We start from the raw sequence: 115,343 nt of genomic DNA, 5'->3' as shown, positions 1-115,343 counted from the left end.
TTTGGTCAGTACGGAAATGTATTTTTGCTCAACAAGAACGGTTTTTAAATTCGCTAATGCCACTTGTTGCAGGGCAGGATCAATAGCGATGATATGCAAATGCCGTTCGGCATTACGATTGATGTAGCTCAGATCGCCGTCAGGTTTAACGCCCACCAGGAAATCGTAGGGAGAAACCAGCACCCGCGCCGTCGCCGTTACGGAACGTCCACCGCCCGCAACAAAGGCTTCGGACAATAACTGTAGCTGGTATGTTGCATCGGCATAGGATTGCAGATCCAGCGGGATCGCCGCTGCGCCATTTTCATCCGTAGTGCGCTCTTCCAGTTGGGTTTCAAATCCGTCCTTTCCCTCCTTTTCCTGATAGAACGCGTACTGCGGGAACTGGCTAAAGTAGGGCCAGGTTGGGCGCAGAGTCAATTTCGAGGCGACGCGATTGCCCTGGGCAGGCGTGCCGAACAGATTTTGCACATCAATACTGGCGGCCAGTCCAGCGGGTTTGACCCAACCGACCTGACGATCCGGCGTTAAATGCAGTTTCACTTTGAGTTTATCAGGCTCAAATTCCTTCACGTTAACCGAGACATAGCCCAGCTCACGGTAGGATTTATTATCCTGACCATTCAGATAAAGGTAAACCGTCCATTCACCGGTCGGAGCATTACTTTCCGTTGTGTATGACAGTTCATTAAACCCGTTGGCATCCAGGGTTAGCGGAATGGTACGCATGAGTTTATTGCGAGGATCGTAAATCTCAGCACGCAGCGGCACACCGCTCAGGTTCTGTTGCCAGTCCGCCGCACGGGTAATGAGGCCAATATTAAAGGTGTCGCCGGGTCGATAAACGCCACGATCTGAGAACAAATAGCTGCTCAGCGTCCGGGGATCGTCCGGGTTTTCTTCCCCGCCAGTATCAAAGCGTGAGAAATCCAGGGTGCGATCGTAAATGTCATAATCGCCCTCATTTCCCACTGGCAGGAATGAGGTGTCCCCGGCTTTCTCTACCAACAGCATGACTGGCTGACGTTCATTGGTATACGCTTCGAGCGACGGAAAATTAACATGGCCGTCTTTATCCGTGTGCCGAATCAATAACGTAACGCCATTCCTGCCGATAACCGAGACTTTGGCATTGTTAACAGGCGTGCCATCCTGAATCGACTGTACAAAAACATCCCGGGTTTGGTCCTGAGCGCGTTTGGCAATAATTCCCAGGTCAGTCACAACCACAAAGCGTGAATCGCTTTCGGGGAAACGTTCTTCGTTGTCCGGAACATCTTTTTTCGGCGTCCATTCCGACAGCGTCAGCAAGAATATCCCCCGATGCGAGGCTGCATCGGCTGAAAGATAACGTGACAGGTCGATCCCCTGATAATGCACCACGCCCGGTTTATCATCATCGATAGAAGCTTGATACTGAAAATGCTCGGTAAAATAATCAGCTTCATGATGATAGTCCATCGCCGCTGAGGAAAATGACGGATCTTTAAACGAGACAATGTGCTGTAACTGGCTCGGGATCACCCGTTTGATATCCAGACGCAGCCCCGACACGTTACGGGCAGCAACGCTGATCTGTTTCTCGCCATTGACCGATAGCAGAGAACCTCGCGACATAAACTGCAATGATTTTGGAAAATCAGGCACTTGCACCACACGCCAGACTTTATCCGCCATTTTATAACCGCCGGATGAGGTCAGCGAATTGTCAATTTCCACCAGCATCCAGCGCCTGGCGGGCGCATCAATGTGAAATGAAAACTGTGCCTGTGACTCTTTTTCCGGCTCATCAAGCTGGATTTGCACCGGCACAGATTGGGCAAGCACGTTATTTTGTACATCATTGATAGTCCAGTGCGCATAATCGTCCGATCCCTTGCGGGCATTGGGATCATTGGGATCGTGCTGTGGCAATAGCCGGGCTTTGACCGTGCGTTGTACTTCTTTGATATTCACGTCACCACTGAATGCCACAATCAGCGCATGCTGTTGTCCCCCGTCATCATTGGTGACGGTTTGCACGCTGGCACTCTCCAGCTTCAGGCTATAAAGCGACGGCACACTCACTGTGCTTTTGCCAGGTATTAGTGTCGGGCTGGACGGGACGACTGCCTTCACGCCCTCGTTAATAGTCAGATTAACTGAACCGCCATTATCCAGCAGTTTCAGGGGGGCAGAATGAATCCAGGCGTTCAATTTTGCCGGATCGTAGACAATGGAATATTGAAGTGGCGTTGCTGATTTACTTTTCCCTTCGGTTAACGTCAGTGAAATCCGTTTTTCAAAGGTTGCCACATCGACAGGGGCGTTAAAACTGACGTTGAAAATTGCACCGTGTTTTTGCGGGTCTTCGGGGTCCTGATAATACTCGGCCTCATCCAGGTAATAATCAAAGGCTGGCGCGGCGAATTCATAGTGGGTGTTTGCCAGCTTGCTCTGCACCGCCAGTAACTGGTCCGGCGCAAAATCGACCGTATACTGGCTACCCATTGGCAATGTTTTTTTCGGGGTAAATACCAGCGTGTGCCCGGAGATCCATTTCCACTGCCCTTCCACGGCGGGATGTAACGAAATGCCTTTGCTAACGACGTTATTGATATCAGTGATCGGTGCGGCGGACTGGCTGAAATTAAAAATGACCTCCTGCGACGCGGGTTTCGCGGCCGTGTAGTCCGGCGTCTCAGGGCCAGAAACGCGCACGGTGGTCTTTTGATAGACAATGGGCGCAGGCTCTATCGGTTGAGGGCGATTTAGCCACCAGTGCCAGCCATATATTCCCGCCCCGGCGGCGCACACGACGACCAGAAGTGTCAGACCAATGGTTTTTGGGTGGGCATCCACGCCGCGCTCCATACTTCTGAACCCTCGTGTTATCCCGCCAGACATTGCCGTCCACCAGCCGGGTGCACGCCAGTCTATATTGCCAACCAGGGGTTTAACCAACCGCCCCAGCAGGCACAATATCAATGCCAGAATGCGAAAGACGAGCCGGATGATCTTAAAAGGCAGGTGAAGTAAAAAGCGGAGTAAATCCATGTCGTGGCGGCTCCCTGATGGCGGGATAAAGTGATCAACACCGTGAGGCAATCATTTTAATCCGCTACACGATACAAAACTATGTAAGTAGCAGTACGAAAACACACTTCATCTGGAAAAAGTTTTGTGTTGCACTATGCCGACGGTGGTTCTACCTGCGGACTACACTGACAACCCATTATCGGGATGATGGTGGCACTTTCCTGGTTTATCGGCGGATGAAATGACTCAAATTACGCTTTCACGGCCAACGCTATTTATTGAATTTTTTGTTCGTGAAGTGAGCTTTCAGGGCAAAGGCAACCAGCGGACAATGCTGCCGTCGGATGCGTTTTTTTATACTGGCCCGTCTAAAGCCATTTCATGGACATTTTGGCAGCAGAACAGCATCCGAGCGCAGAAAATGGGTGTTGAGCGCTGGCAGAAAAAAAGGCAGGCCACACCCCCACCGCCGCTAATGGCGTTTATTGAACAACGCCCGACTATTTCAGCTTCGGCGATAGATCAGGGGATGGATAAAATTTGGTTTACTACCGATCTCGCGGCGGTAGTATGCATCGGTGAAGAATTTCTCCAACAGAATGAATGGTTGCGTCTGCCTGACAGGGTGTTAACACATCGCTATGGCGGGGAACATGACTGTTTTCGCTATCTTCATATGCATAAACAGTTTCCCCATGACCGGTTTTGTCATGTAACGGATGTAGATACCCAGGGTGTGATGTGGAGCATCGGCAGTACACCCGCCCCAATAAAGGTACTGTCGCCGGGAGAAACATGCTGCTATCTCTGGCGCAGAGTTGAAACAAGCCATCGTCACCCTAATCTCAATATGGTGATGTTTGTTAAAAGCTACGGCCTGCATGAACAGGTAAGTATTGTTACGCCGGAAGAAATATTGAGAAATGACAGTAGCCGATTATGTGAAGAGATATTTACGTTACGCGACTTTCGTCAGCATCAGCGGGTGTAAAAAAGAAAAAGCCCGCTTTACCATCAAGCGGGCTTTTTAAACACTTTATTTTATTCGCGGAACAGCGCTTCGATATTCAGCCCCTGCGCCTGAAGGATTTCACGCAGACGGCGCAAACCTTCAACCTGGATCTGACGAACGCGCTCGCGTGTCAGGCCGATTTCACGACCCACATCTTCCAGCGTAGCCGCTTCATAACCCAGCAGACCAAAACGACGTGCCAGCACTTCACGCTGTTTGGCGTTCAGTTCGAACAGCCATTTAACGATGCTTTGTTTCATGTCATCGTCTTGCGTGGTGTCTTCCGGACCGTTGTCTTTTTCATCGGCCAGGATGTCCAGCAGCGCCTTTTCGGAATCGCCACCCAGCGGGGTGTCTACCGAGGTAATGCGCTCGTTGAGACGCAGCATACGGCTTACATCATCAACGGGTTTATCCAGCTGTTCGGCAATCTCTTCTGCACTCGGCTCGTGGTCCAGTTTATGGGACAGTTCACGCGCAGTACGCAGATAGACGTTCAGCTCTTTTACAATGTGAATCGGCAAACGAATAGTACGGGTTTGATTCATGATCGCCCGTTCAATAGTCTGTCGAATCCACCACGTTGCGTAGGTTGAGAAGCGGAAACCGCGTTCCGGATCAAACTTCTCTACCGCACGGATAAGCCCTAAGTTACCCTCTTCAATCAGGTCCAGCAGCGCCAGGCCACGATTGCCGTAACGGCGGGCAATTTTCACGACCAGACGCAGGTTACTTTCAATCATGCGACGGCGTGAGGCAACATCCCCGCGCAGAGCGCGACGGGCAAAGTAAACTTCTTCTTCCGCTGTTAATAATGGAGAATAACCAATCTCTCCGAGGTAGAGCTGTGTTGCGTCAAGTACACGTTGTGTAGCGCCTTGCGATAGCAGTTCTTCCTCTGCCAGGTCGTTATCACTAGGTTCCTCAACAACTAAGGCTTTTTCGTCAAAAGCCTCTACTCCATTCTCATCAAATTGCGCGTCTTCATTTAAATCATGAACTTTCAGCGTATTCTGACTCATAAGGTGGCTCCTACCCGTGATCCCTGGACGACACACACCAGCCTGGTGTATCCCGCCTGATTATCGCTGCGGTAAATAACGCAGCGGGTTTACGGATTTCCCCTTGTAACGAATTTCAAAATGTAAACGTGTTGAGCTGGTTCCAGTGCTACCCATGGTAGCTATTTTCTGCCCCGCCTTGATCTCTTGTTGCTCCCGGACCAGCATTGTATCGTTATGGGCGTAGGCACTCAGGTAATCATCGTTATGTTTGATGATGATTAGATTACCGTAACCGCGCAGTGCATTCCCGGCGTATACGACACGACCATCTGCGGTCGCAACAATAGCCTGGCCTTTACTACCTGCGATATCGATCCCTTTATTGCCGTTATCAGTGGCAGAAAAGTTTTCGATAATGTTGCCTTCAGTCGGCCAGCGCCAGGTCGAAATAGGCGAGCTGGTGGTCGTACTGCTGACAGTCGGTTCAGTGGTACTAACCGTAGATGGAGCCGTAACCGGTGCCGTGACGGGTTTATTCGTTGGCTGGTTGTTAGGCAACATTTTGTTAGCACTTTGTTCACCTGAGTCTTCAGAATACGTAATTGTCGGTTGCGACGCAACAGGCACGGTTGAATTCTGCTCAGGTTTTAAGACAATTCCTTGTGCATTTGCATCTGCCTGCGTCACTGCGTTGCCACCAGTGATAGGTGTACCGGATGAATTCCCTACCTGAAGCACCTGCCCAACGTTCAGACTGTATGGGGCTGCTACGTTGTTCCGCTGCGCTAAGTCGCGGAAATCATTACCCGTTACCCACGCAATATAGAACAGCGTGTCGCCGCGTTTAACGGTATAGGTGCTGCCGCCGGTATAGCTCCCCTTAGGGATGTTGCCGTATTTGCGGTTGTAAACAATGTGACCATTTTCAACCTGCACGTTTTGCTGAGCAACAGGTTGCGTCGGCGCGGGTTGCGTTTGGACAGGTTGCACAGGCTGAATGGGCTGAATCTGCGGCGTTTGCGGAGCCGGAGCCGAATTACCCATTTTGGGCGGCGGCGTGATTAACATGCCCGAATCCTGGCTGGAGGTGCCGGAGGGATTGCCGCCAACAGAGCTGACCGGTGCAGGGGGGTTGTCCGAATTACCACAACCTGCCAGACAAAGTGAAATCAGTGATAATGCCGCCACGCGGCTTGCGGTGAATTTTGGGCTTCCCGTGCTCATTTATCCCCCAGGAATAGATTAACTACCAGTGACTTAACACCGTGCAAGGCAGCGGTATGAACACTGAAAACAGGTTCACCATACGCTGAAATCCTGTGAAATAACCAGGATAAATCCGGGTCTCAGGCCAGTTCCCCTTTGACCAGAGGGACAAAACGCACTGCCTCAACGGTATCGATAATAAATTCATCTCCCCGCCGGCACACCCGCTTCAAATACTGGTGTTCATCGCCAACGGGTAATACAAGTACGCCGCCCTCAGCCAGTTGCGACATTAACGCTGCCGGTATTTCAGGCGGAGCCGCTGTCACAATGATGGCATCGAAAGGCGCACGTGCATGCCATCCTTGCCAGCCATCGCCATGACGGGTGGAAACATTATGCAGATCGAGTTGTTTCAGGCGACGCCGGGCGTGCCATTGCAGGCTTTTGATCCGTTCGACGGAACAAACGTGATGGACCAGGTGCGCAAGGATCGCCGTCTGGTACCCTGAACCGGTACCGACTTCCAGCACCCGACACTCGGGCGTCAACTCCAGCAGCTCGGTCATTCTGGCCACCATATAGGGCTGAGAAATGGTCTGCCCCTGGCCGATGGGAAGCGCAACGTTTTCCCACGCCTGATGTTCAAACGCTTCATCGATAAACTTTTCACGCGGAACCTGAGCGATGGCTTCAAGCACATGCTCATCTTTAATTCCCTGAGTACGTAGTTGATCGAGAAGGCTCTGAACGCGTTTGCTTATCATGGCGTGTCTGCTCCTACACGCGTTAACCAGTCTGACACCACTTCGCGCGCGCTGTGCGCAGTTAAATCCACGTGCAGCGGAGTGACAGAAACATATCCCTCGTCCACCGCTGCAAAATCGGTGTCCGGACCAGAATCAAACTTTTCGCCTGGCGGCCCGATCCAGTACAGGGTATTACCGCGCGGATCTTGCTGTGGAATAACCTGATCGGCTGGATGCCGACTGCCGCAGCGGGTAACCCGGAAGCCTTTGATGTGATCTAACGGCACATCCGGCACATTGACATTAAGGATGCGCCCGGTACGCAGCGGTTCGCGGCTTAGCGCGCGTAACAGCGTGCAGGTGACCGCCGCCGCCGTATCATAATGTTGATGGCCGTTCAGTGAGACCGCCAGCGCCGGAAAACCGAGGTGACGCCCTTCCATCGCCGCTGCCACGGTGCCGGAGTAGATCACATCGTCACCCAGATTAGGCCCGGCGTTAATGCCGGCAACCACGACATCCGGACGGGGACGCATCAGCGCATTGACGCCCAGATACACGCAGTCGGTGGGCGTGCCCATCTGGACCGCAATATCGCCATTGTCATAGGCAAAGGTGCGCAGTGAGGATTCCAGCGTTAGCGAGTTTGATGCGCCACTGCGGTTACGATCGGGCGCTACCACCTGAACCTCGGCAAATTCGCGCAGGGCTTTCGCCAGCGTCTGAATGCCTGGTGCGTGGATGCCGTCATCGTTACTCAGCAATATTCGCATAATCACCTGAAGTATTAATAAGTTCCCTGATCACGCTGGTTGCAAAGCTGCCCGCCGGAAGCCAGAAGCGGAGTTCGACCGTTACGTCATCCCACCAGTTCCAGTTCAACTTCTGTGGATAAAGCAGCATAGCGCGGCGTGACGCTTCGACCTTTTCCCGCATGAGCAACTGCTGTAACAATGTCTCTTGCACAATAGCGGCCTGCTCAAAGGCCAACGCCTCGCGCTGCGTCCCCCATTCGCCACTACCAGGCAGGGACGCCGTAATCATCAGTTCGTGGTGGTCCACGCGGCCCTGAAGTTCAGCGCGATCGTCTTGTGCGGCAACGAACCAGCTCCCGCGTCCCGCTAATTGTAGCGCATCGCCGTCAACAACTTGATTAAAGTCTGGTTTTTTCAAACGTTCGCTGACGATCTGATTAAACAACGCACTGCGGGCTGCCGACAACCAAAAACTGCGTTTATTCCTGTCACGGACAGGTCCGCCGTTTTGCGCCCAGCGCAATGCGCCCTGAATATTACTGCCGCCGAGACCAAAACGCTGCGCGCCAAAATAGTTCGGTACGCCAGCGGACTCAATAGCTTGTAAACGCCGCTCAACCTCGTCGCGCTGCGACACTTCACGCAGGATCACAGTGAAATTATTGCCTTTCAGCGCCCCGAGTCGCAGTTTACGTTTGTGACGGGCATACTCCAGCACCTGACAGCCTTCGAGCTGAAACGCGCTGAGATCGGGCAGTTCTTTGCCGGGAACGCGGGCGCACAGCCATTGTTCCGTGACCGCATGCTTATCTTTTTGCCCGGCAAAGCTTACTTCACGCGCCGGGATCTTAAGAAATTTAGCCAGTGCGTCGGCCACAAAGCGCGTATTGCAGCCGTTTTTCAGGACTCTTACCAGAATGTGTTCACCCTCTCCATCCGGCGCAAATCCCAAATCTTCCACTACCAGAAAATCTTCCGGACTCGCTTTCAGCAACCCGTGACCCTGCGGCTTACCGAGCAGATATGTGAGGTTTTCAAAATCAATCATGGGGCTGCCTTATGCAACAGCGCCACGGCTTCACAAGCAATACCTTCGCCCCGACCGGTGAAGCCCAGTTTTTCCGTGGTCGTCGCTTTGACATTCACGTCGTCCATATGGCACCCCAGATCTTCGGCGATAAAGACGCGCATTTGTGGAATATGCGGCAACATCTTTGGAGCCTGAGCGATGATCGTGACGTCAACGTTGCCTAAGGTATACCCTTTGGCCTGAATCTGCCGCCACGCTTCGCGCAGCAGTTCACGGCTGTCCGCGCCTTTAAAGGCCGGATCGGTGTCCGGGAACAGTTTACCGATATCACCCAGCGCCGCGGCACCAAGCAGCGCATCGGTCAGGGCATGGAGCGCCACATCGCCATCGGAGTGGGCCAGCAGCCCCTTTTCGTAAGGGACGCGCACGCCGCCAATGATAATCGGGCCTGCGCCGCCAAAGGCATGCACATCAAAACCGTGTCCAATTCGCATTATGTCTGCTCCTGGTGGTGAAATCGGGTGAGATAAAATTCGGCAAGCGCCAGATCTTCCGGACGGGTCACTTTGATGTTATCTGCGCGGCCGGGGATCAATTCAGGGTGGAAACCACAATATTCCAGTGCAGAGGCTTCATCGGTGATAACCGCCCCCTCATTAAGAGCGCGCGTCAGGCAGTCAGTTAGCAGCTCTCGCGGGAAAAATTGTGGCGTCAGCGCGTGCCAGAGATCGTTACGATCGACGGTATGGGCGATGGCTGGTTTACCCGGCTCACCACGCTTCATGGTATCACGCACCGGGGCGGCCAGAATACCGCCCACCCGGCTGGTTTCACTGAGCATAAGCAGCCGCTGCAAATCCGCCTGACACAGGCAGGGGCGCGCGGCATCGTGCACCAGCACCCAGCTGGCGTCGCCTGCGGCGTTCAGACCTGCCAGTACGGAATCGGCGCGCGCGGTACCGCCGTCAACGACGGTAATTTGTGGATGCGTCGCCAGCGGGAGCAATGAAAAACGTGGGTCACCAGGCGTAATCGCGATGATCACCCGCTGGACGCGAGGGTGCGCCAGCAGTGCGGCGACCGCGTGTTCGAGAATCGTTTTGTTACCAATTGAGAGGTATTGTTTCGGGCACTCCGTCTGCATGCGGCGGCCAAAGCCAGCTGCCGGGACCACGGCACAAACGCCGGGAAAAGTTGCTGCCATCTTGCGATCCTGGGCCTGTTATCGGTTATTTTGCCCTGCACTCAGATTACGTTTAGACGCATCCGGTACCAGACGATAAAAGGTTTCGCCTGGGCGGGTCATACTCAATTCATTACGGGCACGTTCTTCAATCGCCTCCTGACCACCGTTAAGATCGTCAATTTCAGCGAAAAGTTGATCGTTGCGCGCTTTTAATTTTGCGTTTGTGGTTTGCTGGGCCTCAACATCATCGCTGACGCGGCTGTAATCATGTAATCCATTTTTGCCAAACCACAGCGAATACTGTAGCCAGACCAGTAAAGCCAGCAATATCAGCGTTAGTTTACCCATCCTGCCCCCTGAAAAACGGCATCATCATCCCATAACTCGCCCGAGGACACTACCCCGGCGGCGGGCGATACCGCATGAACGCGCCAAATGTACCATATTTTACCCGCAGGTAAGTATGTCACGTAACCGTGAGGCGAAGTGCGTTGATCTATCATAATTCAGCTTCGGGAAGAATCTACCCCATCAGCCACATAAACAGAATGCTAAACATCGCGATAACCGTCAGGGCGGTTGCCACAGAGGTATAGAATATTTTGCCATTCAACAGCGAATAGAGCGCAATACCCACCACCACGGCAACGGGCATTAACGCTAAAAAGAAAGGCCAGGTATAGAGAAAGAAAAAGAGCGTATTGGGGCCATAGATGAGAAAGGGAATACCTGCCGCCAGCAGCCATGAGATAAACCCCACCACGGCACCCGGAAAAGACCATGTGGTCTCCTCTCGGGCCGTCAGCGACTCAGTCGTGGTGATGCTTAAGTTCTGGCTATCGCGCATATCTAATCCCATTACCTGGTCCGGAGGAAATGGTTTCGTCCTCCAGCGTATCAGGATCTGATAATATCGCTCTGTCTCAGCAGATCTAATAATCGACTCACCAAATTTGTTACTAATTGTTCACCATCAAGGTGCATTTCCGGCGTTTGCGGGGCTTCATAAACCGAATCAATACCGGTGAAATGCTTCAATTCTCCCGCGCGGGCTTTTTTATACAGCCCCTTCGGATCGCGGTTTTCACAGATTGCCAGCGGCGTATCGACAAAGACTTCAAAAAAACGCCCTTCACCTACCTGTTCACGCACCATTTGCCGTTCAGCACGATGTGGCGAAATAAACGCCGTCAGCACCACCAGGCCGGCATCCACCATCAGACGAGAAACCTCTCCGACGCGGCGAATATTCTCCTTACGATCCTCATCATTAAAACCAAGATCGCGGCACAATCCGTGGCGCACGTTATCGCCGTCCAGCAGGTAAGTGCTCACACCCAGACGATGCAGGGCCTCTTCCAGCGCCCCCGCGGCGGTGGATTTACCGGAGCCTGAAAGCCCGGTAAACCACAGCACGACGCCGCGATGCCCGTGAAGCTGTTCGCGCTGCTCCGCCGTCACCGGATGGGCATGCCAGACGACATTATCGTCATGCTGCGCCATTACTTGCCTCCCAGCAAATCGCGTGCGCCCCAGTGCGGGAAGTGCTTACGCACCAGCGCGTTCAGTTCCAGCTCAAAGGCACTAAATTCCGATGGCGCGCTGACCGCCTGCGTATACGCTTCATGTACCAGCCCGGCCCCCACGGTAACGTTGCTCAGGCGATCGATAAAGATCATCCCGCCGGTCACCGGGTTATCCTGATATTTATCGAGCACCAGCGGTTCGTCAAAGGTCAGTTCAACCTGGCCAATACCGTTCAGCGGCAGATTTTCCGCATCATGCTGAGTCAAATGGTTGATGTCATACTGATAGCGGATAGCATCTACACGGGCGCGGGTTTTCTTACCGGCAATTTTAATGTCCAGACTCTGCCCCGCCGTCAGCGGCTGTTCGGTCATCCACACCACGTCAACCGCCGCGCGTTGTACCGCAGGCAGCGACGCCTGCGCATCCAGCAGCAGATCGCCCCGGCTGATATCAATTTCATCTTTCAGCACCAGCGTAACCGCTTCCCCCGCCGCCGCCTCGTCTAAATCACCGTCAAAGGTCACAATACGCGCCACGGCAGACTCCACGCCCGAGGGCAGCACTTTGATCCGCTGGCCAACTTTAACCGTTCCGGATGCCACCGTACCGGAGTAACCGCGAAAATCGAGATTCGGGCGGTTAACATACTGCACCGGGAAGCGCAGCGGTTGCGCATCTACCACCCGCTGAATTTCAACGGTTTCCAGCACTTCCAGCAGCGTCGGGCCGCTATACCACGGCATGTTATCGCCAGCGCTGGCGACGTTATCCCCTTCCAGTGCTGACAGCGGCACAAAGCGGATATCCAGATTTCCCGGCAGTTGCGCGGCAAAGGTCAGGTAATCTTCGCGAATGCGGTTGAAGGTCTCTTCACTAAACTCAACGAGGTCCATTTTATTGATCGCCACCACCAGGTGCTTAATGCCCAGCAATGTCGAGATAAAACTGTGGCGGCGGGTCTGATCCAGCACGCCTTTACGGGCGTCGATCAGCAGGATCGCCAGATCGCAGGTCGAGGCACCGGTAGCCATGTTGCGGGTGTACTGCTCGTGCCCTGGCGTATCGGCAATAATAAATTTGCGCTTTTCAGTGGAGAAATAGCGGTAGGCCACATCAATAGTGATGCCCTGCTCGCGCTCGGCCTGAAGCCCGTCAACCAGCAGCGCCAGATCCAGTTTTTCGCCCTGAGTACCGTGGCGCTTGCTGTCATTATGCAGCGACGAGAGCTGATCTTCATAAATTTGCCGTGTATCGTGCAACAGACGGCCGATCAACGTGCTTTTACCGTCATCCACGCTGCCGCAGGTCAGGAAGCGCAGCAGGCTTTTGTATTGCTGAGCGTGCATCCAGGCTTCGACGCCGCCTTCGTTGGCAATTTGTTGGGCAATGGTCGTATTCATGGCGGTTCCTCAGAAATATCCCTGGCGTTTCTTCAGCTCCATCGAGCCGGCCTGATCGCGGTCAATCACGCGACCCTGACGTTCACTGGTGGTCGACACCAGCATCTCTTCGATGATCTCCGGCAGGGTTTGCGCCTGCGACTCGACCGCTCCGGTCAGCGGCCAGCAACCCAGGGTACGAAAACGTACCATTCTCTGCTGGATCACTTCCCCCGGTTGTAAGTCAATGCGCCCGTCATCAATCATCATCAGCATGCCGTCGCGCTCCAGCACCGGGCGTTCAGCGGCCAGATACAGCGGCACGATATCGATATTTTCCAGCCAGATGTACTGCCAGATATCCTGCTCGGTCCAGTTGGACAGCGGGAAGACGCGGATACTTTCGCCTTTATTGACCTGCCCGTTGTAGTTGTGCCACAGCTCAGGGCGCTGGTTTTTCGGGTCCCAGCGATGAAAGCGGTCGCGGAAAGAGTAAATGCGCTCTTTGGCGCGCGATTTTTCCTCATCGCGGCGGGCACCGCCAAAGGCGGCGTCAAAACCGTATTTATTCAGCGCCTGCTTCAGACCCTCGGTTTTCATAATGTCAGTATGCTTCGCGCTGCCGTGCACGAATGGGTTAATCCCCATTGCCACCCCTTCCGGGTTTTTATGCACCAGCAGTTCACAGCCGTAGGCTTTGGCGGTACGGTCACGAAACTCGTACATTTCGCGGAACTTCCAGCCGGTATCGACGTGCAGCAGCGGGAACGGCAATGTTCCCGGATAAAACGCTTTACGCGCCAGATGCAGCATGACGCTGGAGTCTTTACCGATGGAGTAAAGCATCACCGGATTTGCAAACTCGGCGGCCACTTCACGGATAATATGGATGCTTTCCGCCTCCAGTTGCCGCAGGTGAGTCAGTCGTTTTTGATCCATAACCGTTCCTTAAGCCAGATTAACCACGGAAGCCCTGAAATCTTCCGCGCCTGTTGTGTGTTGAAACCAGGCCAGTTGGTGATGCAGATTGACCACCTCGCCGATGACCAGCAACGCGGGCATCGGTGCCTCTTTCGCCAGGTTTTCGAGTTGTTGTAATGTGCCGGTGCTGACATTCTGATCGGCCCGCGTACCGCGCGAGATAACCGCCACCGGCGTATGTTGATCGCGACCATGCCGGATAAGCTGGTCGCTGATTTCGGCCGCTTTCATGGTGCCCATGTAGATCGCCAGCGTCTGACGGCTCTGCGCCAGTTGCGCCCAGTCAAACGGCGCGCTGTCGGGCTTATAATGGCCAGTGACAAAAGTGACGCTTTGCGCATGCTCGCGATGGGTCAGCGGGATGCCCGCATAGGCCGTCGCGCCGGAGGCTGCCGTAACGCCTGGCACCACCTGAAAAGGGATACCGGCAGCGGCAGCAGCCTGAAGCTCTTCCCCGCCGCGCCCGAAGATAAACGGATCGCCCCCTTTCAGACGCACGACGGTTTTACCTTCGCGCGCCGCCGCGATCAGCATCTGATTCGTTTCATGCTGCGGCACCGCATGTTTACCGGCGCGTTTCCCCACGCAGATCAGTTCCGCGTCGCGGAGTACCAGTTCGCGGATTTCATCGGTCACCAGATGGTCGTAAAACACCACATCGGCCTGCTGGAGCACCTGCAAACCGCGCAGAGTCAGCAGCCCGGCATCTCCCGGCCCTGCGCCGACCAGAATAATTTCACCCTGTTCACGTTCCGGGTGCGCTAACGCGTCTTCCAGCACCTGCTCCGCCGCCTGCGAATTTCCGGCCGCCATCAGGCTGGCGAAGCGTCCCCGAAAGGCGCGCTCCCAGAACCGACGACGTTCCGCGGTGGAGTGCAGATGCGTTTTAATTCGCTCACGCCAGCGTCCCGCCACTGCCGCCATCTTGCCTAAATCTTTCGGCAGCAGTGCCTCAAGCTTCTCGCGCAGCAAACGGGCCAATACGGGCGCATTACCGCCGGACGAGACAGCCACCAGCAGCGGCGAACGATCGACAATCGACGGGAATATAAAGGAGCACAGCGGCTGGTTATCCACCACGTTCACCAGACGATGACGGGCATTCGCCGCCGCAAAAACGCGCTGATTCAGCTCGCTGTCATTGGTCGCGGCAATCACCAGAAAAACAGAGTCGAGTTGCGCCTCTGCAAACGCGGTCGCCAGCCAGTGAATATGCTGCTGTTCAGCCAGTACCGCTAATTCAGGATCAAGGCGGGCGGCCACTACCTGTACGTTGGCCCCGGCGCGACGCAGAAAAGTGATTTTACGGCTGGCGATTTCACCGCCGCCAACCACCAGTACTGGTCGGTCTTTTAACACAGCAAAAAGAGGCAGGTATTCCACAACACAATGACTCACTGACATCAGGTATTAGGGAGGACTATAGAGGTGGGCTTAGATCAAATGAAATTACGAAATGGAATGAGTAGTTCCTCAAAGGAATAACATTCAGGGAAAGCTAATATCAAAAAGTGCTTAACCCGTGATTTTTCGGGCATTCTGGCGGAATTCAAATTGTGTAACCCCGATCACAGTTTCATACTGGGAGCGTCGAGTTTTTTGCATTTTTTAAGGATATTGTATGTTGTCCGCATCGCGCCGCCGCGTAGCTGCCCTGGCGTTTAGCGTTTGCTTTACCTTCCCCGCCCTGGCGAAAACGACAGCGCCAGGAGAGTTTGCCAGTACGCAAGCTCGTTATATTGCCACCTATTTTCCAGGTCGAATGACCGGTACTCCCGCTGAAATGCTGGCAGCCGATTATTTACGCCAGCAGTTTGCTGCGATGGGTTATCAAAGCGACATTCGCACTTTTCATAGCCGCTATATCTATACGTCCGCTGATAAGCAGCAAAACTGGCACAATATTACTGGCAGTACGGTGATAGCGGCGCATGAAGGTCGCGTCAAACAACAGATCGTGATTATGGCGCATCTGGATACCTACGCCCCCCGCAGCGACGCCGATGTCGCCCAGAATCTGGGCGGACTGACGCTACAGGGTATTGATGACAACGCCGCCGGACTGGGCGTTATGCTCGAACTTGCCGCCGCGCTGAAAAATATTCCCACGCAGTACGGCATTCGCTTTGTCGCCACCAGCGGCGAAGAAGAAGGCAAGCTCGGTGCAGAAAGTTTGCTTTCCCGCATGAGCAATGCCGAGAAGAAAAACACCCTGCTGGTGATTAATCTCGATAACCTGATCGTCGGCGATAAACTGTACTTTAATAGCGGTAAAAGCACACCAGCAGCAGTCAGAAAACTCACCCGCGACCGGGCGCTGGCGATTGCCAGAAGTCACGGCATCGCCGCCGCTATCAATCCAGGTTTAAATCCTGATTATCCAAAAGGCACCAGTTGCTGCAATGATGCGGAGCCATTCGATAAGGCAGGCATCCCGGTTCTTTCGGTTGAAGCCACCAACTGGTCGCTGGGAAATAAAGACGGCTATCAGCAGCGTAAGACCTCGCGCGACTTCCCGGCTGGCAATAGCTGGCATGATGTGCGCCTCGACAACCAGCAGTATCTTGATAAGGTGCTGCCGGGACGTATTGCGCATCGTAGCCGGGATGTGGTGAAGGTTATGCTGCCACTGGTGAAAGAGCTGGCGAAGGCGGGGAAAGCGTAGATGGGTTTTGGGTTTGTCTGAGGGGGAGTGGTTAAGATGAGAGTGGGAAGGAACAGGGTGCAGGGGGAATAGGGTAGCGATCGGTTATTGGCGGTTTATCCCCGCTGGCGCGGGGAACACACACCGACTACTGATTTGCTGGTCCGCTTGGCCGGTTTATCCCCGCTTACGCGGGGAACACCTCATTATAACTTTCGTTCTTCAGTCATGGAGACACTGAAGATAGCAGGGTAAGCTAACCCTCATGCAGCCCGCACTCTCTTTTCAGCCCAAAAAACCGCGTCTCTTCCTCCGCCATGCCCGGCTCCCATTTGCGGGTCGTATGCGTATCGCCCACGGATAAATACCCTTCATCCCACAGCGGATGGTATTTAAGGCCATGCTTCTGAAGATACTGATAGACCGTGCGGTTATCCCAGTCGATGATCGGCAGCACTTTAAACACGCCGCGCTGAACGCCCAGCACTGACAGACTGGCGCGACTGCCGGACTGTTCCCGCCGTAGCCCCGCAAACCAGGTTTGGGCGTTAAGATCGGTAAGCGCCCGGTTCATCGGCTCGACTTTATTAATCTCATTGTATTTCTCAATACCTTCAACGCCCTGCTCCCACAGTTTGCCGTAACGCGCTTCCTGCCAGGCTGCACTTTCCTGCGCCCGGTAAACGTTGAGGTTCAGTTTAAGTTTGTCTGTTAACTCATCAATAAACCGGTAGGTTTCCGGGAACAGATAGCCGGTATCGGTCAGGATCACCGGGATGCCCGGGCGGATCTGATTGACCAGATGCAGACTGACCGCCGCCTGAATGCCAAAGCTTGAGGAGAGGACGTATTCACCGGGCAGATTTTCCAGCGCCCACGCCACGCGATCTTCTGCGGTGAGGGTTTCCAGCCGCGCATTAGTGTCTGCAAGCGCCTGCGCGCGATCCTCTTTCGGTAATGCATTGAGGGCTTTTAGATCGAATAGGGACATAGGTTCCTCACTTTTTGCCTTTTTGCGGGTGGGTAGTTTACCCATGTGCAACCGTAGCTGGTGTTCTGCCGGGTGGCGCTGCGCTTACCCGGCCTGGATTTTTACCGCAGCCGCCTGTTCAGACGACCGACTCACAGGCCGGATAAAGGCGAAGCCGCCCTCCGGCGGAGTTCCCGTTACTCCCAGAAATCCCTTGCGGGATCGAGCACCGGGCGAATGATGCCCGCACGCACCGTAAAGTCGCCGAAGCCTTCACCCGCTTCGCGCTCTTTCGCCCAGCGCCCGACTAACTCGTCAATAGATTCCAGAATTTCAGGTTCAGTAATATTCTCGCGATACATACGCGGAATGCGCGTCCCCATACGGTTACCGCCCAGATGCAGGTTGTAGCGCCCCGGTGCTTTGCCGACGAGCCCCAGTTCGGCCAGCATCGCCCTTCCGCAACCGTTCGGACAACCGGTAACGCGCATGACAATATGCTCATCCGGGATACCGTGTTTTTCCAGCACCGCCTCTACTTTATCCGTGAACGACGGCAGGAAGCGCTCGGCTTCGGCCATCGCCAGCGGACAGGTCGGGAACGACACGCAGGCCATCGAGTTCTCGCGCTGCGGTTTCACGGCATTCATCAGGCCGTGATCGCGCGCCAGCTTCTCGATTTTCGCTTTCTGGCTGTCCGGGACCCCGGCAATAATCAGGTTCTGGTTAGCGGTAATGCGGAACTCGCCTTTGTGGATCTTAGCAATTTCCAGCAGACCGGTTTTCAGCGGACGTCCCGGATAATCCAGGATGCGTCCATTTTCAATAAACAGCGTCAGGTGCCATTTATTGTCGATGCCTTTCACCCAACCAATGCGATCGCCACGCCCGGTAAATTCATACGGACGGATCGGCTCGAATTTGATCCCCGCACGGCGCTCGACTTCCGCTTTGAACGTCTCAACACCGACGCGCTCAAGGGTATATTTTGTCTTCGCATTTTTACGATCGGTGCGGTTGCCCCAGTCGCGCTGGGTCGTCACTACCGCTTCTGCCACCGCAAGCGTGTGCTCCAGCGGCAGATAACCAAACTCGCTGGCGGTGCGGGCGTACGTTTTTTTGTTGCCGTGTTCAATGGAAAGCCCGCCGCCCACCAGCAGGTTAAAGCCCACCAGCTTGCCATTCTCCGCCACCGCCACGAAGTTCATGTCGTTGGCATGCAGATCGATATCGTTCTGCGGCGGAATGACGACCGTGGTTTTGAACTTACGCGGCAGGTAGGTCGCCCCGAGAATCGGCTCTTCATCGGTGGTCGCGACTTTCTTCTGATCAAGCCAGATCTCTGCGTAAGCGCGGGTACGCGGCAGCAGATGTTCAGAGATCTTCTTCGCCCACTCGTAAGCTTCAGCGTGCAACTGAGACTCGTACGGGTTGGATGTGCACAGCACGTTACGGTTCATATCGTTGGCGGTCGCCAGCGCGTCGAGACCGACTGAGTGCAGCATCTGGTGTACCGGTTTGACGTTCTTCTTCAGAATGCCATGGAACTGGAAGGTCTGACGGTTGGTCAGGCGGATGCTGCCGTAAATCGTGTTGTCATGGGCAAACTTATCAATCGCCTGCCACTGTTTGGTGGTGATAACACCGCCCGGCAAACGACAGCGCAGCAGCATCGCATGGCGCGGCTCCAGCTTCTGCTCTGCACGCTCGGCGCGGATATCGCGGTCATCCTGCTGATACATGCCGTGAAAGCGGATCAGCAGAAAGTTGTCGCCTTTAAAGCCGCCGGTGAGACCATCGTTTAAATCTTCAGCAATGGTGCCGCGCAGATAGTTGCTTTCGAGCTTCATGCGCTCGGCATCGGCCAGTTTGCCTTCGACCACCAGGGGTCCTGGATGTTTTTCGCTCATTAGTAGACATCTCGCTGATAACGGCGCTCAACGCGCAGCTCACTTAAATATTCGTCTGCTGATTCGGGGTCCATACCGCCGAATTCAGCAATCACTTCCAGCAATGCCTGCTCAACGTCTTTCGCCATGCGATTAGCGTCGCCGCAGACATAAATATGGGCACCGTCATTGATCCAGCGCCACAGTTCTGCGCCCTGTTCGCGCAGTTTGTCTTGTACGTATATTTTTTCTTGTTGATCGCGCGACCAGGCGAGATCGATACGGCTCAGTACGCCCTCTTTGACGTAACGCTGCCATTCCACCTGGTAGAGAAAATCTTCAGTGAAGTGTGGATTGCCGAAGAACAGCCAGTTTTTGCCTGGCGCTTCATCGGCGGCGCGCTGCTGCATAAAGGCGCGGAACGGCGCGATGCCCGTACCGGGGCCGATCATGATCACCGGCGTTTCGGGGTTCGCAGGTAAGCGGAAGTTGTCGTTATGTTCGATGAAGATCCGGACTTCGCCTTCTTCTTCCACACGATCGGCGAGGAAGCTGGACGCGCCGCCAGCCCGCGCGCGGCCTTCAACTTCATAGCGCACGACGCCCACGGTAACGTGGACTTCGCTTTCCACTTCCACCTGCGCGGAGGCGATGGAATACAGGCGCGGCGTTAAAGGACGTAGCAGATCGATCAGGGTTTGCGCGTCCAGTTGAGCCGGAGAAAAGCGCACCATATCGACAATCGGCGTCGTGGCAGCGTACTGCTGAAGCTGGGCTTTATCGCCCGCCAGTGGCAGTAATGTTTCACTGCGGGAGAGCGTCGCATAGTTCTCAACAATATTAGCGGTGTTCACCGTCAGCTCGAAGTGCCACTGGAGCGCCGCCGCCAGCGGCAGCGTTTTACCGTCCACGGTGACTGGCTCGTCGGCTTTGAGCCACAGCAATTCAATCAGTTCGTTAACCAGTGACGGATCGTTCTGATACCAGACGCCAAGCGCATCGCCTGGCTGGTAACGCAAGCCGGAGTCGCCGAGGTCTATTTCAATATGACGAACGTCTTTCTCAGAGTTGCGGCCGGTGATTTTTTGATTAACCGACAGCGTGGCAGAAAGCGGCGCTTCTTTGGTATAAGGGCTGGAGTGGACCTCGTTCACCGCGCCCGTGGCGGTAACGGCCGCCTGCGCAGGCGTCTCTTTCGGCACGCGGGATTTCAGGACCTCAACGATGCGCGCGCGCCATTCGGCAGCGGCATTCTGATACTCAACGTCGGCATCGACGCGATCCAGCAGGCGCTCACCGCCCAGTTCCGCCAGCTTCGTGTCAAAATCCTTGCCGCACTGGCAAAAGAACTCATACGAGGTATCGCCAAGACCAAAGACCGCAAAAGCCGTATTTTCCAGTTTGGGTGCTTTTTTGGAGGCAAGAAATTTATGCAGGGCCACCGCTTCTTCCGGCGGTTCACCTTCTCCTTGCGTGGAAGCTACAACAACCAGCAGTTTTTCCGCTGCGATTTGTTTGAATTTATAGTCGCCGGCGTTTACCAGGTTTACGTTGAGTTTAGCCGCCAGCAGGTCGTCGCGTAGCGCTTCCGCCACGCGACGAGCGTTCCCGGTCTGCGAGGCCGAAAGTAATGTGATAGTCGTGGTTTCTGCTACCGGCGCAGGCGTCGCCACGGCGGCACCGGGCTGCTGATTGAGCACGCCCCAAAAATAGCCGGACACCCAGGCAAGCTGGGTCGGGGTTAAATCAGTCGTGGCCGCCTGGAGGCGCGCCAGTTGCTCCGGGTTCAGCGGAAGCAAAGCGGAAGGTAGAGCCTGTGTCGTCATGCGTCGTTATGTTCCAGTAGCAAAGCTGTTTTCAAAGAAAAACAGAAGAGAATGTAAGGTTAACGACCAGGATAATAACAATTAAAGAAGGGATGGAAATAATAAATAACCAAATAAACTAACCTGTTTTCCCGATAGTTGTTAACGGTAAATCAGGTTAATTAACTCTTTGAATTTAAAAATAAAAATAAAGGTTTACGCTTTATTCTCTCTCGCTACCTCACGCAGACGGCGTAAAGGGGTGATAAAAATTGTACTTTCCGGTACTATGCGGCGGTTTTTTGTCAGACTGAGAGCTCACCATGTCCACCACGTTGTTTAAAGATTTCACCTTCGAAGCCGCTCACCATCTTCCGCACGTCCCGGAAGGACACAAATGCGGCCGCCTGCACGGTCACTCCTTTATGGTGCGCCTTGAAATTACCGGTGAAGTCGATCCGCATACCGGCTGGATCATGGATTTTGCCGAACTGAAAGCGGCGTTTAAGCCGACTTACGACAGGCTTGATCACTATTATCTGAATGATATTCCGGGTCTTGAGAATCCCACCAGCGAAGTACTGTCCCGTTGGATATGGGAGCAGGTAAAACCTGTTGTCCCACTACTGAGCGCGGTAATGATTAAAGAGACCTGCACAGCAGGCTGCGTGTATCGCGGGGAATGATTTTATCGTCTGTGGCAAGGGTCAATTTTCCTTAACTAACACTCTGCTAGGATCGAGCGCTCTGGATATCTGGAGCACAATATGTCTGACGATTTCGATATTATTATTATCGGTGCAGGGATAGCGGGCACCGCTTGTGCTTTACACTGCGCGCGAGCAGGACTGTCGGTTTTGCTTATTGAGCGCGGCGAGCTTCCCGGCAGTAAAAACCTTTCCGGCGGGCGTCTGTATACTCATGCGCTCGGCGAACTTCTTCCCCACTTTCAACACTCGGCCCCGCTCGAACGCCGAATTACCCAGGAAAATCTCACGCTGTTAACGCGTGATGGCGCAACAACCTGGTCCAGCCTGCACCCCGGCGGTGACTCATGGAGCCTGCTGCGCGCCCGTTTCGATCCGTGGTTCGTCGCGCAGGCTGAAGCCGAAGGCGTGCAGTTTATTAGCGGTGTGACGGTTGAAGCGCTGCATCTTGAAGAGGACAGAGTCCGCGGCGTAATCGCGGATAACGAGACGCTGCGCGCCCGCTATGTCGTGTTGGCTGAAGGGGCGAACAGCGTGCTGGCGGAACGCTATGGCTTCCTGCCGCGTCCCTCAACCACCTCAATGGCATTAGGAATCAAAGAGACGCTGGCGCTGGATAAATCGTTACTTGAAGAACGTTTCCGCTTATCCAAAGACGAAGGCGCTGCGATGCTGTTCAGTGGCGATATTTGTGGCGAACTGCCCGGCGGCGCGTTTCTCTATACCAATCAGGAGACGCTCTCTTTTGGCGTGGTTTGCCCGCTCTCCTCGGTGGCGCAAAACGATACCCCGGCAGCCGAGCTACTGGAACGACTCAAGGCGCATCCGGCGTTACATCCGCTGCTCAGAGGCAGTGAAACGCTGGAGTACGGTGCGCATCTGGTTCCGGAAGGCGGGTTGCACAGTCTGCCTGTACAATACGCGGGAGAAGGCTGGCTACTGGTGGGCGATGCCCTACGCAGTTGCGTGAATACCGGTTTCTCTGTACGCGGCATGGATATGGCGCTCATTGGCGCTCAGGCAGCCGCGCAAACATTGATTAATGCCTGCCAGAAGCATGAGCCGCAAAACCTGTTTCCGGCCTACCATCAGGACATCCAGCACAGCCTGCTGTGGGCGGTTTTGCAACGCTACCGGGATATTCCTGCATTACTACAGCGCCCCGGATGGTATCGTCAGTGGCCGGCGCTGATGGAATCTGTCTCGCGCGAGATCTGGCATCAGGGTAATCGTCCGGTAGCCCCGCTGCGCCAGATTGTCTGGTGTCAGTTCCGTCGTCACGGCCTGCGCCATCTGGCAGGCGATATAATCAGGAGCTTACGATGTCTGTAGCCCGCAATATCTGGCGTCCCGCCGACATTTCACATATTGTTCCGGCGAGCGTTGTCGACAGCGAAACGGCGCAAAAGCTGATCGCTTCCTGTCCCGCCGGACTCTTTTCCCTCACGGCGGAAGGTGAGCTACGGATAGACTTTCGCGGCTGCCTGGAGTGTGGCACCTGTCGACTACTGTGTGATGAAAAAACACTGCAACAGTGGCGCTATCCCGCATCCGGGTTTGGCATCACTTACCGATTTGGCTAATTTTCAAGGATACTCTATGCCACTGTTACACCTGCTCCGCCAGAATCCGGTGATTGCCGCCGTGAAAGACAACGCCAGCCTGCAATTAGCCATTGATTCCGAATGCCAGTTCATTTCTGTGCTGTACGGTAATATCTGCACGATAAGCAATATCGTGAAGAAAATTAAAAATGCGGGTAAATACGCATTTATCCACGTTGATCTGCTGGAGGGCGCGTCCAATAAAGAGGTAGTGATTCAGTTTCTGAAGCTGGTCACCGAGGCGGATGGCATCATCAGTACCAAAGCGCCGATGCTGAAAGCGGCGCGGGCGGAGGGTTTTTTCTGTATCCATCGCCTGTTTATCGTCGATTCAATCTCTTTTCACAATATTGATAAGCAGGTAGCGCAATCGAACCCGGACTGTATTGAGATCCTGCCGGGCTGCATGCCGAAAGTGCTGGGATGGGTGACGGAAAAAATACGCCAGCCGTTGATTGCCGGTGGACTGGTCTGCGATGAAGAAGACGCCCGTAATGCGATGAAAGCCGGTGTAGCGGCGCTTTCCACCACCAACACTGACGTCTGGACGTTAGCCAAAAAGCTGAATTAAGTTCCGGCACTGGCTGCCAACGCCTCCAGTACCGGCAGCCAGTCATCCACAATCCCGACATCCGCCTGTGAAAAAACGGGCGCACTGGCATCACTATTTATCGCCACCACAAACCGGCTCTGACGAACCCCGGCCATTAACGCCGCGGCACCGGACGCCCCCGCCACAATGCAGATATCCGGCGCAATCAGATGGCCTGAGATACCAATCACGCGTTCAGCGTCAAAGCCACCATTCATCACCCGCGCGCGGCTGTATCCCACTTCAGCACCAAGCGCCTGACCCAGCGCGGTAATGTTATCGGCACCGACGTCGCCCCCACCCTGTCCGACCACCAGAACGCGTCCGGCCTGCAACAGAGGATGGGCAGTAACGCGGTTGATGCTTTCCACGCTATCCAGCCACTCCGGAAGAGCCGTGGGTACAATCCGGCGTTCCGTCATCGCAGGCAGAGCATTACCCGACGCGCGCGTTTCCGACTGTCGCGCCAGTGAAAGGCACAAGGGACGCACGGTAACTTGCAATGTTGCCATCAGCGCATTTCCCCAGTGGGATTTGCTCACCCGCCCCTGTTGCGCATCCAGCGCCTGCACCTGGCAAATACTGCCGCCGTGCAGACGCCAGGCCAGCCGTACCGCAAGTTCATCACCCAATGGCCCGGCAGGGAAAATCAGGATATCGGCTGGCGTCAGCAACCACTGCGCCGCCAGCACATCCAGCACTTGTTCTGCAACATCCGGCACCGGATCGAGAGTCCAGCGTTCCAGATCGGCGGTGTAAAGTCCGTTTTCCGCCATCCAGGCGGCAATTGCCGCGCATTCCCCAGATTCCGTAATTAGCGCGATCTTCATGGCTTAATCCTCTGGCGCAAATAGTTATTCCACAATAACCGGGCTTTTTCCTGCGCCGACGCACCGTCGATAATCGTGGCGCAGCGCCGCTGCTCCGGTCGCGTCAGCGTCTGACATTGAACGTTCAGGATTTCATCATAAGACGCTGGCTGGCGCACAATCTCCGCTTTTGCCGCCGCCAGGCGCTGACGCATTCCCGGTACAGGAAGCGCAACTTCACCACATTGCCTGACAGCAATGACTGCCGGAAGCCGTACCCGGCAGCGACGTAGCCCGGTTGTCGTTCGCTGCTCAGCCATGATAAAAGGCGGCTCAAGCGTAAAACGCTCCACCTGGGTCAGGCAGGGCCACGCCAGCATTTCAGCCAACAGAAACGGCGTCTGCCCGTTCTGTCCTTCGCTACTCTGACAGCCGGTAACAATCACATCCGCACCGTGATGACGCTGCCAGTCGGCAATCTGCCGGGCAATAAATGCAGGTGCAAAGCGCAGATCCGCCTTCGTCTCCAGCAGCACCGACTTATCAAAACCCAGCGCAGCGAAATAGCGCAGCCAGTGAAGCGCACGCTCATCGCTAATACTTAGCGCCGTTAATGCCATCTCACAGCCCTCACGGCGCTGCGCCAGTAACTGCGCGGCAGCAGCCTGTTCATCGGCACCGGGAGAACAGCGCAGCAGCGCGGTATCAGGGCCGATAGTTCCCTCTGTCGCCGCCAGCCAGTCCTTTTCCGCCAGCATGCCGGGGTCCGGCTCCGCCTTAAACGCCAATAGAATGTTCATTTTTACCTCCTTGTCTTTGGTCGCCACTTCCGGCCGCCGCCAGCGGTAGCGCTTTGGTCTCAGGTGCCCATAGCCAGGTCACCACAAAGCCAATGAGCAATACCCCAGCCAATAGCAGCAGCGTCACCGTCATCCCCCATCGTGCCAGCGTCCAGGGCAGCAAACCGGTGCTGATTGCGGCACCGAGTCGGCTCATGGCGGTAGCGAATCCTACGCCCAGCGAGCGAATGTCGGTGGGAAAGCTTTCCGCCGGTAAAATCCCCACCAGATTACTGACCGCCGAAATCGTGGTACTGAATAAGACAAAAAACAGCAGCGTCCAGTGATTGCCAGTCGGTAAGCAGCCCATCACGACTAATGTCGCCGCCAGCAGTAAAAAGCTGCCGAGCAGGAAATGGCGATGGGCCAGCAGATGAGTTAATACCAGGCCCAGCAGCGCGCCAACGATCAGCAGCGCATTCAGCAACAGGCTGGCTGTTAACGCATCTTCAAGGCCAATGGTTTCGGCAATCGTTGGCAGCCAGGTGTAGATAACAAACCACGGGATCACCAGGCAAACAAAGAAGAAGCTATTAAAGGCCGTGCGCCGCCAGTAGCGCGATGAGAACAGGGTTCTGATATGTTTATTCGTCTCTTTCGTTACCTCGTCGCCCAATTGTACGTGCATACCAAAACAGCGATGCACCACGGCATGGGCTTCAGCGAACCGTCCCTGACGCATCAGCCAGCGTGGCGATTCAGGCGTCCCCCAGCGCAGCAGCGTAATCAATAGCGCCGGCAGGGCAGACGATGCCAGCAGCCAGCGCCAGGCATCCGGATTTTCGGTAATAAAATGGTGCCCTGCCAGGCTTGCCAGCACGTAACCCACGGTCCACACGACGCTAAATGCGCCGAGCAGAATTCCCCTGTGTCGGCGCGGCGAGAACTCGGCCAGCAGCGTGTGCCCCACGGAGTAATCCCCGCCGAGGCCGATCCCTATCAGTATCCGCAAACCCATCAGTTGCTCGGGCGTGGTGGCAAAAAACTGAAGAAACGAAGCGATGGTAATCAGCACAAAGCTGAAGTTGAAAATTTTCTTGCGGCCAATGTGATCCGAAACCCATCCCAGAATCAAGCTGCCGATAAAAAGCCCCAATAGCGCGGCACCGCCGATCATTCCGGCCATAAAAGGCGTCAGTTGCATGGCGGGGGTGAGCTGAATAATGGCGTAACCGACGACACCGAGGACATAGCCATCAACAAGATGTGCGCCAAAGGTCAATGCAGCAATACGACAGTGAAATCCGTTAAGCGGTAAATCGTCCATTCGCACCGGTGAAGTGTTCATTTCTACCCCTTCATTGTCCGGTAAAATCACGGCTCCTCATTTGAGGAGCCGTATAAATAACTACTTATCAATCGGGTAGATCGTTCCCGTATTCATAATACCGTTCGGATCAAACTGTTTCTTCAACCCTTCCAGCAACGGCCACGCACTACCATGTTCCAGCTTGCTCCAGTGAACGCGATGCTTGCCAATGCCGTGGTGATGCACCATCGAGCCGCCAAGACGGATCGTCTCTTCGCAGATGATCTTGTTAAGCGGGTTATGGTACTTATCTATCTCCTCTTCCGGCTTGCAGTCCACCACGTTGTAGTCATACACAAAGTACATGTTGGTGCCGTTGATATAACTGTGGGAAGAGTGACCGCCCAGCATGGTGATGTCATCCGCATGTGGGAACTCCGTACGAATACGGTTGATGACATTTTCGTAGATTTGATGGATACAGCTCCAGCAGCCTGAAACTTCCGTCGTAAAGCCCATATTCCCGGTTTTCAGGATCTGCACACGTTCGGCAGCCACTTTTTCCGGACCCCAGTTCAGATGGTTAAACCAGTTTTCAATCAGCTTGCTGTCAACGCGCTGGCACTGTGGGTAACGCGCCACGATCTCCGCAATCCCCTCGCCGGTGGCTTTCGCCATCCGCGGGTTGCCTTCCGCCATAAAGATCAGCACGCATTTACCATCAGCGAAGTGAGTGAAGTGCTGAGTGCCATCCTCGGCGTCATACAGGCGCGCAATCGAAGGACGATAGCCTTCAACCATCACTTCACGCAGGATGTCGAAACCGATTTTCATGTCGTCCAGAATGTAGCCGTAAAAAAGGTTATTCTCCGGCGTAAATTTGAAGATTTTTACTGTAACTTCAGTGATATAGCACAGCGCCCCTTCGTTACCAATGATGATGTGACGAATATCCGGACCGGCAGCCCGGCGCGGCACGTTCTTGATACGGGTCACCGTGCCGTCTGCCAGCACCGCTTCAAGGCCAACCACCATATCTTCAATGGCACCGTAGAGGGTAGAGAACTGCCCAATGCTGCGGGTCGCAACCAGCCCCCCCATCTGCGCCAGCGGCTTAGACTGCGGTGAATGCCCGGTGGTATACCCTTTTTCACGCAGCGCGTTTTCCAGAATCTCAAGCGGAACGCCACATTGAGCGGTCGCCTGCATATTTTCAATATCAATGCTCAGGATCTGGTTCATCCCTGCCCCGTCCAGCACCACGGAGTCTTTAACGACCGTTTCCAGCCCCCCTTCCGTCGCGGATGCGCCGGTGCGCGGTACCCCATTAATTTTATGCTGGTTCATAAACGCCAGAACGCGGGAAACCTGCTCTGTCGAACCGAGTTTTACCACCGCCGCCGGAATAGGCAGTGTGTAAACGCCGTGAATGTCGGCATATTTACGAAAACGGTCAATACTGTTTTTCTTTAATACCGCTTCATCGGTAATGACGCGTTCGGACCCAACAAGTTCTTTTAACTGGTCCACGATCGCTGCACGAGATAAAGGCATAACCATTCCTTCCTGATAATTAACAGAATAATGAATAAAGCAGAAACTATTGATAGAATTTAGCGAACTAAATAACCACCATCGACGACCAGTAAATGACCGTTAACATAATTAGACGCCTGACTGGCAAGGAATATCGCAGCGCCCATTAAATCCTGAGTATCTCCCCAACGATTGGCCGGAATATGATCCAATACCCGCTGATTGGTTTCCGGGTTACTACGCGTGGCCAGCGTAATATCTGTCGCATAATATCCCGGTGCAATACCGTTAACCTGAATATTATATTGCCCCAGTTCATCGCAATAGGCTTTGGTAAAACCGGCAAGCGCATGTTTAGTTGCCGAATAGGCCGGAGACCACTGGCCGCCAAGGTAAGAGAACAATGAACAGATATTAATGATTTTACCGCTATTTTGCGGAATCATAATTTTGGCCGCTTCGTAGCTGAGTTCAAACGCCGCCGTCAGGTTAACATCGATCATTGGGTCCCAGTCTGCGCGACCAAAATCCAGCACTTTATTCAGCTTACAAATTCCGGCGTTGTTAACCAGAATATCGACGGTGCCAAAACGCTCGCAGCAGGCGGCGATAATCTTCTGCGGGGCACCTTTTTCGGTAATATCTACCTGCATAAAATCTACTTCAACACCTTGTTTCTCAATAATTTCCTTCGTTTCGCCATTGTCCTTTACAAAGCTTGGGATAAACAGATTCGCCCCCGCTTTCGCCAGCGCCATGGCAAAAGCCTGACCCAGGCCGCTGTTACCGCCCGTTACGATCGCCGTTTTCCCTTTCAGGGAGAAAAAATTCATTGAAAATGCGTTGAGAGATTCGATCGACATAGTTAGCTCCAAATTCCTTTAGGCAAAAAAAAAGAAAGGCAACTTCCCCCGCGAGAGGGAAGTCACCTTTCTCATTATCTCTGGTAACTGAGGTAGATTTTTAGCACAACCTTAAAACACCTAATGTGATCAAAATCACATATATTTCGTTAATTTTGTCATTATGGACAAAAACAAGAATTGTGATTATTCTCACACTATAACCAGCCCTTCCATGCTATTTCTAAGCGTAATTACTAGAGACCTGAGAAAAGTAATCCACCTGAAAGGGCGGTTTACTTTTCTCTTTTTTTTGTCTGTTAAACATGAGAATTCAATATGCATAACAACTCATATCGCCGTTGGATAACTCTCGCGATTATCAGTTTTAGCGGCGGCGTTAGTTTTGATCTGGCTTATTTACGTTATATATATCAAATTCCCATGGCAAAATTCATGGGATTCAGCAATACCGAAATCGGGTTAATAATGAGCACTTTCGGGATTGCGGCTATTATTCTGTATGCGCCCAGCGGGGTTATTGCCGATAAATTCTCCCATCGCAAAATGATTACTTCAGCAATGATTATTACCGGATTGCTCGGTTTGCTGATGATGACCTATCCACCGCTGTGGGTCATGCTCTGTATTCAGGTTGCTTTCGCCATAACTACCATTCTGATGCTGTGGTCGGTATCAATTAAAGCCGCTTCGCTGCTGGGAGATCACAGCGAACAAGGGAAAATCATGGGCTGGATGGAAGGCCTGCGCGGCGTTGGGGTTATGTCACTGGCGGTATTTACCATGTGGGTCTTTTCTCGTTTCTCCCCCGACGACAGCAATAGCCTGAAAGCCGTGATCCTGATTTATAGCGTGGTTTACATCTTGCTGGGAATATTGTGCTGGTTTTTCGTCAGCGACGGTAACAGCCACAGCAGCGCGGCGAAAGAAGAAAAACAATCCTTCCAGCTCAGCGATATTCTCGCGGTGTTGCGCATCAGCACCACCTGGTATTGCAGTATGGTCATTTTTGGCGTCTTTACGATCTACGCCATCCTCAGCTACTCCACCAATTATCTGACCGAAATGTACGGTATGTCGTTGGTCGCAGCGAGCTACATGGGGATCGTCATCAACAAGATATTTCGCGCCATTTGCGGGCCTTTAGGCGGCATCATCACCACTTACAGCAAAATTAAGTCGCCAACGCGAGTGATTCAACTGCTTTCAATCGTCGGTGCCGCGGCGCTGATTGCACTGCTGGTGACAAACTCAAATCCACAGTCCGTGGTCATGGGAATTGGTCTGATTCTGCTGCTGGGCTTCACCTGCTACGCCTCACGCGGACTTTACTGGGCCTGTCCTGGCGAGGCCAGAACGCCGTCTTACATCATGGGAACCACCGTGGGGATCTGCTCGGTGATCGGTTTTCTGCCCGACGTGTTTGTTTATCCGATCGTCGGCCACTGGCAGGACACGCTCCCGGCGGCACAAGCCTATCGCAACATGTGGTTAATGGGGCTGGCGGCGCTGTGCATGGTCATTCTCTTCACTTTCTTGTTATTTCGCAAAATTTGCACCGCTAACGCCGTACCGGAAAAGATGACATCTCTGGCCGCAGGAACCTCCGGCGAGTGAAGATGGAAAATTAAAGGAGAATGACAATGTCAAAGAAATACATCATTGGAATTGATGGTGGAAGTCAGAGTACCAAGGTTGTGATGTACGATCTGGAAGGTAACGTGGTTTGTGAGGGCAAAGGTCTGCTGCAACCGATGCTTACCCCAGACGCCGATACGGCAGAACATCCGGACGACGATGTGTGGACGTCGTTGTGCTTTGCGGGCAAAGATCTGATGAGCCGGTTTGCGGGAGATCCAAAAGATATTGTCGGGATCGGTCTGGGCTCCATTCGCTGCTGTCGCGCATTGCTCAAAACTGACGGTACACCCGCCGCACCCTTGATTAGCTGGCAGGATGCGCGCGTCACCCGCCCCTATGAGCACACTAATCCTGATGTGGCTTACGTCACCTCATTTTCAGGTTATCTGTCACATCGCTTAACCGGTGAATTTAAAGATAATATCGCCAACTACTTTGGGCAGTGGCCGGTGGATTACAAGACCTGGACATGGAGTGACGACCCCGAAGTGGTGAAGAAATTCAATATTCCGCGCAAGATGCTGTTTGAGGTCCAGATGCCGGGAACCGTGCTCGGACATCTGACCGATGCCGCCGCAAAGGCAACAAGCTTCCCGGCTGGATTACCGGTCATTTGCACCACCAGCGACAAGCCGGTAGAGGCGTTGGGCGCTGGATTACTGGATGACGAAACGGCGGTGATCTCATTAGGGACCTATATCGCCCTGATGATGAACGGCAAAGCATTGCCCAAAGATCCCGTCGCTTACTGGCCGATTATGTCGTCGATTCCGGAAACGTTACTCTATGAAGGTTATGGTATTCGCAAAGGGATGTGGACGGTCAGCTGGCTGCGGGATATGTTGGGTGAGTCGCTGATTCAGGATGCAAAAGCGCAGGATCTGTCGCCGGAGGATTTACTGAATAAGAAGGCTGCCTGTGTGCCGCCCGGTTGTAATGGCCTGATGACCGTCCTGGACTGGCTGACAAATCCCTGGGAACCATTTAAACGAGGGATCATGATAGGCTTTGACTCCAGCATGGATTACGCGTGGATTTACCGCTCGATTCTGGAGAGCGTGGCACTGACGCTGAAAAACAACTACGACAATATGTGCAATGAAATGAACCATTTTGCTAAACAGGTGATCATCACTGGCGGCGGTTCAAACAGCGATCTGTTCATGCAAATCTTTGCCGACGTGTTCAATCTCCCGGCAAGACGGAATGCCATTAACGGTTGCGCCAGCCTGGGCGCGGCAATCAACACGGCTGTCGGGCTTGGTCTGTATCCGAACTATGAGACCGCCATTGAAAAAATGGTGCGGGTGAAAGATGTGTTTACACCAATAGAAAGCAATGCCAGACGCTATGAGGCGCTAAATAAGGGGATTTTCCGCGACTTAACGCAATATACGGATGTGATTCTGAAAAAGTCGTATGAAGTGCTGCATGGCGACCTGGATAACGTCAATTCGATTCAAAGCTGGTCTAACGCGTAGCGAGCACGCCGGATGGACGCTCTCCATCCGGCGATATTTCCAGGCAATATTTCTACGCAATATTCAAATACTTGTGCGTCTGCATCGACAAACGCCAGTTGCGGGCGATGCAGGTTTCGATACACAGACGCGTCGCATCGTCTTTCTGACTGATAGGTTGCAGGGCAATCACCCGTGGTTTGTCATCCTTCAGAACGGCGAGCAGTTCGTCCAGCGCTTCGATATCCCGCACGCGCCCAACCGGGTGCTTTATTTCGTCCGCGCGCTGGAGCGCCTGCTCCAGAACATCGTAGCCACCGCGCATGTTCACTTTCGGCGAAACGGTGACCCAGGTATTCGGCGTACAGCGAATCTCATGCGTGCCACTGGTTTCAATCTGGCAACTAAAGCCGTTTTTCTCCAGTAGCATGGTTAGTGGCAGTAAGTCATGGATGCACGGTTCGCCGCCGGTGATCACAATGTGACGGGCGGTATACCCCTGCCGTTCAATGATCGCCAGCAGATCTTCACTGCTTGCCGCGCCCCACTTGTCGCTCTCTTTGGTTTTCGCCAGAATGCTGTAAAGTGAGACTTCCCGATCGCTAAGTTTATCCCAGGTGTGTTTGGTGTCGCACCAGGCGCAGCCTACCGGGCATCCCTGTAAACGAATAAAAATGGCGGGGACGCCGGTAAAGTAGCCTTCACCCTGGAGGGTCTGGAACATCTCATTTATCGGGTACTGCATAGTCTTCTCGGTTTAGCCTGTAAACCCTGATTATCGCAGATCCTGACGTAACGATCATGTGCGATTCGCGCTCTGTTGCGCAATCGCCGCCGCGAAGCGTGTGGTGATTTGCTGTGGTCGGGTGATCGCTCCACCCACCACCACCGCATGCGCGCCGAGTTCAAGGCAGCGCGCCGCCAGTTCCGGCGTGTCAACATTGCCTTCGGCGATAACCGGCACGCTGACAGCCTCCAGCACCGCGCGCAAAAACGCGCAGTCGTTCTCTGCCAGTTTGTGCCCTGCTGAGGCTTTTGTATAACCGTATAACGTCGTGCCGATACAGTTGAAACCAAGCTGCGCTGCGGCCTTTGCATCGTCAAGGCTGGCGATGTCCGCCATCAGTTGCACCTGCGGATAACGCTCACGGATCTGCCTTATCAGTGCGGAAAGTGTTTGTCCGCCGGGCCTGGGGCGCAACGTAGCATCAAGAGCAATCATCTCCGGGGCAGCCGTCATCAGCTCGTCGATTTCACGCATCGTGGCAGAGATAAAAACATCGCTGTCGGGATAATCGCGTTTGATGATGCCGATCACCGGTAAATCAACCTGCGCTTTAATCGCCTGAATATCGACGACGCTGTTAGCACGAATCCCCGCCGCGCCGCCCTGCTTTGCCGCCAGCGCCATGCGCGACATGATAAACGAACTGTGCAGCGGTTCATTTTCCAGCGCCTGGCAGGAAACCACCAGCCTGCCCTTGATTTGCTCTAACATCATGTTCATTCCACCAGAATCTCTTCAATTTCATTTTTGATAATCGTCACGTGCGGACCATAAATCACCTGAATGCCATTACCGCGCTGGATCACGCCCCGAGCGCCCGTCGCTTTGAGTGCCGCCTCGTCAACGCTGGCGCTGTTTTTTACCGTGATCCGCAGGCGTGTCGCACAACAGTCCACCTCGTCCAGATTTTCCTGACCGCCCAGTGCCGCCATAATCGCCCTGGCGCGATCGCTGCCGCTCACGTTTACCGCTTCCGTATCCTGCTTTTCGCGCCCCGGCGTCAGGAAATTAAAGCGGGTAATTAAGAAGCGGAAGGTGAAGTAGTAGAGGAAGAACCACGGAATACCGACCATGGGTACGTATAACCAGTGGGTTTTTGCTTCGCCCTGTAAGATGCCAAACAGGACAAAATCAATAAATCCGCCGGAGAAGGTTTGCCCGATAGTGATGTGCAGAATGTGTGCCAGCATAAATGCCAGCCCGTCAAAAAAGGCGTGAATGACATACAACACCGGAGCAACAAACAGGAAAGAAAACTCGATGGGTTCGGTGATGCCGGTCAAAAACGACGTCAGCGCCGCCGACAGCAGCAGTCCGGCCACGCGTTTTTTATTTTCAGGTTTCGCAGTGTGATACATCGCCAGACAGGCACCGATCAGGCCAAACATCATGGTAATAAAGCGGCCGGACATGAAACGTGAAGTGCCGACGTAAAACTGCTGCGTGTTTGGGTCGGCAAGCTGGGCAAAGAAAATTCGCTGCGTGCCTTCAACCAACTGGCCGTTGACGATTTCACTGCCGCCGAGTGCCGTGGTCCAGAATGGCAGGTAAAAGATATGGTGCAGGCCGAACGGGCCAAGCATGCGCAGAATAAAGCCGTACAGTAGCGTGCCCAGATAGCCGGTGGCATCCACCAGACCGCCAAGGCCAAAGATCAGCTTCTGAAAGTGCGGCCAGACGACGGTCATGATCGCCCCAACCACAATCGCCGCCAGTGAGCTGATAATAGGCACAAAGCGCGAACCGCCAAAAAATCCCAGAAACTGTGGCAGGGCGATTTTGTTAAACCGATGATGCAGTGCGCAGGTCACCAGGCCGATGACGACGCCGCCAAAAACGCCGGTTTCCAGCGTCTGAACACCGAGGACCATGCCCTGCCCGACCGCACCGGGATTGCTTTGCGCCAATTCTCCGGTCAGCGTCAGCAGCGCATTGATCGTGGCATTCATCACGAGGAAAGCCAGTAGCGCCGCCAGCCCTGCCGTGCCTTTATCGGTTTTCGCCAGGCCGACCGCCACTCCAACGGCAAATAGTACCGACAGGTTAGCAAATACAATCGCGCCGGCGCTGCTCATGATGGTGAAGATGGCCTGTAACCAGCCCACATCAAGAAACGGATATGCCGTTAACGTATTGGGATTTGACAGCGCCCCACCGATGCCCAGTAGCAGGCCCGCCGCAGGCAGTACCGCAATTGGCAGCATAAATGATTTGCCAAACCGCTGTGCTTTTTCAAACCAGCCTCCTGATGAGGCTCCGCTAAATATGGTCATTTTTTCTCCCCCGCTGTTTTGATGAAAATTTTTATCATAAAAATAATAATATTTGAAAATTATCATCAATAAAGCGGACGTTGATCATACTTTTTTAAAATGACTGGCATCCAAAGCGGGATTTCCGCCACACTTAGCGTCAGGAAAAATAAGGAATACTGGCATGGCTGAAAACGAAAATGTGCTGCTCAGGCTGCGGCAAAATGTCTCGGGTTATAGTCCCACGCAGCAAAAGCTGGGAGATTTTGTGCTGACCGATCCGTCGCGGGTGCTTTATCTGACGATTACCGAGCTGGCACGGGAGAGTGAAACCAGTGAAGCCAGCGTTACGCGCCTGTGCCGTGCGCTGGGTTGTAAGGGATATACCGAGTTTAAAATGGCGCTGGCGCTGGATGTGCAGCGTTTGCAGGCTCCACGTGCGCAGGGTGATGAGATTGACACGCTGGTCGACGAGTCGGTTCAGGCATTGCGCGATACGGCAGAATTACTGGATCGCAGCGTACTGGAACAGGCGGCGCTGGCGCTGCATGAAGCGCGATCCGTACAGATTTATGGTGTCGCTGCCAGCGCCATTATTGGTGATTATCTGCATTATAAGCTGTTACGCCTTGGCAAAGCTGGCCAGCTATTCAGCGATATGCACCGGGCGGCGATGAGCGCCACCGCGCTTAGCGGTGAGGATGTGGTAGTGGCGATTTCCAGCTCGGGTTCGACGCGGGATCTACTGCACGTCGTCAAACTGGCACGTAAATGTGGGGCCAGGGTGCTGACCATCAGCAATACGCCGCGCAGTCCGCTGGCCTCACTTAGCGATATTTTGCTGGTGGCCGCTAAGCCGGAAGGACCATTAAGCGCAGGCGCACTCAATGCAAAAGTGGGGGCAATGCTGCTGGTAGAACTGGTCATTACATCGCTGTTGTCGCTGGATGAACGCTACAGTGAGCGTAGCCAGCAAACCGCCAGCGCCACACTGCCACTGCTGTTGTAGGTACAAAAAAACCCGCCGAAGCGGGTTTTTCCTGAGAGCAAAAGTACAGGATTATGCCTGGCCTTTGATCTCTTTACGACCATTGTAAGGCGCTTTCGCGCCCAGTGCTTCTTCGATACGAATCAGCTGGTTGTATTTAGCAACACGGTCAGAACGGCTCATAGAACCGGTTTTGATCTGGCCAGCAGCAGTACCGACCGCCAGGTCAGCAATGGTAGCGTCTTCAGTTTCGCCAGAACGGTGAGAGATGACCGCGGTGTAGCCAGCGTCTTTCGCCATTTTGATCGCAGCCAGCGTTTCGGTCAGGGAACCGATCTGGTTGAATTTGATCAGGATGGAGTTAACGATGCCTTTTTCGATACCTTCTTTCAGGATTTTGGTGTTGGTTACGAACAGATCGTCACCAACCAGCTGGATTTTGTCGCCCAGTACTTTGGTCTGGTAAGCAAAACCGTCCCAGTCAGATTCGTCCAGGCCATCTTCGATGGAGACGATCGGGTACTGTTTGGTCAGCTCTTCCAGGAAGTGAGTGAATTCTTCAGAGGAGAACGCTTTGTTGCCTTCGCCAGCCAGAACGTATTTACCGTCTTTGTAGAATTCAGACGCTGCACAGTCCATCGCCAGGGTGATGTCTTTGCCCAGCTCGTAGCCAGCGGCTTTAACGGCTTCAGCGATAACGGCCAGTGCTTCAGCGTTGGAACCCAGGTTAGGCGCGTAGCCACCTTCGTCACCAACAGCGGTGTTCATGCCTTTGCCTTTCAGCACTTTAGCCAGGTTATGGAACACTTCAGAACCCATACGTACGGCTTCTTTCAGGGATTTAGCGCCAACCGGCTGAATCATAAATTCCTGGATGTCGACGTTGTTGTCAGCGTGCTCACCACCGTTGATGATGTTCATCATCGGAACCGGCATGGAGTATTTACCCGGAGTACCGTTCAGTTCAGCGATGTGCTCATACAGCGGCTGACCTTTCGCAGCGGCAGCTGCTTTGGCGTTCGCCAGAGAAACAGCCAGGATGGCGTTCGCACCGAAGTTAGATTTGTTTTCAGTACCGTCCAGGTCGATCATGATCTTGTCAATGCCAGCCTGATCTTTGGCATCTTTGCCAAGGATAGCCTGAGCGATCGGGCCGTTAACCGCAGCAACCGCTTTAGTTACGCCTTTACCCATGAAACGGGATTTGTCGCCATCGCGCAGTTCCAGCGCTTCGCGGGAACCAGTAGAAGCCCCTGACGGAGCAGCTGCCATACCAACGAAACCACCTTCCAGGTGTACTTCGGCTTCAACAGTCGGGTTACCACGGGAGTCGATGATTTCACGACCGATGACTTTAACGATTTTGGACATTAGGTTTTCCTCAGTACAAGTTAAACTAAAACTCCAGACAAACAGTGCACCCCCTGGGTGCACTGCCGTTCTAACTTTTTTACTTACTTCGCCTGACGCTTCTGGTATTCGCTGGCCGCTTTTACAAAGCCGGCAAACAGCGGATGCCCATCACGTGGCGTAGAAGTAAATTCCGGATGGAACTGGCCGGCGACAAACCACGGATGGTTTGGCACCTCAATGATCTCGACTAACTGATCATCACCGGAACGGCCCGCAACGCGCAGGCCCGCAGCTTCAATAGGTTTCAACAACATGTTGTTGACTTCGTAACGATGGCGATGGCGTTCGGTAATGGTCGACGCGCCGTACAATTTGCGTACCAGGCTGTCGTCCGTGAGCTGGCAAGCCTGTGCGCCAACGCGCATCGTGCCACCCAGGTCGCTCTTTTCAGAACGAACTTCAACGTTACCTTCTTCATCACGCCACTCGGTAATCAGCGCCACAACCGGGTATTTACAGTCTGGCACAAATTCCGTTGAGTTGGCGTTGTCCATGCCCACCACGTTACGGGCAAATTCAATCAGTGCAACCTGCATACCCAGGCAAATGCCGAGGTAAGGGATATTGTTCTCACGCGCATAGCCTGCGGTGGTGATCATCCCTTCGACACCACGGTAGCCGAAACCACCTGGGATCAGGATCGCATCAAGTCCTTTGAGGATCTCAACGCCGCGCGTTTCAACATCCTGCGAATCAATCAGCTTGATGTTAACAGAAACGCGGTTCTTCAGGCCGCCGTGCTTCAGCGCTTCAATCACGGATTTGTAAGCATCCGGCAGTTCGATATATTTACCGACCATGCCGATGGTCACTTCGCCTGCCGGGTTGGCTTCTTCATAGATAACCTGTTCCCATTCAGACAAGTTAGCTTCCGGACAGTTCAGGCTGAATCGTTTACAAATATAATCGTCCAGACCCTGTGATTTCAACAGGCCCGGGATTTTATAAATTGAATCGACATCTTTCAGCGAAATAACAGCCTTTTCAGCCACGTTACAGAACAAAGCAATTTTCGCCCGCTCGTTCGCCGGAACGGCACGATCGGAGCGGCAAATCAGGATATCCGGCTGGATACCAATAGACAGCAGTTCTTTAACGGAGTGCTGAGTGGGTTTGGTTTTGACTTCACCGGCAGCAGCCATGTACGGCACCAGCGTGAGGTGCATAAACAGCGCGTGCTCGCGGCCAATATCCACCGCCAGCTGGCGAATGGCTTCAAGGAATGGCAGGGATTCGATGTCCCCAACGGTACCGCCGATTTCAACCAGCACCACGTCATGCCCTTCGCCGCCTTCCAGCACGCGTTCTTTAATGGCATTGGTGATGTGAGGGATAACCTGAACAGTGGCACCCAGATAGTCGCCACGGCGCTCTTTGCGCAGGACGTCAGAGTAAATACGGCCGGTAGTAAAGTTGTTGCGGCGGCTCATCTTGGTACGGATGAAACGCTCGTAGTGGCCAAGGTCCAGATCGGTTTCAGCGCCGTCTTCAGTAACGAACACTTCCCCGTGCTGGATAGGACTCATGGTGCCTGGATCGACGTTGATGTACGGGTCCAGTTTCATCATAGTCACGTTAAGGCCACGGGCTTCTAAGATGGCTGCGAGGGAGGCTGCGGCAATGCCTTTACCCAGAGAGGAAACGACCCCGCCGGTCACAAAAATATAGTTCGTTGTCATGCTGAACCTGAGAAGTTAGGTTTAAAAGACGATGGAATAACCAGGACGGGACAGTAGTATACCCGAACATGGCGAGCGCCACAAACTTTCATTCTCCCTCCTCTTCTGCCATGGCCAACGATATGAGGAGTGAGAAAATAGCCACTTTCAGGGAAATGTTTTTGACGCAAATCAAGCGCTTGTTATTTAAAAAATGACACAACGTGCGCCTGAGGGCGAAAATCGTTAGAGATCATATTCCTGGCGTTTTACTTCCTGCCAGACATCTTCCATTGTTTGCAGGTCAACGCCGGTCATTTCCAGGCCACGCGCGGCGACAATACGCTCCACTTCGCGAAACCGGCGCTCAAATTTCAGATTGGCTTTTTGTAATGCGACCTCCGCTTTCACGCCAAGATGGCGGGAAAGATTGACGGTCGCAAACAGCAAATCGCCCATTTCTTCTTCGACTCTGGCCTGATCGACTACCGCCTGTTGTGCTTCGTGCATAACCTCGTCAATTTCTTCATGCACTTTATCCAGAACCGGACCAAGCGAGGTCCAGTCGAAACCGACGGTGGAGCAACGTTTCTGGATTTTGTGCGCCCGCATCAGGGCCGGGAAGCTGTGGGGAATATCATCCAGCGCAGAATGCTGCGCTTTTTGCGCCCGCTCATCGCTTTTGATTTGCTCCCAGCGCGCCAGCACCTCGGCGCTGTTTCCCGCTGCCGCGTCACCAAATATATGCGGATGACGACGCTCAAGCTTGTCGCCGATCGCCGCGCAGATGTCATTGAAATCGAAGCGCCCTTCTTCCTGCGCCATTTGCGCGTAGAACACCACCTGAAAAAGAAGGTCGCCCAGTTCACCGCGCAGATCGTCAAAATCTTCACGGGCAATGGCATCCAGCACTTCGTAGGTTTCTTCCAGGGTGTAAGGGGCGATGGTAGCGAAGGTTTGTTCTTTGTCCCACGGGCAGCCGTTTTCCGGGTCGCGCAGGCGCTGCATGATAGAGAGCAGGCGGTCGATTTGCGTCATAATGGTCATCATTTTTGAGTGGTTGTGAACAATGAATGTGATTGTAACGTATCCACCTGACGCATTCGCTATCAATCATTCTGAGAGTGGCTTACCTTAATCGCGCCACAGCGGCGGTTTTCGCTTTGGCAAGCCGCCATGCAGCAAGAATATATACACCACGCCATGCAACAGCAGAAAAACCAGCGCCAGCACACGTACCATATCGTCTACAAAACGCACTTGTGACGACAACACGTTAAAAGGGAAACGGCCCGTCGCCACCAGACATAGTTGTATCGCCATCGCCGCCATATTCGCGGCCCGACATACCAGGTGTGAAGTAAGTCCACCCACAGGATAAATTAAGAAGTAGATCCAGATTTGCAGGACGAACAACAGTAATGAGGAGAGTAAGTACAGGATAAAAAAGCTGAGGTCCAGGCTCATCGTCAATTATTCACCCGGCATAACAAATAAGGTTTGAGATCGGCAGTCACATTGTAAAATACAAGCCATAAGCTCTCACCTCGCCGCATTGCAATTATTTTCTATACTCTATGGATTTCACGTTGCAGGAAGGCGGCAAGTGAGCGACAAATTTGTCGGAAACAAATTTGACCAGCCAAAGGCTGGCCTCAGGTGAAAGGCAGGATGCCTTTCATTTAATCCCGATGAGCTTACTCCAGTAAGTGATTCGGGTGAGCGAGCGTAGCCAACGCACCTGCAACGTGAAAGACGACGAGTATACAGCGCATTATAGCCGGTTAACGCGTAAACCCGCATCCTGCTTTTGATTTAAAAAACGATCACCTCTGTCATTGGCGCTATAACGTAAACAATATGTTGCCTGGGGGGATATTGGCGTATTCCCCATTCAGGATGCGGCGCGCCAATAGTAAAGACAATAAACGGCGGCCTTACTGAATAACAGCAAGGCCGCGATGTTTTCAGGCGTGCTACGCCACCCCTTACCCGCCGTGCAACCGCCGCGCATCTATCACATCCGGCACCTGATTCAGTTTACCGAGCACTCGCCCGAGCACCTGCAAGTTATAGATTTCAATCGTCATATCAATGCTGGCAAGCTGCTGTTTCGTGTCGCTGCGGCTGGCCACGCCCAGCACATTGACCTTTTCATTTGCCAGGATAGTGGTGATGTCACGCAGCAGGCCGCTGCGATCGTTGGCGGTGACGCGGACCACCAGTGAGTAGCCTGCTGAATAGCTTTCACCCCATACCGCATCGACAATGCGTTCCGGCGCGTGGGTGCGCAGCTCTTCCAGTTGATCGCAGTCAGCACGATGCACGGAAATCCCGCGGCCCTGGGTGATAAACCCGACGATCTCATCGCCGGGGATCGGCTGGCAGCAGCGGGCAATGTGATGCATCAGATTGCCTACCCCTTCCACAACGACGCGGCCATCGTCTTTATTACTGCGGTTGGGCGGCGCATACGTTTTTTGCTGAAGCTGCTTAAGCGCCGCCGCATCCTGCTCGGCCGCGCTGGGCTTGTTAAACTGCGCCTGCAAGAAGTTGACCATCTGGTTAAGACGGATATCGCCGCCGCCAATCGCCGCCAGCAGTTCTTCAATCTCATTGAAGTTATAGCGCGGCAGCAGGAACTTCTCGGCCTCTTTCAGGCTGATGCCCAGATGCGCCAGTTCATCGTCGAGGATCTGCCGCCCGGCGAGGATGTTTTTATCCCGATCCTGTTTACGGAACCAGTTATGAATTTTGGCGCGTCCACGGCGGGGGGTCACGTAGCCCAGGTTCGGGTTCAGCCAGTCGCGACTCGGGTTCGGCTGTTTCTGGGTGATGATTTCAATTTGATCGCCCATCTGCAACTGATAGGTAAACGGCACGATGCGTCCGCCAATTTTCGCCCCGATGCAGCGGTGCCCGACGTCGCTGTGGATATGGTAGGCAAAGTCCAGCGGCGTGGAGCCTGCGGGCAGATCCACCACGTCACCTTTTGGCGTAAAGACATAAACGCGATCGTCAAAAACCTGGCTGCGCACTTCATCAAGCATTTCGCCTGAGTCAGCCATCTCTTCCTGCCAGGCAATCAGTTTACGCAGCCAGGCGATCCGGTCTTCATGGCCGCTACGCGTGCCGCCTGCGACGGTGCCCTCTTTGTATTTCCAGTGCGCGGCCACGCCCAGTTCCGCATCTTCGTGCATTTGTTTTGTACGGATCTGAATTTCAACGGTTTTACCGCCCGGCCCGAGGACTACGGTATGTATGGACTGATAGCCGTTGGGCTTAGGGTTCGCCACATAGTCATCAAACTCATCTGGCAGATGGCGATAATGGGTGTGTACTATTCCCAGCGCGGCGTAGCAGTCCTGCAACCGCTCAGCCACAATACGTACCGCCCGCACGTCAAACAGCTCGTCAAAGGCGAGATGCTTCTTCTGCATTTTGCGCCAGATGCTGTAGATGTGTTTGGGTCGCCCGTACACTTCGGCTTTTACACCTTCCGTTTTGATTTCTGAACGCAGGTGACCAACGAATTCATCAATATACTGTTCGCGATCGAGACGGCGCTCGTGCAGCAGTTTGGCGATGCGTTTGTACTCCGCCGGATGCAGGTAACGGAAGCAATAATCTTCCAGCTCCCATTTCAACTGGCCGATACCCAGCCGGTTAGCCAGCGGGGCATAAATATTGGTGCACTCTTTGGCCGCGAGCACGCGCTCGTCTTCCGGCGCATCTTTCACATCGCGCAGGTGGGCTACCCGCTCGGCAAGCTTGATAACGACGCAGCGGAAATCATCGACCATCGCCAGCAGCATTCGCCGCACGTTGTCGACCTGCTCGGAAGAGACTGAATCCGTATGGGTCGCCTTAAGCTGACGGATAGCCGCCATGTCGCGCACACCATGGATGAGGAGCACCACCGGCTTGCCCGCCGCTTCCTGAAGCGCCTCTTCACTGACCACGTGGTTATCGACCAGCGGGAACAGTAGCGCGGCGCGCAACGTATCAATGTCCATGCTGAGCATAGAGAGGATTTCGACCATTTCCACGCCGCGCCAGAGGATAATATCGGCGTTAGGCTGCCCCTGCGTTTGTTCACGACAGTAGGCCCAGGTCTCGGCTAAGCGTTCACACGACTGCTGGCTGGAAATCCCCAGACTGGCGATCCATTTTTTCGGGTCAAATTCACCCTCTTTATTCATATGTGAACTTCTTACCGCAACCATCGTCCTCTCCTTTCAGGGACCGGGCCTGCCGGATTCGGCAAGCCAACGCTATTTAGTGATGCTCAAACAGCACCATTGATTCCAGATGCCCAGTGTGCGGGAACATATCCAGCATTGCCAGTCGCTGAATGTGATACCCCGCATTAAGCAGCGCTTCGCTGTCTCGCGCCAGGGTCGCCGGATTACATGACACGTAGACCACGCGTTCCGGCGCAAGTTTTATAATATGCTGCATAACGCCCGGCGCACCGGCGCGGGCAGGATCAAGTAGCACTTTGTCAACGCCATGTTGTGCCCACGGCTGTTGCGTAACATCTTCTTCAAGATTTTCATGAAAAAACGTCACATTATGCAATTCATTTTGTGCGGCATTCTGCTGGCCTTTTTCCACCAGCGCCGCCACCCCTTCCACACCGACAACGCTTGCCGCCCGCCGGGCCAGCGGCAGGGTAAAGTTGCCCATGCCGCAGAACAGATCCAGTACGCGATCGGTGGGCTGAATGTCCAGCCAGTCCAGGGCTGTGGTGACCATTTGCTGATTAACGCCGTCGTTTACCTGGATGAAGTCGCGCGGGCTAAACGTTAAGCGTAGTCCTTCCGATTGATACCACGGCGCTTTATCTGTTAACGGCTCCAGTATCTCGCTTTGTGGCGCGAGGTACAGCGCAAGGTCCTGAGAATGCGAAAAGCGTTCCAGTTTTTCGATATCTTGCGCACAAAGTGCCGCCGTATGCCGCAAAACCATCAACGGGCCATTATCGGCCAGCACCAGTTCGACATGCCCCAACTGGCGCACGGATTTCAGGCTGGCGAGGCACTGGTGCAACCCGGGCAGCAATGCCTCAAGTTGGGGCATCAAAACAGGGCATTGCCTGATATCAACAATATCGCGGGCGTTAGCTTTGCGAAATCCCATGTGCAACTGCTGCGTTTTCGGCTGATAGCTCAGGCTCAGCCGCGCGCGCCGCCGGTAGCCCCAGGGTTCTCCGGCAATGATGTCATCAACGTCGCGTTTCATCATCCTGGCGAGCGCCGCCCGTTTACTGCGCTGTTGCAGGGCAACGCTGGCGTGCTGTTGCTGACAGCCGCCGCACACGCCAAAATAGGGGCAGCGCGGTGTCACCCGCTCAGGGCTGTCGTTCAACCGGCGTTTCACCAGGGCGAGGGCAAAGTGTTTTTTATCGTCGTTAATAACCACCTCGGCGCGCTCATCAGGTAACAATCCTGGAATAAAAAGCGCCTTACCATTATGGCGCGCAACGCCCTGGCCGAAGGGGTCAAGGTCATTTACCGTCACAGTTATGATCTGACGCGTCGTCACGCGCCGTTTTGCAGAGTAGAATTGCGCCATCGTAGAGATTTTTCTCAATCAAACATAATGACGTTAATTGTCCCATAACGGAACTCCATGACCAACTACAGCCTGCGCGCTCGCATGATGATTTTGATCCTGGCCCCTACCGTCCTGATCGGTTTGCTGCTCAGCGTTTTCTTTGTTGTCCATCGCTATAACGATCTGCAACGTCAGCTTGAAGACGCCGGAGCCAGTATTATTGAGCCTCTCGCGGTGTCCAGTGAATATGGTATGAACCTGCAAAACCGCGAATCGATCGGCCAGTTGATAAGCGTGCTGCATCGTCGCCATTCGGATATTGTGCGGGCGATTTCAGTTTACGATGAAAAAAATAAACTGTTTGTCACCTCTAATTACCATCTTGATCCTAATGTGCTGCGCCTGCCTGAGGGAGAAGCCTTGCCACGCCGCCTGAGCGTCCTGCGCCAGGGTGACACGATGGTTCTGCGCACTCCCATACTTTCTGAAAGTTACTCGCCCGATGAGTCAGCGATTTCAGACGCCAAAACGCCAAATAATATGCTGGGTTATGTCGCGCTGGAACTGGATCTAAAATCAGTCCGGCTTCAGCAATATAAAGAAATTTTTATCTCCAGCCTGATGATGCTGTTTTGTATCGGCATCGCGCTGGTGTTTGGCTGGCGATTAATGCGCGATGTAACCAGTCCCATTCGCAATATGGTGAATACCGTAGACCGCATCCGCCGTGGCCAGCTTGATAGCCGCGTCGAGGGTTTCATGCTGGGCGAGCTGGATATGCTGAAAAACGGCATTAACTCAATGGCGATGTCGCTGGCCGCCTACCATGAGGAGATGCAGCATAACGTCGATCAGGCGACCTCTGATTTGCGGGAGACGCTCGAGCAGATGGAGATCCAGAACGTTGAACTGGGTCTCGCGAAAAAACGGGCGCAGGAAGCGGCGCGCATCAAATCTGAGTTCCTGGCGAATATGTCGCACGAGTTGCGCACGCCGCTTAACGGCGTTATTGGCTTCACCCGTTTGACGCTGAAAACCGAGTTGAATACGACCCAGCGCGATCATCTGAATACTATCGAGCGCTCGGCGAATAACCTGCTGACCATCATCAACGATGTGCTTGATTTCTCCAAGCTGGAGGCAGGGAAACTGCTGCTGGAGAGCATTCCTTTCCCGCTGCGTAACTTGCTCGACGAGGTGGTCACGTTGCTGGCCCACGCCGCGCATGATAAAGGTCTTGAACTGACGCTGACGATTAAAAATGACGTACCGGATAACGTTATCGGCGACCCGCTACGTCTACAGCAGGTCATCACCAATCTGTTAGGGAACGCGATTAAATTTACCGAGCATGGCAATATTGATGTCATCGTGGACAAACGCGCGCTCAGCCACACTAACGTGCAGCTTGAGATCCAAATCCGCGATACTGGTATTGGTATTCCGGAAGCCGACCAGTCGCGATTATTCCAGGCCTTTCGTCAGGCCGACGCCAGTATCTCACGCCGTCACGGCGGCACCGGGCTGGGGCTGGCTATCACGCAGCGGCTGGTGAATGAAATGGGTGGCGATATCTCCTTCCACAGCCAGCCGAATCGCGGCTCCACATTCTGGTTCCATGTGAGCCTGGATCTTAACCCGAATGTGATTACTGAAGCGCCGCTGACACATTGTCTGGTTGGCAAACGCCTTGCCTATATCGAAGCGAACACTACCGCCGCGCAATCAACAATGGATTTACTGGCGACCACACCGCTGGAGGTGATCTACAGCCCGACCTTTGCTGCCCTGCCGGAGGATCACTACGACATCCTGCTGGCCGGGATACCAGTCTCCATTCGCGAGCTGAGTATGCATCACGACAAGCTGATCCGCGCACGCAAAATGACCGATTACCTGCTGCTGGCACTGCCCTGCCATGCGCAGGTCAATGCCGAAGCGCTGAAACAAGACGGCGCAGCGGCCTGCCTGCTTAAGCCCCTTACTCCGGTTCGCCTGCTGCCCGCGTTAATGGAATACTGCCGTATCAATCAGATGCCGGAAGCCGTCGCGACTGAAAATAAGCTACCCATGTCGGTGATGGCGGTGGATGACAACCCGGCCAACCTGAAACTGATTGGGGCATTGCTGGACGATATCGTGATGCACGTTGAGTTGTGCGACAGCGGCCAGCAGGCAGTTAACCGGGCAAAAGAGATGCCGTTCGATGTGATCCTGATGGATATCCAGATGCCAGAAATGGACGGTATTCGCGCCTGTGAACTGATTCGCCAGTTGCCTCATCAGCAGCAAACCCCGGTCATTGCCGTAACCGCGCACGCCATGGCAGGACAACGGGAAAAATTACTGAGCGCCGGCATGAATGATTATCTGGCCAAACCGATTGAGGAGAGCAAGCTGCATCAGTTGTTGCTGCGCTATAAGCCTGGCCTGCATACGGCCCTCAACGTGGCGGAAAGCGTGGAAAAACCGGTCAATCAGAACGTTACGCTGGACTGGCAGCTTGCCTTACGTCAGGCCGCGGGCAAAGCTGACCTGGCACGTGAGATGCTGGAGATGCTGGTGCAGTTCATGCAGGAGGTTCGTTTGAGCATCGAGCGCCAGTTAGCGGGAGAAGAGATATCGCTGGTCGATATCATTCATAAACTACACGGCAGTTGCGGTTACAGCGGCGTGCCATGCCTGAAAAATTTATGTCAGTTAATTGAACAGCAGTTACGCAGCGGTACGCCCGCGACAGAGCTGGAGCCGGAACTGCTGGAGCTACTGGATGAAATGGATAACGTGGCGCGGGAAGCGAAAAACGTTCTCGCCTCACGTTAATACCGAAGTCGGGCCGGTTGAGTTATCGGCCCGCAAACGTTATGCCAGACGTTGTCCGGCTTTCAGAACGGCAGCAATATTACGCGCACTCATACGTACGTTTTCGCTCGCGTTACTCAGCGCGGCGTCCAGCGTGCAGATGCTGTAAATAACGCTGAATACCGCATCCAGCCCGTGCTCGTGTACGACACCCACATCGGCAGTGAGACTGCCGGCAATGCCAATTACCGATTTATTATGGCGTTTAGCTATGCGCGCGACGCCGACCGGCACTTTGCCATGAATAGTCTGGCTATCAATACGTCCTTCGCCAGTGATCACCAGGTCGGCATCAGCCACCTGCACATCCAGCTTCAGCGCGTCGGTAACAATCTCAATGCCCTGGCGCAGCTCAGCGCCACAAAAGGCATGCAACGCCACGCCCATCCCGCCTGCTGCACCGCCCCCCGGCAGATCCAGAACCTGAATATCCAGATCGCGGGCCAGCAACTGCGCATAATGTTCCAGCGCACCGTCCAGGGTGGCAACCATCTCTTTGGTTGCCCCTTTTTGCGGGCCAAATACTGCTGACGCGCCGTTGGGACCGGTGAGCGTATTGGTGACATCGCAGGCTACCTCTATCCGGCATTCTGCCAGGCGGCTGTCCAGCTCACTGATATCAATCCGCGCCAGCATTCCCAGCCCGCCACCGCCTGGTGCAATCGGGTTATTGTCTTGATCAAGAAGTTTCGCACCCAGCGCCTGCGCCATGCCGGCACCGCCATCATTAGTGGCGCTGCCGCCAATACCGATAATCAGATGCCTGGCACCGTTATCCAGCGCGTGAAGGATCAGTTCACCCGTACCCCATGAGGTCGTGATAAGTGGATTACGGCGTGAGGAAGGAACTAATTCAAGGCCGCTTGCCGCTGCCATTTCTATAAAAGCGCACTGCTCATCGCCTGAGAGACCGTAAAAACCGTTGACCGGCTCCCCAAGCGGACCAGTGACATCAACATGGATCACTCGCCCTTTCGTGGCAGCCACCATGGCATCAACGGTGCCTTCACCGCCATCGGCGAGCGGCAGTTTGACATACTGTGCATCGGGATAGATTTCCCGAAAACCGTGTTCTATTGCGGTGGCAACCTCCAGAGCACTCAGGCTTTCCTTATAAGAATCCGGTGCGATCACTATCTTCATAAAAAATCCTTTTGCATGTTGTCTGTGTTACGCCTGAACCGGGAAGGGACCGATCCGTGGGACCGGTCCCGGCTCAATTAGCGTACCATGCAAGGACGTTTATTATCAAACGTCCAGTTCGGGATCAGATACTGCATTCCCATCGCATCGTCGCGTGCGCCCAGACCGTGCTTCTGATACAGCTCATTGGCTTTCATCACCTGGTCCATATCCAGCTCAACGCCCAGACCTGGCGTTGTCGGTACCTGGACCATGCCGCCTTTAATTTCAAACGGTTGTTTGGTCAGGCGCTGATTGCCTTCCTGCCAGATCCAGTGGGTATCAATCGCCGTGATTTTGCCCGGCGCGGCGGCGGCAACGTGAGTGAACATCGCCAGTGAAATATCGAAATGGTTGTTGGAGTGGGAACCCCAGGTCAGGCCAAACTCATGGCACATCTGCGCCACGCGCACCGAACCCTGCATGGTCCAGAAGTGCGGGTCGGCCAGTGGGATATCGACCGATTGCAGGGAGAGCGTGTGGCCCATCTGCCGCCAGTCGGTGGCGATCATATTGGTGGCCGTCGGCAGACCCGTGGCACGGCGGAATTCCGCCATCACTTCACGCCCGGAGAAGCCCTGCTCCGCGCCGCACGGATCTTCCGCATAGGCCAGCGATCCTTTCAGGTATTTACCGATCTTAATCGCTTCATTAAGCGACCAGGCACCGTTCGGATCGAGCGTTACGCGCGCCTGCGGGAAGCGTTTAGCCAGCGCGACGATGGATTCGGCTTCTTCTTCACCCGCCAGCACGCCGCCTTTCAGTTTGAAGTCGTTAAAGCCATATTTCTCGTACGCCGCTTCCGCCAGACGCACCACGGCATCCGGAGTCATGGCTTCGTCATGACGCAGGCGATACCAGTCGCATTGCTCATCCGGCTGGCTCTGATACGGCAGCGGCGTCGCTTTACGGTTGCCGACGAAGAACAGGTAGCCCAGCATTTCCACTTCACTACGTTGTTGACCGTCGCCCAGCAGCGAAGCCACATTAACCCCCAGATGCTGACCCAGTAAATCCAGCAGCGCGGCTTCAATGCCGGTCACCACGTGGATGGTGGTACGCAGGTCAAACGTCTGTAAGCCGCGTCCGCCGGAATCGCGATCGGCAAAGTTATTACGCACTGCCGTTAACACATTTTTGTATTCGCCCAGCGTTTTACCGATGACCAGCTGTGCGGCCTCTTCCAGCGTCTGACGAATTTTTTCGCCACCGGGAATTTCGCCCACGCCGGTATGGCCTGAGTTATCTTTGATGATGACGATATTACGGGTAAAGAACGGCGCGTGTGCGCCACTCAGGTTCATCAACATGCTGTCGTGCCCGGCAACCGGGATCACCTGCATGGCGGTAACGACGGGAGTAGAAGTTTGTGAAGTCATTGTTTCATCCTTTTTAATCAGTGACGGCCGAAAACAGGACGTTTACGGTCAAATGTCCAGCCGGGGATCAGGTATTGCATCGGGCCTGCGTCATTGCGGGCACCGCCGAGAAGCGTTTTATACGCCTCATGCGCTTTCTGAACCTGGTCCCAGTCAAGCTCCCCGCCAAGCCCTGGCGCGTCCGGTACGGCAATCTTGCCGTCTTTTATTTGCAGTGGATTTTTCGTCAGGCGACAATCGCCTTCCTGCCAAATCCAGTGGGTATCAATGGCGGTCGGCGTGCCCGGCGCAGCTGCGCCAACGTGGGTAAACATCGCCAGTGAAATATCAAAATGGTTATTGGAATGGCAACCCCAGGTTAAGCCCCAGTCATCGCAAAGCTGCGCTACGCGTACCGCGCCGGAAAGCGTCCAGAAGTGCGGGTCGGCCAGCGGAATATCAACTGCATTAAGCATTACCGCGTGACCCATTTCACGCCAGTTGGTCGCGATCATGTTGGTGGCGACAGGCAGGCCCGTTGCGCGGCGGAATTCGGCCATCACCTCACGTCCGGAGAAGCCCTGCTCCGCGCCGCATGGATCTTCGGCATAGGTCAGCACATCGTTTAGCCCTTTGCATAAGCTAATCGCTTCATCCAGCAGCCATGCGCCGTTAGGATCGACAGTGATTCTCGCCTGTGGAAAACGTTTTTTCAGCGCGCGAACCGTTTCAATTTCCTGCTCGCCTGGCAGCACGCCGCCTTTCAGTTTGAAGTCTTTGAAACCGTAGCGATCCTGTGAAGCTTCCGCCAGGCGCACCACCGCATCGCTGTTCAGCGCTTCCTGATGGCGCAGGTGATACCAGTCATGATTGCCCTGCGTTTTCTCCAGATAAGGTAAATCGGTTTTGGTGCGGTCGCCGACGTAGAATAGATAGCCGAGCACCGTTACCGCATCGCGCTGTTTTCCCGGCCCGAGCAGCTCACAGACCGGTACGTTGAGCGTTTTACCCAGCAGATCCAGCAGCGCCGCTTCAAGCGCGGCCACCGCATTAACCCGCAGTTCGAAAGTCCACGCGCCTTTGCCGAAGGTGTCGAAATCGGCGGCCTGATTGCCTTTATGGACGCGCTGCACCACCTGATTCAGACGTGCGACTTCCTGACCCACCACCAGTGGAATGGCATCGGTCAGCGTTTTCAGGATCACTTCTCCGCCGGGCGCTTCGCCTACGCCAGTGTTGCCAGCGTTATCCGTCAGCACCACAATGTTACGGGTAAAGTAAGCGTTATGCGCGCCGCCGATATTCAGCAGCATGCTGTCATGACCGGCCACCGGGATGACCTTCATGTCGGTTACAACAGGGCTTGATTGCGTTGTCATGGTTATCTCCCCGTGACGGGTTTCAGTTCGACACGTTTAATATCGCCGACCAGCACCAGATAGCTCAGTACCGCCACCAGCGCATGAACACCGACATAAATCAGCGCACCGTTAAAGGAGCCGGTGGTACCAACGATATAACCAATTGCGATAGGCGTGACGATACCGGAGATGTTGCCGAACATATTAAACAGACCGCCGGAGAGACCGCTGATTTCTTTCGGTGCCGTATCCGCCATCACCGCCCAGCCCAGCGCGCCAATACCTTTACCGAAGAACGCCATCGCCATAAAGCCGATAATCATCCACTCGGTTTCAACGTAGTTACAGAACACCATCACCATCGACAGCAACATGCCGAGCACAATCGGCGTCTTACGCGCGATATTAAGTGAACCGGTACGACGCATCAGCCAGTCGGAAATAATGCCGCCGAGCACCCCACCAACAAAGCCGCAGATTGCCGGTACTGAGGCCACGAAACCCGCCTTGAGGATCGACATACCGCGCGCCTGCACCAGATACACCGGGAACCAGGTAATAAAGAAATAGGTTAAGGCGTTAATGCAGTATTGCCCGAGATAAACGCCGATCATCATCCGCGAACCGATCAGTTGCTTAATCTGTCCCCACTTGACGCTCATCGGCACTTTCTGCTGACTGCTCTTCTGATCCATATTGATCAGCGCGCCGCCTTCAGCAATGTACTCCAGCTCTTTTTTGTTCACGCCCGGATGCTGATTGGGTTCGTGGATCACCTTCAGCCAGATAAAGCTGATAATGATGCCCAGCCCGCCCATAAAGAAGAAGACGTGTGACCAGCCCACTTCATGCGTTAACCAGCCCATGATCGGCGCAAAGATCACGGTAGCGAAGTATTGCGCGGAGTTAAAAATGGCGACTGCCGTTCCCCTCTCCTGTGCCGGGAACCATGCCGCGACGATGCGACTGTTGCCAGGGAAGGAAGGAGACTCTGCCAGCCCGACCAGGAAGCGCAGGGTAAACAGCGCCACGATAATGCCGAAACCGCTGAAGATATCGACGAAGCCCTGCAACAGGGTAAACATCGACCAGATAAAAATGGACCAGAAATAGACCCGTTTTGAACCAAAACGGTCAAGCAGCCAGCCGCCAGGAATTTGCCCGATGACATAGGCCCAGGAAAAGGCGGAGAAAACGTATCCCATACCCACCGGATCAAGCCCGATGTCTTTCGCCATTTCGGACCCGGCGATGGAGAGAGTGGCACGGTCGCCGTAGTTAAACGAGGTGACGATAAACAGCATCACCACTATCCAGTAGCGAGCGTTAGTCCGCTTTTCAGCAGCGCTCACCGTATTGCTTAATGAACTCATTGTTGTACTCCTGAATCATAGCCTGTCGCTACGTTCATTCTGAACAGCACAACCGTAGGGTAATCAGAATGACGTGTTCGTGTTTTCGCAGTTTTTATTACTAAGGGTCGTTATCGCCCGGGTTACTGCGTCTTTTTTGACTAGCCAGGAAAGTATATGAAGAGCGTGCCAGCCTCTCACCGTGCAAGAGCACAGCATTCATCAGGGTTCAGACGGGGTTTTATGGCTTTAGCACAACGCAGTGGGCGGTACTTCACGGAAATGAAAATCGACCGTATAAAGGAGCTTGTAGAGAAGCAGGGGCTTTCAGGAGTGTGAAACAGGTCTCTTGACGCCGTGAAAATGCCCGGCAAAAACCCTTATATTTAAAGGGAATTACGGGCATTTGCCTGAAGCTAACACGATTCAGCGAGAATAAAATTACATCGGGTCGTTTTTCAGACTGGCTAGTGGTTGTTAAGGAAGACGCCCTCCATGTAGGGGGAGGGCTACTCCTCTATTTCAGCAAAGCACCCCATTGCTCCACCCACGGGCTGGAGATGGTTTCCGGTTCGGGATCTTCGCTGGCGTCAATCATCAGCACGTCACCGATGCGCTGCGCGCCCTGTTCCTGGAGCAACTGGTCAAACTTTTTGCCGCCGCCGCAGAAGTGCGAGTAGGTACTGTCGCCAAGCGCGATAACGCCGTAACGCAGGCCTGGCTGATGGCCAAGCTTGTCGTGGATGCCCTGGTACAACGGCACAATGCTGTCCGGCAGATCGCCCTGCCCGGTCGTGGAGGTCACCACCAGTGCATAACCGTCCTGATAAGGTTGCCAGTCTGACAACTGCGGATCTTCAAATACCCGCGCACTGTGCCCCTGCTCGTTAAGGATTGCTTCCGCCTCCTCCGCCACCAGCAGTGCATTACCGTACATGGTGCCGACAAAAATCCCAATATTCGCCATTGTTAACTCCTTGATTAACCGTCTGCATTATCCTGGTCGGTCTCAGACGGAAACTCAACCCTTTCGTTATCGGGGAGAAGCGTACGCCAGCCAAAATGGGTAAGCGCATCCATCCACACCGGGTCCAGTCCGGCGCGTAGCACCAGCGGCTCGCCGGTGAAAGGATGGGCCAGGGTAAGCTGGCTGGCATGGAGCATCAGACGCTGACAGCCAAAATGCTCCGCGGCGCTGCGATTCTGGCGCAGATCGCCATGTTTACTGTCGCCGATAATTGGATGACGCAGATGGGCAAGATGACGACGCAACTGGTGCTTACGCCCGGTTTCCGGCTCCAGCTCGACCAGCGAATAACGCGTGGTGGGATAACGCCCCGTGGCGACCGGCATTTCCGTTGTTGCCAGTCCCCGATAGCGGGTAACCGCAGGTTGCGCCTCCCGGTTCTCACGGGCAAATTTATCGGCAATTTTATCCAGCTCTTCAATCAGCGGGTAATCCAGCACCGCCGCTTCCGTCAGCCAGCCGCGCACGATGGCATGATACCGTTTCTGGATTTGATGCTGCTCAAACTGCTGGGCCAGCCGTCGCCCGGCCTCGCTGGACAGCCCCATCAGCAGTACGCCAGACGTGGGCCTGTCGAGACGATGCGCGGTATAGACATGCTGTCCAATCTGATCGCGCACCGTTTGCATCACAACCACTTTTTCGTCGCGATCGAGCCAGCTCCGGTGTACCAGCCAGCCGGAAGGCTTATTCACGGCCACCAGCCACTCGTCCTGATAAATAATCTCCAGCATCAGGCGTTATCGTCGGCAAAAAACGCGTCCAGCCGCTGTAGCTCCAGCACCACGTCATCACGCGAGGGATGACTGGTATCGAGCGCAATCTCATAATAGGGCGCAACGGCAAAACTCTGCGGCAGCGGCTGGCCGCTGTCCAGCAACGCGTGCATACGTGGGATAAGCACCCATTGTAGCCACTCAAGCGGCTCCAGCGTATCCATACAAAAAGGTTGTGTACTTTCAAAAACGCTGGCCTGCGGCGGGGTTGTCTGCCAGTGGTCATGTTTACGCAGTAGCGCTTCGATAATATTCAGTTGTTCACGCACGCTGTCGTGGAGTGTCATGGTAACCTCACAGGCTCTGGGATTTTCTGGCGCGAAGCATAGCACCAGTTGCCAGGAAACAAAAAAAGGGGGCACTGTCAGACAGTGCCCCCGGTTCGTTTCGCAGCAATCCAGCTACTTTTTATGATGCTCCCTGCTCATCCATGACAACTTTTCCTGTTGGTCTCCTGACCGGTTCATCCTTAAACAATGCGTCCTGCTCACACCACCCCGATGCGATAACACTTATCCTTAAGTGCGTTCCTGATCTTCCTGACCCACCGATCATCCCGTTCGGTTCACATTCTCCTTCCTGGAGGTGTCCTTGCTATGCGTCCTGCATATCCCTTAACTTCATCCTGAAGCCTTCCCTGAAGCACCTTCCTGGTGTGTCCCTTGAAGCGTCATCATCCTGATGTTCACTTCTTTTTGTGACTCCCTGTCGACGGACATAGAATCGTCTATTCCACCGAGTCTTACAACTAGTCTTAAGCAAATGTCTTAAGAAAAGTTTTACTTAAAAATCGTATTAGAAAAATTATCTCTTTGATTAATATTAAATTAATCAAAATTAAATCGCGCAGTGGAATAAGATACTCTCTACGATCTCTCACAGGCTGTGTGAGAGATCTCCTACAAAACGATCAGGTCAATGGATTACAGCACCGGCTCCAGTTGATTAAGAAAGTCCACAAGCGAGGCGGCAAGAACGCGGCGTTTAGTGGTACCAAGTGTCTCCTTTAGCACCTCACCGCGCAGATTACAGACAGAAATAACGTCCAGTTCACTGTCCAGCGTGGCAATAAACAGCGTTGGAGAAAGTTTGAGGCGTTTCTGCGTCACCAGATGGCCGATGAGATTCTCCTGAACGCGACGAAAATCATCCGCACTCCACGTTTGCAACAGCGTTAACGTTTCTGCACCAAAACGCGCCTGCATATCACCTGCATATTGCGCTGTATAAAAAATGTGTGCTGCGGGTTGAATCACAATATCCAGCGCGCGTTCAACGGCGTTGAGATTTTGTTCGCCCTCAAAAGGTTGCGGTTGCCACAGCACTATCTGGTCGGTAGACGAGACAATGCACGGCGAAGGCACACCGTAAAGCGCTTCACTCTGTGGCCAGCTGGTATGCTCACGTCGCCATGCATCACAATAACGTTGGGTAAACGCCTTCAGCGCTTGTGCAGTTTGTGGGTCCACTGATTTCTCTCTTTACGTCGGCCAGGATACACTTGCCCCATAGTGTACCTGCTTTATAACGGTGAAACATGTCTTCCTATGAAAACCATCAGGCGCTTTCTGGCCTGACGCTTGGTAAAACAACCAGTTACCGCGATATCTACGATGCGTCGTTATTACAGGGCGTGCCAAGAAGTCTGAATCGCGATCCGCTGGGCCTGCATGCAGACAGTCTGCCCTTTCATGGCGCAGACATCTGGACGCTGTACGAAATCTCCTGGTTGAATGCCAAAGGCCTGCCACAGGTGGCCGTCGGTCAGGTGGAACTCGACTATGCCAGTGTTAACCTGGTGGAATCCAAAAGCTTTAAGCTCTATCTCAATAGCTTTAACCAAACCCGCTTTGCCAGCCGGGACGACGTTCACGCCACGCTGGAGCGCGATCTGAGCGCCTGTGCGCAGGGCAGCGTGCGCGTTACGCTGTATTCGCTTGACGAGCTTGAGGGCCAGCCCATTGCCCGCTTCAACGGCGTGTGCATCGACCAGCAGGATATTGAAATTGATAACTACCAGTTCGATGCCGACTCCCTTTCCGGTGCCGCCCGCGGTAGCGTGGTGGAGGAATCGCTGGTCAGCCACCTGCTGAAATCCAACTGCCTGATCACCCACCAGCCCGACTGGGGTTCAGTACAAATTCAGTACCGCGGCCCGGCCATCGACCGGGAAAAACTGCTGCGCTATCTGGTTTCGTTTCGCCATCATAACGAGTTTCACGAACAGTGCGTGGAGCGCATCTTTAACGATATTCAACGCTTCTGCCAGCCAGAAACGCTGAGCGTCTACGCGCGCTATACGCGCCGGGGCGGGCTGGATATCAACCCCTGGCGCAGCAATACTGATTTCAAACCAGCCACTGGCAGGCTGGTACGTCAGTAACTATTTTGTTGATAACGGCGATATTGCCCCATTGCGGGTTGTGAAAACCGGTCTGCGGGGGCTATTGTAATTTCAGGGAGCGGCGATTTTCGCCCCATAAGGAGTTCACTTGATTACACATGTAAGCCCCCTTGGCTCAATGGATATGTTGTCGCAGCTGGAAGTCGATATGCTTAAGCGCACCGCCAGCAGCGACCTGTATCAACTGTTTCGTAACTGTTCACTTGCCGTTCTAAACTCAGGGAGTCTCACCGATAACAGTAAAGAGTTGTTGTCACGCTTTGAGAATTTCGATATCAACGTTCTGCGCCGCGAGCGCGGCGTTAAGCTTGAGTTAATCAACCCGCCAGAAGACGCGTTTGTTGATGGGCAAATTATCCGCTCATTGCAGGCCAACCTGTTTGCCGTGTTGCGCGATATTCTCTTCGTGTATGGTCAGATCCACAACACCGTCCGCTATCCCGATCTCGACCTTGAAAGTTCGGCCCATATTACCAACCTGGTCTTTTCCATTCTGCGTAACGCCCGGGCGCTGCACGTTGGCGAAGCGCCGAGTATGGTGGTGTGCTGGGGCGGTCACTCCATCAATGAAAAAGAATATCTGTATGCACGGCGCGTCGGCACTCAACTGGGGTTGCGCGAGCTGAACATTTGTACCGGCTGCGGTCCGGGTGCGATGGAAGCGCCGATGAAAGGCGCGGCGGTCGGCCACGCTCAGCAGCGCTACAAAGACGGGCGATTTATCGGCATGACCGAGCCGTCGATTATTGCCGCTGAGCCGCCTAACCCGCTGGTCAATGAACTGATCATCATGCCCGATATCGAAAAACGCCTCGAAGCGTTTGTGCGTATTGCCCACGGGATTATTATTTTCCCCGGCGGCGTGGGAACGGCGGAAGAGTTGCTGTACCTGCTGGGTATTCTGATGAACCCGGCCAACAAAGAGCAGGTCCTGCCGCTGATCCTCACCGGGCCGAAAGAGAGCGCTGACTACTTCCGCGTGCTGGATGAGTTTATCGTCAGCACGCTGGGTGAAGCGGCCCGTCGCCATTATCAGATAATCATTGATGACGCCGCCGAAGTGGCGCGGCAGATGAAAAAAGCGATGCCGCTGGTGAAAGAGTGCCGTCGTGAAACCGGCGATGCCTACAGTTTTAACTGGTCCATTCGTATTGCGCCGGATCTGCAACTGCCCTTTGAGCCGTCGCATGAGAACATGGCCAACCTGAAACTGTATCCGGACCAGCCGGTTGACGTACTGGCAGCCGACCTGCGCCGCGCCTTCTCCGGTATTGTGGCGGGCAATGTGAAAGAGGTGGGTATCCGCGCCATTGAGAAGTACGGTCCCTATAAGATCCACGGCGACAGCGAGATGATGCGCCGGATGGATGACCTGCTTCAGGGCTTTGTTGCTCAGCATCGTATGAAACTTCCCGGCTCCGCCTACATTCCCTGCTACGAAATCTGCAAATGATCCGTAAGGGCGACTCACACGTCGCCCTTATCTATTGCCGTTTTATTATCCCGACTTAACCGTTTGCTTCCGGCAAATAGCGGTGATTAATTTGATTTAATTATGTTATTCCCCATCAAAAGACTGTTAGAAGCACATTTTACAGTGTAAATAACGTTACTTTATTCTCCCTCTTCATAATCCATTCTGCGGATGCTAGCCTTTTCGCCCATAAACTCTACATGGGTAAAAAATGACAGATTAATGGTCTAAATAACCACACATAAGAAGTAGATTATTGTAATTGCGATCGGGATCACTGATGCATTGATAACATAAATGTATCTTTCGCCGCGAAAATAGTTACGGCAAAAAATTATAAAAAATCGCTAACCTAACGAACTTCATACTACACATACCCAATTTTGCATTGAATTTGACCAGTACAGTGAATTTTAGCTTCCTCAGGAGAAACAGATGGAAACCACTCAAACCAGCACCATTACCTCTGTCAAAGCGCAGAGTACATGGCGTAAAACCGACACCATGTGGATGCTGGGCCTTTATGGCACGGCGATTGGCGCGGGCGTATTGTTCCTGCCAATCAACGCAGGCGTTGGCGGGATGATCCCGCTGATTATCATGGCTATCCTTGCCTTCCCAATGACCTTTTTTGCGCACCGTGGCCTGACCCGTTTCGTGCTGTCCGGTAAAAACCCCGGCGAAGATATTACAGAAGTGGTTGAAGAACATTTCGGTATTGGCGCAGGTAAACTGATTACCCTGCTCTACTTCTTCGCCATCTACCCCATCCTGCTGGTTTATAGCGTGGCAATCACTAACACTGTTGAAAGCTTTATGACGCACCAGTTGATGATGACCCCGCCACCGCGTGCAATCTTGTCGCTGATCCTGATTGTCGGCATGATGACCATCGTGCGCTTCGGCGAGCAGATGATTGTTAAGGCAATGAGCATTCTGGTGTTCCCGTTCGTCTTTGCCCTGATGCTGCTGGCGCTGTACCTGATCCCGCAGTGGAGCGGCGCAGCGTTTGAAACCCTTTCATTCAATACAGCCGCCTCTACCGGCAACGGTCTGTGGATGACCCTGTGGCTGGCGATCCCGGTGATGGTCTTCTCCTTTAACCACTCGCCGATCATCTCCTCCTTTGCGGTGGCAAAACGTGAAGAATATGGCGTGGACGCGGAGAAAAAATGCTCCCGCATTCTGGCGTTCGCCCACATCATGATGGTGCTGACGGTCATGTTCTTTGTGTTCAGTTGCGTGCTGAGCCTCTCCCCGGCGGACCTGGCGGAAGCGAAAGCACAGAACATTTCGATTCTGTCTTACCTGGCGAACCACTTTAACGCTCCGCTGATTGCCTGGATGGCCCCGATCATCGCGATGATTGCTATCACCAAATCCTTCCTCGGCCACTACCTTGGCGCGCGTGAAGGCTTTAACGGCATGGTCATCAAAACCCTGCGCGGCAAAGGCAAATCTATCGAAATCAACAAGCTGAACCGCATTACTGCGCTGTTTATGCTGGTAACGACCTGGATTGTGGCAACGCTGAACCCGAGCATCCTCGGCATGATCGAAACGCTGGGCGGCCCGATTATTGCGATGATCCTGTTCCTGATGCCGATGTATGCCATTCAGAAAGTCCCGGCGATGCGTAAATACAGCGGCCATATCAGCAACGCGTTTGTAGTGCTGATGGGGCTTATCGCCATGTCGGCGATTTTCTACTCCCTGTTCAGTTAACTCCCCCCGCGCCATCTGCGGATGGCGCGCTTTACGATCTCATTGGACGCATCATGATTAGCGTTTTCGATATTTTCAAAATCGGCATTGGCCCTTCCAGCTCGCACACCGTCGGCCCAATGAAAGCGGGCAAACAGTTTACCGACGATCTGATTGCCCAGGGGCTGCTGTTCGATGTGACCCGCGTGGTGGTGGATGTGTATGGCTCCCTTTCCCTGACCGGTAAAGGCCACCATACCGACATCGCCATTATTATGGGCCTGGCGGGTAATCTGCCGGACAGCGTGGACATCGCCGCCATTCCGGGCTTTATTCAGGATGTAAATACGCACGGACGTCTGCTGCTGGCCAACGGTCAGCATGAAGTGGAATTTCCGGTCGATCATTGCATGAATTTCCATGCCGACAACCTTTCTCTGCATGAGAACGGTATGCGCATTACGGCGCTGGCAGGCGAGAAAGCCGTTTACAGCCAGACGTATTATTCTATCGGCGGCGGGTTTATTGTGGATGAAGCGCACTTCGGCCTCTCTACCGACGCGCCCGTTAGCGTGCCGTATCCGTATAAAACCGCCGCCGATCTCCAGCAGCACTGCCGCGACAGTGGTCTGTCCCTCTCCGGTCTGATGATGCAGAACGAACTGGCGCTGCACAGTAAAGAAGAACTGGAGCAGCACTTCAATAATGTATGGGACGTAATGCGCGGCGGAATCGAGCATGGCAGCGTTACCGAAGGCGTACTGCCGGGTAAGTTGCGGGTTCCGCGCCGCGCCGCCGCCTTACGCAGAATGCTGGTTAGCCAGGATAAAACCACCAGCGATCCGATGGCGGTGGTGGACTGGATCAATATGTTTGCGCTGGCAGTGAACGAAGAAAACGCGGCCGGTGGCCGGGTAGTGACGGCTCCGACCAACGGTGCATGCGGCATCGTTCCGGCGGTGCTGGCCTACTACGACAAATTCATCCGCGAAGTGAACGCTAACTCGCTGGCCCGTTATCTGTTGGTGACCAGTGCGATTGGCTCGCTGTATAAGATGAATGCCTCTATTTCCGGCGCAGAGGTCGGTTGTCAGGGGGAAGTCGGCGTGGCCTGCTCAATGGCGGCAGCGGGCCTGACCGAGCTGTTAGGCGGCAGTCCCGGCCAGGTGTGTATTGCGGCGGAAATTGGCATGGAGCACAATCTCGGCCTGACCTGCGACCCGGTTGCCGGCCAGGTACAGGTGCCGTGTATCGAACGTAACGCTATCGCCGCCGTTAAAGCGGTGAACGCTGCGCGTATGGCGCTGCGCCGTACCAGCGAGCCGCGCGTCTGCCTTGATAAAGTCATTGAGACGATGTACGAAACCGGTAAGGACATGAACGCCAAGTACCGTGAAACGTCGCGCGGTGGGCTGGCCATGAAAATTGTGACCTGCGATTAATCTCTGCACATAATGCCGGATGGCGCTGCGCTTATCCGGCCTACACATTACCGTGCCAGTCACCCAACCATAACGCAGGCCTGTGCAAGCGCAGCGCCGCCAGGCAAAACGCGCCCCGGCCTACACATTACCGTGTCAGTCATCCCACCAGAACGTAGGCCTGTGCAAGCGCAGCGCCGCCAGGCAAAACGCGCCCCGGCCTACACATTGCCGTGTCAGTCATCCCACCATAACGTAGGCCTGCGCAAGCGCAGCGCCGCCAGGCAAAACGCGCCCCGGCCTACACATTACCGTGCCAGTCACCCCACCATAACGTAGGCCTGCGCAAGCGCAGCGCCGCCAGGCAAAACGCGTACCCGGCCTACACATTGCCGTGTCAGTCATCCCACCAGAACGTAGGCCTGCGCAAGCGCAGCGCCGCCAGGCAAAACGCGTACCCGGCCTACACATTACCGTGTCAGTCATCCCACCAGAACGTAGGCCTGTGCAAGCGCAGCGCCGCCAGGCAAAACGCGCCCCGGCTCATTTTTTGCGAGGCCTCTTCCTGATTTCCCCTCGTTTTATAGCCTCCCCTTGCCTTGCGATGTTACCCTTACGCCAGGTTTCAAAGGAGGATACCCATGGCCGTTCATTTACTCATTATCGATGCGTTGAATTTGATTCGCCGTATTCACGCAGTACAGGGATCGCCATGCGTGGAAGCCTGCCAGCATGCACTGGAGCAGTTGATTGTTCACAGCCAGCCGACGCACGCGGTAGCAGTATTTGATGATGAAGCGCGTAACACCAGCTGGCGTCACCAGACGTTGCCGGATTACAAGGCTGGCCGGGCACCGATGCCCGACGATTTGCGTAATGAAATGGCCGCGCTGCGCGCGGCGTTTGCCCGTAGCGGCGTACGTAGCTGGGAATGCGCGGGCAACGAAGCCGACGATCTCGCCGCCACGCTGGCAGTCAAAGTGGCACGGGCAGGGCATCAGGCCACTATCGTTTCCACGGACAAAGGCTACTGTCAGTTGCTCTCGCCAACCATACGCATTCGGGATTACTTCCAGAAACGCTGGCTGGACGCGCCGTTTATTGCCCAGGAGTTCGGCGTCACGCCACAGCAGTTACCCGATTACTGGGGGCTTGCTGGTATCAGCAGTTCAAAAGTGCCAGGCGTGGCTGGAATAGGCGCGAAAAGCGCCACACAATTACTGACTGATTTTACGTCGCTGGAAGACATTTACGCGCGCCTTGATGAGGTACCGCAAAAGTGGCGTAAGAAACTGGAAGAAAGCCGCGAGATGGCGTTTATCTGCCGGGATATCGCGCGGCTACGTTCAGATTTGCAGATTGACGGAAATTTACAGCAGCTTCGTCTGCGCAGGTGAATGGTTTGATGTTGACGGATAGCAACATTCCCCCTCACCCCAGCCCTCTCCCTCAGGGAGAGGGAGAAAGGCAGGTCCGGAGCACACATTAATTTCGTGCCACCGACGGTCCCCTTTCCTTCAGGGAGAGGAAGAAAAGCAGGTCCGGAGCACACATTAATTTCTTGCCACCGACGGCCCCCTTTCCTTCAGAGAGAGGAAGAAAGGCAGGTCCGGAGCACACATTAATTTCGTGCCATCAACGGTTCCCTTTCCTTCAGGGAGAGGAAGAAAAGCAGGTGCGGAACACACACTCATTTCGTGCCACCGACGGTTCCCTCTCCCTCAGGGCGAGAGAAAAAGGCAGGTCAGGTCCACACACTCATTTCGTGCCACCGACGGTTCCCTCTCCCTCAGGGAGAGGGTTAGGGTGAGGGTGGAAAGCAACAAAAGCGGCATTACCGTTCGTCGCGACGACCACCCACTGCCGCCCAGATGCGACGCACATGAACCGTCACTTCTTCCCTGTCGTGATAAAGCTGGCGCGCCTGGATCTGCGCGTTAATGCCATTCTCGCTCAGCTTTCCCTCAATGTAGGCCAGGTTGTGCGAGACCTCTTCGTAACGCTTTTTCATCGGCAGTTTAAGGTTAAAAATCGTCTCCCGGCACCAGCCGTTGACCAGCCATTGTGCCATCAGCGCGGCAACTTTAGCGGGCTTCTCCACCATATCGCACACCATCCACGAAATATTGTTGCGCGTCGGTTTATATTTAAAACCATCCTCACGCAGCCAGGTGACCTGCCCGGTATCCATCAGGCTTTGCGCCATTGGGCCGTTATCAACCGAATAAACCCACATATTGCGTTTAACCAGTTGATACGTCCAGCCGCCGGGGCATGCCCCGAGATCAACGGCATACATACCGTTTGCCAGCCGTTCATCCCATTCATCGGCAGGGATGAACACGTGCAACGCCTCTTCGAGCTTAAGCGTGGAGCGGCTCGGCGCATCGGCCGGAAACTTGAGTCGCGGGATGCCCATATAGAACGGGGAGTTGTTATTGCTATAGGAGTAACCCGTGTAACAACAGCCCGGCGCAATAAAGAAAACATGCACCACCGGGCGCTTAGCCGTCTCGTAGCTGGTCAACACTTTCGCCTCGCGCAGCGCGGCGCGTAGCGGCACGGTAAACTTGCGGCAGAACTTCATCAGTTCTTTGCTTTCATTGGTGTCTGCCACTTCAACGCGCAATTCACCGCCTTTCTCCACCACCCCTTGTAGCATGCCGACAATTGGCGTAACGCGATCTTCCGCCGGAAGATTTTGCAACAGTTCACCAGCAACAAACATCTGGCGGGCAAAAATCAGCGAGCTAAAAGGCAGCTCTGTCGCCAGCTTGTCGGCATCTTGTGCCTGATAGCACTCGAAAATAACGTAGCCCGCATTCTCTTTTACGCGGGCGAAACCGTAGATTTCACGGCGCGCCGCTTTATCGGTAATTTCTGCCGCGCACTCTTTCTCAAAGCCGGAGCGGCATAATAAAATAAGTTTATTCATGAACAATGCCCTTACGCTTCAGGCGAATCGCACCAACCAGCATTAATGCCCAGCCCACCAGGAAACATACGCCGCCCACCGGTGTAACAAAAGCCCACAGACGCAGATGCGACAGCGCCAGGCAGTAAAGGCTGCCGCTAAATAAGACGGTCCCCAGCGCCAGGAATACACTACTCCAGTAAAACCAAATACTGATGCGACGTTGCATTGCAACCGCCAGCGCAAAGATCGCCAGCGTATGAAACGCCTGATACTCAAGGCCGGTATGTATCCAGTCTAATTCAACAGCGCCCATTGATTTACTCAACACATGCGCGCCAAACGCGCCCAGCGCTACAAAAATAAAACCGCTAATGGCGGCAAAAATCAGCATAAAACGGCTGGTCATGTTATTACCCTACAGTCATTTATTGTTCGTAACGGAAGCGAAATTTTTCTTGCTCACTTGCCGCTTTTGCCAGAATCCACTGACGAAAGGCGGCTATTTTACCCAGTTCTGCCTGACTGTCATGACAAACCAGATAAAACGCATTTTTACTTACCAGCACATCGTTAAACGGACATACCAGACGCCCGGCCTCAATTTCCGACTGCGCCATCACATTATTGGCTAATGCAACACCCTGACCGTGAATGGCCGCCTGCAGCACCATTGCACTGTGGCTGAAGATAGGCCCCTGCTGCACATTAATGTGATTAAGCCCGAGCTGGCGGGTATAGGTTTGCCAGTCGCGGCGGGAGGCGTCATGCAATAAATTATGCTGTGCCAAATCAGCTGGCGTCTTTAATGCTTTATCACCGGTGAGCAATACTGGCGCACAGACCGGAAGCAAATATTCCGCATAGAGTTTTTCTACCCGCAGGCCTGGCCAGTTACCGCGACCATAAAAAATGGCCACGTCAACGTCGTCAGCCAGTTTATCTTCTTCACGGTCAACCGCCTGAATCCTGACATCAATTCCCGGATAAGCTGAGTTAAAGCTTGAGAGGCGTGGCACCAGCCAGTGTATCGCAAAACTGGGCAGCAAACTGACCGTCAGCGCTCCCTTCGCACTGCGTGATTGCAGTTTACGTGTTGCATCGGTTAATTGCGAAAATATCTCTTTTATATCCTGAAAATAACTCTGTCCTTCCTCGGTCAGCAAAAGCGAACGGTTGCGTCGCCGGAAGAGCTTCAGCCCAAGGAAATCCTCAAGAGACTTGATTTGATGGCTTACCGCAGCCTGGGTAACAAATAGCTCATCAGCGGCGCGAGTGAAACTTAGATGACGCGCGGCTGCATCAAAAACACGTAATGCATTCAGAGGGGGTAATCGCTTTGACATAGTGATTCTGACTCAGATGTTAATGCCAATTAACAAACAGGAAACAGGATGCAACCTATTAGTTTTTTTTATCTGAGACATTATAATTTGTCCGTTGAGCTTCTACCAGCAAATACCTATAGTGGCCGCACTTCCTGAGCCGGAACGAAAAGTTTTGTTGGAATGCGTGTTCTGATGAACTTTTGGCTTACGGTTGTGATGTTGTGTTGTTGTGTTTGCATTTGGTCTGCCATTCAGACCTCGGTAGCGAATCTACCTTTTCACTTCCTGTACATTTACCCTGTCTGTCCATAGTGATTAATGTAGCACCGCAAATTGCGGTGCTTTTTTTTACCTGTGCGCTACCTTACTTTTCCAGCGCGACCATCTCTTTCACATCAGAGCGGTTGATTTGCTGTTTATTACCGTTGGCATCTTTATACGAAATCATACCGGTATCGTTATCCGTCACTGGTTTGCCGTCAGAAACGATAGTCCGGCCATCATTGGTATGCATAACATAGTTCGGGCCAGAACAGGCGCTCAGAGCAAACGTCAGCATACAGGCAGAAATAATTGCGGCAGTCTTTTTCATCTTCTTCTCCTTTTAGCAATTCATGCTATAGAACCATCATTTAGTAACAGGCTAAAACATTCACCTAACAGTTATCAGCATAACCCACCATGAGAAACCTGCCAGGATTACAGGATAATTCCGATGGTTTTCAACATGCTTGCGTCAGGATATGAATTGCGCGACGATCCCGGTCTTACCATGAGGAGTGCTATGAATACCTTCAACCCTGCGCAATTTCGCGCACAATTTCCGGCACTGGCTGATGCTGGCGTCTACCTTGATAGCGCGGCGACCGCCCTGAAACCGCAGGCGGTCATTGATGCTACGCAGCAGTTTTATAGCCTGAGCGCAGGGAATGTGCATCGCAGTCAGTTTGCCGAAGCGCAACGCCTGACCGAGCGTTATGAAGCTGCCCGCGATCGTGTGGCGCACCTGCTTAACGCCCCTTCCGGCAAAGATATTGTCTGGACCCGCGGCACGACAGAAGCGATCAATATGGTCGCCCAGTGCTACGCACGCCCACGTTTAAAGCCGGGAGACGAGATCATCGTCAGCGAAGCGGAGCATCATGCTAATTTTGTCCCCTGGCTGATGGTCGCGGAGCAGACCGGCGCAAAGGTGGTGCGCCTGCCACTTGGCGCGGATCGCCTGCCTGACATAGCGCGTTTGGCGGACATTATTACGCCGCGCAGCCGGATTCTGGCGCTGGGGCAAATGTCCAACGTTACCGGCGGCTGCCCGGACCTGACACATGCGATCGCTCTTGCCCATCACGCAGGCATGGTGGTGATGGTGGATGGCGCGCAGGGCGCGGTCCACTTTCCGGCAGATGTGCAAAAACTGGATATTGATTTTTATGCGTTTTCCGCGCACAAGCTCTACGGACCGAACGGTATCGGCGTACTTTACGGCAAAACTGAGCTGCTGGAAGGCATGTCGCCATGGCTGGGCGGCGGGAAGATGATCACTGAAGTCAGTTTTGACGGCTATAAAACCCAGCCGGTGCCGTATCGCCTTGAAGCCGGCACGCCTAATGTGGCAGGGGTGATTGGCTTAAGCGCCGCGCTGGAATGGCTGGAAGGAACGGATATCGCCCAGGCAGAAAGCTGGAGCCGCGGACTGGCCACGCTTGCGGAAGATGCGCTGGCAAAACGTCCGGGATTTACCTCTTTTCGCGTACAGGATTCCAGCCTGCTGGCCTTTAATTTTGCCGGTATTCACCACAGCGATATGGTCACGCTGCTGGCAGGATACGGCATTGCCCTGCGCGCCGGGCAACATTGCGCCCAGCCGCTGCTGGCGGCACTCGGCGTTGACGGTACGCTGCGCGTTTCATTTGCGCCCTATAATACACAGAGTGATGTGACTGCACTGGTTAATGCCGTAGACCGTGCGCTTGAGATACTGGTGGAATAATGACAAGCCCTGATTTTGCCGGACATCCCTTTGGTGTCACGATCACCGAAGAGACGTTAAAAACAACCTTTGCCCCGCTCACGCAGTGGGAAGAAAAATATCGTCAGTTGATCCTGCTAGGGAAACAGCTCCCTGCCCTGTCGGACGATCTTAAAGCGCAGGCGCGTGAGATCCCCGGCTGTGAGAACCGCGTCTGGCTTGGTCATACCGTTACGCCACAGGGAAAGCTGCATTTCTTTGGTGACAGTGAAGGCCGCATCGTGCGCGGGCTGCTGGCGGTACTGCTGACTGCCGCAGAGGGAAAAAGCGCGGCTGAACTGCTGGCGCAGGAGCCGCTGGCACTGTTTGACGAACTGGGACTACGCAGCCAGCTCAGCGCCTCGCGTAATCAGGGGTTGAATGCGCTGAGCGAAGCGGTGCGGGCTGCCGCGCAGAGCGTTAAATGAAATTAAGCGGCCTGGATGTGCTGCCTGCCCGGCGGCGCTGCACTTGCCAGGCCTACGTTCATACTATGCCACGGATATTATGGGTCGGCGGCGCTTGCCAGGCCGACAGGATGTTTTGCCAACGATATTGCAGGCCGGGCAAGGCGAAGCCACCGCCCGGTATATAGGATGTTTTGCCAACGATATTGTAGGCCGGGCAAGGCGAAGCCGCCGCCCGGTATATAGGATGTTTTGCCAACGATATTGTATGCCGGGCAAGGCGAAGCCGCCGCCCGGCATAATGGTCACTGGCGTGCCGCTTTCGCCATCATCTTCTTCAGCGCATGGGAAACGGCGATAAAGCCAAAGCTCGCGGTGACCATCGTGGCCGCACCAAATCCTGAAGCACAATCCATCCGCTTTGGCCCTTCCGCCGTGCTTTTCATCGCGCATACGGAGCCATCAGCCTGCGGATACACCAGCGCCTCGGTAGAAAATACGCAGTCCACTCCCAGCTTGCCTTTGCTGTTTTTCACCACGCCAAAATCACTTTTCAGCCGTTCGCGCAGCTTAGCGGCCAGCGGGTCCTGAATGGTTTTCGCCAGATCGCTGACCTGGATTTGCGTCGGGTCAATCTGCCCGCCCGCACCGCCAGTGGTGACCAGCGGAATTTTATTGCGGCGGCACCACGCAATCAGCGCCGCCTTCGGACGCACGCTGTCAATAGCATCAATAACGTAGCTATAGCCCTGGTTCATATAGCCTGCGACATTATCGGTGGTAACGAAATCATCAATGACATTGACCCGACACTCCGGGTTAATCTGCCGGATACGCTCAGCCATGACTTCCGCTTTCGCCACACCAACGGTTTCCCGCAGCGCGTGGATTTGCCGGTTGGTATTGGTTACGCAGACATCATCCATATCAATCAACGTGATCGCGCCGATACCGGTCCGTGCCAGCGCCTCTGCCGCCCACGATCCAACGCCGCCAATACCAACCACGCAAACATGCGCATTCGCGAACAGATGAAGTGCCTGCTCACCATATAAACGTGCGGTGCCGCCGAAACGTTGACGCCAGGCATCGCTGATTACTACAGACATAAAACCTCGGAAATAAATAGCGGAGCGTTTGCTTCCCCGGCTTATGCGAAAAGGGAAGCTGATTGAGCCAGAATAATACCCGGCGTCATCTTACGGGAAAAGGCGATCGCTTTCGTACAGCGCCAGTTTTCAGTTTCAGGGAAAACCGGCGCAGAAAAGATTAGCCGCTAAAAACGTTACCCGTCGTTAAACCACCACCCGCGCCCGGCGCGTTTTTCAGCACCCACACGCGGCCATAGTGATTGTACCAGCCCGCACGGTGTCCGGCATCTGCACCGATGCCCTGATAAATATCAAAGTGCTGGCCCTTGATTGCGCCGCCAACGTCCAGCGCCACCATTAATCGCAGCTCATACTGACCGTTAAACTTGCCGTTATTATCCAGCAACGGGACTTCCGCCAGCAGCGTCGTCCCTGCCGGAATAATGCTGCGGTCGGAGGCAACGGAAGCGCGGCCAATCAGCGGTACCGCACTGGCCCCTTTGACCGGCGCGTAGGACTGCGGTTTGAAGAAGACGAACGACGGGTTCTGCTCCAGCAGCTCCTGCACTTCGGCCTCGCTGTGGGTTTCTCCCCAGTGGCGGATCGCCTGCATGGACATGTCTTCACGCTTCACCTCACCGCGGTCAATCAGCACCTTGCCGATGCTGCGATAGGGCCAGCCGTTTTTCCCGGCATAGCTAAAGAAGTTCAGCGGCGAGCCATCACCAAAATCGATGTATCCGCTGCCCTGCACGTCCATGATAAAATTATCCATCAGCGAGTTGCTGTAGGCCAGCACGTAGCTGTCGCTCAGGCCACCCGCGTAAATGCTCGCCCGCGACGGCAGTTTTCCGCGCTTTGGCGGCATACGGTAGATAGGATATTGAAACTCTCCCTGCCGGGTATGGCGCGCCTGTACGACGGGCGTATAGTAGCCGGTGAACTGGACGTTGCCATAGTGATCGGCCCCTTCCATCTGCCAGGCATCAATACCAAACTGGCGCATCGTGCGGGTATCGCCGCCGGCACGTAACCAATCCTGTACCGCATTATAAATAGCGCTTTGCGAGCCATACAGGCGCGGCGATGCGCTACGGATCTGGGTTACCTGCTCAGAAAAATCGCCGGCATTAATCGGTGCGCCTACCGCGTCAGGCTGATTCACCAGGGAGAACGGTTGGGTGAACTTCCCGTCTTCGTACTGTTGACCGCGATCGGTTGGTTTCGAAGAACATGCGGCTAGCATGGTCACTACCGCCCCCGTCAGAAGATATTTTGCCCAACGTCCTTTCATCGTTCTCATCTTTTAGTTGCCTGAATGCAGAATGAAGATAACAAACCCCCGAACCTATTGAAATGCGCATACGCACCCGGATACAAATTCTGTGCAAAAAACGAACCAGCTTGCGCTGTTTTTATACACATACAGGCCAAAATTATGATCTGGTTAAAAAAAGGGTTGCATGAAAATCGCAGCAGAGTATAGTGCGCTTCCACGGACGCGGGGTGGAGCAGCCTGGTAGCTCGTCGGGCTCATAACCCGAAGGTCGTCAGTTCAAATCTGGCCCCCGCAACCAACACATTGTGCAGTAAAGCGTTACTTGATGAAGAGTAACAGACGGACGCGGGGTGGAGCAGCCTGGTAGCTCGTCGGGCTCATAACCCGAAGGTCGTCAGTTCAAATCAGGCCCCCGCAACCAATATTTACGCGTCCGTAAATGGGAAAATAATGAAGCCGCAACGCTGATAAAGCTTGCGGTTTTTTTACGTCTGTATACTTCCTGCAAGATCATTCTGGAAGCAAAAGATAATAATTTTATAAATGAATTGATCATCTGAGAAAGGAAATATAACACACTCATTTTTAATTTTGGCAGAGAAAACATTTAGCATTAGCAAGAAACAGCCATTAAATTTTGTTAGGCAGCCTGCTGCCGTGTATTTATAAGCATCCGTCATGGCTATCGTTACTCCCCTCTTTCAGCTACTGAAATCCAGAAAGCGAAAATCACAGCAAAACCTTACTACCTGTTTAATGGGCAGTGCTGTGTCTGAAAATAAAATCCAATGTCAATATTGATCCGGAACCCAACTAAATAACTTCGCATATTACCGCTCCACTTTAGCCAGCCCATGTTGATTGCCGGGGGAACGGAGAGGCAACCCTCATAAACTGATTGACCTGCCTCAGTAACTGCCACATATACCGGCACTGGTGATTTCGCGTTACGGTTTCGTGTAACGATAACCACAACAGCTCTATCGGATTCAGCCATGGTGAATATACTGGCAGGAACAGCAACCGGAATTTCGGGTTCTTTTCCTGCCAGCGCTCCACTTTTTGGCTTTTATGAATGATATAGTTATCAAGCACCAGCGTAATAGTTTTCGCCCGTCGGTATGTGCGCCGCAATGCTTCTAATAGTTTAATAAATAAATCAGAACTTTTACTGCTACCACTAACGTAGTGCATTTTTCCTGTACCTGAATGTAGCGCTCCTGCCAGATAATGCTTCTGATTCTGTCCGGCGTGGCGATACGTTTTTGTTGCCCTTTGAGCATCCAGTCCGCGCCGATTTTCGGATTCAGGTCGATATCGACTTCATCCTGATAAAATACAGGATGTTCCGCCTGTTCCCGGGCCAGAGCCTGCCCGATGGCAAGACGTTTTTCCTCATAGTGCGGATCTTTGATTTTCAGCGCTGGTGCGGCTCTGCGCCAGACAATACCCGCCTGTTTCAGGTACCGGTGTAACGTGGAACTATGCAGAGTGACGTTAAAAACCCGGTTAACGATGAGCGTCAGCAGTTCCGTGCTCCAGCGGGAGCGTAGCCAGCCAAAATCCTGTGGAGAATGCCGAATCAGGAGAAGCAGGATGTGCAGGATATCCGCGACCGGCCACCGTGCAGCACGCTCAGGTTTGAGGCTTTTGAGTCCTTCAACACCATATAAAGTAAACCAGTTTATCCATCTGCCGATGGATGAACGCGCGGCACAGAGTATTTTAGCGACCTCAGTGACGGTCATTCCCTGATGCAACATCAGCATGGCAATGAGACGTCTGGCATAGTTTTTATCGCAGGTTTGCTGTGCGTCTTTACGCATCAGGATTCGCTCTTCATCAGGGATTGCTACTATGATTGGCATCGCTCATTCCGGTTGGTGATTTTGGTTGGTTTGGCGATTGATCAGATCGCACAATCCGGGCTGAGTTCCCTTCCGGTGATCTACTATTTTGCGAAGATATTTAGAATATGAATAGAAAGATAGGGTGTTAAAAAGGTAGCACAAAAAATTATTGACTCTGGTTCCGAAAAAGAGATACTCAATATTACTTTAGATGCATACCGGGTTAAAGACTTACGGATTGAGTAAGGTGGTGTTTATGGGTAATAAATATATCGAATATTTTATCGATACTTTTGGTCAGGCTATGTCTTCGATTACTGTTACTGATGAAACTTTAAAAAAATGGGAGAAGGTATTACCTACTGCACTCATTGAATTATGGAAAAAAGAAGGATGGGGAAACTATCGAGATGGATTGATAAGTTTTGTCAATCCTGACGAATATGATGACGTGCTTGATTTTTGGTTGGAAAATACCCCATTAAAAGAGGAAGACACGTATCATGTCATCGCCAAAACGGCATTTGGTAGTTTATATATTTTTGGTGAATCTACAGGAATGAGATTAATAATAAATTCATCATATAATCAGATCATATATTTTTCCGCTACTGGCAAGGATGAACTGAATGATGAGTTTGAGAGTTTCCTTGGGTTTGAAGATCCAGAAGATTTCGATTGGGAAGATGACAATGGTAATTATTTTTTTGAAAAAGCCATAGCGAAATTTGGCCCATTAGAACAACATGAAATATTCGCTTTTGAGCCTGCATATGTTTTAGGTGGTCAATTAAATTTTAACGATTTGAATAAAGTTGATTGCAGGATTCATTTGACTTTGTTGAGAGATTTTTCTTCACCTGCTATTGTAAAGTTTAATATAAGTTGAAAGCCTTATCCGACGCTACTCCCGAGGGTTCACTAATGCTGGTAGCATCTGGCTAAATAATGCAGGAGTTACGTTTCTGAACTTCCTTGCACTGCTGAAATAGTGCTTATTCCTGGCATATTTATTAAATTTCACGTTTATTCTACCGCATTCAGAATGGCATTATTAATGGCGGTATATGAAGCCGCTACCATCCTTAAATTCCAGCCTGATGGTGAATTTTTTCCAGGGTGCCATAGCGCTACAACGGAAGAATCAGCAGCACGTTACTAAATATGCTGATAACGCTGCTGAGTTAATGGTATTATCACCATCAAACACCACAATATATTCAGGTTATTACCATTATTAAGCAGCGCCAAAAAAGGTGTGGACGAGTTTTTCCTCATACAGTCCACACCCTGTCAGATCATCAATGATTGCGATTTATTAAGCTTAAACCAATCATTTCTTCCGCAGTCAGTTGCCTAAGTTGTTCTTCGTCTGAATATTCCGGCTTAAAATCGTACTGTTCAATACTTTTTTCCAGCGCATTCCACTCGGTCTCACTGATAGCGTTGATAGCCTGTTGAATAACTTCACGACTATCGGTTCCCCAGGCGATAAGACTGGGCATGATACTTGTACAATATTCTTTTCCCCATGCAGCACCATAGGCGCAGGTTACCGGAACACGTTCCCCTATTTTTCGGTTATGGACAGGTGGTAATTCCTTAAATTTTACGCTGCATAATCCCCAGTGTATTTCGGTATTTTCTGTGGTTTCTGCTAAAACCAGGATACCAACTCCATCAGGGTCGATTTGAGCCACAATACCAGCGTTCAAAACACCGCGTTTTAGCAGAGCAGTCGGTGTTGCGGCTCGCTTTATGCCAATAAAGGCCATCAAAATCGACAGTAAGCCAATGACTGCTGCGACGATGCCAAGCAGTATGAGTCCTATACCTCCGAGGGAAAATAACCATATGCTCAGGCTGCCCGTAATAAGGGCGCTAATTACTAAGCCAATGATCATCTTTCGCTCGCCTTTGTAATTCTCGTTATAACGCCTTGCTAATTTCAGATCGACATCGTAGTAAAAATGTCTTGATGCGGCCCATCCCATAAATTGTGGTCCCTGACCTGCATACGTTGTCGGCCTAAGAGAAGGATCATAATTATCTGTCTGCACATTCTCATCTTGTCGGTTATTGTCCATCATGTCTTACTCTCCTGTTAATTTATCCGACTACACTGTTGTCACCCTAAACAAGCGACAAAGTAGGGTAACTATTTCCTTGATGTAACAGAGGGTATATTGGTAAGGTATTCTGACTAAATACCGTCAGACGTTACCCCCTTCTCGCCAGTCTTGCCCCATCAGCAAAATAGGCTTTAATCCCGGCCAGAATAGATTCAGCAACTTCCTGCTGAAAGGCCGCCGTCTTCAGCTTACGTTCTTCTTCGACGTTACTGATAAACGCAGTCTCGACCAGAATCGAAGGAATATCCGGCGCTTTAAGCACCGCAAAACCCGCCTGCTCGACGCTATTTTTATGCAGGCTATTGACCTTACCCAGCTTATTCAGCACTTCCTTCCCAAACTTCAGGCTGTCGCTAATGGTCAGGGACTGCACCATATCGAACATCGTATGGTCGAGATAGCGATCGCCACTTTTGCTTACCCCGCCGATTAAGTCGGCGGCGTTCTGGGTTTGAGCGAGGTATTTAGCGGCGGTACTGGTCGCGCCTTTGGTGGAGAGGGCAAATACCGAAGAACCATGCGGCTGGCGACTGGTGAAGGCATCCGCATGAATAGAAACAAAAAGGTCGGCACGCTGCTTCTGCGCCTTCGCCACGCGGACTTTCAGTGGAATAAAGACATCTTCATTGCGCGTCATAAAGGCTTTCATATTGCCTTCTTTCTCAATAAGCGCGCGCAGGCGGCGAGCGATTTGTAGCACCACGTCTTTTTCGCGGGTGCGGTATTTCCCCACCGCACCGGAGTCTTCCCCGCCGTGGCCAGGGTCAAGCATAATCACAATCGGCCTGTCGCGACCAGCCTTACCCGGCTGAGGGCCGCTCTGCGCTGGCGGCACCTGTTTCTCCAGATCGCCTTTATTATAATCTTCCAGCAGCGCCAGTAACGGGTCCTGAATATCCTGTGCGTTCGCCGGATAAAGATCCATCACCAGACGTTCTTTAAATCCGGCAACCGGTGCCAGCGCAAAGAGCTGCGGTTTAATATTCTGCTTGAGTTCAAATACCATCCGCACGGTTTGCGGGTCAAACTGCCCGACACGTGCGGACTGAATAAAAGGATCGTCGCTGCGGATCTGCGCACTCATGCCTTTGAGTACCGAGTTCAAGTTGACGCCTTCCAGATCAACCACCAGCCTTTCGGGATTGCTGAGAGCGAACTGACGGTATTTCAGCATCTTGTTGGATTCGATAGTCACGCGTGTATACGTCGACGCAGGCCAGACGCGCACTGCCACGACCTGACTCACGGCAGCGAAACTGGTTTGGCTGACGCTTAAGATCCACATGGCTCCTGCGCCCTGTAGTAAACGGCGGCGGCTTAATGCTGATTTGCTTCCCGACATGCAATTCCCAGGCAAATTATCGTAACTAATTATAAGAACGTCCAAATTGACCGAAAACTTTAACCAATGGCGCATACGCTGTCACCCTTAAAAGGGTAAACATTCTTTTTCGGACAGCGTCTGGTTTGAGATAATTCTAACCACCAGGCTGAATTTTGACTTGCACCCGACGGCAAAACAGAATAAAAATACATAAATTACGAATAATAATTCATTGAGGATGCTGCCGTGGTTAAGGAACGCAGAACCGAACTGGTCGAAGGATTTCGCCATTCCGTTCCCTATATTAATGCTCATCGGGGTAAAACATTCGTCATTATGCTGGGCGGCGAAGCCATTGAGCATGAGAACTTTTCCAGTATTGTCAATGACATCGGCCTGCTACATAGCCTCGGCATTCGTCTGGTACTGGTGTATGGCGCGCGCCCACAAATTGACGCAAACCTGGCGGCTCATCATCACGAGCCGGTTTATCACAAGCATACCCGCGTGACCGACGCGAAAACGCTGGAACTGGTTAAACAGGCGGCAGGGTTGCTGCAACTGGATATCACGGCGCGCCTTTCCATGAGTCTGAACAACACCCCACTGCAAGGTGCACATATTAATGTCGTGAGCGGTAACTTTATCATCGCGCAGCCGCTGGGAGTCGATGACGGCGTGGATTATTGCCACAGCGGGCGCATTCGCCGTATTGATGAAGAAGCGATTCACCGCCAGCTGGACAGTGGTGCCATCGTCCTGATGGGGCCGGTCGCCGTCTCCGTTACGGGAGAGAGTTTCAACCTGACATCGGAAGAAATTGCCACCCAACTGGCCAGTAAACTCAAGGCCGAAAAGATGATTGGTTTCTGCTCCTCACAAGGGGTGTATAACGACGCGGGCGAGATCATCTCTGAGCTATTTCCCAATGAAGCGCAGGCGCGTGTTGAGGCGCTGGAAGCCGAAGGCGATTATTACTCCGGCACCGTACGCTTCCTGCGGGGTGCGCTGAAAGCCTGTCGCAGCGGCGTGCGTCGTAGCCACCTCATCAGCTATCAGGAGAATGGCGCACTATTGCAGGAACTCTTCTCCCGCGATGGCATAGGGACACAAATCGTCATGGAGAGTGCCGAGCAGATCCGCCGCGCGACCATTAACGATATTGGCGGGATTCTGGAGCTCATCCGCCCTCTGGAACAACAGGGCATTCTGGTACGCCGTTCGCGTGAACAACTGGAGATGGAGATCGACAAGTTCACAATTATTCAGCGCGATAATCTGACTATTGCCTGCGCTGCTCTCTACCCTTTCCCGGAAGAGAAAATTGGCGAAATGGCCTGCGTCGCGGTACACCCGGATTACCGCAGTTCTTCCCGCGGCGAAGTGCTGCTGGAGAGAATCGCCTCTCAGGCAAGGCAAATGGGTCTGGATAAGTTATTTGTATTAACCACCCGCAGCATTCACTGGTTCCAGGAGCGCGGCTTTACGCCAGTCGATATTGATGTGCTGCCCGAGAGCAAAAAAGAGATGTACAACTACCAGCGCCGCTCAAAAGTGCTGATGGCCGATCTCGGCTGATTATCGAAGCGCTGCAAAAAACGCCGTCAGCCCGCTACGCCGCTCGGTGCGGGTGACGACGGCCTGTGCAAGCAGTTTTTCATCAGCATACAGCGACAGGTGCTGACGGGCGCGGGTAATGGCGGTATACACTAGCTCACGGGTCACCAGTGGCATGCTCTGCGCAGGCAGGATCAGCGCGGCATGGTCGAACTCCGATCCCTGGGATTTATGTACCGTCATTGCCCAGGCGGTATCATGCTCCGGCAGACGCCCCGGGTGAAACGACTTCACCGTGCCGTCAGGCATCGGGAACCAGACGCGCATCCCCTGCTCGCCTTCCAGCGCCACGCCGATATCGCCATTAAACAGCCCCAGCGCGCTGTCGTTACGGGCTATCATTACGGGTCTTCCCGGATACCAGCGTGCATGACGTGGCAGCGTCATATGCCGCTTGCGCACCAGCATCTGCTCAAGCTGTGCATTGAGTCCGCTTACACCATATGGCCCTTCACGCAACGCACAGAGTAGCTGAAACTGGCTAAACGCCGTCAGCACGGCCTCAGGTTCAGCGTGTTCGCGCAATAACGCCAGATAGTGCGCATAACCACTCAACGCATCCTCCAGCATGAGCTGGTATTCATCCTGGGTGCGCAACGGTTTAAGGGCGATATCCTCAAACGCCTGCGTGCAGATGGTTTTTAGCAAGTGTTTATCGCCGCCGTTAACCGCCGTCGCCAGTTGGCCAATGCCGGACTGACTGCCGAAGCGGTAGCTTTTTTGTAGCAGGCACAGACTGTCGCGCAGCGCGCCTGCGCCGTTCTGCTCGCCTGCTGGCACCGTTGAGCCAGTCAGACGCGAAAGCTCAGCGGCCCTGGCAGGCGTATAACCGTGGTTGACCCAGGCGCAAATATCGCCCAGCACCGCGCCAGCTTCTACCGAGGCCAGTTGATCGCGATCGCCGAGGAAAATAATTCGCCCATGCGCAGGCAGCGCGTCAATCAGACGTGACATCATCGGCAAGTCAATCATTGACGCTTCATCAACCACCAGCACGTCCAGATGCAGCGGGTTGCCCGCGTGGTAACGCATCCGCTGGCTACCAGGCTGCGCGCCAAGCAGGCGGTGCAGCGTGCTGGCGTCGGTAGGGAGGAGCGTTTTTTGCTGGTCTGACAGCGGAAGGCGACGCATGGCCGCCCCGAGGGATTCAGTCAGCCGGGCCGCCGCTTTGCCGGTCGGTGCCGCCAGACGGATACGGCATTTCTCGTGCCCCGCTATCTGGACCAGCGCCGCCAGCAGCTTTGCTACCGTGGTCGTTTTACCCGTGCCAGGACCGCCGGAAATGACCGAAATACGGCGGGTCAGGGCCACCGCCGCCGCGACCTTTTGCCAGTCCACCTCGTCAGAGGACGGAAACAGCGTATTAAGGATCTCAGCCAGCCGGGTCTCATCCACCTCCATCGGCTGATTTTGCTCGCTGAAAAAGCGGGCGACACTGAGTTCATTACGCCACATCCGGTTGAGGTAAAGCAGCTTGTCACGAAGAATAATGGGCGCAGGCTGGTCATCACAGCTCACAGCGGCAGACTGCGCCAGTAGTGTATCCCAGTCATCAGGCACGTCGGCGCAGGCGAAGAGTTGTGTCCATATCTCCCGCGCCTTCCCGCTCAGACGCGGGTCTGGCGCAAGCCGGGAAAGAGGCAGGCAGACATGGCCTTCCCCCGCATCACGGCTAAGAATGGCGGCAGCCAGCATCACTGCCGGATGTTCCCGCTCTGCCACCATCATGGCAAACTGCACGTCCAGCGGACGCAAGAGTTTATGCGCGACGGCGTCCAGCAACAGGGTCTGTAAATGCATTACGCCAGCTCCTCTTTCTCAGTGGCAAACAGGTCATCAAGCGCGTCGATCAAGTGTGGATCGGGCCGGGTGGTGAAAATTCCCTGCTGCGGCTGCTGACCGTCAATACCGCGTAAAAAGAGATAAATAACGCCGCCAAAGTGGCGCTCGTAATCATAGTCAGCCAGACGGTGGCGCAAAAAGCGGTGCAACGCCAGGCTGTAAAGCTGATATTGCAGGTCGTAACGATGGCTCTGCATTGCCTGCGCCATCGCCTGTTGCGTATAGGCTTCGCCGCTTTCACCCAGCCAGTTGGATTTATAATCCAGCAGATAATAGCGCCCGTTATGACGGAAAACCAAATCGATAAACCCCTTGAGCATACCGCGTACCTGGCGGAAGTCCAGCGGCGGACAGCCTGCGGATAAGGGATCGAAACGCCGCATAAGCGCATCCAGCGCAGGCGCACTGAGGGTCTGATTAATAGGCAGATAAAACTCCAGCTCCACCTGTCTCTCTTTGGCCGGAAGCTGACTGAGCGAAATCCCCTCTGGCGTTAACGGTGCATTGAGAATGGTCGCGATCCACGCAGTCAGTACCGGCTCCCACTGCTCGTCGAAGCCAGCCAGCACGAGTTTTTCCCGCACCCAGTCGTTTTCAACAGGACGGGTAAAATCGAGATCTTCAAACAGGCTGTGCAAAAACGTGCCTGGTGATGCGCCGCGCGGAAACTGATGCGGAGTCAGCACAGGCTCTTCAGTCACTTCACTTACCCCCGCGGCATCAATGTCGAGGCGCGGCAGGAGATCCTGCGCCACGCTGTGCCCACGCTGTTGCAGGCCGGAATAACTGGTCACCCGCCACTCATCCGCCATCCTGCGTTGCACCTGCCGCGCGGCAAGCGCGTCCTGTGGGGTTGGCGGAGCCTGCCAGCGGCTGTTATCCGGCGCATCGGGCGTACAAAGCGCAATATCATCATTACAAAGCGCCTGCACGCAGGCGGCCAGCCCCGCGGCATCCCTGGCCTCGCCTTTCTGGATCAGGCGGCCCAGCGCACTATGATGAAGATCGGTGTCGCCCGGTTTGTCGCTCCGGCGACTGGTTAACGGCGCAATGCCGAGACTGCAATGCCAGATAGCCCGGGTGAGCGCCACGTACAAAAGGCGTAAATCCTCCGCCAGCCGCTCGGCTTCTGCCAGCTCCAGACTTTCATCGCTGTGATTAAGATCCAGCACCGCTTCAAAGGAGCGGCGATCGTGATAAAACGCCTGCTCCTGTTTGCGGTAGCGGGCAATAAACGGTAGCCAGACCAGCGGATACTCCAGCCCTTTCGATTTGTGAATCGTCACAATCTGCACCAGATGCTTGTCGCTCTCCAGCCGCATCTGCTGACTGGAGGCGTTGGTATCCGGTTCAGCAATGTGCTGCGCCAGCCAGCGTACCAGCGCATACTCGCTTTCCAGCTGCGTCCCGGCCTCCTGCAACAGCTCGCTGATGTGCAAAATATCTGTCAGCCGCCGCTCGCCGCCGGGCGTCGCCAGCAGGTTTTCGGCAATATGACGTTGCGACATCAATGCACGCAGCATGGGCATAACGCCGCGAGTCTGCCACTGTTGACGATAGGCGGTAAACTCTTCCACCACCGCATCCCATGCGTGCTCATCCAGATTCAGCCGCTCAATATCCTGTGCGTTCAGTCCCAGCATGGCGGTCGCCAGCGCGCTGCGCAGGGCATTTTCCCGCTCTGGAGCCAGCACCGCCTGAAGCAGCCACAGCAGCTCCTGCGCTTCCGGCGTTTCAAACACACTGTCGCGATTGGAAAGATATACCGACGGGATCGCCAGCATGTTGAGCGCGTCGCGGATTAGTGCGGCTTCCTGACGGCTGCGTACCAGCACGGTAATATCCGACGCGCGCACCGGGCGCGAGCGATTGCCATGCCACAGCAGCGCACGCGATTGCTGCCCGGCAATCAGCCAGTCACGAATTTGCGCAGCGCAGATTTGCGCCATGCTGGTTTGATAATCCCCCGCGCCAATACCTTCCCCCGGCAAAAGCCAGACGTTCATCGCAGGTTGCGTCTTGCCGTTCAGTTCAAAACGCAGGCCCTTATTTTTTGGCGCAGCGTGTACCGGCTTAAACGGTATATCGCGAAACATAAACGGGTTGTCGGTCAGACTGAAAAGCCGGTTGACGCTCTCCACCATCCCCGGCGCAGATCGCCAGTTGGTGTCCAGCGTATAATGCGCGCTGACATCGCCTCTGGCTTTCATATAGGTAAAAATATCGGCACCACGAAACGCGTAAATTGCCTGTTTCGGATCGCCGATCAGTAACAGTGCCGTATCAGGCTGGTGCCGCCAGATGCGGCGAAATATCCGGTACTGTTGCGGATCGGTGTCCTGAAATTCGTCGATCATGGCGATCGGGAACCGCTGGCGGATCGCTGCTGCCAGCTCCTCGCCACTGTCGCTATACAGCGCGGATGCCAGCCGTCCGATCATATCGTCAAAACCTAACTCTCCACGGCGACGTTTTTCCCGCGCTACCGCGTCACGGATCTCCACCATCGCCTGCGCGATCACCAGATCGTCGAGCGTCAGCGTGCTGCCCAGCAGGGTTTCAATCTCGTCAAACAGTGGATGTTCAGGCACGACGCCATCCGCTTTGGTGCGCTCGCGCAGAAACGACTGGCTAAATTTCTCCAGCGCGTCGGGCAGCTGATAGGTTGTGGTCTCTTCTTCAGCCCAGGCGCTGATCTTGTCGATCCATTTCCCCTGATTGCCACGGTTAAACTTACGCCGATCGAGGCCCGAGTTTTCCAGGAGATCCTCCAGACCCGCTACCGTCTCACGCCACTGCGTTTTAACCGCCGTAATACGCTCAAGGATCTGTTGATGCCGAACGAGCAAGGTTTCGTCCGGCGCAGGCGGCGTTTTGATCTTCGGCGCTTCGCCCTGAAGATAGCGATCGATGGAAGCCAGCAGATCGCGCGGCCCTTTCCACGAGGCGTGGATCACCTGAGCAATGTCGCGCGTAAGCGGGTAGCAGTGACGCCGCCAGAAATCGGCGCAGGCCTGGTAGCGTAACAAGGATTCATCTTCGATCAGTTGCTGTTCGAAAAGCATCCCGGATTCAAACGCGTTAAGGCTGAGCATTCGCTGGCAGAAGCCGTGGATGGTAAACACCGCCGCTTCGTCCATTTGTCGCTCCGCCAGCAGCAGGATGTCTGCCGCCTGCTGTTTGTCGCGGATTTCGGCCAGCAGGCTGGCATAAAGCGGGTTATCAGTGGTGTCGCGCAGGCAGGCAATACGCAGCTCATGAATATTGCTGCGAATACGTCCACGAAGCTCTTCAGTGGCGGCTTCGGTGAAGGTCACCACCAGCAGTTCTTCAACGTTAACCGGGCGGGGAAAAGCGGACTCGCCGCCCAGCCCCAGCAGAAGTCGCAGGTACAGGGCGGCGATGGTAAAGGTTTTTCCGGTTCCCGCCGAGGCTTCAATCAGGCGCTCACCGAGTAGCGGCAGGCGCAGCGGATCAAGGGTCTCAGCGGTATCGGTCATTCATTCTCTCTCAACAAAGGCAGGGATTGCTGCAGCGCACTGACGCTCTCCCAGGTTTTCCAACCGTCAGGGCGCGCATATTCCGCTTTCCCACTCTGGCTGCCTGAAACCTGAGATAATATCGCCATGCCCTGGGGCTTCACCACCGTTTGATGAAAGAAATCGGCTAATTTTTGCGGCGTCAGCAATTTGACCTCGGCAATAATTTTTTCCCGCGAGTCAAACTTCAGGTTGCCGCGATCAAAATCTTTACTGAGTTTAGAGGCTTCTTCATCCAGCGTTTGCGGCGCTTCACGCATTTGCGCCACTACCGCCTGCTGGATCTGAGCGAACTCTTCCGGCTTCATGGCACGCAGTTTTTCTTCTGCGGTCGGGAAGAAGGCTTTATAACGCTCCCACAGGTACGAGGGCTGCTTGTCGTTGCTTTGCAGCAGGAATCCCATTCCCCACTGGCGACCAACGCTCATCGGGAAAGCAAAGACGGCGTAGCCAAGCTGTTCTTCCGTGCGTAACTGACTGTAGAACCACGGCTGAACGATTTGTCCCAGTAGCGCGCTGGCGGCGGCACTGCTGTATTCATCGGTGCTGGCCGGTACAAACACCGCGCCGAGCGCCGAGTCAGTACTGCTGCCCGCTTTTTCAAAGATCACCGACTGTGGTTTATCGACAACCACTTCTTTGTTACGACACCACTCATTCCCCTGGGTGCCGAGCTGTTGCTGCACCTGGCGGGCCAGTGATTTAGCCTGATCGACCGAGAGATTACCGAGCACCAGGAATTCCGGACGCGCGCCTTTTTTCAGTGTTTCACGATACGCCATCACCTCTTTCAGGGTGATGGAAGGCAGCAGCGCACGACGCTCTTCACGCTGGAAGTACGGCACTTGCGAGAGCATTTGCACCGGCATGATTGCTTGTTCATACGCCTTGCCTTTCTCGGCTGAATCCATCATTTGCGTGTACCAGGATTTCGCCTGCGCAAGCTGGTCTTCCGTGGGGGTAAAGCTGAAATAACCGTCGAGCAGCGTGGCAAAGAGTTTCGGCAGCCGCTGCGTATACCCGTCAGCGTTGACCATCAACCCGTTGTTGGCATTGGTGGAGAAACTGATGCCCCCCACCGACGCCTGATTGCTTAACTGATCAAGAGCAATGCCTGCCATGTAATCATTGAGCGCGAACATGACCTGATTACGGGCACTGTCCATCGCCTGTGGATTACGCAGTACCACGGAAACGTCGGCTTTCGGTTCGCTGGCGAAGTAGCGGCTTGGCATATACAACACGCGCAGCGCCGGCTCATCGACGATAAGCTCAGGACGAGTATAGTTTTTATCCGCCTTAATTAAGGTGAAATCATCCGGAATGTAGGGGTTCAGTTCCGGCAGCTTAAGGGCGATGGCGCTGGCTTTTTGCTGCCAGTCGGCGAATCTCTTGTCGCTAATTTTATCGACCTGATAGGGCGCATTAACGAAATAGGCCGTTTTGTTATGCGGCTCATCCGGGCTGATGTACCAGATGCGGGCATTTTGCGGGGTCATCATTGCCAGACGCGCTTTAATCGCGTCTGGATCGTATTTATCGGCAATGTTTACCGCATCAAGAGTATGTTCAACCGGCACACGGATCATGGTGTCGGCCAGCCACTCAACGTAGCTCATATCACGGGTAATCGACGGATAGCGGAAGTCGAGATCCAGTACGTGCGCCAGTTCATCAAAGTAGCGTTTATCCACGCCTTTCTCACGCAGCAGGTTGAGGTAACTGAAAATCGCCGCAACCACTTCATCACGGTGCGCCAGCCCTTTATCGGTCAGGGTGGCAGAAATAGCCAGCACGCCACTGTTACCGTTGACGATGGGATCGGAATCTGCACGAATACCTTCAACCAGCCCCTGTTCCTGTAACCAGTCAGAAAGGGTTCCCGGACTGCGGTTGCCTATCAGATAGGTCACCAGCTCATCGGTTTTACTACGAAACTGGGCGGTATTATTGTCGATGCGAAATTCCACGCGCAGCGCTTTACGCGGCAGCGCGGGCACGTAGTGAATAATCAATCCTTTTTGCGCGTCAGTCACGACAGGTACGGTGACTTGCGGACGGGTAATGTTTTTATTCGGTACCCGACCATAAGTTTCAGCGGCAATTCGCGCCAGCTCCGGCAACGGTTTATTGCTGTAGACCACGGCTTTCATCAGGTTGGCAGAGTAATAGCGGTCACGAAACTCCACCAGCGCTTTATGCACTGGATTTCCCGGCTTGTCGCTCAGCGTTTCCAGATTGCCGCCGGAAAAACGTGAACCAGGGTGCGCCGGGTTGATGGTTTCAGCGCTTACCTGCGCCATGCGCATACCGTCACGGGAACGCGCCATCGTCAGTTCGGCGTTAACCGCATTCCGCTCGCGGCTGGCATATTTCTCCGCCAGCTGCGGTGCCGCGATAGCGTCCGCCAGACGGTCGACTGCACCTTCAAGCGCATCGTTTTCCACTTCCAGATAATAAGCGGTACGGTACGGCGCGGTACTGGCGTTATGACTACCGCCGTGCATTTTCAAAAATTCAGCAAGGCTGTCCGGCTGCGGGTATTTTTTGGACCCCATCAGCGTCATATGTTCAAGGTAGTGCGCGAGACCCTGATGAGAATCCGGATCGGAAAGCGACCCGACGGGCAATACCAGCGCCGAGAGCGATTTTACCGCCTGTGCATCGGAAACCAGCAACACCACCATGCCGTTATCCAGGCGGATAGCCTGATACTGGCGGGGATCTTTTTCGCTTTTACGGATGGTTTCCTGTACCGGCTGCCATCCTGTGTCTGCCTGACCGACATTTGCCCAGAGGGCAAGTAACACAACCAATGCTTTTAACCAGGTGCTGCTAATAGGCATTCACGGACCTCATCATTATGACTGATTAAAGCGAAATACCGGCAGCAGGTAACGCTCAGCCTGCTCGATAATCGCTTTGTAATACTCCGGCTCCAGAGTGCGCCACAGACGCTGATACCAGATATCTGCGCCCTCGCCGCTGACGACCATATTCCCTTCATAGGCCTGAAGAAACTTACTACGCGCTTTTAACTGCGTTTCGTCGTCCCTTAAAATGGCATTATTTGCTGCGTCATAACAGGCTTTTATCCACGCGCCCCCACTTTCTGGCAGCAGCAGTAACGGCTCGGTCATTCCTTTGAGATAGCCTGCGACCAGTTCGTCGAGGAAAGCCATGGCCTGTTCTGGCGCAAGCGGCGGAAAGCGCCATTCCCCCTCCTTGCGGACCAGCAACCGGCTTTCACCCGCTCCGCCGCTGGCACAGTAGACAAGGTGTTCCAGCCAAAGTTGCATTCCCTGCGATACGTTAAGTAAAGAAGGCCGCCAGCGCAGCAGACCGTCAGGCTGAACCTGTTGTAGCCAGCCGGTAATCGTAATCCCGCCACATTGCAGATCGATTTCAATGCTCTGGCTGGGCTGGCGCTGCGCAATAACGCGGTCGGCCAGGGTTTGCATCTCCTGAAGCTGGGTGTCCCAGACTATTTCGCCAAATGCCCCGTAAGGTAGCTCACCTGCCGCGCGGTAACGGCGGAACATTTTATCCGCATCTTCCTCGTCAACCAGCGTGTTGAGCAGTTGCTGGTTAAGCTGATAGCGGGTAAGCCCCTCCAGCGTAAACGGCTCTGCGTCCGGAATTTCACTGTCTTGCGCGAGGAAGTTAACCCGTAGCCGCTGCTGAAAGAAAGCACGTACCGGATGCGCCCAGAAACGCTGGAGCTGGTCAAAGGGCAATGTATCAATGTTCAGGGGAGGTAATGGCTGAATAAACGCCGAATGCGCTTCGCCCTGCTGGCTGGCCGCTGCCAGCCACTCGCGGGCGTAGCTTTGCTGTTCATCGGTTTTAAAATTTTCAGCGTCAAACGGCATCCGTGTATGCAAGTGCATAAGCTGTGCTTTTACCCGCTGCTCACTCTCATCACAGTTAAGGCTCTCATCGCCCGCGAGATAGTGGCTCTGGCCGATGTAATCAATCAGCTCTTGCACCAGCACCGACGGGTAGCGCTCGCTGTTATCCTGAATCGAGCGACCAATATAGCTGATATAGAGTTTTTGCTCGGCCGACATCAGCGCTTCAAGGAACAAATAGCGGTCATCGTCACGGCGGCTGCGGTCTCCACGTAGCGGCTTATGGCTCATCAGATCAAAACCGAGCGGCGAGAGCGTGCGCGGATAAACACCGTCGTTCATCCCCAGCAGGCAAACCACTTTGAAGGGGATCGAACGCATCGGCATCAGGGTACAGATATTAACCGGACCGGCGAGGAAGCGCTGGCTGATACGCTCCTGGTCCAGCCGCTGCGCCAGTTCGTCACGCAATAATGACAGCGGCACAGGCTCGCCATATTGTGAACCTGTCCCCTGCTCAATAATAGCCTGCCACTGCTGCTCAATCAGCGCCAGTGCCGCTTCGGTATCCTGATCCGGCAGGAAAAAGTCGTTGAGCATTTCACGGCATACCGGAAGCCACTCGGTAAGAGGACGCTCCTGCGCCAGCCCGCGTCGCCAGATGTTAAGCTGCATCAATAATGACGCCAGGTGCCCCACCAGTTCGGCAATCAGTCCGCTGGATTCATCGTACGGTAATACGGCGCGCCACTCGCCTTCGTGGCTTTCCATCGCGTAGCCCAGCAGCATCCGCGTCAGGCCAAACTGCCAGGTGTGCTGGCCGGTAGCGGGTAGCTCAAGCTCACGCACGTTGTCATCGTCCATTCCCCAGCGCACGCCGGACTCGTTAACCCACTGGCGCAGATAGCGCAGCCCTTCTTCGTTGATATTGAAGCGTGCCGCCAGTACCGGAACGTCCAGCAGCGCCAGCACGTCTTCAGACACAAAACGGCTGTCCGGCAGGGAAAGCAGGCTGATAAACGCCTGGAGCGCCGGATGCGACTGCCGCGCCCGGCGGTCAGAGATGGCATAAGGCAGGTAACGATCGCCCGTTGCGCTACCAAACACCGCCTGAATAAACGGGCTGTAGCTGTCAATATCTGCCACCATCACAATAATGTCGCGCGGCGTCAGGGCCGGGTCTTCCTCCAGCATGGCCAGCAGGCGATCGTGCAGCACTTCCACTTCGCGCTGCGGACTGTGGCAGACATGGACAGTCAGGCTACGGTCATTCGGGTCCAGCCGACGTTTACTGTCGCTGCGTAAGAACTCTTCCGCCGTCCGGCCCGGCACCGTCGCGTTCTGTAATTCCAGTACGTCATATTGCAGGTTATGTAGCAGGTTATCCGGCGTGATATCGACGAATGCATCCAGTTCCTCATAGCGCTCCAGACCTGCCAGCAGGTACATATAGTCGCGCCCGAGCTTGCCCCATGATGCCAGCAGCGGATTGCCTACATCCTGCTCACCCGCATCATTAAACAATCCGGCTGCCTGCTCGGTATCGCGAAATAACGGCAGCTCACGCTGTTCAAGATGATGTTTACGCTGACGGGCCACCAGCCGGGCCAGAAACGCCGGATCTTTGATGTCGCCCCAGTAGTAGCGACAAGGATTGGTAAACAGGATAAAGACATCGATATGCTTGCCGAGCGCCTGCAATGCCTGTAAATAAACCGGCGGCAGCGCAGAGATGCCGCAGATGAATACGCGTGACGGCAGCCCGGCCGGCGGCACGCTGGCATTTTCCAGCGTGCGGATAAAACGCTGGTATAAGTTAGCACGGTGCCACAGAGGCTGGCCCAGCGCAGCCGTGTGTTCCACCAGCGCTTTCCATAACGGAGCCTGCCAGCGCTGACTTTCATCAAGCCCGTCAATCAGCTCGCCGGCTTCCCAGCGCGTCAGCCATTCTGGACGATAAACCAGGTACTGATCGTATAAGTCCGCCACCCTTGAGGCGAGCTGAAACAGTTTGCGCTTGTCGGTATCATCGCTGAGATAGTGGCGCAGCGTGACAAACTCATCATCGTCGATGAGTTCTGGTAGCAGCGTCATCAATTTCCAGCTCATGCTTTGCTTATTAAATGCGCTTTCTCCAGGGATGTCCGGCAGGATGCGCACAAACATATCCCAGATAAAGCTGGCCGGGAGGGGAAAATCAATATTCGCCGCGATGCCAAAACGCCGGGAAAGGGACATTTGCAGCCACTGGGCCATACCGGTACTCTGGACCAGTACCACTTCAGGCTCAAAGGGGTCTTCAAGGCGCTCTCGTTCGACAATAAATTCCATCAGCGCTTCCAGCACGTCCAGACGATTGGAGTGGTAGACCCTTAACATATTTGCTCCCGACTACTGACTGACCGGACAATGTAACCGCGTCATTTGCCCCTGTTTACCCACCGGTGTGGTGATAATGACGCTGATGCTGACACATCTTTGTCGCGTTGTCTGCATGCGGTTTACCCGCCAGCCATCGTCAACAGGCCGGGGATAACGCTGCGTCTGCTGCCAGGCACTACGCCAGAGCTGACGGTATTGGCTGAGCGTTGCAGCGCCATCAACCAGCGCACGGTGATAACCCGCTAACGCCGTCACCACCAGGATCATCAACGCCATCGCCAGCAGGACTTCCGGCAGACTAAACCCTTTCTGCTTATTCATGGAACATGGCATAGCGCGCTCTCCGTCAGGGGACAAAAATCACTCCAGCCGTGCGGGGAAAAGTGCACCTCACCCGCGCGTATTTCACCCGATTGCCAAAGACTCATCGAACCGCTAACGGCAATAAGCAGCAGCGAGTCATCGCTCAACCGACGCAGGCATACTTGCCAGTGCTGCGCAGATTGCTGCAAACATTGCAGCGGCAGCTCCCCCTGCCAGTGCTGCATTTTGCCCCACTGCAACGCCGAATGAACGCTCGCCTGCTCGCGCAGCGCCAGCGTTTCTACCGCGACACGCGTGGAAAGTGCGCGCTGTTGCTGATTGAGCCCCTGAAGCATCAAACTGCCCAGCACCAGCAGGAGGAGCACCAACGCCAGCGATGACATGCCGCGCTGGCGATTCACAGGTTATACCCGGTAATGCTATACACCGCCGTTGACCTTTGTGGCGGGCGGCTTATTGATTCAGCGGCCAGCGTAATGGTCAGTTCTGGCGCAAAACCGGCACTGTTATCACGGACAACATCAAAGCGTGTCACCCGCATCATTTGCGGATCGGTCATTTTGTCCCAGCTTTTATCATGGCAGGAGGCGGCTCCGCGCAGCGTCTCCAGTATCCCATTTTGCAGGCGGAAGCCAGTTGAGTCCGAACTGACAGGAGTTGTGTCATCCCATTTCCCGTTGCTGTTGGCATCCCATTTGACCAGTACGCAGTTGCTCTGCGGATTAATGATAAGCGGCTCTCCCGCACATTTTCCCCGACAGTAACCGGCGCGCTGCAGATGTTTTGCCACCGTATAAACGCGCTGCCACAGTTCATCGTCCAGCGCCTGATGGCGCGTCTGTTGTAGCGCGGCACGCTGTAGTCCGGGTAAAAAACGCGATGCGCCCAACAGTAGCAGGCTGCTGATCGCCATAGCGATCAGTGTTTCAGGCAGTGAAAAACCTCGCTGCGTTACTGGCATGTGTTTCCCTCCGCTGGCTGGCATAACCGGATTCGCCCCCAGCCAGAAACGATAACCACCCAGCTTCCGGCCGGGCTTTGCAGGCGAATATGCCCGGCCCACGCAGTATTGCGCTGACCAAAAAATGTCAGGCCTGGCGTAATGTCAGTCAGTCGGACTTCAGGCCATTGCGGATGCAAGGTCCATATGTTGTCGGAAGGGCAACCCTCGACATTGGCACTGACCAGACACCAGGTGTTCCCTTGAGTGTGTTTAGCAAGCGAGCGGTCGCGGTTGTGCCAGTTCGCATCGTCACGCAGCAATACCAGGTATTCGCGTATTTGAATGGCGGTTTGCCATAAACGCTGTTGCTGCTGCCAGCTTCGCCAGCCATATAGTCCGGCTGCACTGAGTATGGCGACAATCGTAATCACTATCATGGTTTCAATGAGCGTATAGCCTTGTTCTCGTTTCATGCCGTGAGTGTGCAGTCAAAGAGAAAAGGTGGCGAGGCGAGGTTTTTCGTTTTACGCGGCGGTACGAGAGATTTCTACACTGTTGCAGCGGGTTGCAAAAAAACGGGAAGGCGACTTCAGAAATAAAAAACGGCACCGCAGGGTGCCGTTCGTATAGCTTCAGCGTACAGCTTATCGATTAAATGGCGACGGGCGCTTTGATCCCCGGATGAGGGTCGTACCCTTCAATTTCAAAGTCTTCGAAGCGATAATCAAAGATGGAATCCGGTTTACGCTTAATGACCAGTTTCGGCAGCGCGCGCGGTTCCCGGCTAAGCTGAAGGTGCGTCTGTTCCATATGATTGCTGTAAAGGTGGGTATCGCCGCCGGTCCAGACAAAATCGCCGACCTCCAGATCGCACTGCTGCGCCATCATATGCACCAGCAGCGCGTAGCTGGCGATGTTAAACGGCAGGCCGAGGAAGACGTCACAGGAGCGCTGGTAAAGCTGGCAGGACAGTTTGCCGTCGGCAACGTAGAACTGGAAAAACGCATGGCACGGTGCCAGCGCCATTTTATCCAGCTCACCCACGTTCCACGCTGAAACAATAATGCGCCGCGAGTCCGGGTCGTTTTTCAACTGGTTGATGACGGTGGTGATCTGGTCGATGTGGCGGCCATCTGGCGTCGGCCAGGCACGCCATTGCTTACCGTAAACCGGTCCCAGATTGCCCTCTTCATCCGCCCATTCGTCCCAGATGGAGACCTTGTTTTCACGCAGATAAGCGACGTTGGTATCACCCTGCAAAAACCACAGCAGCTCGTGAATAATCGAGCGCAGGTGGCAGCGTTTGGTGGTAACCAGCGGAAAGCCTTCACGCAGATTAAAGCGCATCTGGTGACCAAAAATGGAGATCGTCCCGGTGCCGGTACGGTCGTTTTTTGGGGTGCCCTCGTCGAGCACCTTCTGCATTAAATCAAGATACTGTTTCATGCTGCCTCAGGAAAGTTGTTGCTGCGGTCGGCGATACGCCCAGACCATCATCGCGATACCGGCAATAATCATCGGCACGGAGAGAATTTGCCCCATGCTGATGTACTGCACCCACGCGCCGGTAAACTGCGCGTCGGGCTGGCGGAAAAACTCAACGATAATACGGAATGCACCGTAGCCGATCAGGAACAGACCCGATACCGAGCCGGTAGGGCGCGGCTTGCGGATAAACAAATTGAGAATGATAAACAGCACAACCCCTTCCAGCGCCAGCTCATAAAGCTGCGACGGGTGACGTGGCAGTACGCCGTAAGTATCAAAAATGGATTGCCATTCCGGATGTGCCGGCAGCAGGCTTAAATCTTCTGCTCGCGAGCCGGGGAACAGCATGGAAAACGGCGAGGAGGGATCAACCCGGCCCCACAGTTCGCCGTTGATAAAGTTGCCCAGACGCCCCGCCCCCAGGCCAAAAGGGATCAGTGGCGCGATGAAGTCAGCCACCTGGAAGAAGCTACGCTTCGTGCGGCGGGCGAAAATAAGCATCACCACGATCACCCCAATCAGGCCACCGTGGAACGACATGCCCCCGTCCCAGACGCGGAACAGATACAGCGGATTATCAAGGAACAGCGGCATATTATAAAACAGGACGTAGCCAATACGACCGCCCAGAAAGACACCGAGAAAGCCTATGTACAGCAGGTTTTCAACTTCATTTTTGTTCCAGCCGCTGCCGGGGCGATTAGCACGGCGCGTCGCCAGCCACATCGCAAATACAAACCCTACCAGGTACATCAAGCCGTACCAGTGTAGTGAGACCGGTCCAATGGAAAAAATCACCGGATCAAAATCCGGGAAATGCAGATAGCCACTATTCATCTGTCACCACAAGTGATTGTTATTCCGCCGAAAGTGGACAGCGGTAATAATACACGCTCGTTAATAGCAAGCGCTCCAAAGGAGCGAATCATAGCACAGGCGTATGAGGGAGATGACCGCGAAGTTGTAAAAGATCTGTATATACACGTTGCGTATAGCGAATTTATCGCCCGCCGCGAATCAGCCCGCCCATCCCGCGCCGCTCCATAAATGCGGCAACCTGATGACGGACTTCTGTCGCCAGTTGCGCTTCCAGGCTGCGGCTGGCCAGCGTCCGCGCATCTTCAAAATCGATATGCCGCAGCAGGTATTTTACCCGCGCGACCGAGCGACCGTTCATGGAAAGATGACGGTAGCCGAGACCGATGAGTATCGCCACGCACATCGTGTCACCCGCCATTTCGCCGCATAAGCGCAGGTCAATGCCGTATTGCTCCGCGTCGCGGGCAATCATCGCCAGCGCGCGCAGTATGGCCGGATGCAGGCTGTCGTAGATACTGGCAACCCGGGTGTTATTGCGATCGACGGCCAGAATATACTGGGTCAGATCGTTGGTACCAACAGAGATAAAATCCACGCGATTTGCCAGGTGAGGCAGCATAAACACCATCGACGGCACTTCGAGCATGACACCGATACGCGGTTTCGGGATCGCATAACCGATCATTTCTTCGACTTCGCGCCCGGCGCGTTCAATCAGCCGTCGCGCCTCGTCCACTTCGTCAATGCTGGTGATCATCGGCAGCAGAATGCTGAGATTGCCGGTTGCCGCATTGGCACGCAGCATGGCGCGAACCTGTACCAGAAAGATCTCTGGCTGATCGAGGGTAATGCGAATGCCACGCCAGCCAAGACACGGGTTCTCTTCGCTGATAGGCATATAGGGCAGCTGTTTATCTGCGCCAATATCCAGCGTGCGCAACGTGACCGGCTTGTCGTTAAACATTTGCAGCATGCCCTGATATTGCGCTACCTGCTCCTCTTCTGAAGGAAAACCGCTTTGCAGCATAAACGGAATTTCTGTGCGGTACAGGCCAATACCGTCGATGCGTCTGCCAAGCTGCTGTTCGTGTTCCGGGCTCAGCCCTGCGTTGAGCATCACTTTGATCCGCTCGCCGCTTTTCAGCTCGGCGGGGCGTTCAACGTCATCTTCTGCAATGCGACTCAGCTCGTTTTCTTCATTAATGAGGCGCTGATACTCTTTGAGCAACACGGGTTCAGGGTCGACCAGCAGCTCGCCGCGATAGCCGTCAACGATAAGCGTGCGGCGATGCAGTACCGATGGCTGGATATCCGCGCCCATCACGGTGGGAATACCCAGTGCACGCACGATAATCGCCGCATGGGAATTGGACGCGCCGTCGCGCACAACAACGCCTGCGAGGCGATCCTGCGGCAGTTCAGCCAGCGTCGCGGCTGACAGTTCGTCAGCCACCAGCACAAAGCGTTCAGGCCAGGTATTTGGCCCCTGAATAGTATCGTCAAGATGAAACAGCAGGCGCTGACCCAGCGTGCGCAAATCCCCGGCGCGCTCTTTTAGATAACCGTCGGTGAGAGCCGCAAACTGCTCAGCAAATTTTTCGACTATTTTCTTTACTGCCCACTCGGCCACGGCCCCGCGGTCAACTTCATCAAACAGCTCGCGACGCAGACGCGCGTCGGACAGGAGATGGGAGTAAAGATCGAAAATGGCCGCCGTTTCTTTCTGCGCACCAGCGGCAAAACGTTTGCTGTAGCGGCGAAATTCACTGGCGGCTTCCTCCAGTGCGCTGGTTAAACGCTCACGCTCGGACGCGGTATCCAGCGTTGAGGCTTCGTAAACCTGCTCCATCAGCGGCAGAGAGGTGTCCATCCATGCTTCAGCGACCGCAACGCCGGGCGACGCCGGTAACGCGCGGATACGCGTCTGGCGGTACTGACCGAACAGGGCTGCCAGTTGCGATTGCGAGAGGATTGCGGCTATCTGGGTCGCCAGCGTGACGAGGAAGGACTCCTCACTTTCATCATACTGGCGCAGTTCACGCTGCTGGACGACCAGTACGCCGAGCAGTTGCCGCCGTTGAATAATCGGCACGCCGAGAAAAGCGCGAAACCGCTCTTCTTTAACAGAAGGAATATATTTAAAACTGGGATGCTTTTGTGCATCGGCAAGGTTGATAGGCTCAGCCAGCCGCCCCACCAGCCCAACCACGCCTTCATCAAAAGCGAGCGCCACGGTACGACCACGCGGTTTTTTTAAACCGCGCGTTGCCATCAGATAGTAACAACGCCGATCGTGGTCAGCCAGATAGACCGAACAAACTTCAGTGTCCATCGCCAGGCAGATATCCGTCACTAAAATGTCCAGCGCCTCACTCAGGCGTGGGGCGCTGGCAACTTTCTCAACGATTTCTCGCAATCGGGTGAGCATAATGTGCGTGGCTTAACCTCTTTTACGTCGCCATGCCGGCGCGGGTTGCGGCTTAGGAACACTTTCCTGAAGCGACATCACCATCGCGGCAAATTCTTTCATCACCCGACGATAAACGTCGCGTTTAAACGAGACTACCTGACGTACCGGATACCAGTAGCTCACCCAGCGCCAGCCATCAAACTCAGGCGTGCTGCTGGTTTGCATATTGATATCTGCATCGTTGCCGATTAACTGCAGCAGAAACCACTTCTGTTTTTGGCCAATACAAACCGGCTTTGTATCCCAACGCACCAAACGTTTCGGTAACTTGTAACGCAACCAGTTGCGGGTTGAGGCGAGTATCCGCACATCTTTGCGGCTCAGGCCAACCTCTTCAAACAGCTCCCGGTACATCGCCTGCTCGGCTGTCTCTCCTGGATTAATTCCCCCCTGAGGGAATTGCCAGGAGTGTTGACCATACCGCCGCGCCCACATGACCTGGCCCTGACGGTTACAGATTACAATACCCACATTCGGGCGGTAGCCATCGTCATCAATCACCGGACTACCTCAAACTTATCTTCAATGTGAATGATTGTTTCACACTCGTCGGAAACGGTAAACCACTCTCTTACAGGAGAATAACCTGATGAGTGCTGAATAACTCACAAAAATTCTTGAAGTTATAAACAGCTGACGAGGGCAATCAGCAATTTTATTCACTTTTTCTGTGGATAGAGTTGTGAAGAAGTATGGAATTAACGTGGGAAAACCCGGACTAGTCTTAACGACGCACAAAAGCGCAGAAAAAATAATTCACGTATATTCAATAAATTAATCGTACACCCCGCATCATAAAGGCTAAAATTGTGATACTTATCACATTGAAGATCCAACAGGTGATGAAAGATCGAACAGCGCAGGATTTATCCACAGATTGTGCCAATAAGTTAGTCACTTTTTGTGTAAAAATTCGATTTTCGTCTGCCGTCAAGGCTGTAAATGGAAACAGTAGTGGGGGTTTTTAACAGTTATCCCATTTTTCTGTGGATAACATGGTGTAAGATCCTGTTCATTGTCAGTGACCAGATTTGGAAAACCTTTTTCTGGAAGAAATAACGCATCGTGCGCTGCTAAAAAAACATATAAAAATCATGATGCTGTTGTCTGTAAAAAGAAAAAGTTAAACTCTGTCCACGGTGGGTAAGATTACCGCTCATTTTTTAACCAAGGTTGTGACTATGTGTTCTCTCTCCCCTCTGGCTTCGCCACCCAAAACGCAAGCGCAGTTATTGGCGCAGGCGCAGCAACTCGCCGGGTATTCCCTGGGCGAGTTGGCGACGCTGGCGGGACTGCCCATTCCGCGCGACTTAAAACGGGATAAAGGCTGGATCGGCGTCCTGCTTGAGATATGGCTGGGAGCCAGCGCGGGGAGTAAGCCCGAACAGGATTTTGCTGCGCTGGGGGTGGAGCTAAAAACCATTCCGGTGGACAGCCGCGGACGTCCGCTGGAAACAACGTTTGTATGCGTTGCACCGCTAACCGGCAACAGTGGGGTAAGCTGGGAAACCAGCCATGTGCGTCACAAATTGAAGCGAGTGTTGTGGGTCCCGGTTGAAGGCGAGCGCGCGATCCCGCTGGCAGAGCGCCGGGTGGGCACTCCCCTGCTCTGGACTCCCAACGACGAAGAGGATCGCCAGTTACGCATGGATTGGGAAGAACTGATGGATCTCATTGTGCTGGGACAGGTAGAACGCATCACCGCTCGCCATGGCGAGGTATTACAATTGCGACCAAAAGCGGCTAACAGCCGTGCATTAACGGAAGCGATTGGGGCGCATGGGGAACCTATCCTTACCCTGCCGCGTGGCTTCTACCTGAAGAAAAACTTTACTGCGGCCCTGCTGGCACGCCATTTTTTACTGGCCGGGAATTAACGCCGATCTTTACCTTTCTCATTCAGCTTTAAGAATTTCCTGCTTTTTTTCTGTCAACCGTCTGCGCTATTACTAGACTAATAACAGTATCGGTCAGCGAAGAGGACAAATAAGGTGAAAAAATGGGGAGTGTTAATATCGGCTGTTGGGTTAGCCTGTGTGGTTTCAGGCTGTAGCAGCGACTATGTTATGGCAACAAAAGACGGTAGGATGATCCTTACCGACGGTAAGCCAGAAGTGGATAATGATACCGGCCTGGTGAGCTACCACGACCAGCAGGGTAATTCAGTACAGATTAACCGCGATGAAATTTCACAGATTATTGAGCGTTAAGCGTTGAAGGTCAGCCATCCGCTGGCCTTTATGATTTTTTACTTTCCCTTTTTCTTTGCCTCTGCCATTTTTATATTCCTTTGTCAGGACGTTCCTGACGTGACATAAAAAAGGAATTCGGCTATGCACTATCACCGTATCCCCCACAGCTCGCTTGAAATCAGCACCCTGGGGCTGGGCACAATGACGTTTGGTGAACAAAACAGCGAAGCCGACGCCCATGCACAGCTTGATTATGCCATAAGCCAGGGTATTAACCTGATTGACGTCGCTGAGATGTATCCCGTTCCGCCGCGCCCGGAAACGCAGGGATTGACTGAAACCTACGTCGGCAACTGGCTGGCGAAGCACGGGAGTCGTGAAAAACTGATTATCGCCTCCAAGGTCAGCGGCCCGAGCCGCAATGGCGACAGCGGTATCCGCCCGAATCAGGCACTGGATCGGAAAAATATTCGTGAGGCGCTGGATCAGAGCCTGAAACGGCTGCAAACCGACTATCTCGATCTGTACCAGGTTCACTGGCCGCAGCGTGCCACCAACTGTTTTGGCAAGCTGGGCTATAGCTGGACTGAGTCTGCACCGGTTGTCTCCCTGCTGGAAACGCTGGAGGCATTAACGGAATATCAACGCGCAGGCAAAATTCGCTACATTGGCGTTTCTAATGAAACCGCATTTGGCGTGATGCGCTATTTGCACCTGGCGGATAAACACGATTTGCCGCGTATCGTGACCATTCAGAACCCGTATAGCCTGCTCAACCGCAGCTATGAAGTGGGGCTGGCTGAGGTGAGTCAGTTTGAAGGCGTGGAGCTACTGGCGTATTCCTGCCTTGCGTTCGGCACGCTGAGCGGAAAATACCTCAACGGCGCAAAACCGGCGGGCGCACGTAATACATTGTTCAGCCGTTTTACCCGCTACAGCGGTGAACAGGCGCAAAAAGCGGTTGCCGCGTACGTCGATATTGCCAGACGCCACGGTCTCGATCCGTCGCAGATGGCGCTGGCATTCGTTCGCCGCCAGCCGTTCGTCGCCAGCACGCTGCTGGGTGCCACGACGATGGAGCAGCTAAAAGCTAATGTGGACAGTCTGCACCTGGAACTCAGTGAAGAGGTACTGGCGGAGATTGAAGCGGTGCATCAGGTATATACCTACCCGGCTCCGTAAGCGGCGGTTGTCCGCCGACGGACCCTGGCGGACAACATTTCACCTCTTTTAATCAACGTTTTCCCTCCTCTGCGATCGCATACTGGCTATCCTGTTACGTGTTAAGGATAACAACCTGTATGTTAAAATTACTGCCTTTAACCCTGCTGTTGTCAGGCGCAAGCGTGTTCTCCGTTCACGCCGCGCAATTCACCCAGGATGTGAAACTGACCAGCGCCACGCTATTTCTTTCCGCCGCTGAAATGAATGGCACAAGTGAAATCAATCTGCCTGCCGGGCAAAGTGAAATCATTTTCACTCACCTTGCCAAAAATGTTGATTATCAAAGCATTAATGTGATGATGGATCATGATGTTCAAATCTTATCATCCAGCCTGCGCACGGTGCTGGCGCAGAATGATGAAACGGCCACTCTGACCCAACTGCAAAAAAGAATTGCCGATGCTGAGCTGGAGGTTTCACGGCTTAACGCCCGCAAGGAAAGCATTGCCGCACAACTGCTGGTACTGGAAAATAATCAGACATTAAGCGGTAAAGATAAAGCGGTCAGCGCCGCAGACGTTGCCAAATATTTACAGCTGGTGCAGGAAAAAAACGACACGTTATTAACTGCGCGGGCGGAACTCGACAATCAAATCAAGGTAAAAACCCAGGAGATTGCGGAGCTGCGCAAGCAAAATCAGGACGATCGACCTGATTCACTGACCGAAAATCAGATTGTGGTAAAAGTCTTTACACCAGCCCCCGTAACCTCTCAGGCCACAGTCAGCTATATCACCCCGCTGGCGCGATGGACGCCCGCTTACGACGTACGTGCCAGCGCAATTAACCAGCCAGTGACATTAGTTTATAAAGCCCGTATTCAGCAGCACACGGGACTGAACTGGGAAAATATCGCGCTGACACTTTCGACGGTCAGGCCGGATACCTGGCTGACGTCACAGACGCTTGAGCCGCAGTATATCGGCCTGCCGTCACCAAAAGACAAAGGCTTTATGTCAGGATCGCTCAGAATAGCCGCATCACCATCTGAAAAAGGCTCTGCTGATGGCGCGTCATCACTTTCAACCAGAAGCAGAAAAGTACAGCCTGAAAACAGCGTGGGCAACCACCAGGACTTTACAGGTGCCAGTTATACTCTCTCCCTACCGTGGAATATTGAGAGTGATAACATTCCCCGCACCGTGGCGTTAAAAGAGCAAAAAATTAACGGTAAATTCCGCTATTATGCTGTGCCAAAAATAAACCCCAGCGCGTTTTTACAGGTGCAGGTTGCTGACTGGGAGACGCTGGATCTTATTCCCGGCGAGAGCCAAATCTTTTTCGCCAATAACAAAACCGGTAACGGCTATCTGGAAGCGCCAGAAGAAGGAAAAACCCTGGATATTACGCTGCAACAGGATACCAAAATCATTATTCAGCGCCGCGAAATGTTAAAAAAAGCGAATGTGGTCTCTTTCTTTGATAATGATGCGGTGCGCAATTTTAGCTATACGCTCAACGTTAAAAATAGCTATGCGCAGCCTGTCGATCTGACCGTTGTCGATCAAATACCGGTGAGTACCACTAGTGATATTGTGATTGAGAAAGCACAGCTAGGTGGAGCGCAACTGGATAAAGAAACGGGCAACGTTGAATGGACTCTGCATCTGAACGCGCGTGAAAACAGGAAAATTCCCTTCTCCTATTCCGTAAAATATCCCAAAAACGCGAGAGTGACGGGGCTTTAAAGGACGCTGCGGGTTTTGTGCCGCCTCGTCGAATACTCGCCGAGCTACCTGCCCGGTGGCGCTACGCTTACCGGGCCTACAGGGCAGCCATTTGTCCCCTTTGTAGGCCGGATAAGCGCAGCGCCATCCGGCATTACCTTCCCCCTACGTGAAGTCACCTTACCCTTTGCGACGCTGTCCCCAGATCCACAGCGCCGCAATCGCCAGCGCAAAGATTGCGCCAAACCCGACGCCCACGCCGACAATTGGCACGCCGACTTTGACTGCCAGCGAGTACAGGCCCAGCATCAGCAGCATGGCGCTGTTTTCACCGAGGTTTTGCACCGCAATCGCATTACCCGCGCCAACGGTTTTCTTGCCTCGCTCCTGCAACAGCGCATTGAGCGGCACTACAAAAAAGCCACCCATAATGCCGATTAACAGCAGCAGTCCGTAAGCCGGCAGTTGGGTATGCTGAAGCGCAAAGAAGACCACGCCCACGCCGATCAGGATACCCGCGGGCATACAGCGGGCCACGGTTTCAAGGGTGATCAGTTTCGCCGCCGCGCCTGCGCCAACAACAATCCCTACCGCCACCATCGCGTTCAGATAGGTCGGCGTGGCGTTATCGACAATGCCGAGCGCCACCGGCACCCACAGTACCAGCAGAAAACGCAGCGTCACGCCAGCGCCCCAGAACAAGCTGGTGCCAACCAGCGAAAAACGGGTCTCCGGGTTAGTCCACAGCTCGCGGCAGGCGGTAAAGAAGCTGCGGGTCATCGGCGTGAAGCGCCACGACTGGCCTGGGCGGGCTGCCGGGAGTTTCGGGATCATCACGTTAGCGACTATTGCCCCGGCATAAGCCACAGCACAGACGCCGAGCGCCGCCATCACGTGCCAGTCCGCCAGCACGCCGCCAGCCACTGACCCCAGCAAAATGGAAGCAATGGTAGAGGATTCCATCAGGCCATTCGCCTTTACCAGTTTGTCTCCGGTGGTCAGCTCGCCAAGGATGCCGTACTTGGCCGGTGAGTAAGCGGCCGCTCCCACGCCAACCAGCGTATAGCCAATAAACGGGTTAACGCCAAAGCAGATGCTGGCCGCGCCAATCAGCTTCAGGACGTTGGCAAACATCATCACTCGCCCCTTGGCAAAGCTGTCGGCGATCTGTCCCACAAACGGCGCAAAAAGTATGTAAGCACCTACAAACACCATTTGCAGGACAGGCTGGCTCCAGTCCGGGTAAAACAGTTCTTTCATCAGCGCCAGGGTGGCAAACAGCAACGCGTTATCCGCAAAAGCCGAGAGAAACTGGGCGCTAATGACCGCCTTCATTCCCTTCGACCACAGCGAGGTGTTAGTGTGTACTGACTCACTCATCTGTGTGTTCCGCCTCATCGACCATCGCTTTTAAGGTGACAAAATCCGGCTTACCGCTGCCCAGAAGCGGCATCTGCTTGATAAAGCGGATATCGCGCGGCACCGCAAGTTCAGGTACGCCGTTCGCCCGGGCGTGTTGTTGCAGCTTATCACGCGCCAGTTCGCTGTCGGTGGTAAACAGCACCAGAGCCTCGCCTTTGTTGGCATCCTGCTTGATGGCCGTGGCATGCATTTTGTCAGGTGATACCGCCAGCGCCAGCTGCTCGACCATCTCCAGCGACACCATTTCCCCGGCAATTTTGGCAAAGCGTTTGGCGCGGCCCTGAATGCGAACAAAACCCTGTTCATCAAAGGCGACGATATCTCCGGTGTCATACCAGCCGCTCTCCACCTCTCCGTTGTGGTTTTCTGCCGTCGGTGCTTCCAGTACGCCAGGATTTTCCACCCGCAGGTAGCCGCTCATAATGTTCGGCCCCTTCAGTTGCAGCCTGCCGCCCTCGTCAATGCCCGGTACCGCCAGCAGACGCGCGTCCATGCCCGGCAGAATCCGCCCGACGGTGCCGGGTTTCGCCGCCATCGGCACATTGATGGAAACCACCGGCGCGCATTCGGTCACGCCATAGCCTTCCAGCACGCGCAGGCCAAATTTATCCTGCCAGAGCTGGCGGGTGCTCTCCTGCAATTTTTCTGCACCCGCCACCACGTAACGCAGACGGAAGAAATCGTAAGGATGAGCGAAGCGGGCATAGTTGCCGAGGAAGGTTGAGGTACCAAACAGCACGGTGCAGTTGCGGTCATACACCAGCTCCGGCACGATGCGATAGTGCAACGGGCTTGGATAGAGAAACACTTCTGCGCCGGTCAGCAGCGGCGTAAACAGCCCCACGGTCAGGCCAAAGGAGTGAAACAGCGGCAGTGCCGACATAAAACGATCGTTGGCGGTAAAGTCGGCAATCGTTTTGATCTGCTCAACGTTTGCCAGAATACTTTTATGGCTGTGGACAACCCCTTTGGGATTGCCTTCCGAGCCGGACGTGAAAAGGATCACCGCCGCATCTTCCGGCTGCTGTTCAACTTGCGCCAGCCGGGGCATCAGCAAATGTGCAAAAATCCACAGCTTATCGCTGATGGTCACGTCGCTTTTTAAATCTTCCAGAAAAATCCAGCGGACCTGTTTAAGCTGCTCCGGCAGATGCCACAGCTTACCCTTATCAAGAAACTGACGTGAGGTGAAAACCGTTTTGATCTCGGCGGCAGTAATGGCGCTGGTCAGCCCTTTGACGCCCGCCGTATAGTTCATCATCGCCGGGACACGTCCGCGAGACACTGCGCCAAAAATAACGGCGGCGCTTATCGCGGCGTTGGGCAGCATCAGGCCGATTTTCTCACCCTGTACACTGTATTTTTCCAGAATACGCCCCACAAACAGCGTTTTAGTCAGCAGTTTGCGGTAGCTGTCCGGCTGGAAGTTAATATCCTCCACACAGTGCTTACCCGCGCCAAAGCGGGACTGCGCAGACAGCAGGGCTTCGAAAAGCGTCTCGCGCACACGCACGGCCATGCGCGCTTCCATCATGATTTGATGCAGCATTTCGCCCGCCATTTTACGACGGTCGCGGGCGCGTGGCGCGTCCGGCATTGGGATATGGGTCGGCGGCAGAATATGAATGGCGATGCGCGGGAACAGGCGTTGCTTCACCAGCCCTTTCAGCCGGCTGAAAAAAGTTAGCTCAGCGCCCTCGATGCGTACCGGCACAATGGTTGCGCCCGCTTTCGCCGCGACAAACGCCGCACCGTCATAAATCTTCATTAGCGAACCGGACACAGAAATGCGCCCTTCCGGGAAGATGACCACCGGTTTACCCTGCTCAATCAGGCGCACCAGATGCTTGATGGACATTGGTTTGGTCGGGTCCAGCGGCACAATATCAATCAACGGCTTAAGCCAGCGCATATACCATTGCTGGCTGATCGAGGAGTAGACCGCGAAGGTCGGGCGAACAGGCAGAAACAGCGCCAGCAGCACACCATCAATAAAGGAGACATGATTCGGGGTGATCAGTAGTTTTTGCTGATGAAGGGCCTGAGCATCGCCAGTCACTTTTACCCGGAACATGACCTGAAAAAGCTGGCGGAAAAAACTCAAAAGCATATCAACTCCCTTTGCATGACCGTCTATGTTTGCAAGCTATAGCTTTAGCATAACAGGCGCAAGCGCAAAATGGAGGCGAAAAAAAACCTGCGCATCTGCGCAGGCCGGTGTAAGAGTCAAGTACGAAGGTCGTACCAAAAAATCTCACCAATCAATACCTCTGGGATAATCAGAGTAGCAATCCTCGTTATGCGTTCACCAGCGGACAATCGCAACATCCTTGCGCAAAGTGTAACCAAAGGTATTAATTAGCTTTTTCTCGTTTCATCATCGAAATGAATACCGCCCGCGATAACATTACTGACGGCGATCACAGGCGACGGTATTCAGGCGTGCTAAGTTAATCTCCTTGAAGAACGACGGTTTTTCCGTAAAACTTATTACGATGTAAACGTTTACCCCATAAGGCAAAGTATGGCGACCATAAAAGATGTAGCCCGGCTCGCAGGCGTTTCTGTCGCCACCGTTTCACGCGTTATTAATCATTCTCCTAAAGCCAGCGATACCTCACGTCAGGCTGTACTGACGGCAATGGAATCCCTTTCCTATCACCCGAATGCCAATGCGCGTGCGCTGGCCCAACAGGCGACAGAAACTATTGGTCTGGTGGTGGGCGATGTTTCCGATCCTTTTTTTGGTGCCATGGTGAAAGCCGTGGAGCAAGTGGCCTACCACACCGGCAATTTTTTATTGATCGGCAATGGCTATCACGATGAACATAAAGAGCGGCAGGCCATCGAGCAACTGATGCGTCACCGCTGTGCTGCGCTGGTGGTACATGCCAAAATGATCCCTGATGCTGAGCTGGTGAGTCTGATGAAACAGATCCCCGGCATGGTATTAATTAACCGTATTCTGCCGGGATTTAAAGATCGCTGCGTCGCGCTGGACGATCGCTATGGCGCATGGCTTGCCACCCGCCACCTGATCCAGCAGGGCCACACCCGTATCGGCTATTTGTGCTCCAATCATGCTATTTCTGACGCGGAAGATCGTTTGCAGGGCTATTACGATGCATTAAAAGAAAGCGGCCTCCCCGTTAACGATCGACTTGTCACCTTCGGCGAGCCGGATGAAAGCGGCGGTGAGCAGGTGATGACTGAATTGCTGGGCCGCGGGAAAAATTTCACCGCCATTGCCTGCTATAACGATTCCATGGCCGCTGGGGCAATGGGCGTGCTGAATGACAACGGCATTGACGTCCCACGGGAGATCTCACTGATTGGTTTTGATGACGTGCTGGTCTCGCGCTACGTGCGCCCCCGACTGACCACCGTGCGCTACCCTATCGTCACCATGGCAACTCAGGCCGCCGAACTGGCGCTGGCGCTTTCGGAAGAACGACCGCTGCCGGAAATCACCCATCTGTTTAGTCCGACGCTGGTGCGCCGGCAGTCGGTGAGTACGTTGAACGAGGGCTGAGGGTATTCCGGCAATGACAATGTCATTGCCGTTATTTATTAATAAACCATTATTATCACCTTCCTAAATATTATCCTTTTACCATTATTCCCGCTGCACAAATAAAAGCACGTTTTGCCTGCTTTTCCTTTCTCAAAAAATGCAATCTTAATACTTTCTTACCAATGATATTGATGATTAATAAGTTAACCAAATGAATTAGGATATATATATGGCGAATATTGCATATCTTTCAATTACTGGAAAAGCACAGGGGTTGATTTCTGCTGGTTGCTGCTCTCTGGACTCCATCGGCAATAAAGGCCAGTCCTCCCATGTCGATCAAATCATGGTGTATGCCATCACCCACAATATATCAAGAGATATGAATGTTAATCATCATGAGATTGTGGTTGTAAAGCCCGTTGATAAATCCTCTCCTTTATTAGGGAAAGCGATATCAGAAAACGAAGAACTGAACTGTACCCTTGAGATCTACCGCACTAATCGCGCCGGGATGAATGAGCTTTTTTACAAGCTGACATTAAGTCAGGCGCGGATAATGGATATTGATTTTGTACTACCGCATACGCTGCTGGAGTCTGGCGGGGAAATTCAGGAAAAAGTGGCCTTCAGTTATGAAACGATTGGCTGGGAACACTGCACGGCCAAAACCAGCGCGTTTAGCTTCTGGAGTGACCGGGTGCAATAGCCGTTTTAAGGGAGAGAGACCAATGGCTGGATTAAGAAAAAATGAGCGTTCATGGGCAAACTATATGGGCGGTATACTTAATGGAAGCGAACGAATCAATGACCCCGTACCCACCCATCCCTACCTGCAAGAGATCCCGGTTCTGGAGCAAATGCTGCGTGATAATACGCAGTATTTTATGCTGCTGACTCTGGAGGAAGCACACCATATTCTCAGCGATCTGATCGGTAAGGCGGACTTTTTCTTCAGTTATCGACTGGGCGTAGGCAACATGAAAGATTTATGGGATGGCTCACGAAATATCAGTAAACTCAGCACCTGGTATAATGAAGCCGACCGTCTGGTACTGAATTACAAATGCCTGCGTATTAATGCCAAAGTCTATAAACTTCACGGTGTCACCTATATCAAAATCACCGGTTATGCCGGAATGCGCCGCATACTGAAAGGGACGCGTTATGGGACCATGCACCCACAAATGCTGGAATTAGGTATTGGTGTTCGCGGTCGATTTTATAATCTATTAAAAGGAGCGCGCTTTTGTATCCTTTTCTCACTGGCCTGGCGGGGAATCGAACTGATTTTTAAAGAGGATTATACCCTGGCGGATTTCCTGGGAGATGTTCCGATGGATGCGGCGAAAGCGCTGGTATCAGCGGGGATCGCTTTTACGGTAGGAGGGATTGCAGTGTTCTTTGGCGCTACCGTTATTGTTGCAGCAGGAATAATAATTATTCTAGGAGCCCTTATCAATGTTGGATTAAATATCCTCGATGATAATTATGGTGTTTCAAAATCACTAAAACTCAAAATTCATGAGGCGTTAGAAGAAGAATTCAAAATCCGGGAATGGCACAGGCAACATCTGCCCTATGAAATGTATCTGTATTACAATGCGAGGAACTAGTAGCAATGACAAATGAATCCCTGGATAGTTCTTTGCAAAAATGCCTTTTCTTTTTCGCAAAGATATTTTTAATAGCAATATCATTAGGTTTCATTTGGCTCGGGCTTGCCATGCCTCGCGGCGATATGCTTTCCATCTTCAAACATGGTGATGTTATCTGGTTTGACGGAGGCTCTCTCTGTGTTTTATTTTGTAGCAGTATGTTCTTCTGGCTACTAATTTATGCCATAGTTAAAAACGAAGCGCCAAATAATCAAAAGAAAAAAAAGAAAAATGCCAAACTTAAGTTATACGAACACGTAGAAAATTTTGTATGGTTCCCTCTGATAATAAGTGCCCTGGGGTTACTCATCGAGGTGTTACAGCTACCCATTATCTCTATAATAATGATTTTCACATCCTATACGCCCTGTGATAAAGATGACACCTATCTTAAATATTATTTCGTTAAAGACATCTCTATTTGCCAGACGATCGCCGTACCGAAATGGGGTTTGCCTGATTTTCTCGCTTTTCTGCGCTAAATTTTTCAGCCTCGCTATAACTTGTTCAGGCCGACATGTTCTCCAGTCGGCCTTACATCACCTTCCCCTGAAAAATCGGCACCGACTCAAACAGATAGCCGTCAAAATCCGGCGCATCCTCGTCGGACAACTCCAGCAGGCTATTTTTGACGTTTTCCAGATGTTGCCACATGGCCTGCCAGGCCCCCATTACGTCACGACGGCGCAAGGCGGCGAGGATGCTCTGGCGGTCGCCCAGCCATTTCAGGCGATAGGCGCGGCTGGCGATATGGGCGTTGAACTGCTGCCATAGCGGGTTGCCGTCCATCTGCAGCCAGATATTTTCCACCGTCATCAGCAGCATTTGATTCTGCGACGCGCCGGCCAGCACCAGATGAAACATTTTGCTGTTGTCCTGGCTGGTATCGTTGGTAGCGATGGCCCGCTGTTCCTGTTCGATAATACGGCGCAGGTTGTCTATGTCGGCACGGGTGGCCATACGGGCAGCGAAAGCAGCGATATTGCTTTCAAGCAGTTGCCGGGCCTGGAGAATTTCAAAGGGTCCGGCGTCGCTGTTTAACAGCCGCTCTTCTTCGTTCTCTGCTTCACAGGGCACCCGCATCACGTATACCCCGGAACCTTGCCGGATATCGACCGTTCCCTGCAGCTCCAGCACCAACAGAGCTTCACGCACGATCGTCCGGCTGACACCGTACTTCTCAGCAATATTGCGTTCAGGTGGAAGACGCGAGCCGGGTGGATACAGTCCCTGCACGATCTGCGCACGTAAATCTTCGCCAATTTCCTGGTAAGGTTTCTTTTCCGGCGGGACGAGGGCCTTCTCCACACTATCACCTGTACATACGTTGAGGTTAACGTCCGGGAAGGCCCGGACGTGGACAAGTTTACCAAATTTCGCACCGTTTCGGTTTTTTTCACCCGGCGATAACGCTATTTATCCTCATCGTCAACGGTCAGCGTAAGCTGTCGGCTATCGCGCAACTGACGAAACCACGTGGCGGATTTTTTCGCCCGCCGGGCGCGCTGATGATTCAGATCGATTTCTATCAGCCCGTAGCGGTTTTTAAATGCGTTCATCGGAGAAACGTTGTCGGTGAACGCCCACAACATATAACCGTGACAGTTTGCGCCATCCTCACGCGCCAGCAGCGTTTGATAAAGATGCTCGCTGATAAAACGGATGCGGTAATCATCCTCTATCACCCCGTCCGCGTTACGGAACTGCGCTTCGTTTTCAACGCCCATGCCGCTTTCGGCGACAAACCACGGAATATTGCGATACGCATTTTTGATCCGCATCGCCATGTCATAAACAATGCGCGGATAAATCTCCCAGCCGCGCGAGGTGTTCATTCGTCGACCCGGCAGTTCAAACGGTTCGTAATAATAGGCCGGATGGAACGGCGTTTGCGGATGCCAGGCACGAGACGGCGCTTTCACCCGGTGCGGGTAGTACAAGTTGATGCCCAGCTCATCGACGGTATTGTCGCGAATAATCGCCAGTTCGTCTGCCGTGTAATCCCACGCCACATTGTGCTGCTCGAGCAGCGTGAACAGCTCTGCGGGATACTCGCCATGCACCATCGGGTCGAGAAATACCCGGTTGTAAAACAGATCGTAAACCTCAGCGGCACGCAGGTCATGGGCGGCCCGCGAACGCGGATAAGTCACTTCCGGATTAAGGATGCAACCCACCGTGCCGCGATAGCCCTGCGCACGAAACAACTTCACCACTTTTGCCGTCGCCAGCGTTTTATGGTGATTCCACTGCATCCAGGTACCGGTATTCTGCTCATAGGGCCAGCGTAGCGCATCGAGGTACACCCGCGTCTGCACCACAATCGGCTCGTTAAAGGTAAACCAGCGCGTCACTTTCTGATGGTAACGCTCAAACACTTTTTGCGCGTACAGCACGTACAGTTCGACGACTTTTTTCGACGCCCAGCCGCCGTAGGTTTCCAGCAGATAGCCCGGCAATTCATAGTGCTCCAGACAGATCATCGGCTCGATACCGTGGCGCTGCATCTCGTCAAATAGCTGGTCGTAATACGCGGCATATTCTTCGTCTACCGTACCGTTTTCATAGTCGGTCAAAAAACGCGACCAGTTAATCGAGGTGCGATAATGGGTCAATCCCGCGTCTTTCATCAACGCCACATCCTCGCGGAAACGGTTGATAAAATCGGTTGCCACCGCCGGGCCGTAGCCATTGTGCCAAACGTGGCGGTCATTCTTGTACCAGAGATCCGGCCATGAATCCTGGCCCTCCTTCTTGCCGCTCCAGCCTTCGGTTTGCCACGCAGAGGCCGCAGCGCCCAGAATAAAATCCTGTGGAATGGATAATGTCTTCGTACTCATAAGATCCTCATTTGCTGGCGGCAGCCTGCTGTTCACTCAGCCGCTGCGCCTGTTCCGCGCGACGGGAGGCGATTTTGACGAACGGCAGGTAGATGATCACCGCCGTAATAATGCAGATAAGCTGGGTGACCACCGCGCCCATCGATCCGGCGGTGGAAAGCCAGGCGTTGATCAGCGGCGGCGTGGTCCACGGCACCATCACCACCGCTTTTCCGGCAAAGCCGGTCACTGTGGCAAAATAGCCAATAGATCCGGTGACCAGCGGCGTGATGATAAACGGGATCGCCAGGATCGGGTTAAGCATGATCGGCATGCCGAAAATGACCGGCTCGTTAATATTAAAAATGCCAGGCCCAATCGACAGCTTGGCGATCTCGCGCATCTCTTTACGTTTGGTGGCGATCATCACCGCAATCAGCAGGCCAATGGTCAGGCCGGAACCGCCGATGCTCATATACACATCCCAGAATGGCATGGTGATGATGTTCGGTACCTCTTTGCCCTGCTCAAAGGCGCTCATGTTGACGGTGATCGCCCCCAGCAGCAGCGGCTCGCGGATCGGCTTGATCATCTGGTTACCGTGAATGCCGATCACCCAGAACAACTGGGCGACAAACATCAGCAGCAGGATACCCGGCAGGCTTTGTACTACCCTCTCCAGCGGCTGTTGCACCACCTGGTATACCGCATCATAGAGATACATGCCGGTCAGTTGATGGAAGATGAAACCAAAGGTAGCGATCGCCGTTGTGGTAATAATCGCCGGGATCAGTGCAGAAAATGAGGCGGAGACATTCGGCGGCACGGTATCCGGCATTTTGATCTTCAGACCCGGCCGCCCTTCCAGCCAGCAGTAGATTTCGACCGACAGGATGGCGATAAACATACCGAGGAACAGGCTGCGGGTATCGGAGAACTGGCGCAGCAGGACATCTTTCACTTCATGCATCTGCCCGTCGACCATCATTTCAACGGTGGTTGGCGTGACGCAGATAAAGCAGATCACCGCCAGCAGGCCGGGAAAAAGCGTTTTAATACCGTTGATCCTTCCCAGCTCAATGCCGATTAAAAAAACGGCCCCGATGTTGAGAAAGTTTAGCGTGGCATAGTTAATGGCGCTGGTGATGGGCTTCAGAGCGGCGAGAAACGAGAGCGCCTGAAAGCTGGCCAGACCGTTTTTCGGGTCCAGCACCATGTTAGAAATCAGTACCGAAAACGCGCCGACGATAATCACCGGCATCAGCGTAATAAAAGAGGACTTGATCGCCATGATGTAGCGGTAACTGTTGAACTTCGTCGCGAAACTGCCCAGCGAGTCGATCATTTTTTCCTGAAATGCCATCGGGTATTACCTCAGAATTTTAGGGACCTGTTATCGAAATGGGGACAGCTAACGCCCATTTGGCATACCAAAAATAGTCAGGTGGCGGCAAAAGTTCTGTGATTAACGTCGCAAGATGGTGAAAGGTATTCCAGATAGCCCCTTTTCTGCATATTGGCATACCACATTAAATCCCCCTCTTACCTTTGTCATTTTCAGACAATGCTTTGCCACTATTTTTCTAAGGTTAAATCGCTATAACCCATCGTTTTTCGTTGTTAGACAGGGTGCGGGACGGCTCTTATCGTTCGTCATTATTTGTAAATGCTTACCGCACTTATCTGACGAGGGAACTCATTTGACCAGGTTACTGAAATCGCACACCACAACACCTGCGCGCTTTACGCGTGCCCTGCACATCGCGCTGCTCGGCGGCGCAGTCGCCTTTTCCTCCCTCGCCAGTGCGGACGATGTGCTCAAAGAAGGGATCACGCCGGCCACCGACGCCAGCCAGGTTCCGGCGGCGGCGAAGCTGCGTAAGGATACGGTCGTCGCGGGCATCTCTGAACCGCAGGGGATTTTCAACCCCTACTTCTTTGTCAACGGCTGGGATGAAAACGTCACCAACGTTATCTTTTCGCGTCTGATTGACTGGGACAGCCAGGGTAAACTGGTGCCGGGTCTCGCGGAGAGCTGGACGGTAAGCCCGGACGGCAAAGTTTATACCATTAAGCTGCGCCCAAACCTGACGTTTAGCGACGGTTCACCGCTTACGGCTGAAGACGTCGCCTTTACGTTGACCGTATTGTCCGATCCGAAATATGACGGCGATACCGATATTACGCTGGCCAATATTGCCGGTGGCGCGGAATACAAAGCCGGTAAAGCAGATAGCGTCAGCGGCCTGAACGTCATCGACCCGCTGACCATTGAAGTGACCACCACTCAGCCAGGCGCGACCACGCTTGCCAAAATTGGCGGACCGGTCCTGTCGAAAGCGTATTACGGCAAGAATTATCAGCGCGGCAATCTTGATTACCTGCGTACCCTGCACGGCAAGCCGCTGGGTAACGGTCCTTATATCTATGATAAGTACATTCCCGGCCAGGAGATCCGTTTCCACGCCAATCCGCATTTCTGGCGCGGTACGCCACCGACGCCACGTTTTATCTATCGTGTGACTAATCCATCGACGAATTTCCAGCTATTCCAGACCGGCGAGACGGATTACGACGCGTTCACCTCGCGCCCGGACGATATTGAACAGCTTAAGTTGCTGGGCTTTGCCAACATTAACCTGTACGGCTCCAGCGATTACAGCGAAGTGGAATTTAACGTCCGCCGCCCTGCCCTTAAGGATGCCAAAGTACGGCAGGCACTAATTTATGGCCTCGACCGTCAGAAGCTTATTGATGTGGTGTATCAGGGCTATGGCAGCGTGGCGATTGAACCCATCGCGCCGATTTCCTGGGCGTATAACCCGCAGGGGGTGAATCCGTATAAATACGATCCGGCACAGGCGAAAAAGCTGCTGGATGAGGCGGGCTGGAAAGCCGGTCCCGACGGCATCCGGGTGAAAGAGGGGAAACGCCTTGAACTGACGCTGTTGGTGAGCAAAAAAGTGCTCAACGACGCGCTGATCCCCATCGCCAAAGAAAACTGGCAGCAGATTGGGGTGGTATTAAAACCGCAGGTCGTTGACTTCAACGCCCTGATGGCGCAGCGCAAATCCGGTAATTACGATCTGGCATCGTTCAGCACCAGCACCCTGAACGATCCGCACGACGGGGTGTGGGATTTCTACAGTACCGAAGCGAAAGAGTCAGGCTATAACAATCCGCAAGTTGATAAGCTCATCAACGAGGGCAACGCCACGCTGGATGTGGAAAAACGCAAACCCATTTACCACCAGCTCTACAAAGTGCTGGCGGAAGATCCGCCGGTCATCCTGCTGGGCAACCGGAAAATTCTTTCTGCCAGCAGCGCCCGCGTTACCGGCTTTAAGCCCGATATTTACAACGGTCTGACCGGCAGCCTGCCGGATGTGAAAATCGTTAAATAGTGCCGTCATCCTCGCCGCCGCCCCTTCAGCCGGGCGGCGGCCGTGAGAAAACCATGAGAAATTTTATCCTGCGGCGGCTGCTGCAAACCCTGCCGATGCTGTTGCTCGCCTCGTTTATTATTTTTATGCTGTTCGCCAAAACGCCCGGTGACTTTATCGACGGCAACATCACGCTGACTGCCGCCCGGGCCGCCGAGCTGAAAGCGATTTATGGCCTCGACCAGCCACTACTGAGCCGCTATCTGCACTGGCTGGGCCAGCTTGCGCAGGGCGATTTAGGGTTTTCCTTGCAGTATCAAATCCCGGTCAGCCAGCTTTTAAACCAGTACATCTGGAACTCATTTTTGCTGGCCAGCGTGGCGCTGGTGTTTTACTGGGGCATCGGTCTGGCAGTCGGTATTGTCTCGGCGTTGAAACCTAACTCGCTGTTCGATCATCTGGTCAGCGTGGGGGTATTCGCCGCCATGTCGTTCCCGACCTTTTTCCTTTGTCTGCTGCTGATTAAGTGGTTCGCAGTCGATCTGCACTGGTTGCCGGTGGGCGGCATGACCAATACCGGCAGCGACGACAGCGGCTGGGCGTGGATGATGCAGGTGGCGGCGCATTTGATCCTGCCGGTGCTGGCGTTGGTGATGCTGCAGGCGGGTAGTCTGACGCGCTATTTCCGCGCCAGTATGCTCGACGTGGTGAAGATGGATTTTATCCGTACCGCCCGCGCTAAAGGGCTGCGCGAGCGGACGGTGATTTTTAAACACGCGCTGCGCAATGCGCTGCTGCCGATTATCACCCTGCTCGGCTTTGAGCTACCGGGGCTGTTCTCCGGGGCCATCATTACCGAAAAAGTGTTTAACTGGCCAGGTGCCGGACATATTCATATTGATTCGCTGGCGGCCCGCGACTATCCGGTGCTGATGGGCTTTACCCTGTTCCTGGCGGTATTAACCATTATCGGCAACCTGCTTGCCGACGTGCTTTACGCGTGGGCCGACCCGCGCATTCGGGTGAAATCGTAATGTTCAGTTCTCTGTTCTCAACGCAACGCCGCCTGCGTAAAGCGGACATTGCGGCGCTCTCGCAGGTCACGCCGTCTCCGTGGCGTCAGGCGTGGCGCACGCTGCGGCGCAACCCGCTTGCCATGTTATGTCTGGTCATCCTGATGGTGATGGCTTTCTGGTGCGTGCTGGGTCCGCTCTGGTCGCCATGGAAAGATGACGCCACCGATGTGCTGATGATCAACAAACCGCCGGGCGCAGAGCACTGGCTCGGTACCGATTTTCTTGGCCGCGACGTGTATACCCGCCTGCTGCTGGCCGGGCGCATTTCATTAATTATTGGCCTGCTGACCATGCTGCTGTCGGTGACGCTCGGCTATTTACTCGGTGCGGTGTCAGGCTACGTGGGCGGCATTACTGACAAGCTGATCATGCGGCTGGCGGATCTGGTGATGACGATCCCCAGTCTGCCGCTGCTCATCGTCGCCGGAGCCATGCTCTCGGAGCTGGATTTTTCCCCGGACTCGCGCATTTATATGGTGATTATCATGCTGAGCCTGCTGGAGTGGCCAAAGCTGGCGCGGCTGGTGCGTGGCCAAATTCTTTCCCTGCGCGAGCGCGATTTTATGCTGGCAACCCGGGTGCTGGGACTGTCGGCGCGCCGCCGCCTGTTCGGCCATCTGTTGCCTAATACCATCCCGATTCTGGTGGTGATGGCAACAATGGCGGTGGCGAACGCCATTCTCAGCGAGTCGGCGTTAAGCTACCTCGGCCTTGGCGTGGTCCCGCCCACGCCATCGTGGGGCA

94 protein-coding genes, 2 tRNA genes and 2 pseudogenes (2 of these 98 only partly in view) are annotated in these 115,343 nt (G+C 53.9%); 33 read left to right on the top strand and 65 right to left on the bottom strand.

The features are described from left to right. A protein-coding gene (locus CHU32_RS06460) for an alpha-2-macroglobulin family protein (RefSeq protein ID WP_103675256.1) crosses the window boundary here: on the bottom strand, window positions 1-3,036 show its 5' portion. 2,907 nt of this gene lie to the left of the window's left edge; the window shows 3,036 of its 5,943 coding nt (coding positions 1-3,036); it begins with the start codon at window positions 3,034-3,036; the stop codon falls past the left edge of the window. A gap of 223 nt (window positions 3,037-3,259) precedes the next feature. On the opposite strand from CHU32_RS06460, the gene CHU32_RS06455 reads away from it, so the two are divergent. Further along, the gene (locus CHU32_RS06455) at window positions 3,260-4,009 is read left to right on the top strand and encodes a hypothetical protein (protein WP_103675255.1); all 750 of its coding nucleotides are present in this window, start codon (window positions 3,260-3,262) and stop codon (window positions 4,007-4,009) included. A gap of 50 nt (window positions 4,010-4,059) precedes the next feature. Here CHU32_RS06455 and rpoS read toward each other — a convergent pair whose 3' ends face one another. Continuing rightward, window positions 4,060-5,052 (bottom strand): RNA polymerase sigma factor RpoS, encoded by a 993-nt coding sequence (gene rpoS / locus CHU32_RS06450; RefSeq protein WP_103675254.1) that lies wholly within the window; start codon window positions 5,050-5,052, stop codon window positions 4,060-4,062. Between the two features lie 60 nt (window positions 5,053-5,112). Further along, window positions 5,113-6,204 carry a murein hydrolase activator NlpD gene (gene nlpD / locus CHU32_RS06445; protein ID WP_245880189.1) on the bottom strand — a complete coding sequence of 364 codons (1,092 nt, stop codon included), beginning with the start codon at window positions 6,202-6,204 and terminating at the stop codon, window positions 5,113-5,115. Here nlpD and CHU32_RS28545 point away from each other — a divergent pair. Then, on the top strand, window positions 6,134-6,280 hold the full coding sequence (locus tag CHU32_RS28545; protein WP_245880186.1) for a peptidase: 147 nt from the start codon (window positions 6,134-6,136) through the stop codon (window positions 6,278-6,280). The two genes, nlpD and CHU32_RS28545, sit on opposite strands and share 71 nt — an antisense overlap. Before the next feature lie 100 nt (window positions 6,281-6,380). Here CHU32_RS28545 and CHU32_RS06440 read toward each other — a convergent pair whose 3' ends face one another. The 11 genes from CHU32_RS06440 to cysG all read right to left on the bottom strand — a co-directional run bounded on the left by CHU32_RS06440 (window position 6,381) and on the right by cysG (window position 15,224). Then, entirely contained in the window at window positions 6,381-7,007 is a 627-nt protein-coding gene (locus tag CHU32_RS06440; RefSeq protein WP_103675252.1) for a protein-L-isoaspartate(D-aspartate) O-methyltransferase, read from the bottom strand. Beyond that, the gene (surE, locus tag CHU32_RS06435; protein WP_103675251.1) at window positions 7,004-7,762 is read right to left on the bottom strand and encodes a 5'/3'-nucleotidase SurE; all 759 of its coding nucleotides are present in this window, start codon (window positions 7,760-7,762) and stop codon (window positions 7,004-7,006) included. The genes CHU32_RS06440 and surE overlap by 4 nt, the downstream gene beginning before the upstream one ends. Next, a complete protein-coding gene (gene truD / locus CHU32_RS06430) occupies window positions 7,743-8,792 on the bottom strand; it encodes a tRNA pseudouridine(13) synthase TruD (RefSeq protein ID WP_103675250.1) in 1,050 nt (349 codons plus the stop codon). The genes surE and truD overlap by 20 nt, the downstream gene beginning before the upstream one ends. Beyond that, on the bottom strand, window positions 8,789-9,268 hold the full coding sequence (gene ispF, locus CHU32_RS06425; RefSeq protein WP_103675249.1) for a 2-C-methyl-D-erythritol 2,4-cyclodiphosphate synthase: 480 nt from the start codon (window positions 9,266-9,268) through the stop codon (window positions 8,789-8,791). Before ispF ends, truD begins: the two co-directional genes overlap by 4 nt. Then, window positions 9,268-9,978: a 2-C-methyl-D-erythritol 4-phosphate cytidylyltransferase gene (gene ispD, locus CHU32_RS06420; RefSeq protein ID WP_103750808.1), complete on the bottom strand. Its 711-nt coding sequence runs from the start codon at window positions 9,976-9,978 to the stop codon at window positions 9,268-9,270. Before ispD ends, ispF begins: the two co-directional genes overlap by 1 nt. A gap of 18 nt (window positions 9,979-9,996) precedes the next feature. Continuing rightward, entirely contained in the window at window positions 9,997-10,308 is a 312-nt protein-coding gene (ftsB, locus tag CHU32_RS06415; RefSeq protein WP_103675247.1) for a cell division protein FtsB, read from the bottom strand. 175 nt (window positions 10,309-10,483) lie between these two features. Further along, complete coding sequence (locus CHU32_RS06410; protein ID WP_103675328.1) at window positions 10,484-10,807, bottom strand: DUF3561 family protein; 324 nt, start codon at window positions 10,805-10,807, stop codon at window positions 10,484-10,486. A 50-nt stretch (window positions 10,808-10,857) separates the two neighbouring features. Beyond that, complete coding sequence (cysC, locus tag CHU32_RS06405; protein WP_103675246.1) at window positions 10,858-11,463, bottom strand: adenylyl-sulfate kinase; 606 nt, start codon at window positions 11,461-11,463, stop codon at window positions 10,858-10,860. Further along, window positions 11,463-12,890, bottom strand: a complete 1,428-nt coding sequence (cysN, locus tag CHU32_RS06400; RefSeq protein ID WP_103675245.1) for a sulfate adenylyltransferase subunit CysN — start codon at window positions 12,888-12,890, stop codon at window positions 11,463-11,465. Before cysN ends, cysC begins: the two co-directional genes overlap by 1 nt. A 9-nt stretch (window positions 12,891-12,899) precedes the next feature. Then, window positions 12,900-13,808: a sulfate adenylyltransferase subunit CysD gene (cysD, locus tag CHU32_RS06395; RefSeq protein ID WP_103675244.1), complete on the bottom strand. Its 909-nt coding sequence runs from the start codon at window positions 13,806-13,808 to the stop codon at window positions 12,900-12,902. 9 nt (window positions 13,809-13,817) lie between these two features. After that, window positions 13,818-15,224: a siroheme synthase CysG gene (gene cysG, locus CHU32_RS06390; RefSeq protein WP_176691637.1), complete on the bottom strand. Its 1,407-nt coding sequence runs from the start codon at window positions 15,222-15,224 to the stop codon at window positions 13,818-13,820. 247 nt (window positions 15,225-15,471) lie between these two features. Here cysG and CHU32_RS06385 point away from each other — a divergent pair, with 247 nt between their 5' ends. Further along, window positions 15,472-16,515, top strand: a complete 1,044-nt coding sequence (locus CHU32_RS06385; RefSeq protein WP_103675242.1) for an aminopeptidase — start codon at window positions 15,472-15,474, stop codon at window positions 16,513-16,515. Between the two features lie 235 nt (window positions 16,516-16,750). On the opposite strand, the gene cysH is transcribed toward CHU32_RS06385, so the two are convergent. The 3 genes from cysH to cysJ form a co-directional block, all read right to left on the bottom strand. Further along, entirely contained in the window at window positions 16,751-17,485 is a 735-nt protein-coding gene (gene cysH / locus CHU32_RS06380) for a phosphoadenosine phosphosulfate reductase (protein WP_103675241.1), read from the bottom strand. A gap of 176 nt (window positions 17,486-17,661) precedes the next feature. Beyond that, a complete protein-coding gene (gene cysI, locus CHU32_RS06375; protein WP_103675240.1) occupies window positions 17,662-19,374 on the bottom strand; it encodes an assimilatory sulfite reductase (NADPH) hemoprotein subunit in 1,713 nt (570 codons plus the stop codon). Next, window positions 19,374-21,179 (bottom strand): NADPH-dependent assimilatory sulfite reductase flavoprotein subunit, encoded by a 1,806-nt coding sequence (gene cysJ / locus CHU32_RS06370; RefSeq protein WP_103675239.1) that lies wholly within the window; start codon window positions 21,177-21,179, stop codon window positions 19,374-19,376. The genes cysI and cysJ overlap by 1 nt, the downstream gene beginning before the upstream one ends. A gap of 302 nt (window positions 21,180-21,481) precedes the next feature. Between cysJ and queD the strand changes: the two genes are divergently transcribed. The 4 genes from queD (at window position 21,482) to CHU32_RS06350 (ending at window position 24,040) form a co-directional block, all read left to right on the top strand. Beyond that, window positions 21,482-21,844, top strand: a complete 363-nt coding sequence (gene queD, locus CHU32_RS06365) for a 6-carboxytetrahydropterin synthase QueD (protein ID WP_052282221.1) — start codon at window positions 21,482-21,484, stop codon at window positions 21,842-21,844. 81 nt (window positions 21,845-21,925) lie between these two features. Beyond that, window positions 21,926-23,197, top strand: a complete 1,272-nt coding sequence (locus tag CHU32_RS06360; protein WP_103675238.1) for an FAD-dependent oxidoreductase — start codon at window positions 21,926-21,928, stop codon at window positions 23,195-23,197. Then, on the top strand, window positions 23,188-23,448 hold the full coding sequence (locus CHU32_RS06355; RefSeq protein ID WP_103675237.1) for a ferredoxin family protein: 261 nt from the start codon (window positions 23,188-23,190) through the stop codon (window positions 23,446-23,448). Before CHU32_RS06360 ends, CHU32_RS06355 begins: the two co-directional genes overlap by 10 nt. Window positions 23,449-23,464: 16 nt before the next feature. Beyond that, window positions 23,465-24,040, top strand: coding sequence for a glycerol-3-phosphate responsive antiterminator (locus CHU32_RS06350; protein ID WP_103675236.1), 576 nt, complete (start codon window positions 23,465-23,467; stop codon window positions 24,038-24,040). Here CHU32_RS06350 and CHU32_RS06345 read toward each other — a convergent pair. From CHU32_RS06345 to CHU32_RS06325, 5 genes and pseudogenes are all read right to left on the bottom strand, one after another. Then, window positions 24,037-24,891: an electron transfer flavoprotein subunit alpha/FixB family protein gene (locus CHU32_RS06345; protein WP_103675235.1), complete on the bottom strand. Its 855-nt coding sequence runs from the start codon at window positions 24,889-24,891 to the stop codon at window positions 24,037-24,039. The genes CHU32_RS06350 and CHU32_RS06345 overlap by 4 nt on opposite strands. Continuing rightward, the gene (locus CHU32_RS06340) at window positions 24,888-25,670 is read right to left on the bottom strand and encodes an adenine nucleotide alpha hydrolase family protein (protein WP_103675234.1); all 783 of its coding nucleotides are present in this window, start codon (window positions 25,668-25,670) and stop codon (window positions 24,888-24,890) included. Before CHU32_RS06340 ends, CHU32_RS06345 begins: the two co-directional genes overlap by 4 nt. Continuing rightward, a pseudogene (locus CHU32_RS06335) lies at window positions 25,648-27,068 on the bottom strand (MFS transporter). Before CHU32_RS06335 ends, CHU32_RS06340 begins: the two are co-directional and overlap by 23 nt. Further along, window positions 27,058-28,512 carry an FAD-binding oxidoreductase gene (locus CHU32_RS06330; protein WP_103675233.1) on the bottom strand — a complete coding sequence of 485 codons (1,455 nt, stop codon included), beginning with the start codon at window positions 28,510-28,512 and terminating at the stop codon, window positions 27,058-27,060. Before CHU32_RS06330 ends, CHU32_RS06335 begins: the two are co-directional and overlap by 11 nt. Before the next feature lie 59 nt (window positions 28,513-28,571). Further along, window positions 28,572-29,357 carry an SDR family oxidoreductase gene (locus CHU32_RS06325; protein WP_103675232.1) on the bottom strand — a complete coding sequence of 262 codons (786 nt, stop codon included), beginning with the start codon at window positions 29,355-29,357 and terminating at the stop codon, window positions 28,572-28,574. 318 nt (window positions 29,358-29,675) lie between these two features. Between CHU32_RS06325 and CHU32_RS06320 the strand changes: the two genes are divergently transcribed. After that, the gene (locus CHU32_RS06320) at window positions 29,676-30,974 is read left to right on the top strand and encodes an MFS transporter (RefSeq protein WP_103675231.1); all 1,299 of its coding nucleotides are present in this window, start codon (window positions 29,676-29,678) and stop codon (window positions 30,972-30,974) included. Window positions 30,975-31,000: 26 nt separating this feature from the next. Next, window positions 31,001-32,479, top strand: a complete 1,479-nt coding sequence (locus tag CHU32_RS06315) for an FGGY-family carbohydrate kinase (protein WP_103675230.1) — start codon at window positions 31,001-31,003, stop codon at window positions 32,477-32,479. 52 nt (window positions 32,480-32,531) lie between these two features. Here the strand turns inward: CHU32_RS06315 and queE are convergent, their stop codons facing one another. Genes queE through CHU32_RS06300 form a run of 3 tightly spaced genes read right to left on the bottom strand, consistent with a single transcriptional unit; the run spans window position 32,532 to window position 35,518 of the window. Then, entirely contained in the window at window positions 32,532-33,203 is a 672-nt protein-coding gene (gene queE / locus CHU32_RS06310; RefSeq protein ID WP_103675229.1) for a 7-carboxy-7-deazaguanine synthase QueE, read from the bottom strand. 54 nt (window positions 33,204-33,257) lie between these two features. Continuing rightward, window positions 33,258-33,965, bottom strand: coding sequence for an N-acetylmannosamine-6-phosphate 2-epimerase (locus tag CHU32_RS06305; RefSeq protein ID WP_103675228.1), 708 nt, complete (start codon window positions 33,963-33,965; stop codon window positions 33,258-33,260). Beyond that, a complete protein-coding gene (locus CHU32_RS06300; RefSeq protein WP_103675327.1) occupies window positions 33,962-35,518 on the bottom strand; it encodes a PTS transporter subunit EIIC in 1,557 nt (518 codons plus the stop codon). Before CHU32_RS06300 ends, CHU32_RS06305 begins: the two co-directional genes overlap by 4 nt. 163 nt (window positions 35,519-35,681) lie before the next feature. Between CHU32_RS06300 and CHU32_RS06295 the strand changes: the two genes are divergently transcribed. Continuing rightward, complete coding sequence (locus CHU32_RS06295; RefSeq protein WP_103675227.1) at window positions 35,682-36,506, top strand: MurR/RpiR family transcriptional regulator; 825 nt, start codon at window positions 35,682-35,684, stop codon at window positions 36,504-36,506. 51 nt (window positions 36,507-36,557) lie between these two features. Here CHU32_RS06295 and eno read toward each other — a convergent pair whose 3' ends face one another. The 6 genes from eno to rlmD form a co-directional block, all read right to left on the bottom strand. Beyond that, window positions 36,558-37,856, bottom strand: coding sequence for a phosphopyruvate hydratase (eno, locus tag CHU32_RS06290; protein ID WP_103675226.1), 1,299 nt, complete (start codon window positions 37,854-37,856; stop codon window positions 36,558-36,560). A gap of 83 nt (window positions 37,857-37,939) precedes the next feature. Further along, window positions 37,940-39,577 carry a glutamine hydrolyzing CTP synthase gene (gene pyrG / locus CHU32_RS06285; protein WP_103675225.1) on the bottom strand — a complete coding sequence of 546 codons (1,638 nt, stop codon included), beginning with the start codon at window positions 39,575-39,577 and terminating at the stop codon, window positions 37,940-37,942. A gap of 225 nt (window positions 39,578-39,802) precedes the next feature. Then, the gene (gene mazG / locus CHU32_RS06280; RefSeq protein ID WP_103675224.1) at window positions 39,803-40,594 is read right to left on the bottom strand and encodes a nucleoside triphosphate pyrophosphohydrolase; all 792 of its coding nucleotides are present in this window, start codon (window positions 40,592-40,594) and stop codon (window positions 39,803-39,805) included. A gap of 96 nt (window positions 40,595-40,690) precedes the next feature. Then, window positions 40,691-41,023, bottom strand: coding sequence for a hypothetical protein (locus tag CHU32_RS06275; protein WP_103675223.1), 333 nt, complete (start codon window positions 41,021-41,023; stop codon window positions 40,691-40,693). A 521-nt stretch (window positions 41,024-41,544) separates the two neighbouring features. Then, window positions 41,545-43,782 (bottom strand): GTP diphosphokinase, encoded by a 2,238-nt coding sequence (gene relA, locus CHU32_RS06270; protein WP_103750807.1) that lies wholly within the window; start codon window positions 43,780-43,782, stop codon window positions 41,545-41,547. A gap of 52 nt (window positions 43,783-43,834) precedes the next feature. Then, window positions 43,835-45,133: a 23S rRNA (uracil(1939)-C(5))-methyltransferase RlmD gene (gene rlmD, locus CHU32_RS06265; RefSeq protein ID WP_103675221.1), complete on the bottom strand. Its 1,299-nt coding sequence runs from the start codon at window positions 45,131-45,133 to the stop codon at window positions 43,835-43,837. A 57-nt stretch (window positions 45,134-45,190) separates the two neighbouring features. Between rlmD and barA the strand changes: the two genes are divergently transcribed. Then, window positions 45,191-47,938 carry a two-component sensor histidine kinase BarA gene (gene barA / locus CHU32_RS06260; protein WP_103675220.1) on the top strand — a complete coding sequence of 916 codons (2,748 nt, stop codon included), beginning with the start codon at window positions 45,191-45,193 and terminating at the stop codon, window positions 47,936-47,938. A 39-nt stretch (window positions 47,939-47,977) separates the two neighbouring features. Here barA and CHU32_RS06255 read toward each other — a convergent pair whose 3' ends face one another. The 8 genes from CHU32_RS06255 to syd form a co-directional block, all read right to left on the bottom strand. Beyond that, entirely contained in the window at window positions 47,978-49,120 is a 1,143-nt protein-coding gene (locus tag CHU32_RS06255) for a glycerate kinase (RefSeq protein WP_103675219.1), read from the bottom strand. 77 nt (window positions 49,121-49,197) lie between these two features. Next, on the bottom strand, window positions 49,198-50,538 hold the full coding sequence (gene gudD, locus CHU32_RS06250) for a glucarate dehydratase (RefSeq protein WP_103675218.1): 1,341 nt from the start codon (window positions 50,536-50,538) through the stop codon (window positions 49,198-49,200). 17 nt (window positions 50,539-50,555) lie between these two features. Beyond that, a complete protein-coding gene (locus CHU32_RS06245) occupies window positions 50,556-51,896 on the bottom strand; it encodes an enolase C-terminal domain-like protein (protein WP_103750806.1) in 1,341 nt (446 codons plus the stop codon). 2 nt (window positions 51,897-51,898) lie between these two features. After that, window positions 51,899-53,251: a galactarate/glucarate/glycerate transporter GudP gene (gudP, locus tag CHU32_RS06240; protein ID WP_103675216.1), complete on the bottom strand. Its 1,353-nt coding sequence runs from the start codon at window positions 53,249-53,251 to the stop codon at window positions 51,899-51,901. 496 nt (window positions 53,252-53,747) lie between these two features. Beyond that, window positions 53,748-54,197 (bottom strand): flavodoxin, encoded by a 450-nt coding sequence (locus tag CHU32_RS06235; RefSeq protein WP_103675215.1) that lies wholly within the window; start codon window positions 54,195-54,197, stop codon window positions 53,748-53,750. Between the two features lie 14 nt (window positions 54,198-54,211). Next, on the bottom strand, window positions 54,212-54,991 hold the full coding sequence (gene truC / locus CHU32_RS06230) for a tRNA pseudouridine(65) synthase TruC (RefSeq protein WP_103675214.1): 780 nt from the start codon (window positions 54,989-54,991) through the stop codon (window positions 54,212-54,214). Then, window positions 54,991-55,320 (bottom strand): YqcC family protein, encoded by a 330-nt coding sequence (locus CHU32_RS06225; RefSeq protein ID WP_103675213.1) that lies wholly within the window; start codon window positions 55,318-55,320, stop codon window positions 54,991-54,993. The genes truC and CHU32_RS06225 overlap by 1 nt, the downstream gene beginning before the upstream one ends. A 636-nt stretch (window positions 55,321-55,956) precedes the next feature. Further along, window positions 55,957-56,502 carry a SecY-interacting protein gene (gene syd / locus CHU32_RS06220; protein WP_103675212.1) on the bottom strand — a complete coding sequence of 182 codons (546 nt, stop codon included), beginning with the start codon at window positions 56,500-56,502 and terminating at the stop codon, window positions 55,957-55,959. A gap of 68 nt (window positions 56,503-56,570) precedes the next feature. Between syd and queF the strand changes: the two genes are divergently transcribed. The 5 genes from queF to xni all read left to right on the top strand — a co-directional run bounded on the left by queF (window position 56,571) and on the right by xni (window position 63,433). Beyond that, entirely contained in the window at window positions 56,571-57,416 is an 846-nt protein-coding gene (queF, locus tag CHU32_RS06215; RefSeq protein WP_103675211.1) for an NADPH-dependent 7-cyano-7-deazaguanine reductase QueF, read from the top strand. Window positions 57,417-57,525: 109 nt separating this feature from the next. Then, on the top strand, window positions 57,526-58,890 hold the full coding sequence (gene ppnN / locus CHU32_RS06210; RefSeq protein ID WP_103675210.1) for a nucleotide 5'-monophosphate nucleosidase PpnN: 1,365 nt from the start codon (window positions 57,526-57,528) through the stop codon (window positions 58,888-58,890). A 456-nt stretch (window positions 58,891-59,346) separates the two neighbouring features. Next, window positions 59,347-60,636, top strand: coding sequence for an HAAAP family serine/threonine permease (locus CHU32_RS06205; RefSeq protein ID WP_103675209.1), 1,290 nt, complete (start codon window positions 59,347-59,349; stop codon window positions 60,634-60,636). A gap of 53 nt (window positions 60,637-60,689) precedes the next feature. Then, window positions 60,690-62,057 (top strand): L-serine ammonia-lyase, encoded by a 1,368-nt coding sequence (locus CHU32_RS06200; RefSeq protein WP_103675208.1) that lies wholly within the window; start codon window positions 60,690-60,692, stop codon window positions 62,055-62,057. Window positions 62,058-62,677: 620 nt separating this feature from the next. Next, window positions 62,678-63,433, top strand: coding sequence for a flap endonuclease Xni (gene xni / locus CHU32_RS06195; RefSeq protein ID WP_103675207.1), 756 nt, complete (start codon window positions 62,678-62,680; stop codon window positions 63,431-63,433). Between the two features lie 437 nt (window positions 63,434-63,870). On the opposite strand, the gene rlmM is transcribed toward xni, so the two are convergent. The 4 genes from rlmM to CHU32_RS06175 all read right to left on the bottom strand — a co-directional run bounded on the left by rlmM (window position 63,871) and on the right by CHU32_RS06175 (window position 66,870). Continuing rightward, window positions 63,871-64,971 carry a 23S rRNA (cytidine(2498)-2'-O)-methyltransferase RlmM gene (gene rlmM / locus CHU32_RS06190; protein ID WP_103675206.1) on the bottom strand — a complete coding sequence of 367 codons (1,101 nt, stop codon included), beginning with the start codon at window positions 64,969-64,971 and terminating at the stop codon, window positions 63,871-63,873. Then, entirely contained in the window at window positions 64,964-65,359 is a 396-nt protein-coding gene (locus CHU32_RS06185; RefSeq protein WP_103675205.1) for a DUF423 domain-containing protein, read from the bottom strand. Before CHU32_RS06185 ends, rlmM begins: the two co-directional genes overlap by 8 nt. A gap of 19 nt (window positions 65,360-65,378) precedes the next feature. Continuing rightward, on the bottom strand, window positions 65,379-66,296 hold the full coding sequence (gene gcvA / locus CHU32_RS06180) for a glycine cleavage system transcriptional regulator GcvA (RefSeq protein WP_103675204.1): 918 nt from the start codon (window positions 66,294-66,296) through the stop codon (window positions 65,379-65,381). 346 nt (window positions 66,297-66,642) lie between these two features. After that, the gene (locus CHU32_RS06175) at window positions 66,643-66,870 is read right to left on the bottom strand and encodes a YgdI/YgdR family lipoprotein (protein ID WP_103675203.1); all 228 of its coding nucleotides are present in this window, start codon (window positions 66,868-66,870) and stop codon (window positions 66,643-66,645) included. Window positions 66,871-67,062: 192 nt separating this feature from the next. On the opposite strand from CHU32_RS06175, the gene csdA reads away from it, so the two are divergent. Both csdA and csdE read left to right on the top strand, forming a co-directional pair. Next, a complete protein-coding gene (csdA, locus tag CHU32_RS06170) occupies window positions 67,063-68,268 on the top strand; it encodes a cysteine desulfurase CsdA (protein ID WP_103675202.1) in 1,206 nt (401 codons plus the stop codon). Next, complete coding sequence (gene csdE, locus CHU32_RS06165) at window positions 68,268-68,714, top strand: cysteine desulfurase sulfur acceptor subunit CsdE (protein ID WP_103675201.1); 447 nt, start codon at window positions 68,268-68,270, stop codon at window positions 68,712-68,714. Before csdA ends, csdE begins: the two co-directional genes overlap by 1 nt. 284 nt (window positions 68,715-68,998) lie before the next feature. Here csdE and tcdA read toward each other — a convergent pair whose 3' ends face one another. Together tcdA and mltA are read right to left on the bottom strand one after the other, a co-directional pair. Then, window positions 68,999-69,802 carry a tRNA cyclic N6-threonylcarbamoyladenosine(37) synthase TcdA gene (gene tcdA / locus CHU32_RS06155; RefSeq protein ID WP_103675199.1) on the bottom strand — a complete coding sequence of 268 codons (804 nt, stop codon included), beginning with the start codon at window positions 69,800-69,802 and terminating at the stop codon, window positions 68,999-69,001. A gap of 160 nt (window positions 69,803-69,962) precedes the next feature. Then, window positions 69,963-71,078 carry a murein transglycosylase A gene (gene mltA, locus CHU32_RS06150; protein ID WP_103675326.1) on the bottom strand — a complete coding sequence of 372 codons (1,116 nt, stop codon included), beginning with the start codon at window positions 71,076-71,078 and terminating at the stop codon, window positions 69,963-69,965. 206 nt (window positions 71,079-71,284) lie between these two features. Between mltA and CHU32_RS06145 the strand changes: the two genes are divergently transcribed. Then, window positions 71,285-71,361, top strand: a tRNA-Met gene (locus tag CHU32_RS06145). Window positions 71,362-71,407: 46 nt separating this feature from the next. Continuing rightward, window positions 71,408-71,484 (top strand) — tRNA-Met (locus CHU32_RS06140). Between the two features lie 409 nt (window positions 71,485-71,893). Here the strand turns inward: CHU32_RS06140 and CHU32_RS06130 are convergent. Further along, window positions 71,894-72,931: pseudogene (locus CHU32_RS06130) on the bottom strand (IS630 family transposase). 238 nt (window positions 72,932-73,169) lie between these two features. Between CHU32_RS06130 and CHU32_RS06125 the strand changes: the two are divergent. After that, complete coding sequence (locus CHU32_RS06125; protein WP_103675197.1) at window positions 73,170-73,802, top strand: GAD-like domain-containing protein; 633 nt, start codon at window positions 73,170-73,172, stop codon at window positions 73,800-73,802. A 412-nt stretch (window positions 73,803-74,214) separates the two neighbouring features. Here CHU32_RS06125 and CHU32_RS06120 read toward each other — a convergent pair whose 3' ends face one another. Both CHU32_RS06120 and amiC read right to left on the bottom strand, forming a co-directional pair. Next, complete coding sequence (locus tag CHU32_RS06120) at window positions 74,215-75,003, bottom strand: DUF3239 domain-containing protein (RefSeq protein ID WP_103675196.1); 789 nt, start codon at window positions 75,001-75,003, stop codon at window positions 74,215-74,217. A 130-nt stretch (window positions 75,004-75,133) separates the two neighbouring features. Further along, window positions 75,134-76,387 carry an N-acetylmuramoyl-L-alanine amidase AmiC gene (gene amiC / locus CHU32_RS06115; RefSeq protein WP_103675195.1) on the bottom strand — a complete coding sequence of 418 codons (1,254 nt, stop codon included), beginning with the start codon at window positions 76,385-76,387 and terminating at the stop codon, window positions 75,134-75,136. Between the two features lie 228 nt (window positions 76,388-76,615). Between amiC and argA the strand changes: the two genes are divergently transcribed. Then, the gene (gene argA, locus CHU32_RS06110) at window positions 76,616-77,947 is read left to right on the top strand and encodes an amino-acid N-acetyltransferase (protein WP_103675194.1); all 1,332 of its coding nucleotides are present in this window, start codon (window positions 76,616-76,618) and stop codon (window positions 77,945-77,947) included. On the opposite strand, the gene recD is transcribed toward argA, so the two are convergent. The 12 genes from recD to rppH form a co-directional block, all read right to left on the bottom strand. Continuing rightward, window positions 77,948-79,786: an exodeoxyribonuclease V subunit alpha gene (gene recD / locus CHU32_RS06105; protein ID WP_103675193.1), complete on the bottom strand. Its 1,839-nt coding sequence runs from the start codon at window positions 79,784-79,786 to the stop codon at window positions 77,948-77,950. Continuing rightward, window positions 79,786-83,328 carry an exodeoxyribonuclease V subunit beta gene (gene recB / locus CHU32_RS06100; RefSeq protein WP_103675192.1) on the bottom strand — a complete coding sequence of 1,181 codons (3,543 nt, stop codon included), beginning with the start codon at window positions 83,326-83,328 and terminating at the stop codon, window positions 79,786-79,788. Before recB ends, recD begins: the two co-directional genes overlap by 1 nt. Then, window positions 83,325-86,213, bottom strand: coding sequence for a pitrilysin (ptrA, locus tag CHU32_RS06095; RefSeq protein ID WP_103675191.1), 2,889 nt, complete (start codon window positions 86,211-86,213; stop codon window positions 83,325-83,327). Before ptrA ends, recB begins: the two co-directional genes overlap by 4 nt. Before the next feature lie 15 nt (window positions 86,214-86,228). After that, a complete protein-coding gene (gene recC, locus CHU32_RS06090; RefSeq protein ID WP_103675190.1) occupies window positions 86,229-89,597 on the bottom strand; it encodes an exodeoxyribonuclease V subunit gamma in 3,369 nt (1,122 codons plus the stop codon). A gap of 12 nt (window positions 89,598-89,609) precedes the next feature. Further along, complete coding sequence (locus CHU32_RS06085; RefSeq protein ID WP_103675189.1) at window positions 89,610-89,933, bottom strand: prepilin-type N-terminal cleavage/methylation domain-containing protein; 324 nt, start codon at window positions 89,931-89,933, stop codon at window positions 89,610-89,612. Next, window positions 89,918-90,325: a DUF2509 family protein gene (locus tag CHU32_RS06080; RefSeq protein WP_103675188.1), complete on the bottom strand. Its 408-nt coding sequence runs from the start codon at window positions 90,323-90,325 to the stop codon at window positions 89,918-89,920. Before CHU32_RS06080 ends, CHU32_RS06085 begins: the two co-directional genes overlap by 16 nt. Next, window positions 90,322-90,885 carry a prepilin peptidase-dependent protein gene (locus CHU32_RS06075; RefSeq protein ID WP_103675187.1) on the bottom strand — a complete coding sequence of 188 codons (564 nt, stop codon included), beginning with the start codon at window positions 90,883-90,885 and terminating at the stop codon, window positions 90,322-90,324. Before CHU32_RS06075 ends, CHU32_RS06080 begins: the two co-directional genes overlap by 4 nt. Continuing rightward, window positions 90,876-91,340, bottom strand: coding sequence for a prepilin peptidase-dependent protein (locus CHU32_RS06070; RefSeq protein ID WP_103675186.1), 465 nt, complete (start codon window positions 91,338-91,340; stop codon window positions 90,876-90,878). Before CHU32_RS06070 ends, CHU32_RS06075 begins: the two co-directional genes overlap by 10 nt. A gap of 178 nt (window positions 91,341-91,518) precedes the next feature. Next, the gene (gene thyA, locus CHU32_RS06065) at window positions 91,519-92,313 is read right to left on the bottom strand and encodes a thymidylate synthase (RefSeq protein ID WP_103675185.1); all 795 of its coding nucleotides are present in this window, start codon (window positions 92,311-92,313) and stop codon (window positions 91,519-91,521) included. A 6-nt stretch (window positions 92,314-92,319) separates the two neighbouring features. Beyond that, window positions 92,320-93,192, bottom strand: a complete 873-nt coding sequence (gene lgt / locus CHU32_RS06060; RefSeq protein ID WP_103675184.1) for a prolipoprotein diacylglyceryl transferase — start codon at window positions 93,190-93,192, stop codon at window positions 92,320-92,322. Between the two features lie 163 nt (window positions 93,193-93,355). After that, on the bottom strand, window positions 93,356-95,602 hold the full coding sequence (ptsP, locus tag CHU32_RS06055; RefSeq protein WP_103675183.1) for a phosphoenolpyruvate--protein phosphotransferase: 2,247 nt from the start codon (window positions 95,600-95,602) through the stop codon (window positions 93,356-93,358). A 12-nt stretch (window positions 95,603-95,614) separates the two neighbouring features. Then, on the bottom strand, window positions 95,615-96,145 hold the full coding sequence (rppH, locus tag CHU32_RS06050; protein WP_103675182.1) for an RNA pyrophosphohydrolase: 531 nt from the start codon (window positions 96,143-96,145) through the stop codon (window positions 95,615-95,617). Between the two features lie 680 nt (window positions 96,146-96,825). Between rppH and mutH the strand changes: the two genes are divergently transcribed. From mutH to CHU32_RS06025, 4 genes are all read left to right on the top strand, one after another. After that, window positions 96,826-97,521: a DNA mismatch repair endonuclease MutH gene (gene mutH / locus CHU32_RS06040; protein WP_103675180.1), complete on the top strand. Its 696-nt coding sequence runs from the start codon at window positions 96,826-96,828 to the stop codon at window positions 97,519-97,521. Window positions 97,522-97,635: 114 nt separating this feature from the next. Further along, complete coding sequence (locus CHU32_RS06035; protein WP_049838639.1) at window positions 97,636-97,854, top strand: YgdI/YgdR family lipoprotein; 219 nt, start codon at window positions 97,636-97,638, stop codon at window positions 97,852-97,854. A gap of 123 nt (window positions 97,855-97,977) precedes the next feature. Beyond that, on the top strand, window positions 97,978-99,018 hold the full coding sequence (locus CHU32_RS06030; RefSeq protein WP_103675179.1) for an NADP(H)-dependent aldo-keto reductase: 1,041 nt from the start codon (window positions 97,978-97,980) through the stop codon (window positions 99,016-99,018). Window positions 99,019-99,137: 119 nt separating this feature from the next. Then, window positions 99,138-100,748: a DUF4139 domain-containing protein gene (locus CHU32_RS06025; protein ID WP_103675178.1), complete on the top strand. Its 1,611-nt coding sequence runs from the start codon at window positions 99,138-99,140 to the stop codon at window positions 100,746-100,748. A 159-nt stretch (window positions 100,749-100,907) separates the two neighbouring features. On the opposite strand, the gene lplT is transcribed toward CHU32_RS06025, so the two are convergent. Next, window positions 100,908-102,107, bottom strand: coding sequence for a lysophospholipid transporter LplT (gene lplT, locus CHU32_RS06020; protein ID WP_103675177.1), 1,200 nt, complete (start codon window positions 102,105-102,107; stop codon window positions 100,908-100,910). Further along, window positions 102,100-104,259, bottom strand: coding sequence for a bifunctional acyl-ACP--phospholipid O-acyltransferase/long-chain-fatty-acid--ACP ligase (aas, locus tag CHU32_RS06015; protein ID WP_103675176.1), 2,160 nt, complete (start codon window positions 104,257-104,259; stop codon window positions 102,100-102,102). Before aas ends, lplT begins: the two co-directional genes overlap by 8 nt. 414 nt (window positions 104,260-104,673) lie before the next feature. On the opposite strand from aas, the gene galR reads away from it, so the two are divergent. From galR to CHU32_RS05995, 4 genes are all read left to right on the top strand, one after another. Further along, a complete protein-coding gene (gene galR, locus CHU32_RS06010) occupies window positions 104,674-105,681 on the top strand; it encodes an HTH-type transcriptional regulator GalR (protein WP_103675175.1) in 1,008 nt (335 codons plus the stop codon). A 211-nt stretch (window positions 105,682-105,892) separates the two neighbouring features. Continuing rightward, entirely contained in the window at window positions 105,893-106,372 is a 480-nt protein-coding gene (locus CHU32_RS06005; RefSeq protein WP_103675174.1) for an Hcp family type VI secretion system effector, read from the top strand. A 22-nt stretch (window positions 106,373-106,394) separates the two neighbouring features. Continuing rightward, the gene (locus CHU32_RS06000; RefSeq protein WP_103675173.1) at window positions 106,395-107,279 is read left to right on the top strand and encodes a hypothetical protein; all 885 of its coding nucleotides are present in this window, start codon (window positions 106,395-106,397) and stop codon (window positions 107,277-107,279) included. 5 nt (window positions 107,280-107,284) lie between these two features. Beyond that, the gene (locus tag CHU32_RS05995; protein WP_103675172.1) at window positions 107,285-107,803 is read left to right on the top strand and encodes a hypothetical protein; all 519 of its coding nucleotides are present in this window, start codon (window positions 107,285-107,287) and stop codon (window positions 107,801-107,803) included. Window positions 107,804-107,855: 52 nt separating this feature from the next. Here CHU32_RS05995 and CHU32_RS05990 read toward each other — a convergent pair whose 3' ends face one another. The 3 genes from CHU32_RS05990 to CHU32_RS05980 form a co-directional block, all read right to left on the bottom strand. Next, complete coding sequence (locus tag CHU32_RS05990; RefSeq protein ID WP_103675171.1) at window positions 107,856-108,629, bottom strand: GntR family transcriptional regulator; 774 nt, start codon at window positions 108,627-108,629, stop codon at window positions 107,856-107,858. Window positions 108,630-108,733: 104 nt separating this feature from the next. Next, window positions 108,734-110,161, bottom strand: coding sequence for a glycoside hydrolase family 1 protein (locus CHU32_RS05985; protein ID WP_103675170.1), 1,428 nt, complete (start codon window positions 110,159-110,161; stop codon window positions 108,734-108,736). Window positions 110,162-110,168: 7 nt separating this feature from the next. After that, window positions 110,169-111,503: a PTS sugar transporter subunit IIC gene (locus tag CHU32_RS05980; RefSeq protein ID WP_103675169.1), complete on the bottom strand. Its 1,335-nt coding sequence runs from the start codon at window positions 111,501-111,503 to the stop codon at window positions 110,169-110,171. A gap of 337 nt (window positions 111,504-111,840) precedes the next feature. Here CHU32_RS05980 and CHU32_RS05975 point away from each other — a divergent pair, with 337 nt between their 5' ends. The 3 genes in view from CHU32_RS05975 to opp4C are tightly spaced (at most 53 nt apart) and all read left to right on the top strand, a layout consistent with a single transcriptional unit that may run on beyond the window. Beyond that, a complete protein-coding gene (locus CHU32_RS05975) occupies window positions 111,841-113,544 on the top strand; it encodes an ABC transporter substrate-binding protein (RefSeq protein WP_103675168.1) in 1,704 nt (567 codons plus the stop codon). Between the two features lie 53 nt (window positions 113,545-113,597). After that, a complete protein-coding gene (locus tag CHU32_RS05970; RefSeq protein ID WP_103675325.1) occupies window positions 113,598-114,557 on the top strand; it encodes an ABC transporter permease in 960 nt (319 codons plus the stop codon). Continuing rightward, window positions 114,557-115,343, top strand: partial view of an oligopeptide ABC transporter permease gene (gene opp4C / locus CHU32_RS05965; protein ID WP_103675167.1) — the 5' portion only. The gene runs 161 nt beyond the window's last position; 787 of the gene's 948 nt are visible here — the first part of the coding sequence; the start codon lies at window positions 114,557-114,559; the stop codon falls past the right edge of the window. The genes CHU32_RS05970 and opp4C overlap by 1 nt, the downstream gene beginning before the upstream one ends.

The organism is Superficieibacter electus (genome assembly GCF_002915575.1).
Lineage (GTDB): Bacteria > Pseudomonadota > Gammaproteobacteria > Enterobacterales > Enterobacteriaceae > Superficieibacter > Superficieibacter electus.
The sequence above is the reverse complement of the archived record's forward strand: the minus strand, read 5'-3'. Positions and strand labels throughout refer to the sequence as shown.

Bases quoted from the DNA above. Each gene is read 5' to 3' on its own strand.
- CHU32_RS06325 (WP_103675232.1), bottom strand. From the start codon at position 29,357: ATGTCGATCGAATCTCTCAACGCATTTTCAATGAATTTTTTCTCCCTG.
- lplT (WP_103675177.1), bottom strand. From the start codon at position 102,107: ATGAGTGAGTCAGTACACACTAACACCTCGCTGTGGTCGAAGGGAATG.
- recC (WP_103675190.1), bottom strand. From the start codon at position 89,597: ATGTTAAGGGTCTACCACTCCAATCGTCTGGACGTGCTGGAAGCGCTG.
- CHU32_RS06005 (WP_103675174.1), top strand. From the start codon at position 105,893: ATGGCGAATATTGCATATCTTTCAATTACTGGAAAAGCACAGGGGTTG.
- CHU32_RS06070 (WP_103675186.1), bottom strand. From the start codon at position 91,340: ATGAAACGAGAACAAGGCTATACGCTCATTGAAACCATGATAGTGATT.
- rlmD (WP_103675221.1), bottom strand. From the start codon at position 45,133: ATGGCGCAATTCTACTCTGCAAAACGGCGCGTGACGACGCGTCAGATC.
- queD (WP_052282221.1), top strand. From the start codon at position 21,482: ATGTCCACCACGTTGTTTAAAGATTTCACCTTCGAAGCCGCTCACCAT.
- gcvA (WP_103675204.1), bottom strand. From the start codon at position 66,296: ATGTCAAAGCGATTACCCCCTCTGAATGCATTACGTGTTTTTGATGCA.
- CHU32_RS05970 (WP_103675325.1), top strand. From the start codon at position 113,598: ATGAGAAATTTTATCCTGCGGCGGCTGCTGCAAACCCTGCCGATGCTG.
- cysH (WP_103675241.1), bottom strand. From the start codon at position 17,485: ATGTCCCTATTCGATCTAAAAGCCCTCAATGCATTACCGAAAGAGGAT.
- CHU32_RS06185 (WP_103675205.1), bottom strand. From the start codon at position 65,359: ATGACCAGCCGTTTTATGCTGATTTTTGCCGCCATTAGCGGTTTTATT.
- cysI (WP_103675240.1), bottom strand. From the start codon at position 19,374: ATGAGCGAAAAACATCCAGGACCCCTGGTGGTCGAAGGCAAACTGGCC.
- eno (WP_103675226.1), bottom strand. From the start codon at position 37,856: ATGTCCAAAATCGTTAAAGTCATCGGTCGTGAAATCATCGACTCCCGT.
- CHU32_RS06340 (WP_103675234.1), bottom strand. From the start codon at position 25,670: ATGAACATTCTATTGGCGTTTAAGGCGGAGCCGGACCCCGGCATGCTG.
- CHU32_RS06360 (WP_103675238.1), top strand. From the start codon at position 21,926: ATGTCTGACGATTTCGATATTATTATTATCGGTGCAGGGATAGCGGGC.
- CHU32_RS06345 (WP_103675235.1), bottom strand. From the start codon at position 24,891: ATGAAGATCGCGCTAATTACGGAATCTGGGGAATGCGCGGCAATTGCC.
- rlmM (WP_103675206.1), bottom strand. From the start codon at position 64,971: ATGAATAAACTTATTTTATTATGCCGCTCCGGCTTTGAGAAAGAGTGC.
- CHU32_RS06205 (WP_103675209.1), top strand. From the start codon at position 59,347: ATGGAAACCACTCAAACCAGCACCATTACCTCTGTCAAAGCGCAGAGT.
- CHU32_RS06245 (WP_103750806.1), bottom strand. From the start codon at position 51,896: ATGACAACGCAATCAAGCCCTGTTGTAACCGACATGAAGGTCATCCCG.
- recB (WP_103675192.1), bottom strand. From the start codon at position 83,328: ATGACCGATACCGCTGAGACCCTTGATCCGCTGCGCCTGCCGCTACTC.
- queF (WP_103675211.1), top strand. From the start codon at position 56,571: ATGTCTTCCTATGAAAACCATCAGGCGCTTTCTGGCCTGACGCTTGGT.
- amiC (WP_103675195.1), bottom strand. From the start codon at position 76,387: ATGTCGGGAAGCAAATCAGCATTAAGCCGCCGCCGTTTACTACAGGGC.
- CHU32_RS06125 (WP_103675197.1), top strand. From the start codon at position 73,170: ATGGGTAATAAATATATCGAATATTTTATCGATACTTTTGGTCAGGCT.
- gudP (WP_103675216.1), bottom strand. From the start codon at position 53,251: ATGAGTTCATTAAGCAATACGGTGAGCGCTGCTGAAAAGCGGACTAAC.
- csdA (WP_103675202.1), top strand. From the start codon at position 67,063: ATGAATACCTTCAACCCTGCGCAATTTCGCGCACAATTTCCGGCACTG.
- mltA (WP_103675326.1), bottom strand. From the start codon at position 71,078: ATGAAAGGACGTTGGGCAAAATATCTTCTGACGGGGGCGGTAGTGACC.
- thyA (WP_103675185.1), bottom strand. From the start codon at position 92,313: ATGAAACAGTATCTTGATTTAATGCAGAAGGTGCTCGACGAGGGCACC.
- CHU32_RS06410 (WP_103675328.1), bottom strand. From the start codon at position 10,807: ATGCGCGATAGCCAGAACTTAAGCATCACCACGACTGAGTCGCTGACG.
- CHU32_RS06255 (WP_103675219.1), bottom strand. From the start codon at position 49,120: ATGAAGATAGTGATCGCACCGGATTCTTATAAGGAAAGCCTGAGTGCT.
- queE (WP_103675229.1), bottom strand. From the start codon at position 33,203: ATGCAGTACCCGATAAATGAGATGTTCCAGACCCTCCAGGGTGAAGGC.
- CHU32_RS05980 (WP_103675169.1), bottom strand. From the start codon at position 111,503: ATGGCATTTCAGGAAAAAATGATCGACTCGCTGGGCAGTTTCGCGACG.
- CHU32_RS06025 (WP_103675178.1), top strand. From the start codon at position 99,138: ATGTTAAAATTACTGCCTTTAACCCTGCTGTTGTCAGGCGCAAGCGTG.
- CHU32_RS06235 (WP_103675215.1), bottom strand. From the start codon at position 54,197: ATGGCGAATATTGGGATTTTTGTCGGCACCATGTACGGTAATGCACTG.
- tcdA (WP_103675199.1), bottom strand. From the start codon at position 69,802: ATGTCTGTAGTAATCAGCGATGCCTGGCGTCAACGTTTCGGCGGCACC.
- CHU32_RS06075 (WP_103675187.1), bottom strand. From the start codon at position 90,885: ATGCCAGTAACGCAGCGAGGTTTTTCACTGCCTGAAACACTGATCGCT.
- CHU32_RS06175 (WP_103675203.1), bottom strand. From the start codon at position 66,870: ATGAAAAAGACTGCCGCAATTATTTCTGCCTGTATGCTGACGTTTGCT.
- CHU32_RS06030 (WP_103675179.1), top strand. From the start codon at position 97,978: ATGCACTATCACCGTATCCCCCACAGCTCGCTTGAAATCAGCACCCTG.
- CHU32_RS06355 (WP_103675237.1), top strand. From the start codon at position 23,188: ATGTCTGTAGCCCGCAATATCTGGCGTCCCGCCGACATTTCACATATT.
- CHU32_RS06350 (WP_103675236.1), top strand. From the start codon at position 23,465: ATGCCACTGTTACACCTGCTCCGCCAGAATCCGGTGATTGCCGCCGTG.
- mazG (WP_103675224.1), bottom strand. From the start codon at position 40,594: ATGACGCAAATCGACCGCCTGCTCTCTATCATGCAGCGCCTGCGCGAC.
- truC (WP_103675214.1), bottom strand. From the start codon at position 54,991: ATGCTGGAGATTATTTATCAGGACGAGTGGCTGGTGGCCGTGAATAAG.
- galR (WP_103675175.1), top strand. From the start codon at position 104,674: ATGGCGACCATAAAAGATGTAGCCCGGCTCGCAGGCGTTTCTGTCGCC.
- xni (WP_103675207.1), top strand. From the start codon at position 62,678: ATGGCCGTTCATTTACTCATTATCGATGCGTTGAATTTGATTCGCCGT.
- lgt (WP_103675184.1), bottom strand. From the start codon at position 93,192: ATGAATAGTGGCTATCTGCATTTCCCGGATTTTGATCCGGTGATTTTT.
- cysN (WP_103675245.1), bottom strand. From the start codon at position 12,890: ATGAATACGACCATTGCCCAACAAATTGCCAACGAAGGCGGCGTCGAA.
- CHU32_RS06300 (WP_103675327.1), bottom strand. From the start codon at position 35,518: ATGACCATATTTAGCGGAGCCTCATCAGGAGGCTGGTTTGAAAAAGCA.
- CHU32_RS06120 (WP_103675196.1), bottom strand. From the start codon at position 75,003: ATGATGGACAATAACCGACAAGATGAGAATGTGCAGACAGATAATTAT.
- CHU32_RS06275 (WP_103675223.1), bottom strand. From the start codon at position 41,023: ATGAGCCTGGACCTCAGCTTTTTTATCCTGTACTTACTCTCCTCATTA.
- CHU32_RS06225 (WP_103675213.1), bottom strand. From the start codon at position 55,320: ATGACACTCCACGACAGCGTGCGTGAACAACTGAATATTATCGAAGCG.
- CHU32_RS06330 (WP_103675233.1), bottom strand. From the start codon at position 28,512: ATGCCTTTATCTCGTGCAGCGATCGTGGACCAGTTAAAAGAACTTGTT.
- ptsP (WP_103675183.1), bottom strand. From the start codon at position 95,602: ATGCTCACCCGATTGCGAGAAATCGTTGAGAAAGTTGCCAGCGCCCCA.
- cysD (WP_103675244.1), bottom strand. From the start codon at position 13,808: ATGGATCAAAAACGACTGACTCACCTGCGGCAACTGGAGGCGGAAAGC.
- pyrG (WP_103675225.1), bottom strand. From the start codon at position 39,577: ATGACAACGAACTATATTTTTGTGACCGGCGGGGTCGTTTCCTCTCTG.
- CHU32_RS06305 (WP_103675228.1), bottom strand. From the start codon at position 33,965: ATGAACATGATGTTAGAGCAAATCAAGGGCAGGCTGGTGGTTTCCTGC.
- CHU32_RS06295 (WP_103675227.1), top strand. From the start codon at position 35,682: ATGGCTGAAAACGAAAATGTGCTGCTCAGGCTGCGGCAAAATGTCTCG.
- CHU32_RS06000 (WP_103675173.1), top strand. From the start codon at position 106,395: ATGGCTGGATTAAGAAAAAATGAGCGTTCATGGGCAAACTATATGGGC.
- cysC (WP_103675246.1), bottom strand. From the start codon at position 11,463: ATGGCGCAGCATGACGATAATGTCGTCTGGCATGCCCATCCGGTGACG.
- ptrA (WP_103675191.1), bottom strand. From the start codon at position 86,213: ATGCCTATTAGCAGCACCTGGTTAAAAGCATTGGTTGTGTTACTTGCC.
- gudD (WP_103675218.1), bottom strand. From the start codon at position 50,538: ATGACTTCACAAACTTCTACTCCCGTCGTTACCGCCATGCAGGTGATC.
- recD (WP_103675193.1), bottom strand. From the start codon at position 79,786: ATGCATTTACAGACCCTGTTGCTGGACGCCGTCGCGCATAAACTCTTG.
- ftsB (WP_103675247.1), bottom strand. From the start codon at position 10,308: ATGGGTAAACTAACGCTGATATTGCTGGCTTTACTGGTCTGGCTACAG.
- CHU32_RS06385 (WP_103675242.1), top strand. From the start codon at position 15,472: ATGTTGTCCGCATCGCGCCGCCGCGTAGCTGCCCTGGCGTTTAGCGTT.
- CHU32_RS06200 (WP_103675208.1), top strand. From the start codon at position 60,690: ATGATTAGCGTTTTCGATATTTTCAAAATCGGCATTGGCCCTTCCAGC.
- CHU32_RS06320 (WP_103675231.1), top strand. From the start codon at position 29,676: ATGCATAACAACTCATATCGCCGTTGGATAACTCTCGCGATTATCAGT.
- ispD (WP_103750808.1), bottom strand. From the start codon at position 9,978: ATGGCAGCAACTTTTCCCGGCGTTTGTGCCGTGGTCCCGGCAGCTGGC.
- CHU32_RS06315 (WP_103675230.1), top strand. From the start codon at position 31,001: ATGTCAAAGAAATACATCATTGGAATTGATGGTGGAAGTCAGAGTACC.
- CHU32_RS06085 (WP_103675189.1), bottom strand. From the start codon at position 89,933: ATGCCATGTTCCATGAATAAGCAGAAAGGGTTTAGTCTGCCGGAAGTC.
- relA (WP_103750807.1), bottom strand. From the start codon at position 43,782: ATGGTTGCGGTAAGAAGTTCACATATGAATAAAGAGGGTGAATTTGAC.
- rpoS (WP_103675254.1), bottom strand. From the start codon at position 5,052: ATGAGTCAGAATACGCTGAAAGTTCATGATTTAAATGAAGACGCGCAA.
- truD (WP_103675250.1), bottom strand. From the start codon at position 8,792: ATGATTGATTTTGAAAACCTCACATATCTGCTCGGTAAGCCGCAGGGT.
- aas (WP_103675176.1), bottom strand. From the start codon at position 104,259: ATGCTTTTGAGTTTTTTCCGCCAGCTTTTTCAGGTCATGTTCCGGGTA.
- surE (WP_103675251.1), bottom strand. From the start codon at position 7,762: ATGCGAATATTGCTGAGTAACGATGACGGCATCCACGCACCAGGCATT.
- CHU32_RS06440 (WP_103675252.1), bottom strand. From the start codon at position 7,007: ATGATAAGCAAACGCGTTCAGAGCCTTCTCGATCAACTACGTACTCAG.
- CHU32_RS05995 (WP_103675172.1), top strand. From the start codon at position 107,285: ATGACAAATGAATCCCTGGATAGTTCTTTGCAAAAATGCCTTTTCTTT.
- mutH (WP_103675180.1), top strand. From the start codon at position 96,826: ATGTGTTCTCTCTCCCCTCTGGCTTCGCCACCCAAAACGCAAGCGCAG.
- csdE (WP_103675201.1), top strand. From the start codon at position 68,268: ATGACAAGCCCTGATTTTGCCGGACATCCCTTTGGTGTCACGATCACC.
- cysJ (WP_103675239.1), bottom strand. From the start codon at position 21,179: ATGACGACACAGGCTCTACCTTCCGCTTTGCTTCCGCTGAACCCGGAG.
- CHU32_RS06455 (WP_103675255.1), top strand. From the start codon at position 3,260: ATGACTCAAATTACGCTTTCACGGCCAACGCTATTTATTGAATTTTTT.
- CHU32_RS05985 (WP_103675170.1), bottom strand. From the start codon at position 110,161: ATGAGTACGAAGACATTATCCATTCCACAGGATTTTATTCTGGGCGCT.
- ispF (WP_103675249.1), bottom strand. From the start codon at position 9,268: ATGCGAATTGGACACGGTTTTGATGTGCATGCCTTTGGCGGCGCAGGC.
- barA (WP_103675220.1), top strand. From the start codon at position 45,191: ATGACCAACTACAGCCTGCGCGCTCGCATGATGATTTTGATCCTGGCC.